Raw genomic sequence first — 115343 nt, forward strand, 5'->3', positions numbered from 1 at the left:
TGTCGTACCCCTCTGGCATAGTCGCTCATATGTTCGAGGGTGGGGATTACGACGTACAGCGGGTGGCCGGTATCGGCCCCGCGAACTGGCTGCGGCCCAACGAGTTGCTCCGCAACTGCGAGCGGTCGGTCGCCGCGCAAAGCTACTTCGAATGGGTCCGCTACGACAGCGCCGCCCAACTACACAAACTGGTCGTCGCACCCCTAGAGGACACCCCGGTGGCGCTACGGGCGGTCGACCCGTTCAGTGTCTGCGCCGCGCAACTGGCCGCGGCGCAGCAGATCACCCAGCAAGGCGCCGAGCACTACCTGACCCGAGCCCTGGCCCTGCGCGACCGGCTCCCGCACGTCAAACAACTGCTGAAAGAAGGGCACGTCGCCGCCCACCACATCGCGCAGATCGTCTCCCGCACCGATCTGATCGAGGGCTCCGAGCACATGGCCGATATCGACCGTGACATCGCCGCCCAACTACGCCGCCGGGGATCCTGGTCGACCAACCGGATCCGGGACATGGTCGATGCGATGATCATGCTCCGCGACCCCGACCTGGTAAGGGAGAACCGCACAGAGGCCAAGAAACGTCGTGGGGTGTGGAACAACAACATCGGCGACGGGATGTCAGCGCTCGACGCCGTCGGATCCGCCGAGACCAACAACCTCATCATGCAACGCCTGGAGAAATTGGCGATGTCGGTGTGCAACGCCGATCCGCGTCGCAAAGCCGAACGAATGGCCGATGCCCTCTTCGCGACGGTGATGGGACGCGAGTTCAGCTGCGAGTGCCCCAAAGACCCCAAACATCCCTGCACAGCCAGCATCTGGACATGGCCCGCAGACACGATGGTCTCGGGCGTCGATATGAAACTGGTCCTGCACGTCATCGCTGACCAAGCAACGGTCAACGGCGACGCCGACCACCCCGGCTACCTGCAAGGGCACGGCATCATCTCCGCCGAACATGTCCGCGACATCGCCGAACGCCCCGAAACCAAACAGCGCCCGATGCGCAACGAGTACGAACAATCCCAACCCCTCTGGAACGACCACGACCTACGCGCCGAAGCCGAATACGCCGACCTCTACGCCCAAGACCAAGCCGCCAACGAAGCAGCCGAAGGTGAACAAGAACAAGCCGCGGCCGACCAGACTTCTGCCCCTCCTGAGCAAGCGGCCGAACACGCCGCAACAGAGCCCGAGGGACAGAGCCAAACGCCTCCCCCACCCGCTGCGGCACCTCACCGCGACCGCGGCCCGACCCGCGCGACCGTGTATTCCCGCGCGCCCGAACCCCCGCGATACGACGAAATGGTCACCGAAGCAGCCGCACCACCGTATTGGCAAGCCGTCCCCCTCCCAGTCGTACAACCCGGCGACTCCTACCGCCCCTCCACCGTCCTCGACGACTTCATCCGCATGCGCGACCTCTACTGCATGTGGCCCGGCTGCAACCAACCCGCCTGGACCGCCGACCTCGACCACACCAGCGAATACAACCACGACAACCCCGACGCCGGCGGACACACCCACCCCGACGGAATGAAAGCACTCTGCCGCTTCCACCACCTGGTCAAAACCCACTCCGACTGGCTCGACGACCAATACCCAGACCCCGACACCGGCCGAACCCGACTACTCTTCACCACCCCAGGAGGCCGCACCTACCACGGACCCACCTGGACCGGCGACGACCTCTTCCCAGGACTACGCCACATCGTCTTCGACGACTGGCAAACCCGCACAACCTCCGGCCGACGACGAAGCACATCACCACCACCCACCCGACAACACACCCGCACCCACACCAAACACACACGCCGTCAACAAGAACGACTACGCAACAGACAGAAAAGCGAGGAAAACCCACCACCCTTCTGAGATAGATTCTGACGATGTGGGGTATTCGGGGCTCGATCATGCGATCGGTCGGGGCGGCGCTGCGCCCGCAACCAGCACCCCTTGCGGTGTCAATGGCTGCCCGGACTGCGCTGGCAGCGGGCACTGTCGCGGTGGTCGGCGCCGTGTTCGGGGACCTCAACGCGGTCGGCATGGCTTACTTCGGTGCTGCGTGCGCGGTGGCATTCGCAGCCCGTGGAACATACCGACTCCGAACCTGGGCGTTGCTGGCCCAGGCGGGCGGCGCGGTGGTCGGGCTGACAATCGGGGCGCAGGTTCCCGACCAACCCGCAACCCTGATCGCAGCGGCGGCCATAGCTGGGGTGGTATCCGGCGTGATCGGGATCATCGGGCCGAATGCACCGGCCTTCGGAATGATGCTGACCATCGGACTGGCCTTCGGTGAGTTCGGAGGTTCACCGCTTCCGTCGTTCGAACAGTCTCTGTGGTACCTGATCGGAACCCTGATCGTGGCTTTTGCCACGTTGTCTCCCTGGGTGTTTCACCGTGGCAGCGATGAACGGACTCTGGTCGCAGCCGTGTTCGATTCCGCCGCGGCCGTGTGCGACAACATCGATTCCGCGGAGGCCCGCTCGGCGCGCGCTCGCCTCGCGAGAGCGTCTGCCGACGCGCGTTCGGTGACCCACCACCCGCGTGCCGAGCTGGTTGCGTTCGCGGTGGCGGGACTGTACGCAGAGGGAAATCCTGTGCCGCGCAGCGTCTCCGACCTGCTCCGGGCCGCCGCAGATGCAAGCTGTCGGGGTGAACCACTCGCTCGTACGACGATAAACGTCGATAACCCGACACCCGCCATGACGGCCCTGTTCGACGCCTTCGCGATGTCGCCTACCCGGCCACCTGCTCCGGGCAGACCGGGTCGACGTGACTTGATGGGATCGGCTCTTCGTGCAATCCGCACCCCGGCTGCGGGCGGAAACGGCGTGAGACTCGGCCTGTGCCTCGCGGTAGCCACCGGAATAGCAGTCGCACTACATGATTCAAGTCACGCGTTCTGGTTGCCGTTGACCGTCGCCGTGATCGTCCGGCCCGAATATGCATCGGTCTTCGTCCGGACGGTGACCGCGTGTTCGGCACCATCGCCGGAGCAGCCTTCGCCGCAGTCGTACTCGCCGTGTTCGGCAGTGGTCTGCCGGTGGCCTGCGCTGCGGCGCTCGCCTTGTCGGTCGCAGTGCTCACCGCCCCGAAGTTGTACGCCTTCAGCGTCGTCGGAATCACCGGGTCCGCACTACTGGCCTCGTGCATCGGAACCGCGGACACGGTCTTGCCGGCTCTGCGCCTCCTGGACACGGTGATCGGAGCAGGCGTCGCCATCGTCTTCGGATATCTGTTGTGGCCGGACTCGAGGCGACTGCCGACGACTGCGCGGCTCGATGCGGCACTCCCTGCGATCCGGGCCTATCTCGACGAGGCCATCGAGCAACCCGAGCGACGCGTCGACTGGCAGACACGTCGCGACGATGCCTACCGCCAGGCCCACCTGCTCCGCGCCGAGACGGAGGCGGCCACGACCGAGCTGCCTCCCGTCAGCTCGGTCGCCATCTCCCGCATTCCGGTGGCGGTGGAATCAGAAGAACTGGTCGATGCCATCACGGCGCTCGCCGCGTCCACCGAATCAGGCCGCGACGTCACCCCCGAACGAGATCGCATCGAGCAACGCCTACGCCTGCTCGAGTCACTGCCGATTCACAGCGACGACTGATGAAGTCCGGAGGCTGGGCCGCTTATCTGGAGTCGTCCAACCCAGATACACCTCAAGGAGGCTCCACATGGTCACATCAGCAGACGTGGTTCTCGTCGTACTCGACGGCACCGAACGCACCCGCACTTTGGTTCGGGGGCTCGTCGACAATGACGTTCGCACCGCGCTGACGAGTGATTCGGTCCACGAGCTGGTTCCGCTGCTCAGTGGCGCCCGGCGCGGTCTGGTCTACGGCGTTGTCGCAGACCCGTCCGACGGTCGCCAGGTCGACCGGTTGTTCGAGCGGGTCGGCCAGACCCTTGGTGCGGTCACCGTCATCCTCGACCCCGGGGAACTACTGACCGGCAACCGGGCGGTGTCTCATGCCGCGTGAGGGATGTCAGCGCCGGAACGGACGCGGACGGCGGCGGGGCGGCGATGTATCGGCGGAGAGCAGGCCCGCCTCGAGGTCAGTGCGCAACTGCGAGACCGTCTCTGCGGAGTCTGCCTTGTTGGTTCCGATGAACCCTGAGGGCCCACGTTTGATCCAGCCGGTGACGTACACCCCGGTCATCGGACCGTTGTCGCCCACGACCCTGCCCGCCTCATTGGGGATCACACCTCGAACGTGGTCGAACGGCAAGCCGGGAACCTCGACGCCCTTGTAGCCGATCGAAGTGAGGACGAGGCCGGCTTCGATGGTCTCGGTGCTGCCCGTGGATTCGACCCCGATGCCACCGGGTCCGGGCTTGTTGATCCCGAAGGTGACGCCGGCGACCGACCCGGCGGCGTCGGGCGTGATCTGCTCCGGCGACCGCAGGAACCCGAACCTGATCACCGGGCCGGATCCCGGTGCGCGTCGAGCTATTTCGGACAGCACAGTCAGTTTCGAGGCGATCGTGTGGTCGTCGACCGCGCCGATGTCCTCTGGTGGGATCAGATCGGGATCGATGGCCACATGCGCACCGCCGTCGGCCAACCCGACCAACTCGGGCAGGGTGAACGCGGCGTCGCGCGGTCCCCGTCGACCGACGACCAGGACCTCCTCGACCTTCGACCGCCGCAGCGCCGCCAACGCGGCAGGTGAGATCGACGTCGAGGCAAGGTCGTCGGGGTCGGCAGTGAGAATTCTGGCAACATCGAGGGCGACGTTGCCGTTGCCGATGAGCACCACTCGACGATGGGAAAGGTCGAAGGTCCGGTCCACATGGTCTGGATGGCCGTTGTACCAGCCCACGAACTCGGTGGCGCTGGCCACATTGGCGAGGTCGGCGCCGGGGATGTCCAACCGCCGGTCACTACCTGCACCACCGGCGTAGATGACGCCGTGGAACTCTCGACTGAGATCATCGAGGGTGATGTCGCGGCCGACCTCGCTGTTCAGCATGATGTCGAGCCGGTTGTTGCGGGCCATCTCGTCGAAGAGGGCCATCACCTTTCTCGTCGAGAGATGATCGGGCGCAACGCCGTAACGGGCGAGCCCGAACGGCCTGTCGAGGCGCTCGTACATGGTGACCCGGACGTTGGGATACCGCAAGAGATCGTCGGCCGCATACATCGCCGACGGTCCTGACCCCACGATCGCCACCCGGATATCGCCGCCACCCGGTATCGCGATCGGCTTGGGGGCACTGATGGGCGCCAGCGGCAACCGTAGGCTCGCGTCGACCGGGAATCGCACCGGTGACTGCGCGACGTCTTCGTAGTGCTCTGCGTTGATCTGCAGGTACCGCTCGTCTTTGGGCTCGATCCGGTGACTCGGGACGATGGCGCCGACCGGGCACGCGCTCACGCACGCACCACAGTCGACGCAGGTCGCAGGGTCGATGTAGAGCATTTCCGATGTCAGGAAGTCAGGCTCGTCCGGAGTCGGGTGGATGCAATTGACAGGACATGCGTACACGCACGAGGCGTCTGCGCAGCACGCCTGCGTGACGACGTGAGGCACCGATCAGGCTGCCGTGTAAGTGGGTTCGCTGCGGAACCGCGACGGGCGTCCCCCGATGCCCAGGATTTTCCAGAGGAACCTCGAGACCGGGTTCATCAGCCCACACTGCTCACCCAGCATCCGGACGTCGCCGAACACATTGTGCAGGAACGTCTTCGATTTGTCGGACTTCCAGAAGATCTCTTTCATGACTTCGTCCGGCACGCCGTAATCCTTCTGGAAAGACTTCGGCGGCACCACGATCGCGCCACACAGCACCCGCATGACAATCGGGAACATCAGTGACAGCAGGAAACGCTGGAAGAAGTTCTTCTTAGGGATGGTCTCGCGGAGGAGATGATGGGCGAAGGAGATGTGCCGCGCCTCTTCGGCGACGTGAAGCTGCATCACGGCCATCATGGTCGGATGCATCTCGTCACGATTGCGTAGGAAGTCCTTCTGGATGTGATCGATCGGCTCCTCGCCACCGAGCACACCGAAGAAGAACAGGCTCGGGAAAATGGTCGACGCCAGTGGCACCAACGGCGAGATGATCCGGTAGCCGATCTTCGCGCCGGGTACATCGACCCCGGTGCGGTTGATGAACTCCTGGAACATCAGAGTGTGGTTGCACTCTTCCTTGGACTCATGGGTGGTGTAGCGGAACTCAGGGGCGCCGTTCGGCATCTTGAAGCTGTACTGCATCAGGCCACGGATGAGGACGGATTCGAACTGCAGGCCGACCTTGGCGACATTGGCCTGTCGCCACATCCCGATCTTGATCTGCTTGTCGAGCGGCTGCTGCTGGTACCAGGGGTGCCGGCCGATGGGGTCGACGTCCTTGGACAGGACCCAGCGGGGATCGTTCGGGACGACAGCCATGTGCGGCGCATCCCAGTCGATGTCGATGTACGGGTCGAAGTTGCGATGCACGGACGCACTCGACAGATCGTCGAGCACCTGCGCGTAGTCGTCGCCAGTCGTCGCCTTGGTGTGCTCCGGGACGTACTTCAGTGCTTCAGTCATCTCTGGCTCCTAGCTTGCAACGTGTTCTCACGACGCTAGAAGGTCGACCGTAACTTGTCAACGACCATTGATAAATCAACACGGGTTGTCACGCCGGTCGATGTCATCGAATCGGGCCAGGACCCGAGGTCGGGGCTATTTACTGCCGCGGCCCCAGTTCAGACCCCAGCGAAAATGTTTGTCCATCTTGTCGCCGCCGGAGAAGTATTCGACGGCACGGGTGATCGTCACGCCTTGTGGCCCCGACTCGATCAACGCGATCGATGCCGTACGCAGGTTGTTCTTCTCAGAGTCCATGCGAACCTCGATGGGCGGGCCGAACTGCGACTCGACGGTCACGACACCGTCGACAGCCGCCCAGTTCGGACTTCCCTCATAGATGTCTGCGAAGACCAGGATGCGACGGAAGACTCCCGGATCGGCCAGGTTGACGAACATGTTCTCGCCCGACGCAGCGCTGCCGGACCGGTCATCCTGATCGAGTTTGATGAAGGGCCTCTTCTCCAGCGAACCGAAGTTGCGGTCGAGGGCGCCGACGCCACCGAGAGAACCGTCGGACAACTCGTACAGACAACGGAGATCGAGGTCCACGCCGCTCTTGCGTTTGAAGAACCCACCGCCCGCCCCCGAACCCTGTGCCCAGTTCAAATTGATCCGGATGGTGCCGCCGGATGCGCCCGCCTTGGCGAGACTGACCGTGGGGCTGCTCTTGGTCAGCGAGATCTTGCTGAGATCGACGGAAGACGGTGCAGGTGGCGCCGCCGGTGCGGCGGGCGGCGCGGCGGGAGACGGGGTCTGAGGAGTCGGATTCGACTGCGGACGCTTCGTGTAATCGATAGCCATGTCTACGAGACTATGGAAAATCGGACAGCGCCGCGCTCAGTCCCCCAGGTAACCCGCCGCGGAGAGCGCGCGACGGACCTCGGCCTGGTGGTCAGGGCCCTTCGTCTCGAGGCTCACCGTCACCTGTACCTCTCCGAGACGCAGCTCGCCGCTGACCCGGGAATGGATCACGTCGACGACGCTGGCACTGAGATCGCGCAGCAGGGCCAGCAAGGCCACCAGCCCACCCGGACGGTCGGAGACAGTGGCGGTGATGGTCATGTAGCGACCCGCTGCGCGCAGACCGTGGGTGGTGACCTGCGTGAGCAACAGCGGGTCGATGTTGCCGCCCGAGAGCACCACGCACACCTCCCCCTCGAGCTGCAGATCAGCAAGGCTGGTCAGGGCGGCGACCGCCGTCGCCCCGGCAGGCTCGACCACCAGCTTGGCGCGCTCGAGTACCAGCAACAGCGCTTGCGAGATCGCCTCCTCGGTGACGGTGACCACCTCGTCGACGAGGTCGGAGACGTGGGCGAACGGCACTTTGCCGGGCTTGGCTACCGCGATGCCGTCGGCCATCGTGTTCATCGACGTCGCGCGCAGCGGCTTTCCCTCGGACAGGGACGCAGGCCACGCCGCGGCTTCCGCCGCCTGGACCCCGACGAGCCGGACACCGGGTTTGTGGAGTTTGATCGCGGCCGCCACACCCGCCAGCAGCCCACCACCGCCGAGCGGTACCAGAACAGTCCCGACGGCGGGCATCTGCTCGATGATCTCCATCCCGACCGTCGCCTGTCCGGCGACGATGTCGGGGTGGTCGAATGGATGTATCAGGACAGCGCCGGTCTCGTCTGCGTAGGCGAGCGCGGCCTCGAGAGCGTCGTCGACGTACTCGCCTTCGAGGATCACCTCGGCGCCATACGCCCTGGTCGCCGCGATCTTCGGAAGCGACGCCCCGATCGGCATGTACACCCGCGACCGGATACCCAGCGTGGTTGCCGACCAGGCGACGCCTTGGGCGTGATTGCCCGCGCTGGCGGCCACCACTCCGTGGGCACGCTCGGTGTCGGACAGTCCCGCGATCCGCAGATACGCACCCCGCGGTTTGAATGACCCGGTGCGCTGGAGGTTTTCGCACTTGAGCCACACCTCATGGCCACATTTCTCCGACAGCGCCCGGGAGGCGACCATCGGTGTGCGCCGCATCGCCGGTGCCAGCAACTGCACGGCACGGTCGATCTGGGCTGCGTCGATCAGTGCGTCAGAACCAATCATCACCCCACCCTAGGTGCGGGATGCCGAGCTTGCGGCCTGACGCGGGGCACTCCCAACCACCGCCCCGACCACAACGGTCTCGCGACAGCCCCCACCACTACTGGAGACCACAACGGTCTCGCGGCCCCGCACGTTCTGGACTGAGGAGGAGCGAGCACAGCCAGGCGACCACCACGGTCTCGCGGCCCCGCGTTGTCTGGACTGACGAGGAGCGAGCGGAGCGATGCGAGGAGGAGGGAAGACGACGCGCTCAGGGCCGCGACGACCCCGCGAGCGGAGCGAGCAAATTCAACCCAGTGCGTTTTCTATGTCCCCGAGCAGGTCGCTGATGTCTTCGATGCCGACGGACAGTCGCACCAGATCGTCCGGGACCTCCAGCAGCGACCCCGCGGTCGACGCGTGGGTCATCGCGCCCGGATGTTCGATCAACGACTCGATACCGCCGAGCGACTCGGCCAGGGTGAACACCTCCGTGCGGTCGCAGAACTGCTGCGCGGCTTCGAGTCCGCCGGCCACGCGCACCGAGATCATTCCGCCGAACCGAGTCATCTGCTTGGCAGCCGCGGCGTGCCCGGGATGTGACTCCAGCCCCGGGTACAGCACCGAGTCGATCTTCGGGTGCGAGAGCAAGAACTCGACGATCCTCTCGGCGTTGTCACTGTGTCGATCCATCCGGACCGCAAGGGTTTTGATACCGCGCAGGGTGAGATAGGCATCGAACGGGCCGGGGACTGCACCTGCGCCGTTCTGCAGAAACGCCAGATCGGTGTCGAGTTGTTCGTCGTCGGTGACGAGTGCCCCGCCTACGACGTCGGAGTGGCCGCCGAGGTACTTGGTGGTCGAGTGCAGCACCACGTCGGCACCCAGGGTGAGGGGACGTTGCAGATAGGGCGAGGCAAACGTGTTGTCCACGACGAGCTTGGTGCCTGCCTCGTGAGCAACGCCTGCCAACGCCTCGATGTCGCCGACGTTGAGCAACGGGTTGGTCGGCGTCTCGATCCACACCAGCTTGGTGTTCGGACGGATGGCGCCGCGTACCGCGTCGACGTCGGTGACGGGTGCGACCGAGTACTCGATCCCCCACTGGGTGAACACCTTGTCGATGAGCCGAAAGGTACCGCCGTAGGCATCGTTCGGGATGACGAGGTGGTCGCCGGGACGCAAGGTTGCGCGCAGCAACGCGTCGGTGGCAGCCATGCCGGACGCGAACGCCCGGCCGAAGCTGCCCTCCTCCAATGCCGCGATGTTGGCTTCGAGGGCCTGTCGCGTCGGGTTACCGGTCCGCGCGTATTCGAAGCCGCCGCGGAGTCCGCCGACGCCGTCTTGAGCGAACGTCGAACTCGCGTAGATCGGCACGTTCACCGCGCCGGTCAGCGGATCGGGTTCGTATCCGGCGTGGATGGCCTTGGTCGCGAATCCCTGCCAGTTGTGCGAGTCGGTTTTGCTGCGCTGCTCACTCATGTCATCCAGCGTAGAGCCCCGGTGAATTGCCCGAATCCGCGGCCGAGCAGAAAAACCACTAAGCGATTGCGCTGACGAATCCCAGCAGGTCGTGACGGGTGATCACGCCGATCGGTTTTCCGTCTTCCACAACCATCAAGGCGTCGGTCTCTCCGAGCGCCTTGGTGGCGGTCGAGACCGGCTCCCCCGAGCCGATGAGCGGGAACGGCTTGCCCATGTGAGCACTGACCGGGTCCGCGAGGTTCGCGCGACCTTCGAACACCGCGCTGAGCAGCTCACGTTCGGTCACCGCACCAGCGACCTCACCGGCCATGATCGGCGGCTCCGCACCGACGACGGGCATCTGCGACACCCCGTACTCGCGCAGGATCTCGATGGCGTCGCGGAGTGTCTCGGACGGGTGGGTGTGCACCAGGTCGGGCAGTGCGCCCGACTTTCCGCGCAGAACCTCGCCGACGAGTGGTTCGACCTTGCCCTTGCCGTCCAGAGGCGTCCGCAGGAAGCCGTAGCTGCTCATCCAGCGATCGTTGAATATCTTGCCCATGTAACCGCGGCCACCGTCCGGCAGCAGGACGACGACGAGCGCGTCGGGTCCTTCCCGCTCGGCAACGCGCAGGGCGGCGACGACGGCCATGCCACACGAGCCACCGACGAGGAGGCCCTCTTCGCGGGCCAGCCGCCGGGTCATCTCGAAGGAGTCGGCGTCGGAGACGGCGATGATCTCGTCGGGGATCGCCGGGTCGTATGCGCTCGGCCAGAAGTCTTCACCGACGCCCTCGACGAGATACGGACGGCCGGTGCCTCCGGAGTACACTGAGCCCTCCGGATCGGCGCCGACGACCTTGACCTTGCCGCCGGACATCTCTTTCAGGTAGCGGCCGGCACCGGTGATGGTTCCACCGGTTCCCACACCCGCCACGAAGTGGGTGATCTTGCCGTCGGTGTCGTTCCAGATCTCGGGGCCCGTGGTTTCGTAGTGGCTTTCGGGTCCGGCCGGGTTCGAGTACTGGTTCGGCTTCCAGCCACCCTCGATCTCACGGGTCAGGCGATCGGAGACGCTGTAGTAGCTGTCGGGATGCTCCGGGGGCACGGCCGTCGGGCACACGACCACTTCGGCGCCGTATGCACGGAGGACGTTGCGCTTGTCCTCGCCGACCTTGTCCGGGCACACGAACACGCAGTGGTACCCACGCTGCTGAGCGACCAGGGCCAGCCCGATGCCGGTGTTGCCGGACGTCGGTTCGACGATGGTGCCTCCGGGCTTGAGTTCTCCCGAGGCCTCTGCGGCGTCGATCATCTTGACCGCGATGCGGTCCTTGGAGCTGCCGCCGGGGTTGAGGTATTCGACCTTGGCCGCGACCAGGCCGGATCCCGGCTGGACCACGGAGTTGAGCTGAACCAGCGGGGTGTTGCCGATGAGGTCGGTCACGTGACTTGCGATGCGCATGAGTCCATCGTTCCAGACCGCTTCGATTATGTTGGAGCTGTGTCCGGATCCAAGCGTCGGCTTGCTCGTGATCTGGTGGCGACCGCCGCCGCTACCGCCGGTACCGCCGGCGCCGGCTGGGGTGCCTGGACGTTCCTCAACGGCCAGGCTCGCACCGCCCGAACCGTGATTCCCCATCGGACGGACAACGCACCGAACGGCGATGGCATCTACGGACCGGACGGGCTCGGTCCGCTCCGGGTGCGGCGTGGCGAGGACTTCGACTTGCACGTGATGGTGTTCGGTGACTCGACCGCCGCCGGCCTCGGCGCAGAGACTGCCGACGAGACCCCCGGCGTCCAGCTGACCCGAAAGCTGACAGACGAAACCGGCAAACGAATCCGTCTGAGTACCAAAGCGATCGTCGGAGCCACGTCCCGCAGCCTGACCGGACAGGTCGACGCGATGCTGATCGCCGGACCGCCACCCGACATAGCGATCATCTTCATCGGCGCCAACGATGTGACGAGTACCAGCGGGGTACGGGCATCGGCCAAACGGCTCGGAGCAGCGGTCCGCCGCCTCCGTGAGGCCGGCGCCCTGGTGGTCGTCGGAACGTGCCCCGATCTCGGCGTCATCGCCGCGATCCCCCAGCCGCTCCGCACAGTGATTCGTCAGTACGGTCTGCGATTGGCCGCGGCGCAGGCAATCGAGACCAGGGCGGCGGGCGGCACCCCGGTTCCGCTGGCCGATCTGCTGGCCCGTGAGTTCCTGGCCGCCCCCGATCGGATGCTCTCGGCCGACCGATATCACCCGTCCGCGGCCGGTTATGAACTCGCCGCCCAGATCCTCCTACCCGCTGTGCTGGCCGGGCTCGGCGAGTGGGGCTCGGGTCCTCTCCCCGAGCCGCCCGAGGTGTCCGCCATCGCCGAGGACAACAAGTGGTCGGCGCGGACGCGGGCCTATCTGAATCGGGCCGCTCGGCGCCGATGAGGCGGGACTCGAATCCGGCCGGTGCGAGCTTTCGAGGTCCGCCTCCGCGGCATTCCTTCGCTGGCGTAACGTCAGATCGCGAAACCTTACAAAGCTGCACGTCCAACCTATTTTCACAGGAGTCCGCATGCCAGAGGCCGTCATCGTCGCCACCGCCCGCTCACCGATCGGCCGAGCCGGCAAAGGCTCACTCAAAGATGTCCGCCCGGACGAATTGGCCCGTCAGATGGTCGAAGCCGTGCTGAACAAGATCCCCGAACTCGACCGCGCCGACATCGACGACCTCCACCTCGGGTCGGGCCAGCCCGGCGGCCAGGCCGGTTTCAACATCGCCCGCTCCGTCGCCGTCCAGGTCGGCCTCGACCATGTACCGGGCGTCACCGTCAACCGCTACTGCTCCTCGTCGCTGCAGACCACCCGCATGGCCCTGCACGCCATCCGAGCCGGTGAAGGCGACGTCTTCATCTCCGGTGGCGTCGAAAGCGTCTCCAGTTTCGGCACCGGTAACGCCGACGGCTGGCCCAACACCAAAAACCCACTGTTCGCCGACGCCATGGCCCGCACCGCCAAGGCCGCCGAAGGCGGCGCAGGCAAGTGGTCCGATCCCCGCGAGCAGGGCCTGCTCCCCGACGTCTACATCCCCATGGGCGAAACCGCCGAAAACGTCGCCTCCTTCACCGGCATCTCCCGCGAAGACCAGGACCACTGGGGCGTCCGCAGCCAGAACCGCGCCGAAGAGGCCATCAAATCCGGATTCTTCGCCCGCGAGATCGAACCCATCACCCTGGCCGACGGCACCATCGTCGACACCGACGACGGCCCCCGCGCAGGCACCACCTACGAGAAGATCAGCCAACTCAAGCCTGTCTTCCGCCCCGACGGCACCGTCACAGCCGGTAACGCCTGTCCCCTCAACGACGGCGCCGCCGCACTCGTGGTCATGAGTGACACCAAGGCCAAAGCCCTCGGGCTCACCCCGCTCGCCCGCATCGTGGCCACCGCAGCCACCGGCCTGTCCCCCGAGATCATGGGCCTCGGTCCCATCGAAGCCGTCCGCAAAGCCCTCAAATACGCCGGCCTGAGCATCGACGACATCGACCTGTTCGAGATCAACGAAGCCTTCGCCGTCCAGGTCCTCGGATCAGCCAACGAACTCGGCATCGACCACGACAAACTCAACATCTCCGGCGGCGCGATCGCCCTGGGCCACCCATTCGGCATGACCGGAGCCCGCATCACCGCAACCCTGCTCAACAACCTCACCACCCAGGACAAGGCGCTCGGCGTCGAGACCATGTGTGTCGGTGGCGGTCAGGGCATGGCAATGGTGCTCGAGCGCCTGAGCTGATCTGTCCCAATCAAAAGAGCCCGCGACCGAATGGTCGCGGGCTCTTTTGGTTCGATCGCTAGTCCGAGTTGAAGTAGCTGAGCAGGCGCAGGATCTCGACGTACAGCCAGACCAGGGTGACGGTCAGGCCGAGCGCGATGCCCCAGGCCGCCTTCGACGGAGCGCCGGAACGGATCAGCTGGTCCGCGGCGTCGAAATCGATGAGGAAGCTGAACGCGGCTAGCGCGATGCAGACGAGCGAGAAGATGATCGCGATCGGACCACCGTCACGAAGTCCCAGCCCGGAACCACCGTTGAAGAAACCGATGATCAGGTTGCCCAGGATGAGCACCAGGACACCGATCAGGCCCGCGAAGATCATGCGGGTGAACCGCGGGGTGACGCGGATGGCACCGGTCTTGTAGACGATCAGCATGCCGCCGAAGACACCGAAGGTACCGAGTACGGCCTGGCCGATCAGCGCACCGGCACTGACATCACCGGCGACCACCCAGTTGGCGAACACGTACGAGATGGTGCCGACGAACAGGCCCTCGAGAACCGCGTAGCTGAGCACGATCGCCGGATTGTCCTGCTTGCGACCGAAGGTCGCGACCAGCACGAGCGCGAGACCGCCGAGAGCGCCGACGAGCATCAGCGGCGTCGCCAAGGACTCGTTCACGCTCGTGAAGTAGTACGACAGGGCGGCCGACAGAATGAGCACACCAAGGGTGGCCGCAGTCTTCGTCACGACATCGTCGATGGTCAGGGTTCGGGATCCGGCCGGCTGCCCCGGACGTGCATACGGATCGGCCTGGGGCTGACCCGCCTGCTGATTCCATTGCGCGGCCTGGCCGGCGCCGGCCGCACCAGCGCCAAAGCCGGCGTACCCGCCTGGGCCTTGGTTGCTGCGCACAACACCACGCATCACCGGATTGCTGCTTTCACGCACCGTAGTTGGTCCCTTCTCATGACTGGCTGATATCCACTCAACGAGTGGTGTGACGTTCGAGTTCCGACTTTACCTTCTCTTGACTCTTCATGCAGACGGCCGGGTCACCGAGGTCACGGCGTGTCTGCCGAGCCGCGCATCCCCCGGCTCAGCCCCAGCGACTGTGCCCGCCATCGGCAGGAATGGTGACACCGCTCAGATAACTCGCGTCTTGGCTCGCGAGGAAGACCGCGATCCGGCCGATGTCGGCCTCGGCATCACCGATGCGTCCGAGCGGGATGCTCTTGATGAACGCATCGGCCTCCTCCGGATAGGTTTCGGTCCACCACTGCAGCGACGGCGTCATGGCGTGCGGCGCAATGGCATTGACCCGGATGTTGTCTTTCCCCCATTCACAGCCCGCGGCCCGGGTCAGCGACCGGGTCGCTTCTTTGACCGCCGCGTACGGGCCGAACGTGGCCATGTCCCAGCGGACTGCCGCCGAGGTCACGAGGTTGATCACCGACCCCCCACCCCGGGCGACCATCAGCGGATGACAGGCCTTCATCAGTCGCAACACCGCCAGCGGACCGGTCTGGAAGAACCGCGTGAAATCGTCGTCGCTCACATCCAGCAGAGGGATCGGCATCGCGTCATTGGCGTTGTTGACGAGGATGTCGACTCCGCCGAGGCGGTCGGCGCAGGCAGCGACGATCGCGGCGCAGTCGTCCCCGTCGCTGACGTTGCCCTTGAGGTATTCGGCTCGAACACCATTGGCCTGCAGTTGTTCGGTCGCGATCACCAGTGGCTTGGTGTGCCTTCCGCAGATGAAGATATCCGCGCCTTCTTTACTCAGCGCCTGGGCGATGCCCAGACCTACTCCTTTGCCACCGCCGGTGATCAGTGCAATTTTTCCGTCGAGTACGCCCATGCGGCAGACACTAGCGAAACTAGAACATGTTCACCCTCGAATCGGCGGGGTGGATTCGCTTCCGAGTCTCGCTCGCTGCTCCAGCACGAACTTCCTGATCTCATGTGGACCCACGTCGCCACCGATGACGTCTTTGATCGCCCGCCCCAGGCACACCGACGTCAGGACCCGTTCGGCGAGTTCGTAGTTCTCCCCCATCGGGAGGTAGGGCTTGGCGATCATCAGCGTGGCGACACCGTGTGCGGCCGTCCACAGCTCCATCACCACCGGCGTCGGGTCGCCCTTGTCGACGAAGCCCTCGTCCATGAGTCGCTCGATGGTTTCGGCGAAGTGCACGAAGGCCGAGTCGCTCAGCACCTCGTCTGCGTCGGTCCCCTCGGCGCAGACCTTCATGGTCGCCACCCGGTACAACTCGGCGTTCTCGACCGCGAAACGCACGTACGCCATGCCCTGCGCGTGCGCGGCCTCCCAGGTGTTGTCGTGCTCGGCACCGGCCTTGCGCATGACCTCGTCGAGCCGGGTGAAGTAGTGGGCGACAACCTCATCGATGAGGGTGTCCTTGTCCGCGAAGTGGATGTAGATGGACGGCGGCGTGACGCCCACCCGATTGGCGACGGCCCTGATCGAGACGGCTGATTCGTCACCGCTCTCCAGCAGTAGGTCAGTTGCAGCAGCGAGGATTTCCGCCCTCAACTGCTCACCCGAGCCGCGCGGGGACTTGCGCCTCCGGAGTCGATCGACTGTCATGACCACCTTCTTCACTCAACCCGAACCTGTCGTGGAACTTGCGCAGCGGCGCGGGCGCCCACCAGTTTGCCCGGCCGGCGATCTTCATGAAGGCCGGGACGAGCAACATCCTGATCAGGGTGGCGTCCATCAGCACGGCCAGGGCCAAGCCGAGTCCGAACATCCTCATGAAGGACACCTGCGAGAACGCGATACCCGCGAACACCACGGCCATCAGCAGCGCGGCCGCGGTGACCACCCGGCCGGTGCGGGCCAAGCCGTAGGCCACGGCATGGTCGTTGTCGGCACGAGTTCGGCCCGACTTGAGCCACTCCTCCCGGATCCGGGAGAGCAGGAAGACCTCGTAGTCCATCGACAGACCGAACGCGATACAGAACATGAGCACCGGCATGTTGGCGATCAGGGTCCCGGTGGTCGTGGTCCCCAGTCCTCCGAGGTTGCCGTCCTGGAAGATCCACACCATCGCGCCGAACGTCGCCGTCAGCGAGAACACGTTGAGCACCAACGCCTTGAGCGGCAAGACCACCGACCCGGTCAGCAGGAACAACAACACGAAAGTCGTCACCACGATCACCGCGAACACCTCGGGCAGGTGGTCGACGATGCTGTCGACATTGTCGACATTCTGTTGAGCCAGACCACTGAACAGTGTCGTGGCGCCGTCAGGCGGTGTCACGCCACGCAGCGCGTCGAGTTGCTCACGGCCGCTGTCGGAGAACGGATCCACCGTGGACGACACGGTGATCAGGGCGGCGTCTCCCTCGGCCATGTCCGGGCCGGGCCCGCCCGCACCCTGTCCATCGACGAAGGATCCGACGGGCGTGCTCACGGCGGTCACGTCGGGCACCTGTGACAGGACCTTGCCGTAGCCGGTGAGCGCGGCGTCGTCGAAGCCGCGCGTATCCGGGATGACGATCGTGACTGTGGCAGAGGCGTTCTGCGCATAGTCTTCGCGCAGCTCATCCCCGAGCACGTGGGTGGAAGCAGAGGTCGGGAGCACCCGGTCGTCGGGATAACCGAACTTGATCCCGAGGAAGGGTGCGCCCAAGACGAGCAGGAGCACCACCACGGACAATCCCACCGGTACAGCGTGACGCAACACGAACCGGGTCGACCGATACCACATGGATTCTTCGGGCTCAGGGACGTGTGGCTCGCTGCGTCCCAACAGCTTCCGGATCGGTTTGCGCACGTCGAGCGCATCGATGCGGGCGCCGAGCACAGCGATGATCGCTGGCGCGATGATCAGCGCGGCCGCTGCTGCCAGAGCCACCACCGCCAGACCGGCGTAGGCGAACGAACGTAGGAAGTACATCGGAAAGATCGCCATCGCTGCCAGCGAGAGAGCCACCGTCACAGCAGAGAAGAGCACGGTTCGGCCCGCTGTCATCACTGTCACCGTCAGCGCGTCGTTGCGGTCTCGACCGCCTTGCACCTCTTCGCGATACCGATTGATGATCAGCAGGGTGTAGTCGATCGCCAACGCCAGCCCGAGCGCGGTGGTGAGGTTCAGCGCGAAGACCGAGACATCCGCGAACAGCGTGAATCCGCGTAGCACGGCGGTGGTTCCGATGATCGCGAAGATGCCGATCGCCAAGGGCAGCACAGCTGCGACCAGCCCGCCGAACACCCAGATGAGCAACAGGAAGCTGATGGGGATCGCGATCGCTTCGGCGATGAACAGGTCGTGGCTGGTCTGCTCGTTCACCTGCGAGTAGACCAGGGCCTGTCCGCCCACGAGTACATCGACGCCGGGATATTGTGAGGTGAAGGAAGGATCGGTGAAACGGTCGTCGATCTTCTTTCCGTTTGCCTCTGCCTCCTTGTCGCCACCGGAGACGGTGGTGACGATCAAGCCCGAGGTGCGGTCGCGGGAGACCAATGCGCCCGCGGCCTCCGGATTCGTCCAGGCAGAGATGATGGGATTCTCGACGAAACTCATCTCATCGAGTTCCCGGACTATCGTCTCTCCCGCAGCGCGTGCGGTGTTGCTGTCGACGATGTCCGTGGTGTCCGGCTGATGCAGACGAACGACCACTTGCAGGCCGCCCCGCGCGAAGGTATCGCTCAACACCTGACTCGCCTGGGCGGACTCCGAGTCCGGATCAGAGAAACCGCCACCCGAAAGATTGGCCGCCACAGACGACCCCAGCACGCCGCAAATCACGAGCACCAGCAGGGCACAACCGAGGACGCGTTTGGGCGCGGAGATCACACCACGAGCAAGTGAAGACAGCACTGGGATGTCCCTTCGGCGATTCCTTGAGTGATCGCCGTTAAGTTATCAGCACTATCTTAGCCTCGTCAATCGGCCGTCCGGACGTTCACCCCTGGGCGGGCACGCCGTTCTCGTCGGCGTCCTCGCCCCGGTCGAGAACGATCTCGTAGCCGTACCCGAACGCCGCGAGCCGATGCTTCGGAATGTCGAACGTGCGCTTGTTGAGCAACACCGACCGGACCTCGGCGGGCAGGCGTACGGACGCCCGCACCCACAGCGGTTTGTAGGACTGTGGCATCTGCTCGAGAAGTCGATCAGAGGCGACTCCGAACACGTCCGCCATGGCCAGGTAGTCGGCGCGGAAATCTTTGTAGTGGTGCGTGTCTCGATAATTGTTCAATACACAGCTGCGAGCGAGCGTGGCAGATCGCTTTCGATGTGCGCGCGCACCCCCGCAAGCATGCCGCTGATGATCGGTAGAATGGGACGCCTCGGATCGGTCTGTTCACACCGCGACCAGGCCACCTGCCACGGCCCTTCGATCTCTTCGCCTCGCTTGTACCCCTGCAGATTCCGCAGGTAGTGCACGTGGAAATCTGGAATGAGTCGTAAAGCCCAGTCCGGGTACTGCAGGTCGCCGCGGTCGACGAGGCCGATCATCTCCTCCGTCACGATCGCGTACACGCGAGCGAACCACTGCTTGGGATCATCATCGTCGCGCAAGTCGGCCGCTATCGACTGCTGCTCGGCCAGCGTCGAGATCGCCGTCGCCCGCAGCGTCTGCAGATCCACGAGATCGCGAGGTTGGTGATCCGCGCCCGGATCGGGTGCTGCCGCCGGCGGGGTCAGCGACTCGTCGGCAAGCTTCCGCAAGGACGCGCCCAGTTCTTTGCGCAGTCCCCGCTCCACGAGCGGACCGAGGCCCGGCACGACGAACGCCATCTCGACGGTCCACCGAACCGTGCTGCCCGCGGCGGTCTCGGCGATCTCGATGCGTCCGTTGTGGTGTCGCACGGCCGCCGGGCCCGCGTAGACGCGATACGAGAAACCTCCGGTTGCCGCGCCGCGACCACGACCTCCCGTAGCACCGAGCGGATCGGCGCCGGCGTGATGACCGTGCGCAGGGCGCCGGCACGGTCATATCGATCGTCGACCCCCGGATCGTTTCCGACGATCTTGGCGCTCGACCAACGATTCATCTGATCCGGATCGGTCATCAGCCGCCACGCCTGCTCTGCCGTACACGGCAGATCTTGGTTCAGTTCCAATACCCGCACCGTTCACGCCACCGTTTTGATCTTGTCAATCTCCGCGGCGTTCATACCCAGACCTCGCATGACGGTGCGCATCTCCCGGTTGACCACCTGACTCTCGTTGCCGAGCAGACCGATGGCACGCACCACCTCCCGCAGCCGCACGGCAGGGCGCGCCACATCGACCAGATGGTGCAGCGGGGAGCGTCGCAAGCCCATCTTGCCCGCAGCCGGTTTCTCCACCCACCGGGTCGAGATCGCCGAGAAGGACATCGACAACATAGGCCGCAACATCACGTTCACGACCGCCGTCACCGGATCAGGGACGAGTGGCAGTTCGATCCGATAGCCCTCACGTAAAAGGGCTCGCGTCAACGTTTTCGACGACTCATCGGGTTCGAGTTCGAACTGCGCACCAATGTCGAACAGTTGTTGTGCCGCGGCGAAGTTCTTGGGGAGCAGCGCATCGTCGACGCCGATCACCCAGCCGATCCAACGCCACAGGTGGGCGATCGCCTCACGCTCAGCCGATGCGTATTGAATCCCCAGGTCGCCTGCCACCGTCATCGGCAGGGCGAGGAATCCTCCGCCGATGGTCAGGGCGCTGTACGTCTGATTGATCGGGACGCCCCACTCGGCGACATTCCAGTCTTCGTCGACCAGGAGGCTGTGACGCACCATGGCGTGGATGAGCCGGATCTTCAGCGTCTGAGACCAACCGTGGCCGCCGGGCGCCATCTGGCCAGGCGCGGTTGCGAGCGCAACCCAGCGTCCGGTGCTGAGCACGCGGTCGTAGGTGTGGTCGGCCAGTTGACCGGTGGCCACGAGCGGGCGTACGAATCCACGGGCCTGATAGCCGTAGATCAACGATTGGTACAGCGTGCTCGACTGCAGGGTCCCGAACTTCCACCAAGCACGTCCCCCGGCCTCCGCGACAGCTTCGTCGAACCAGGGCGGGGGCGACGACGCGGTATCGAGGAGCGCGCGCAGCGCAGGCGGAGCTTCATCTATCCGGCCGAGGGGGTCGTCGAGGATGCGAGACCTCGCGCCAGCCGAAATCAGCGAGTCCGACCATCTCCGATATCGCGGCCTGCGCTAGTGGGTCGCCCTGGCCCAAACCCGCGTCCAGCTTGTCCACGAGCTCCGGGTGACGCGCCCGGACGCCGTCCCAATTCGTCGCACCGGTGATATCGGAAGCAGTCATAAAGACATCGTGTCTTTATCGTTCCAGCACGTCAAGCACCCTCGCGGTATCGGTGACGGGCAATTGCATCTCCGGCAAGCGGATACCGGCACCGCCCGCGCCCGCAAAGCCCTCCCAGACCAGGTCCGTCACGTGATCGACGAGTTCGACGCGATCCATCGTTCGCGCTTTTCCCCACCACGCAACGGTCGTCCAGATCGCTCCCACCAGCGCGCGAGCCCACGGCGCCGCTGCCCGCGGATTGCCGCCGACCTGCTCGAACCCGACCTGGAGCACCTGCTCCAGGAACCCCGTGACATGCGAGTCCCCCACGCCTGATTGCATTCTGGGTGCCAGCACGGCCGCGAGCTTGCTGTTCTCTTCCATCCAGCGGGCCAGCACGTCGACCGTTGCTCGCGTCTGCGCGCGTGGCTCGTCGACATCGTTGAGCGCCGAGGCGATCCCGACGATGATGCGATCCGTGTGCCGTCGGGTCAGCTCGGTCAGGAGATCGTCACGATCGGCGAAGGCCGCGTATACCGCCGACCGGGTCAGTCCGGCTCGGCTCGCGACACCGGCCAGACCGAAATCTGTTCCATGAGCAGCGATCTCGGCTTCGGCCGCGTCGAGCAGTTGCTCACGACGAGCTTCGGGGTCGACCCCCGGTCCCGGCGGTCGACCTCGGCTACGACGAGAAGAAACGTCAGACATGGACACAAGTCTGCCATTCCATAAGTAGGACTATGGCACGCGGCACCTATCTTGACCATGGTCGTTGTAACGTTTCGGGGCGTCGTGGGCTCCCCCGTCCCGACTGCCCGAAACGATCGTGAGATTCTGTTGGGGTTCGCCGAACGGCTCGCCCCCATAGCCCAATCGGCAGAGGCAGCGGACTTAAAATCCGCCAAGTGTCGGTTCGAGTCCGACTGGGGGCACAGCGACAGCTCTTCAGAGCGTGCGGTTTCGTACCAGCGTCCACTGATTTCGGTGACCTGCGCGCCGATAGGACAATTCATCGAGCACGGTGAGTGCAATGGCAAGACCCCGGCCGCGCTCGGACAACTCGTCCGGCAACTCGACGGATTTGAGGTCCACCCGGGCCTGCTCTCCGTCGTCGGAAAGCTTCGCGACGATACTGTCCGGACGCACCTCGAGTTCGACGCGGATCGACACGCGCCCCCCGTCGGCATTCTTCGCGTGCTCGATGATGTTGGCCGCGATCTCGGCCAGGGCCAATTCGAATTGCATTGCATCCATGTCGTTCACCGGCGCAGCGGCCAGCAGCTCGGACAAGAGCAGATGCACCCGCTCGACCGTATCCGGCTCCGCTACCTCCTCGAGAACTCTCCCGACGGGGTTGTTGTCAGTCGGCATCGAACGCGCCGTCCGCCGAGGGGTGCGAGCGCAATACGCGATTGAGGTTGGTGAGCGACAACACCGACTCGACTTGGGTGGACGGAGCCGCGATACGCAGGTCGCCACCGGCCTGCCGGGCCACCTTCAATCCGGAGATGAGCGCTCCGAGGCCCGACGAGTCGATGAAATCCGTCGCCGAGAGGTCGATGACAATCTTGGTGGATCCCGACTCCACCAGCTTGTGCAGTTGTTCGCGCATGGCGGGGGCGGCGACCATGTTGAGCCTTCCCTCTGGCCGCAGAACCACGGCACCCCCACCGGTGGTACGCGTTTCGAAGCTGCTCATCATTTCCCTTCGGTTGTCGATCCGCGATAGCGGACCGCTTGGATCACGACACTGAGTACAACGAGGTCGAACAACACCCAGAAGAGATTCACGCCGACACCGAGCACCGAGACCGCACCTCGATAGAGCTGCACGATCCCGATGAACGACGCCACCACCAACACGGTCATGGCGACGAGCTGGGGCCGGATCAGGTGCCAGGGCACTGCGTTCTGCTCCTGTCGGGTCTTGGGTGTCACCGCGAACCCGAGCGGCCGCTTGAAGTAGACGTTGCGAAAAGCCGTGGTGCACGACTTGATCCACACCGGAAACAACGCCAAGCTGTATTGCTGCCCGCGCCAGGTGGACTTTCCGCGCCCGATGATGAAGAACAACAGCTGATTGAGCACGAGGAACGGGATCAGTCGGACAAAGAAGTCGAAGCTCAGGGCTTGGACTGGGAGTATGCCCAAGATCAGATAGACCGCCGGCGCAGCGATGTACGCCACCGCCGCGAACCCGGCGAGATAACTCCACATCGTGGCCCAGTACATGAGCCGCTGCGGGATGGTGAGGCCCTTTTGCACCAACGGGTTCTCCCGCAACATCACCTGAATAGTGCCCTGAGCCCAACGCAGCCGCTGTGTGATCATCGTCTTGGCGTCTTCGGGCGCCAGCCCCAGCGCGAGCACCTCATCGTGATAGGCCGACCGCCAGCCCATTCCGTGTAGGCGCATACAGGTCGCCATGTCCTCGGTGACCGAGATCGTCGCCAGGGGCAACATCGGCTGCGCTTCGTCGTCTCGCCCGACATCCACCGCGCGGATCATCGCCCGAATGGATTCCAGGGCCCCGAGCGGTGACCACTCGCGACCCGCGAGGGCCGCGAAGGCATCCTCGTCGAGTGGCGCGGCACCCGACTCATTCTCGGCGAGATCGTTGAGGGCCGCGATCGCTTCCAGGTCGGCTCGGATCATCTGCATGTCGGACTCGACAAGCAACCTCGCCGCCACGTCCACCCGCTGTTGGAAGTCGTAGGTGATGTCGGCGAGTTGCTTCTCCGCTTTCAGTTCGGCCCGTGCGACCCGGACGGCGTCGTCGACCGAATCCAGTGCCGCGATTGCCTCGGGATTGTCTTTCCGGACCTGCTTGCGGGTCTTCCTGATCACGGCCTTGGCCGCCCGCAGCGATTCCTCGATGCCTTCCTCGATGGCGCGCACATAGCCGGTGATGCCCAGTTGCATCAGGGCTTCACGCCGCAGTACCGCGTTGGAGCCACAGAAGAACGCGGCATTCCAGCCGTCTTTGCCTTGCTGGATCGGCCCGTAGAACAACGGTGCCTGACTACCCAGCGGATCGTTGGGCGGCACGTTGACGAAGTACTGCGGCGTCTGCACCAACGCCATCTTCTCGTCCCGGAAGTAACCCAGGGTGCGCTCGAGGATCTGCGGCTCTGGGACCTGGTCCGCGTCGAGGATGAGGATGAACTCGCCGTCTGTCTGCAGTAACGCGTTGTTGAGATTGCCGGCCTTGGCATGTCGTGGTTTGTCGACCCAACTCTCGGTTCGGGTCAGATAGCCGATGCCATGCTCTTTCGCCAGCTGCGCCAACTCTTGCCGGTCACCGTCGTCGAGTATCCAGGTGGTGTGCGGGTACCGGACGCGCGCTGCCGCCTGCGCAGTACCCATCACCATCTCGATGGGCTCGTTGTAAGTGGTGATGAAGATGTCGACTGTGGCGCCCTGGGGCGGCTCGCCCGGTTCTCCGCGGCGCCGCAAACGCCACATGGTCAGACCGAACAGCAATGAATCGATGAGACTGTACGTTTCGGCGACCACGAGGGGAACTGCGATCCACCAGGCCTCCCAGTTCACCGAGACCAACCAGCGCCAGACCACGTAGTTGACACCGAGGATCGCCGTGATCACGATCAAGAGGCGTAACCACGGCGAAGGCGTCGTCCTGAGGTCCCGTTGGGCCTCGACGCGGCGATCCGTCATCCCACGTCGTCCCGGCGCACCGCCACCACCGTGACATCGTCGAGCGGTGCACTGCTCGACGCGAGCGCGGCCACCGCGGAGCACAGCGTCGTGGGATCGGAATGCCCGCGAACGAAGTCCTGGACGGTATGTGCATCGCTGTCTTCGGACAGCAGGTCCAGCAGCCCGTCGGACACCACGATCAACATGTCGCCCGGGTGAAGGGTGACGGTTTCGGCGGTCCACACTTCGTCGACGAGAACACCCAACGGGAGCCCACAACCCGGCAACGGCTCGACGCCCCCGGTTTTCCGGGAAACAAGGCCGAGCCCGTGCCCGGCATCGATGTAGTCGACGTGTCCCGTCGAGCGCTCGAGCCGGGCGTGGAACAACGTCACGAAGCTCTCGGTGCTGGAGAGGTCATCCGCGACATGGCCGGCCACCAGAGAGACCGCTTCGCCGAGACTCGTCCCCGGCTTCGCATGCTCTAGGGCTTTGGACGCCCCACGCAATGCCGACCGCACGCTGGCGGTCAGGATGGCCGCACCCAGCCCCTTGCCCATGACGTCCGCGACGGAGAACACCGCGCCCTCGTCGGTGAGGTAGTGATCATAGAAGTCGCCGCCGACGGCGTAAGCAGGCACACACATCGACCGCACCGAATACCCTCTTATCCCGTGCAGCGGAGCGGGCAGCAACTGGCGTTGGACGGCGGCGGCGCGTTCGAGATCGTCTGCACGTTCGAGTTCACGCTGAGCCCACGCAGCCAGTTCGCGAAACGTCGCCTGTTGGGACTCGTCGAAGGTCCGGGGCGAGGTGTCGTAGACGCAGAACGTTCCAACCGGCTGATGACCCGGCCCGTACAAGGGGTAGCCGGCGTAAAACCTGACGCCGCCCTCGCCGCCCACACCCGGTAACCGGGCGAACTCGGGTACCCGCTCGAGGTCATCGACGATCAGGGCCGGATCCGCAGGCTTGGTGTATGTGCGCGCCACAGTTGTCTGACATACGGTCTCTGCGCGCGGTACCTCTGACAACGGCAGTCCCTCCACCATCTTGAACCACAACCGATCCCGATCGAGGAGCGCGACCGACGCCATCGGGACACCGAAGATGAGCCTGGCCATCCGGGTCACCCGTTCGAATCGATCTTCCGGTGGCGAATCGAGGATCTGTAACTGATCGAGAGAGCGCAGCCGCTTCTCCTCGACTTCGGGTGGAAGAACGAGCTGGATTTCTGCGATCTCGGTGTCGACACTCATCGATTCAACGCTTTCTGCAACGCCTCGGTCATCGCCGCTGCTGATCCGGGAGAACTATCGATACTCCAGTCGGCCTCTTTGTTGAAGTCGAACCACACAAACCCTGAGACTGCTGCCGCGTCCGCCAAATAGTCGACGAGGTCTACAATCCATTCAGGTTTGGAGCCACCTTGCTCTGCACTGCCCACTTCGGTGACGAGAATGGGTTTGCCGGAGGAAAAGTCCCGGAGCTGAGCGAAGGATTCACCGAACAGTTCTCGTGGTGAGGTCCACTCGCCCCCGGGTATTGAAGTACCCCAGTTGTATCCATCGATTCCGATGACGTCGACGACATCGTCGCCGGGATACCAGTCCACCAATTGTTCGCCGTCGAGAACAACATTCGGTGCCCAAATCCATCGGACGTTCTGCACGTTCTTGATGGCGAAAATATCCCTCACATGCCGCCAAGCCTGCACGTACGTCTCGGGTGAGGTGCCGCCCGCCTGGCTCCACGGGTACCAGGTGCCGTTCGGTTCGTGAGCGAAACGCAAGTAGACGGTCTGCCCCCACGCTGCGAGTTCGTCGGCCCAGCGGTAGAGGTAGTCGTCGTGCGCTCCGGCGATGATGGACTCCATCGAGAAGGCCGAATGGTCATAGTTGTCACGGCCGAGGTGTTTCCAGGGCTCCCAGGTCACGATCGGGTCGGCGCCCGTACGGCGCACCAGATCGAGACCGCCGATCGGAGGAGCCGCCGCGAAGTCCGAGAAGGCCAGGACGATGCTCGGACGTTCACCGACCAGACCGGCCACTGCTGTCACCTCATCGGATGCCGACAGCCCTCCCGGCGTACCGACGCCGAATCGCAGACACGTGCGGGCGGCAATGTCGAAGGTTGCCGTATCCACCGAGCAAGGTGATCGGGTCGAACATGCGAATACGCCGGTGGATGCAATCAGAACGCTGCAGATCACCGCAGTGAACCGGAATACCGCTGATGAACTCAATGCACCCCCCTGCCGGTTACTAGTACCCCCCACTTTGGAAATCATGCGTTTGGCAGGACACATCTTTGTCTCCCGGCAAGACGCACATGCCATTGTTCCCGATCGACTCCATTCCTACACCGCAACCAACTCAGCCGACGTCACATTGAACCAGGCGGCATTCACACCCGATTTGTCCCCACTGTAATTCACAATTCCCGCCAGGACGGTGGCCGTAGGGTACTTCCCCTTGCCTTGCCGCATTCAGATCACACTGGATTGGTGGATCGCTCGTGTCCGCGTACAGGTGTCCGCTTTGTCCGGCCACCGATACGATCAGGTTGCGAACCATCACCCCCGAACCACAACGCGCATACAATCCGCGCGTGGAATACCTGCTGCTCGGGCACATGGAAGTCTGCGCCGCCGGACGCCCCCTCTCCCTCGGCGGGATCAAGCAGCGAGCCGTTCTGGCGATCCTCCTCCTCAACGCTGGAACCTGCGGGGATGTGGACCGGTTGACCGAACTCGTGTGGGATGACAACCCACCGGCCAAACCGATCACGTCTTTGCGCGCCTACGTCGCAAACCTGCGGCGCACCCTGGACGACGCCGGCGGAGGAAGGCGGCTGATCACCGATGCCACCGGATACCGCCTCGACACCCGCACGGACACCGTCGACATCACGACGTTCGAAAGACTCACCGCTTCCGGGAGAAAAGCACTCACGGTGGCCGACCCGGTTGCTGCTGAACGAGACCTGAAAGCCGCCGTCGACCTGTGGCGTGGCCCAGCCCTCGCCGATTTCCGCCATCAACGCTTTGCCGACAACGAGATCCACCGGCTCGGCGCGTTGCGTTCGGTCGCCACCGAGGGCTATTTCGAAGCGGGACTGCTGCTCGGCCGTGACACTGAACTGATTGCTGGCCTCGAAGACCAGTTGGCCATCGATCCACTCCACGAACGGGTCTGGGGCCAGCTGATGCTCGCGCTGTACCGGTCGGGTCGGCGAGCGGAGGCCCTGCGCGCCTACCGTGCACGCACCGAGCTCGACACCGAACTGGGCGTTCGGCCAGGAGTGGCGCTCGAACGACTGCGCGAGGACATCGCCAACCAATCCCCCGACCTCGAGTACGCGCCGCTACGTGTCGAGATCTCGCCGGTAGCGGTCGCGACCGAACAACGACAAGGACTTGTCGGTCGGTCTGCCGAGCTGACCCGATTGAAGGGTCTCCTCGATCGGATGGCGCTCGGCCACGGATCAGTGGCCGTGATCCGAGGGGCCTCTGGAATGGGTAAGACAACACTGGCGTCGGCGGTGATCGATGACGGCACGAGTCGGGGAATGGCATCTGCCTGGTCCGGCCAGCCGGACGGCGTCCGCGAACCACCGATGTGGGCGTGGGTCCACATCATCCGCCGACTCTCCGAACGCGCCGACCCCGCCGCGCTCGAGCAGGCGCACATCGTGGCTACCGTCATCTTTCAGAGCTTCGGGTCGCACGACGGTGCGCACACCAGCCACCTCACCGCGGAGGCGCTGGAGTCCCGGTTCGAAGCACCGACCGAGATAGCCCTGGTCATCGCCCTGTTGATCGGGCATACCCCGACCATTGTCGTGTTGGACGACTTGCACCGCGCCGACGTCTTCGATCGACTGCTCAGCCGACCCGGCACCACGGTCATCGCCCTCAAGCCGCTGACAGACCAGTCCCTGCGTGACCTCGTGCTCGCAGAGACGGGCGTGGAGGCATCTGCGGCGTTCGTGGACTCTCTGCGAAAGCGCACCGGCGGCCCCTTCTATGTTTGCGAGCTGGTCCGGTTACTGCACACGCAGGGGCACCTGCACCCAGAGACCACGACAGTCGAGCTGGCCGGGATGCCGGACGCGGTCGTCGGGGTCGTCCGTCGACGCATGTTCGATCTCCCCAAGAGGACGCGCGAAGCCCTCGGGATCGCCGGCATGATCGGCGTCGGTGTCGAATCACAACTTCTCGCAGAGGTTCTCGAGACCACCGGGGCAGAATTGCGCAGCCGATTGGCCCCTGCATGCCGAATCGGCCTGCTGTCGGTCAGCACCGGGCTGGCCTCAGCGGTACTGGTTCAGTCACGACGTCGTCCGCGAAGTGGCAGTCGCGGAATACCCCTCCACGCGAAAGCAAGTGGGTCACGCCCGCATAGCGCGGGCGTTTGCCGCCCAGGCCGAGACTGCCGGCTACGACCGCGCGATCGCGGCTGCGGAGCACGCTTGGCGCGCGGGCGGCGAACTCGAACCCGAGGTCGCGTCAGACCTACTGGACAACGCTCTTCGCAGGTCGGTCTCGCGGTCCGAATACGCCGACATCGCCGAACTCACCGAGCGGGCATTGGAGATGACCCATCGACTGCCCGAGGGCGACTCGCGCCTGGAGCGTCAAGCGCGCCATTGGCTACAGCGCGCATCGGTGTTGGCGGTTCTTCGTGGCCACGCCTCCGAGGAGGCCACCACGGCACTCACCAACGCCTTTGACGCCGGTCTGGCGATGTCCACCAACAGCGGGTTCACCGCGGCGGTGGCCTTACGGTGCGCGATGCTGGTCGCAACGGCCAATTACCGAGAGGCCGGTTCGCTCGGCGAAGGGTTGCTGACGTTGTACGCCACCACCGGCGACCCGATCGCGGGCGCGGCGGGCTACTACAACCGCGCGGTCGCCGCTTTCATGGATGGTGACCTCGACGCCGCCCTGCGGGCCGCAGACGATCTCGTCGATAACGTGCCCGCGCAGACCCAGGACAAAACCTCTCGTTCGACGTGCGTGTGTTCGGGATCGCCGCGGAGGTGCATGCACTGCGTGGCGATGCCGGGCGCGCCCGCGCGATGGTGCAGAACGGTATAGACATGGCGAACGCCCGTGGCAACGGCTTCGCGGCGGCCGTGATCTCGGTCAACCTGCTACAGGTCAACGCAATCGTCGGTGATATCGCCGGAACTGCCCGCGCTGCAGCTGACATCATCGTCGAGCTGCAACGCACGGCCGGTACGGCGGATCTGCTCGGATCGGCCCATCTCATCCAGGCGTGGGCACGTGCCCTCGAACTCGGCGGACCGGACACCACCTCGCAGATTCGTGATGCGCTGCTGGAGCACACGTCCGGCGGTACCAGGATCTTTGTGCCGCTGTACCTCATGTTGCTCGCCGAGGCCGAGGCCGAGCACGGTCACCTCGACCAGGCCCGGACGACGTTGCACCGCGCGACGCTGACGGCCCGGGCATCTGGCGAGCGGGTGTGGGAACAGCGGTTGCCCGCGCGCCGTGAACTCCGGCCCGCGAGCAACCGCCTCACCGAATCGGCGGGATGATCAGGGTTCGATCGTCGCCGTGTCTATGGTGTTCGCCGCGTCGCCGAGGATGTCGGCCTGCGCCTGATCGCTCGTTCCGTTGAGCTGCAGGATGTAGGTTTCTCCGCTGGGCGTGGTGATGATCACGGTCTTCTGCGCGCTGAGAGCCTCCGTGCCCTCGAGGTCGTAGGTGGCCGCGATTTCGTAGGCGGGAAAGCCCGACAGCGTAGCTTCGCGCTCATAGATGATCTCCGCGCTCGGCAGATTCTTGAGCTCACCGCCCGCCGCCTCGATCAGTGCGTCGGCGTCGACGTTGCCCTCCAGCCTCGACATCAAGGCCACGAAGTTGGGCGTGTAGTCCGACCCCGATGCGTCCTCGCCGGTGTAGACGATTGCCGCGTACGCATAATCCGGTGTGTCGTCGCCGGCCGGCGACCACCCCTCCGGGATCGGCAGATCGATGGTCGGCGCGTCCGGATCACCCATCTTGATGGGCGTCTCCTTGATGTTGTTGTCCTTGATGTAGTCGGCGATCGTGAAGTTGGTGCCGGCAGCGTCGTCGATGTCCCGCGGTTCAAGCGATTCGCTGGTGCTCGCCGACGACGTCGATGCAGCCGCCGACGATGTCGTCGAGGACGCGCTGCTGTCCGAACTGCTGTCGCTACCGCAGCCGGCAAGGGTCACTGCGAGCGCCATGGCCGCTACGGCGGTGGCTGATCCTATCTTCGAGAGGTTCATCGCTGCAAGATAGCGATCGCGGATTGGAACTCGATTGGATCGAGTACTACGGTGCTCGAGCCCGTTCCCGACGCAGGTCATGAGACAGCAATTCCGGTGCATCGCAACACTTCCGGCGTAACAGAACTTACCGTGCCACCCGGCCGACGGCTACCGTCTCGGTGGCACTGCACCCGCTCTCGGTCGCTCGCCCGACCCCGGCCCATGTCCGCGCGGCACGCCCGGCGAAGGCCTTCTCACCTGCGACGAAGAAATAATCTCGATCACCGCTATCGGTTTGCCGCGATCCGTGCAACACTATGTGCAGGGGCGTGTTCATGCGTTCTGCAGGAAAAAAGAGAGAAGTACTTTAATATGGCACAGGGAACTGTGAAATGGTTCAACGGCGAAAAGGGCTTCGGCTTCATCGCCCCCGATGGCGGTTCGGATGACGTATTCGTTCATTACTCTGAGATCCAGGGTGGCGGCTTCCGCACCCTCGAAGAGAATCAGCGAGTCGAGTTCGAAATCGGTCAGGGCGCAAAAGGCCCGCAGGCTACCGGAGTAACCGCGATCTAAGTCGCCAAACTTCAAAAAAAGTGAGCTGGCTGAGCGAAGCAATCGCCGCCAGCTCACTTTTTTGCGTGTAAGGGCAGAGTCAACCGGCCACACCAACTGCGTGTTGGCCCCGGTGACCTGCCCCTTTCCTTCTCCAGCCGCGCCTACTTCGCCTTCAGCGAAGACTCCTTGTGAGCGGCCTGCTTCCCCGACTTCGACGACTCCACGATCCAGTACGGGTCGTCGTCACTGGCCTTGAACTTCTGCCCGTCGAACGTGAACTCTTTGGTTCGCTTCTCGACGGCCTTGCCCTCGGTGGGACCCTGTGGGGTATTCCATGACACGGTGTCGTTCTTGTTGATCGCCATGAACCCGAGGGTAGCGATGCCGCCACCCCCGGGCCAGGTGTCTACAGACGGGTCAGTGCTCGTCACCGTCGCCATCGTGATGTTTGCGATCGTGCTCTGGGTGCGGCACCGGTGGAATGATCCCCGGCACCACCGGATACTCACCGGTGTACCCGACCCGCGCTTCTGCCATCGTCAAGACCCTCCCGCGCACCGCGTACCAGCCTCCGATGAGCATCGGGGTGATCACGATGATGGCGACGAGGTTCCAGTAGTTGTCGTAGCACATCAGGACCGTCACGGCGGCGAGGAAGAGCAGCGTCGCGTAGCTGGTCCACGGAGTCCACGGCAGCCGGAACGCGGGCCGTTGCAGGATGCCCTTCTTCTCCCAACGATAGAGCTGGATCTGGCACAGGACGATCATGCCCCAGGTGGAGATGATCCCCAGCGCGGAGAGATCGAGCGCGATGTTAAATGCCTCTTCGGGCACAACAAGATTCAGCAGGATCCCGAGTAGTGTCAGCACACCGGTGAGCGCGATGCCACCGAACGGCACGCCATTCTTGTTCATCTTTCCGGTGAACTGCGGCGCGCTGCCGTTCATCGCCATCGAGCGCAGGGTGCGGCCGGTCGAGTACAAGCCGGCGTTCAGGCTGGAAAGTGCGGCGGTCAACACCACCATGTTCATGATGCCGCCGGCGGCGGGCATACCGATGGCGGCGAAGAACGTCACGAATGGACTCTCCCCTGCCGCGTAATCGGTGTACGGCAACAGCAATGCGAGCAGGACCAACGAACCGACGTAGAAGATCGCGATGCGGAAGATCACCGAGTTGATGGCCCGGGGCATGATCTTTTCCGGGTTCTCGGTCTCGCCGGCTGCGGTGCCCACCAATTCCACTGCGGCGTAGGCGAAAATCACCCCCGAGGTAACCAGCACCAACGACCACAAACCTGTGGGGAACAACCCACCATTGTCACTGAGAACGCTGAAACCCGTTGCCTGGTCGTTTATCTCAAAGCGTCCCGCCAAGAAGATGGTGCCGACGACCAGGAATGCCACCAGTGCGAACACCTTGATGATCGACGCCCAGAACTCCATCTCTCCGAACCACTTCACCGAGATCATGTTCAGGAGGAGCACGAAGACGAGAGCGACCAAGGCGATCGACCACTGGGGAATGTCCTCGAACATGCTCCAGTAGTGGACGTAGAGCGCGATGGCCGTGACGTCGACGATCGCGGTCATGGCCCAGTTGAAGAAGTACAGCCAGCCGGTGACGAATGCTGTTTTCTCGCCGTAGAACTCGCGCGCGTAGGACACGAACGATCCCGAGGACGGGCGATGAAGCACCAGCTCACCGAGGGCGCGCAAGATGAAGAAGACGAAGACGCCACAAATGGCGTAGACGATGAACAGTCCCGGCCCGGCGTCACGGAGTCGGCTTCCGGCCCCCAGGAAGAGGCCGGTACCGATGGCACCGCCGATGGCGATCATCTGGATCTGCCGAGGCTTGAGTCCCTTGTGATAGCCCTCGTCCTCATGGGCGAGCGCGGAGTTGTCGTATCCCGAACTCTCTACCGGAGTTGTACTCATCGTTGTAAATCCTCACGATTGGTCTGCAGCACGGTGCGGTTGCGGGCGGTCCCCGGCAGCTCCGGTCCGCCGCTGCACCGTGCCCGAAGGGGAGTCACAGGCGTCTATCCAACTGTTCAGATAAGACGTGTGCAACGTTAACCGCGGTCCGCTGTTCTCGACACTCGGGGAACGTGAACACTGCGTAAGATCAGACATCGTGCCGTCCGGATGCGCTGTCAGCGACCTCTCGTCCGCAATCGTGACCACCCGAACGGGCGCGGTGAGTCCGGTGGCACCGGCACGTCACGCAAGACGTTCTTGATCAGATCGATGAGCTCCGAACAGCTTTGGTACCGCTCCGCCGGATTCTTCGCCAGCGCCTTGCCGAGTATCGAGTCCAGGGCAAGCGGCAGCCACCTGCGCCGGTCACTGACCTTGGGCGGAACACCGGCAATGTGCGCGTGTACGATCCCGAAGGTCGTGGGATACGGGAACGGTGGCCTGCCCGTGACCAATTCGACGACGGTACAGGCCAGCGAATAGACATCGGTGGCTGTCGACAGTTGTTGACCCTGAAGCATTTCGGGTGCAGCGTAGGGAATCGAGCCGACGATACGTCCGTTCTGTGCGACGGGGCGGGTATCGTCCAAGAACCGCGCGATACCGAAATCGGTGAGCACAGCCGATATTTCGGTCTCATGTCCGATGAGGATGTTCGACGGTTTCACATCGCGATGTAGCACGTCCATGCGATGCGCGAAATCGAGTGCCTCCGCGATCTGGGTGAGCACCTCCAACACCAGCGGCATCCGTGCCTGTCCGTGCGGTGTCGGGATCAGCACCGCCGCGGTGGTCCCCTCCACGTATTGCATCGTCATCCACAGCGCGCTGCGCACCTGCTTTGGCCCGAGCACCTCGCCTGCCATCTCGCCGGAGCGATACATGGCCACGATGTGCGGGTGTTCGAGGGTGCGGGCGAGCTCGAACTCCCGCTCGAACCGCGTTCGTGCGACGTCCACGGCGGTGAACTCGGTATCGAGGACCTTGAGTGCCTCGATCCGATCGTCAACCGGGTTGTGAACCTTGTAGACCTCGCTGGTCCCTCCGCTGCCCAGATGGGCGCGCACGGTGACACCGGCAACTCGGGTACCCGGAACGAGGATCACGGGCACAGCGTAGAGCGAAATGCCGTCCCCGGCGCGTCGAAGCTGCCGGGGTCAACTCTGCGGCGGGGTTGTCAGGGTGTCAGCTCCATCTCGTGGGTACGGGTGAGCAGTTGCGTGCCGTCGGCGCCGGTGGAGGCATGGTCGATCTGCACCGACGCTTGATCACCGTTGAGCCGCAAGGACATCACACCATTGTCGAACCACGGGCCGGCTTGCGCTTGCCAGGTGATGGGCACGTCGCCGACTCCGGCACGCCGAGAGAGGAATCGCATGAACTTCACGATGGGCTTGCGGATGGCCACGCGGTTGACCACCCGGATCGGACGTTCGAGCGGATTCCGGAACGGCGACATCGTCAACTGGTACAACGCGGTCCGCTCGGTGCCCCGGTCGGTCAGATCGGCTTGGGCGACATACGAGCAGTGCACGTCACCCGAGAGCCACAGGATGCTGGCGGGAGGGCGTGCGTGATCCACGAGTTCATCGACCAGACCGAGCATGTCCCGGAAGGAGTTGCCGAATGCTGCCCAGTGCTCGAGGTCGAGCTCCAATCTCAGCTTCTCGCCGACCTTGGCGAATCGTCTGCCCCACGCACCCTGAGCCACCGCTTCATTCCACTGCTCGAGGTGGTGCAGCGCAGGCAGCATCAGATACGGCAGCGACGTACCGAACACAATGTGTCGGGCGGATGTCTCGGTTGCGCGCTCGCTGAGCCACTTCCACTCGACGTCGTCGAGCATCGCGCGCCGCTCCGGATCAAGGTCGCGAGAACACCGCGAATCGATCATGATGATCCGGGTGTTCCCCAGGTCGCGCACGTAACTCCAGCGAGCGGATTCTGGCTCACTGTCCGCCAGGAGTGCGAAGTCGGACAACAACTTCTCCCGCTCATCGCTCGTGGCCGCGGCCCGAATCTTCGCGTAGAGAGCATCTTTCCCGAGTTCGTCGGGCGACAGGTTACCGAGATGCTGATAGATGTAATACGACGAGAACGCCCCGATGACACGGCGGCGCCACCAGGACTTCTGCTCCATGGTCTTGCGCCAGTCCAGGGAAGAGTTCCAGTCGTCGCGTAAGTCGTGGTCGTCGAGAATCATGCAACTGGGAATCGACGCCATCAGACCATTGACCTCATCGACCCCCCACGACTCGCGGTAGAGCCACGTGTATTCCTCGAAGTCACAGATCTCCTCGAGTACTTCCTCTCCGAGTTCGGGATCGGGGCGGGCCGCTCGCCTTTCCCGCAGCAGCGCTTTGATCTCTGGCGACGGATCGTCGGCGTACACCTGGTCACCGAGTAGGAGCAGCAACTGTGGCCATTCGTCGGGGCCCTGATCTGCGACACGGCGCGCCAACCCCGCCAGCCCGTCGGCACCGATCGCCTTGAGGGATTCGTCGTCGTAGGTATCCCCACGTCGGCACGATCCGAATGCGACGGTCAGAGGAGCGTCGTCCGCGGCAGTGTGGAGTCGGCCACCAGACCGGACGGTGACGCCGGCCTCTCCGACATCAGCGGCAGCGGTGAGCGTCACCGTGTAGTCGATGAGGGTTCCCGCGGGAAGTCCGCGCAGTTGGATCACCGCATAGTGGTGGTCGTGGACATCCCAGGTCTGCTCCATCCCGGACTGACCTGTCGACGTGCTGACCTCCACCGCGCATTCGCGATCGGTCTCGACCCACACGGTGGCACGCGTGGAGTCGACGAAACGCAGGATGGGGCCGAGAACAAGCGCAGGGCTTTCGATACTCACGGCTACCACGTTTGCACGCGCAGCCCACCTGCGCACTGTTTGCCGGTCAGACGCGCGTAGGGAGACGAGAAACGGGTACTCGGCGAACCCCAACGGAAGGAACCTCGTGAACGAGTCCGAGATCTTGGTCGATGCTTTCGCCCGGATACACGACGTTGTCCATGCCACCGTCGACGAGCTGCCTCCCCCAGCGCTGACGTACCGCATCGATTCCGACGCCAACACGATCGGCTGGCTCATCTGGCACCTCACCCGAGTGCAGGATGACCACATCGCGGGCGTCGCCGACTCCGAACAGGTGTGGACGGCTGCCGGGTGGGCAGAGCGCTTCAAGCTGCCCTTCGATGCCTCTGACATCGGATATGGCCACTCGTCAGCCGACGTCGCCGCCGTTGCAGCCGATCGAGAACTGCTCCTCGGCTATCACGATGCGACCTACGAACGGACACTCGACTACCTGCGGTCGCTGTCCGGAGCGGATCTCGACGCTGTCGTCGACGAGAACTGGACGCCGGCGGTGACACTGGGGGTGCGGCTGATCAGCGTGATCTCCGACGATCTGCAACATGCAGGTCAGGCCGCCTACGTCGCCGGTGTCTACGGGCGATCGCAGAATTGAGGCCGTCTTAGTTGTGCACAACTGAATTGTGGGCTATCCTTCAGGAGTGACCGCACTTCATCTCGATCGCCAGCTGTGCTTCGCGCTGTACTCGGCGTCGCGGGCGACCACCGCCGCATATCGCCCGCTGCTCGACCAGATCGGGCTCACCTACCCCCAATACCTCGTACTGCTCGTGTTGTGGGAAGAGAAGCAGGTCACCGTTCGCAGACTGGGCGAGCGGCTGCACCTCGATTCGGGCACGCTGTCGCCGCTTCTCAAGCGACTCGAGGCCATCGGGTTCGTTCAGCGCCGAAGATCCGCCGCCGACGAGCGGTCCGTCGAGATAACACTTACCGAGTCCGGTCGTGAACTCGAATCCCAGGCTCAGTGCATCCCCGAAAACCTCTTCGGCGCAAGCGGATTGAGTGTTTCCGAGATCGAGAACCTCCGCGATGCGGTCCAGGCTCTGACCCAAGCCCTCCGCGACGTCGGCACATCCGCCGACTCGTGAGCAATTCACAACGAAAGGCACCTCAGATGAAAGCCATCTACACCGCCGAAGCACTGGCCACCGGCGAAGGCCGCGACGGCCACGCACGCACCTCCGACGGCAAGGTCGACCTCGATCTGTCGATCCCCAAGGAGATGGGCGGCAGCGGGGTCGGCACCAACCCCGAGCAGCTCTTCGCAGCCGGCTACGCGGCATGCTTCCACTCGGCCCTGCGTATGGTCGCAGGACAAGAGAAGGCGGACGTCACCGACTCGACCGTCGGCGCCCGGGTGGCGATCGGCAGCCTGGACAACGGCGGCTTCGGCCTCGCCGTCGAGCTCGAGGTGGCCCTGCCGAACCTCGACCACGAGACCGCGCAGAAGCTGGCAGACAAGGCCCACGAGGTGTGCCCGTACTCCAACGCGACGCGCGGCAACATCGACGTCAACGTGGTCGTCACGGACGACTGATCCTCGCCGCGAACATCGGCCCGCTTCCACCACATCTGGTGGGGCGGGCCGTTCTCATCGTCCGGCGGCCGAGCGCACCTCGGCGATCAGCGCCTCGACAGCGGACTTGCCGGCCTCGTCCACAGTGAGGCTCATGAACGACGACATCGCCAGCAGCACGTCGAACTGAGGCGGCTTCTTGGGCTTGCCCAGCAACGAGGTCTTTTCCTTGATGGTGTACTCACGGAACGTCGACACCGGGTTGCGAGCAGCCTCGTCCTTCCCGTGATGGCGGAACTTCGCAACTGTCGCGCCATCGAACACAATGGACTCGCCGTTCATCCCTACGACTTCACTCATCATTCTCACCCTGGTGAACTGTCATTTCAGTTGCCATTTCACCGTCACCGAGAAGCTGACCGTCTGCTGGCCCGGTTCCAGGGGGACGGCGCTGCTGTCCATCGTGGACCGTTCGCCGGCTTGCACCTGCTGACCCGACGATGTCTCGTCGATGGTCAGCACCTTGCCCAACTCGTCGCCCGAGAGCCGGGCATACTGATCGGCGCGATCGCGCGCGTCGTTGAACGCCTGCTCGCGGGCGTTGACCACCAGATCGGAGTCGTCGTCGATGACGAACGAGACGTTGCTGATCCGGGTCGAGTTCCCTCCGGCCTCGACAGCGACCTCGAGTACGTTCGATGCCTTCGTCAGGTCGGTGATGTCGACCCGCAATGAGTTGGTCGCCCGGTATCCCGAGATCTGACTGGACCCACCCGGCACCGGATCGGAGTAGTCCGGGCTCAGGGTGACCTGCTGCGTCTGGATGTTCTCGCGGGGCACCCCGGCGTTCACCACCGCCTCGGTGATTGCTGAGATCTGCTGGTTGGCCGCGTTGACGGCCGTGGAGACGTCGTCACCGGTGGTCTCGACGCCGAGGTCGGCACGCAAGGTATCCGGCGCCCCCTCGACCTGCCCGTTGCCCACGACCGTCACGGACCGCTGATTTCCCGGGTCGGACGGCTCGTCGTCGCCGCAGGCCACGAGCCCTGTGATCAGGACGACGGACCCGGCGAGTGCAACGGCGGCCCTGCGCGCGCGACTCAACATTGCCCCGCAGGTAGCTCGTCGAGATTCTCCGTTATCCATGCACCGACGTCGTCGAGAACGGCGGTCCCGTCTTCGAAGGTCCCATTGTCTGGCGTCGTGGCCATGGTGACCACCACGTCCCCCGATTCAACGGGTATCACAGCCATCTGGCGCACCAGGTAATTCCCTTCGGTATCGGGCTGCGGGCCCCACCCACCTTTGACCGCAGTCCCCTCGATCGATTGGACGCCCCATTGCTGGGTTCCCCCGACCTCACGCATCAACGCCAGGACGCCCGCGCTGTCGGGCATACACGGGAGCTGCGACGCGAACCGCGCCTGTTCCATCAGACTCCATTCGGTCTGCCCGAAGGCCGTGAATCCGGCTCGAACGTTTTGTGACTGCACGACGGTGGTCGTGTCGCCTGCGCTTCGGAGGACGTCGGTGACCGCGGCCGCGGCCTCGGTGGGTGTGCCCAACATCTCCCAGAGCCGTTCCGCCGCAGCGTTGTCGGAGTTCATGATCGCCAGGTTGATGTCGGGTTGCGCGACCGCTCCGACCTCCCGCAGTGCGGCCAATGCGAGCGGGACCTTGATGGTCGACCACGACACCTCGGTGGGCAGGTCACCGAACAGCTGAGCGGGCGTGGTCCCGTTGACAGGTCCGATGGCGATCCCGACCGAACCGGGTTGCTCGTTCAGCATCGTTTGCAGACTTTGCGTCAGCCGGCGGGAGAACCCGGGCACCTCGGAGGCGACCGCCGACGTCCTCGTCGCCGGGTCAGCCGACGGATTCGGACTCGGCACCGTGACGGTGGTGGTCGACGTCGACGTGGAGATCGATGCGGGAGGATCATCGGAACCGGTACACGCCGCCGACGACAGGGCCACACACACGACGGCGGTCGCGAGTACAGACGGTCGCGACGCCCGGAGACCTGTCACGTCAGAAAAGGTGAACAACAGCGTTTTCTCCGCCCGTGCAGGTGACCGCAGATCCGGCCGGCGTGCACATCATCACATACGTGACACCCGTGACCGGGCTGGTCGCCAAGATCTGCCGCGGCTGGCCCGGCGCCCCACTGCCCGCGTAACTCACCCGGACCTCCTCTGCGAAAGCACAACTCGTCACCGCGGACCCGATCGCCGAACCGGTGAGAGAGCCGACGGGACCGTACACCGCCGGGCACGGTGTGGAACCCGGCGGTGGGCCGGCGGGTACCGGCGCCGGGGCCTGGGTGTTCTGCACCTGGCCGCCCGCGGTCTCGGTCACCGTGCTGACCGCAACCGCCGGGTCGTCACCGGCGTCGTCCTTGGAGCCGACGTACCAGACCAACAGCGCGGCAAGCCCTCCGAGGGCCAGCACGATGAGTCCTACCAGGGCGGCGATGATGACCTTCGACTGTGACCCGCCGCCGGGCCCGCCCGGCTGCGGACCCGTGAAGTACGCCGGTTGCTGACCTGTCCCGAAGTTCGGCGGAGGGGCCACCGGGCCGCTGTACATCGTCGGGTTGTATTGCGGGCCCGTGCCGGCGGGCGCCATACCGGGAGTCGTCGGCGGCGCGTAGGCGAACCCCCCGCCCGGAAATCCGGTCGCAATTGTTTGCGGGGCAGGGATATTCGATCCGGTGAGCGCAGCCCTCGCAGCAACCGCGAGCTGACCCGCGGTCTGGTAGCGATGTTCGGGCCGCTTCTCGAGCCCTTGCGCGATGACCTGATCGAACCCGACAGGGACCCCCGGTCGGACGCGAGAGGGCTGCGGCGCCGGGTTCAGCACGTGCGCCTTGACCGCAGAACTGATCGTGTCGGCCTGATGCGGCGTCGAACCGGTGAGACATTCGTGCAGAACGCAGGTCAGCGAGTACACGTCTGCCATCGGGGTGACGCGATCGTTGTCGAATCGCTCCGGCGCCATGTACCGGTACGAGCCGATCGCCAGCCCCGCGACGGTCAGTTGCGAATCGTCGCCGGAGTGGGCGATCCCGAAGTCGACGAGGTACGCGAAGTCACCTTCGGCCAGGATGATGTTCTCCGGCTTGATGTCTCGGTGGATGAGCCCGTCGGCATGCGCGGCGTCGAGGGCTCCGGCCACCTGCTCGATGATCTTGACGGCGCGGGCGGGATCCATCGCGCCACCCTCGCGCAGCGCTGCCCGCAGGTCCTGGCCGGTCACGAGCCGCATGTCGATGTACAGGACGCCGTCGATCTCGCCCCAGTCGTGGATGGGTATGACGTGTGGTTCCTGCAGCCGCGCCGCCGCATGCGACTCCCGGCGAAAGCGCTCCTGATAGGTCGGGTCCTGCGCCAACTCGACGTTCAAGAGCTTGAGAGCGACGGTACGGTCCTTCGCCGTGTCGTAGGCGCGGTACACCTCACCCATCCCGCCACGACCGATCAGGGCGTCGAGGCGATACACCCCGAATTGAGTGCCCGTCCGCGAACCTTCGACCATCGGTTTGCCTCCCAGCACCTGCGCGGCCGACTCTGGCCGCTCAAGGGAAACAATATTAATGGGGTAGGACACCGCCACGCAGCCGTGTGGTCTGAACAGATGGATGATCTGGCGGCGGATACGTCGGCCCGCTCACTCCTGGGACGGCTGCCAGCGACCCATGCCCAGAAACGCGATCACCAGTTGCTTTTCGGTGCGCCGGATCAGTTCGTCTTCCTCGTGTGTGTTGCGGCGGTCGAGTTCGACCAACTCCGCGACCGCGTGCAGCATCACCGTGACGATCAGGTCTCCGGCGACCTCGAGGTCGTCGGCAGGCCAGTTGGCCAGTTCCGGGATCCGGGACAGGTCGATGGCCAGTTCGCGTGAGAACAACTTCAGCTCTGTGTCGATCGCTCGGCGCACCTCACTGATACCGCCGTACTGTTCGCGCACCAGGAAACGGAACTGCGCCTCGTTGGCACGCGCCTGCCGCACCAGCACCGCCAGCGACTCCTTCGCGGTGGGCACGGCCGCCCTGGCCGCGAGATCACGCCTGCCGTCACGCAGCATGCGACGCAACGTCCGCATGGAGTCCTCGACCAGCGTGACCCCGACCTCCTCCATCGACGCGAAATGCCGATAGAACGCGGTCGGGACGATACCGGCGCGCTTGGTCACCTCCCGAAGACTGATCGAGGAAAAACTGCGCTCACCCACCAGCTCGAGGGTCTGATCGAGCAACGCCTGCCGGGTCCGACTCTTCTGTTCGGCGCGGGTGCGGGTCGAATCGTCGAGGCGCTCGACCGACGGTGAAACGCGCCGGGTACTGCGAGTACCCGAGCTGTGGTGTTTCGACGTCCGCGACACGCAGGTCAGTGTACGTCTGTGCACCCGCTGGTCCCCGAAGGCACCAAGCCGGACGTGATGGCGGTTACACATTGTTTCCTTGACTCGATGGGGTCAGGTGGTGCCACACTGTCTGTGTACAGATGTGCACTGAAATGAAAGGACACGCGGATGACCAAGTCACTTTCCGGATTCTTCGGTTCGGTGCTCGAAGCAGCCCTGACACCCCACCCCGTCGACCGCTACCTCGAACTCGTCGATCCACGCATCACCTGGACCGACCTGCGCGCCGAAGTGATCGCCGTCGATCGCCGGTCACCCCGCTCGGTCACGATGACCCTGCGCCCCACCCGGCAATGGACCGGCTTTGATGCCGGCCAGTTTGTGCAGCTCAGCACCGTTATCAAGGGGGTGCGCCACAGCCGCTGCTATTCGCCGGCCAGTAGCGCGCACCACCCCGACACCATCGAGTTGACCCTCACCAGCCACGACGATGGATTCGTCTCCAAGCATCTGCGCGAGAACGTCAGGAGTGGACAGGTGCTGGGCCTGCAGCCCGCAGCCGGCACCTTCACCCTGCCTGCCGAGCGCCCCGATTCCCTCCTGTTCATCAGCGGCGGCAGCGGCATTACACCCGTACTCTCAATGTTGAGAACACTTGTAGACGAGAACCATCGCGGTGACGTCACATTCGTTCATTACACGCGCAGCGCCGAGGACCACCCGTACTCGACCGAACTGGCGGACATCGCTGCGGCCCGTCCTGACTGGACCATCACCACCCACTTCACAAGGCCGGCGACCGAGACAGACACCGACACCGGCGGCCACTTCCGGCCCGACCACCTGGCCGGTCTCGACCTCGGCACATCGCAGGTGTTCCTGTGCGGACCGCCAGCCCTTCATGAATCGGTCTCCGACCATCTCACCGATCTCGGCGTGGAGGCGAACCTGCACACCGAGCAATTCGTGCTCGTCACGCCGGCGGACGTCGACGACGACGCTCCGGCACAAGGTCGGCTCAGCTTCGCCGCCAGCGGTACCGAGGCGGAGAACAATGGCAACTCGATTCTCGAGCAGGCCGAGAATGCCGGTCTGACACCAGAATTCGGGTGCCGCATGGGCATCTGCTTCTCGTGCAGCGCGGTCAAGAAGTCCGGTCTGACGAAGAACATCCTCACCGGCGAGACCGACACCGAATCCGACAAACACATCCAGCTGTGCATCAGCAAGCCCGTCGGTGACTGCGTCATCGACATCTGACGGTCATCGACATCTGACGGTCATCACTTGACTGAGTCCAGCCCCCGCAACACCCGACCGCTATCCAAGGAGTCATCATGACAACCACGGAACTAGTCCTCACCGAAGACCAGGTCGACGAGCTCGGCCGAGAGCTCGATGCCCTCAAGGCCCGCGTGGTCGCCGACCTCGGCGACAAGGACCGCGACTACATCTACTCGATCATCAAGGCGCAGCGCACCCTCGAGGTCGCGGGCCGCGCCCTCATGTACTTCCCGTTCATCCCGCCCGCCTGGCTGGCCGGCGTGGGCGCACTGAGCGTGTCGAAGATCCTCGACAATATGGAAATCGGTCACAACGTCATGCACGGCCAGTACGACTGGATGCGTGAGCCGAGCCTCAACTCTCGCGAGTTCGAATGGGACACAGTCTGTCCTGCCGATCAGTGGCGTCACAGCCACAACTACATGCACCACACCTTCACAAATATCGTCGGTCAGGATCGCGACATCGGGTACGGCATCCTGCGTATGGACCGTGACCAGAGCTGGAATCCCTACTACCTGGGCAACCTCGTCTACGCCAGCGCATTGATGATCCTGTTCGAGTGGGGCGTGATGCTCCACGACCTCGAGGCCGAGAACATCGTGCAGGGCAAGCGCAAGTGGACCGACATCAAAGGCCTGGTCAAGGGGATGTGGCGCAAGGCCAGCCGACAGGTGCTCAAGGACTACGTCGTGTACCCGGCGCTCACCGGCCCGTTCTTCGTCACCACCCTCGTCGGCAACGTCAGTGCGAACCTCGTCCGCAACCTGTGGACGTTCTCGATCATCTTCTGTGGTCACTTCCCTTCCGGGGTACAGACTTTCACCCAGGAAGAAACAGCGAACGAGACCCGCGGTCAGTGGTACCTGCGCCAGATGCTCGGCTCCGCGAACATCACCGGCACACCGCTGTTCCACATCATGAGCGGAAACCTGTCGCACCAGATCGAACACCACCTGTTCCCTGACATTCCGGCCAACCGTTACCCGGAAATCTCAGGCGAGGTGAAAGCGCTCTGCGAACGGTACGGATTGCCTTACAACACCGGCAGTTTCAGTCACCAGATCGGGTCGACCTGGCGCAAGATCGCGCGCCTGTCACTGCCCAATTCCTGGGTGGCCGATGACGCACAGTTCAGTGTTAAGGTCGAGTCGCAAGTTGCCGCGTAGCGGGCCACTCGGGGGGTCCGAGTCGGGTATCGGCATCGGAACGGAAGGCTCACATGGTCTCGCAGTTCGAGCGGAACAAAGACATCGCCCAGGAGTTGATCGAGTCGACCGCCCACCGCGTGGGCCGGATCGCCTCGATCATCACCGGGGCCGTCATCGACGTCACCCACGAGATCGGTGACCTCATCAGCGACGGAATCGAGATGCGCGACGCCGCACGCAGGGCTCGCGATGACAACCACGACGTTTAAGCGCCGCAACCTGGCGATGGCGATCCTCGCCTTCGCCATGTTCATGGATCTGATGGACGTGACGATCGTCAACGTCGCGATCCCGTCCATCCGCGACGATCTCGGCGCCAGCCCGGCCCAGATCGAATGGCTGGTCGGTGGTTATGTGCTGGCGTTCGCCGGTGTCCTGATCACTGCGGGACGTCTCGGCGACCGGTACGGCAGACAACGGATCTTCCTGATCGGCATCATCGGCTTCACGTTGGCGTCGGTGCTGGCGTCGACTGCGCAGACCGGCAGCATTCTTGTCGCCTCCCGCGTGCTCCAGGGATTCTTCGCGGGACTGATGGTGCCGCAGGTGCTCGCCAACGTGCAGGTTCTGTACCGCCCGAAGGAACGTGCACCGGTGTTCGCGATACTCGGTGTCATCACGGCGATGGCCGCGGTGATCGGTCCGGTCCTCGGCGGCTGGCTGGTCACCAACAACCCCATCGGGGGCGAGTGGCGGTCCATCTTCTTCATCAACGTCCCGATCGGCATCATCATCGCCGTCGCCGGGTACTTCCTGGTCCCCAACACCAAGTCCGAGAAGGTCACCGATCTCGACATCGTCGGGGTGGTGCTCGCCGTCGGTGGCGTGTTGCTCCTGGTGTACCCGCTGGTGGAGGGGCGTCAGCTCGGTTGGCCCGCGTGGTCGTTCGTGATGATGGCGCTCTCACCGGTTGCGTTGACGGCGTTCGTCTTCCAGCAGAAGCGCCGCACCGCGGAGGGCAGCGCACTGATCCCCCTTCGGCTGTTCGGCAACCGCGGATTCGTCGGCGGTTCAGCGATCCAGTTTCTCTTCCAGGGCTCGATCACCTCGTTCTTCCTGATCCTCGCCATCTATGTACAGGTGGGCCTGGGCTTCGAGGCCATCACCGCCGGCGCGATGACGCTGCCGTTCAGCGTCGGCGCCGTGCTCGCCGCCGGGGTTGCAGCAGCGCTGACCACCAAACTGGGACGCACCCTGCCGCTGGTCGGCGCGGTGATGATGAGCGCAGGCACTGCGTGGACCATTCAGGTCATCCGGTCGTCGGACGCGGCGTTCTCCAGTTGGGACACGGTGGTCCCCATGGGCCTGGCCGGCCTGGGGTTGACCATCATGCTCGTGCCTCTCCTCGACATCGCACTCTCGACCGTCGACGTCAACGACTCCGGCGCAGCGTCTGGCACCCTGACCACCTTCGCCCAGGTCGGCGGAGCGGTCGGCGTCGCGGTCACCGGCGTGCTGTTCTTCGGTGAGGCCGGCCGGTACACACAACCCGAACTCTTGCATGCGCTCTCTGTCGCGGCCTGGGTACCGATCACCGGCTACGCGCTGTGCGCACTGGCGAGTTTCCTGCTCCCGGGCCTCGGTGCGGTCCGCAAGCATGCCGAAGAACAGGAACGCATCGCCGACATAGAAGAGGCGCGGCTCGCCATGCAAGCCCCCGCTCCCCAATGATGGGTCGTTCTGGCGAGCATTTCCCCAGGTGGGCATCGCCAGAAGGGCCCATCATCGGTTTGGGGCGGGTTGGTCTAAAGGTTGGGCATGCGGGCCCCGGTGAGTAGCGTGTGCCTGTGCTGACTTTTCCGAACCCGGTCAACGACTACGCCGCCCGGTCCACCGCAGGCCTCGTCGTCCTCTTGGCAGTCGTTGCGATCATCGTGAACCACCCGATCGTGTATGCGTTGCTGGCCATCGGATTCGCGCTGCGCGTGGCGTCGGGACCGACACTGTCGCCGTTCGGTCAGCTGTCGGTGCGAGTGATCGTGCCGTACGTGATCAAGAAGACCAAGCTCGTCCCGGGACCGCCGAAGCGATTCGCCCAGACGATCGGGCTCGTCGTCAGCGGGACCGCCCTGGTGCTGTCGTTGCTCGGATTCGGCCTGGGCGCCCAGATTGCGACCGGCGTCCTGATCGTCGCGGCCCTACTCGAGTCCGTGCTCGGATTCTGCCTGGGCTGCACCATCTTCGGCTACCTGCAGCGGTGGGGAGTCATCCCGGACAGTGTCTGCGAGGCATGTAACAACATCTCACTGAGAAGTCGGGAGACCAGTGGCGAGCAGGTCAGTGGCTGACCAGTAGCGACAGGGCTATTCCGTCGAGGATGTCGTGCTCCGAGACAACCAACTCGGTGATCGACGTCTTCTCCGCGATGATCCGAGCCAGTTCCAGGGTGACCAGCGAGCCGCCACCGATGACGTCGACGCGACCTTCGTGCATGGGCCCGAGTGCCGCCCGCTCGCTACGCGACATCCGGACCAGACGCCAGCAGACGTCCGACAGAGCTCCGAAGTCGACGCGCGAGAGATGGATGAGCTCGGGGTCGTAAACGGGTAGGTCCGCTGCCAGTGCCGCCAGAGTGGTCATGGTGCCTGCGACCCCGACAAAAGTACGCGCACCGTCAACCGAGACGCGAGAGAAGGCGTCGCTCAGAAGCTCCTCGATGACCGAACGAGCGGCGGAGATCTCCTGGTCGGTCGGCGGATCGCTGTGCAGGCATCGTTCGGTGAGGCGGACACAGCCGATGTTCGCCGAATATGCGGCGTGCACACCGCCGGAGTCCCCGACGACCACCTCGGTGGATCCTCCACCGAGATCGACCACCACGAACGGTCCCTGCGCCGGGTCCAGATCGCCGACGGCGCCGGCGAAAGACAACCGCGCTTCCTCGTCACCGGTGATGACTTCGGCAACGCTTCCCGGTACAACCTGTCCCAGCAGATCGCGGGTCATCGTGAAGAACTCGTCCCGGTTCGAGGCATCGCGGGACGCCGACGTCGCCACCATCCGTACGGCGGTGACGCCGTGCTGCTTCATGGTTGTCACGTAGTCGGCCAGGGCCACGCGGGTGCGCTCGATCGCCTCGTCGGCGAAGGAGCCTGTGGCATCGACACCTTGACCGAGTCGTACGACCCGCATCTCTCGGTGCAGATCGACCAGCCCGGCGTCACCTGCACGCGCGACGAGAAGCCGGATCGAGTTGGTACCGCAGTCCACGGCTGCGACGATCTCCGTCATTCGTCCGACGTCCGCGCCGGCGGCCAGTCCGCGGGGATGGCCGTCCCGCGGAGCCCGGCATCCGCGGCCAGCGAGACCGCTTCGTCGCCGAGAGGATTCACCCCCGGGCCTTTCGCCAGCGAATGCGCGATCAGGACATGCAGGCACTTGACCCGATCCGGCATTCCGCCGCCGGTGAAGTCGGTGCCGAGCTCTTCGATGGCGTCGCGTTCAGCGAGGTACGACTCATGCGCCCGCCGATAGTGCGCCGCCAGGTCCGGATCCTCAAGGAGTCGGGCACTCATCTCCCGCATGACCCCACCCGATTCTTGACGACTGGCCTCCGCGGTGAGCCGTGGATCGGTCAGGTAGAACAGCGTCGGGAACGGCGTACCGTCCGGCAGCCGTGGCGCGGTCTTGACGACCGCGGGCTGCCCGTCCGGTGTGCGGAAGGCAATCTCGAGCACCCCACGCGGGGCGCGCCCGAGCTGCCGTGCCACCACATCCAGATCATCCTGCGAGACAGCAGAGTTCGGTTCGGAAGCAGACATCATTTCTCGGGTGCCGATACCGAATTCCACAGATTCGTGTACCAGGGGTTGGCGGCCTGCTTCTCTGCTTTGCGCTCTTCGTCAGACATGGCCGGCGGAACGGGGTACTGCATCAACAACGGCTTCTCCCCCGGCATCACGAACTGCAGGCGCTCGCGGGCCTGCGCCTCGATGTACGCCGGATCGTTTTGTTCGGCGACCTTCTCCTCGTAGTCGCGCACCTCCGCCTGGAGTTGCGCATTGCTCGACCGGAGCTCGTCGAACTCCGTCTGCTGCGAGAAGTAGGTTCGCATCGGCACGGCGAGAGTCAGCGCCAGCAGGCTCAGCACCGCCGCCAGCACGACCGCGCGTTTGGGGTTGATGCTCTCCCACCGCGACGACAGCGACGCCGCTCCACGGGGCAGGGTGAGCGATGGCGTGACCCGCTCGCGCACCGTGGCACGCGAGCGAGACGGACCACCTCGCGCAGCTCTGCGCGGGGTCGTCCGGGTCGGACCCTTGCCGACGTCGGCGGGACTCCGCCTCCGATTCGACCTCTCAGCCATCACTCATCTGTCCACCAGTCCGTCGTCGCCCGCTCAGCTCTCAAAGGAGAACCGCGGGAAGGCGAGGTCGCCCGCGTAGCGCGCGGCGTCTCCGAGACCTTCTTCGATGCGCAGGAGCTGGTTGTACTTGGCAACACGCTCGCTGCGGGCGGGGGCACCGGTCTTGATCTGTCCGCAACCACACGCCACGGCGAGGTCGGCGATGGTGGTGTCCTCGGTCTCTCCCGAACGGTGGCTCATCATCGTCTTGTAGCCGTTGTTGTGCGCCAGCGCCACGGCGTCCAGGGTCTCGGTGAGGGTGCCGATCTGGTTGACCTTCACCAGCAGCGCGTTTGCGGCGCCGCGGTTGATGCCGTCTTCGAGACGCTCCGGATTGGTGACGAAGAGATCGTCGCCGACGAGCTGCACCTTGTCACCGATGGCCTCGGTCAGTGCGACCCAGCCGTCCCAGTCGTCTTCTGAGAGCGGATCCTCGATCGACACCAGCGGGAAGTCGTTGATCAGTTCCTCGTAGAACGCCGTCATCTCCGCAGCCGTGCGGTTGGTGCCCTCGAACGCGTATCCGGTTCCCTCGGTGTGGAATTCGGTTGCCGCGACGTCGAGTGCGAGCGCGATGTCGGTGCCCAGCTTGAGACCGGTCTTGCCGATGGCCTCGCTGATGAGCTCGAGAGCCGCCTTGGTTCCCGCGATGTCCGGGGCGAAACCACCCTCATCACCCAGACCCGTCGACAGTCCCTTGGCCTTGAGCACGGACTTGAGCGCGTGGTAGACCTCGGCACCCCAGCGCAGCGACTCCTTGAACGTCGAAGCCCCGATCGGTGCCACCATGAACTCTTGTACGTCGACGCCGGTGTCGGCGTGCGCGCCACCGTTGACGATGTTCATCATCGGTACGGGCAGGATGTGAGCGTTGGGTCCGCCGATGTAGCGGAAGAGCGGGAGACCCGCCGACTCGGCAGCACCCTTGGCGACCGCGAGGGAAACACCGAGGAGCGCGTTGGCGCCGAGGCGCGACTTGTCAGGGGTGCCGTCCAGGTCGAGGAGGGCCTGGTCGACGAGACGCTGATCGTCAGCCTCGATACCGATCACGGCAGGCGCGATCTCGCCGAGCACGGCCTCGACCGCCTTGGTCACGCCCTTACCGCCGTACCGTTCGCCACCGTCACGGAGTTCGACCGCCTCGTGTTCACCGGTCGACGCGCCTGACGGCACTGCAGCACGAGTGAACGTGCCGTCATCGAGCACCACTTCCACCTCGACTGTTGGGTTGCCCCGCGAATCGAGGATCTCGCGCGCTCCGACCTGATCGATGCTGGCCACGGCATAACTCCTTCGGGTCTTGAACTCACCGCCGACAACGCGAGTGGTCTCGGCTTATCGCTACAGAGCCTAATGCCCAACACTCTCGGACACTGACTGACGCACCGGTAGAGCGCCAGTTAACGATCAGTAGGCCACGTTGACCGAGTACGCATTGGCGTGATCTCGCACGTCCAGGACGTACTGCATGGAGTTGTTGTAGACCTTCACGGCCTTCTCCCAGCCCTGCGGCGTGGTCAGGTCGCCGCCGGACACGCACAGGTACCGAGCAGCCGACAGCGCGGCATCGTCGATGTTGTCCATGTCGGCGCGGCCGTCGCCGTTGGCGTCGACCCCATACCGCTCCCAGGTGGTGGGGATGAACTGGAACGGGCCCATGGCGCGGTCGAGTTGATCATCGCCGTCGAGGGTCCCGGAGTCGGTGTCGGCGATGTGCGCGTTCCCGGAGGTGCCGTCCAGGGGTACTCCGCGGATCTCGGGCGAGACGTCACCGTTCGCCGCGATCTGCGACCCGCGATACGTCCCGTGCTTGCTCTCAACGCCTGCGATGCCGGCCAGGGTGGTCCACGAGATGCCACATTCGGGGTGCTGCTGCCGCTGTATCTCCGCCGCGTTGCCGTAGGCCTGGAGCGAGACCAACGGGATCTTCGTCTGCTCGGCGATCGAGGTCGCCCAGTCCCGCAACAGCTCCGCGGTACGGCCGGGGGTGTTGACGTCGAAATACGGAACCGGTGCACCGGGGTTGGGCGGAATGCCATCGGGGATGGCGACCTCCGGCTTCGACGGCAGGTCGAGGCAACTCGTGGTCACCAGCACCGCCGACGCCACTGCGATCGCAACCGCGACCCGGCCGAGGACAGAACTCCTCCGGCCGGCCGGTCTACGCCGTACTCCTGTCGCCACCCTCATCCTCACCGTCTCCATGCCTCGGTACTTCCGTAGGCCTCGGTACTACCGCCAAGCGTTCGGCCACCCGATGTGGTCCGGTTCCACTGTGCCTGATCGACGCGTCGATCACGGGTATCAAATCGCGGGCGTCGGTCAGACGTGAGCTCGAACGAAATGTCCGTTATGTACGAATTCGTAGATCAGCGCAGAATCTGGACATTGTTCTCTTTTGGGACCAACTCTCAGGCGGCGGTATTGGTTCCCCGGATTGCGCGCTACGATCGCTCGGTTAGGCAATGCGACCCTAACGATCCCTAGAGGAGCTGACTTTGTTGAACTTGGCTGCGGACAGCTCTGGCCCCTCGGTCGCGACCCAACTCTTCGGGAGTGGCCTCATCGGCGTCCGCGAGGGTCTCGAGGCCGGCATCGTGGTGATGATCTTGGTCGCGTTTCTCGTGAAGTCCGATCGTCGGGACGCATTGAAGTGGGTATGGGTAGGGGTCGGCGCCGCAATCGCGATGGTGTTGATCATCTTCGCGGTGATCCACTACGGAACCTCCACCGTCACCGGGCTGACCGCGGAGGCGATCGCCGGGGTCTCCTCGCTCGCCGCCGTGGTGATCGTGACCTTCATGGTGTTGTGGATGAAGCGCGCGGCCGCCTCGATCTCCGGCGAACTGAAGGAATCCATGGCCCGTGCCCTGGAGGTCGGTTCCGGCGCAGTGGTGCTGCTCTCGTTTCTGGCGGTCGGCCGCGAGGGGGTCGAGACCGCACTGCTGATGGTCGGCTATGCCGAGAACACCTCGGGCAGCAACTGGCCACTGGTCGGGTTGATACTCGGTGTGCTGATCGCCGTCGTCCTGACAGTGCTGCTCTACCAGGGAACCGTCCGGATCAACTTCCAGAAGTTCTTCACCTATACGGGCATTTTCCTGGTGTTCGTCGCCGCCGGCATGCTGGCCTACGCCATTCGTGCCCTGCAGACCGTCGGCTGGTTGCCCGGCCTGTCGAACACGGCGTTCAACCTCACCTCCTGGTACGACCAATCCTCCTGGTACGGAACAGTTCTCGCCGGGATCTTCAACTTCCGCCCCGATCCCACCGTATTGCAGGTGGTCGGCTGGGCGACCTATCTCGTCGTCGTCATGACCGCGTTCCTGTGGCCGCGACGGACGAAGACCGCACCACCTCACCCAACTCCCACGTCGGCCGTCGCCTAGCTCCGGTCACCTAAGAAAGGCAGTACTCCCACATGAAACGAACCCGATCCACGAAGGTCGTGGCGCTGATGTGCGCGGCGGTCGCCGGCCCGCTCGTCCTTGCGGCGTGTACCGACAAGACCGAGGCCTCCGAGGGCGACATCGCGGTGAGCACCACCGACGACACCTGCGATCTCGCGAGCACCGATGCCGAGACCGGCAACGTCTCGTTCAATGTCACCAACAATGGCGACAAGGTCACCGAGTTCTACGTGTACGGCAACAACAACCGGGTGCTCGGTGAGGTCGAGAACATCGGCCCTGGCCTGACCGGCAAGCTCACCGTCGAGATCGTGGAGCCCGGTAAGTACGAAACCGCCTGCAAGCCGGGCATGGTCGGTACCGGGATCCGCACCGAACTCAACGTCACGGGCGAGACCAAGGAGAAGGCGAAGGCCCCCGCTGACGTCGAGCAGGCCAAGGCCTCGTACCTCGACTACGTCCGTGGCCAGGTCAACGGGTTGGCGGCACAGACCGCGACATTCACCGCCGCGGTGAAGGCGGGCGACCTCGAAGCCGCCAAGAACCAATTCGGCCTGACCCGTACGTTCTATGAACGCATCGAGCCGGTCGCGGAGTCGTTCCCAGATCTCGACCCCGCGATCGACATGCGTTGGGATGACACCGAAGACGGTGCGCAACCGTTCACCGGCTTTCATCGCCTCGAACGATTCCTGTGGGCTCCGCAGCAGGCCGACATCGGCGACAACCCGGGCGATGTGACCCAGGCCGACTTCGACAACGCCGTCGCGACCGACAACAAGGCCGAAGCCGACAAGGCTGCGGATGCGTTGCTGGCCAACGTGAACACCCTGAAGGAAGAAGTCGACAAGACCGACTTCACCTTCGAGACCGGTTCTTTCGTCAAGGGACCGCAGGCTCTCATCGACGAGGTCGCGGCGACCAAGGTCGGCGGCGAGGAAGACCGCTACAGCCACACCGACCTGTGGGACTTCGCGGCCAACGTCGATGGCTCCGAAACCTTGATCGCGGCGATGCAGCCGATCATCTCGGCCAAGAATCCCGAGCTCATGGACAAGATCACTGCTCAGTTCGCAGCGGTCCGCACGTCGATCGAGCAATATCAGACCGCCGACGGCTTCCAGTCGTACGACCAGGTACCGGAAGACGCCCGCAAGACCTTCTCCGATCAGATCGATGCGCTCTCGCAGAGCCTGAGCCTCGTCCCCGGATTGGTGATGGGCCAGTCGTGACCCCGGCAGCGCAATCATGATCGAACCCGAGGGCGACGCGACCGACGAGACGGCGTCACCAGGCACCGAGCACCGCACCGGCGTGACCCGCCGTGTGGTGCTCGGCGCCGCCGGTGTCGGGGCGGTCGCTGCCGCCGCGGCAGGTGGTGTTGTGGTGGGTCGCTCGACCGCAGCCGAATCGGCGGCCGACGCACGCGCCCACATCGTCCCCTTCTATGGCCGGCGACAGGCAGGGATTATCACCGAGGCGCAGGACCGCCTGCATTTCGCATCATTCGATGTGATCACCGACGACCGCGACGAGCTGATCGACATGCTCAAGCGATGGACCGCAGCGGCCGAGCGGATGACCCGGGGGCTGGACACCGTCGAAGGCGGCGCCCTCGACCTGGGTGACTACACTCCCCCGGCCGATACCGGTGAGGCCCTAGGCCTTTCGGCGGCTTCGCTGACCTTGACCATCGGCTTCGGGCCGGGATTGTTCGGCCCGAATGCCGCCAACCCGACCGGCGTCGACCGCTTTGGTCTCGCCGATCGGAAGCCTGCTGCACTGCAGGATCTACCGGCCTTCGTCGCCGACGCGATCGAACGTCCACGCAGTTTCGGTGACATCGGCGTCCAGGCCTGCTCCGACGACCCCCAGGTCGCGGTACATGCGATCCGCAATCTTGCGCGCATGGGTTTCGGAGTGGTCAGCGTCCGGTGGTCCCAGCTCGGCTTCGGGCGGACGTCGTCGACAACCACCACGCAGGCAACACCGCGAAACATGTTCGGGTTCAAAGACGGAACCTCGAACATCAAAGCCGATGACACGGCGGCACTGGATCAGCACGTCTGGGTCGCAGGCTCCGACAATCCGCCCGGCGCACAATGGATGACCGGTGGCACCTACCTCGTGGCCCGGCGCATCCGGATGGACATCGAACCGTGGGACCGGGCGATGCTGCTGGAGCAGGAACAAATCGTTGGCCGGTTCAAGGGCAACGGCGCCCCACTGGGCAAAGTCGACGAGTTCGACGACCCGGATTTCAACATCGGCGACGGCACCGGGCCGTTGATCGCACGCAATGCCCATGTGCGCCTGGCTCATCCGGACAATCTGGGCGGCGTACGAATCTTGCGGCGCGGCTACAACTTCACTGACGGATCAGATGGTTTCGGTCACCTCGACGCCGGCCTGTTCTTCATTGCCTATTGCCGCGACGCGCACACCCAGTTCGTCCCGATGCAACGGGCGCTGGCGAGCAAGGACGCCATGATGGAGTACCTCATGCACACCGGCACCGCGTTGTTCGCCTGTCCCCCGGGCCTGCAAGAAGGCGAATACTGGGGTCAGCACCTCTTCACCTGACCCGCCCCGACCCGATCTTGGTGGGTTCTGGCGAGCAAACCCGCAGGTCGACGTCGCCAGAACCCACCAAAATCGGGCTAGTGGGGGTAGTGGGTGCGCCAGTAGTCTTCGTTCTTGAGTTCACCGGATCCGGCGGCGGTTTCGGCGAGGCGGATCTTTGCCATGAAGGCGAGCACCGACCGGCGCAGCTCATCTTCGATGCTGGGTCCATCGGCGACCACTCGAATGTCGGTGACATCCTTCGGCAGGAGATCGCGCGGGAAGCCGGCGGCGGCCAGACGTTCGAGAACCTTCTGGGCCAGTGCGAGCGATGGCTGACCGGTCGCGACGCCGTCCAGCACCGATCCCCGCGCCTTCTCCGCAGCCTTGCGTGACTCCCATTCGTCGAGCTGGGTCTGCAGATCGATGTCGCTGCCGCTCAGGACGCCTTGGGTACGTGCAGAGATCTTGGTGGTGAAAGCCCTTGCCACATCATCGATGTCGAACGGCTCATCGGCGCGGTCGGCCGCGATCCGGGCGTGGAAGAGCACCTGCAGCAGGATGTCGCCCAGCTCTTCGAGCAGGTGATCGCGATCCCCCGAGTCGATGGCGTCGAGCAATTCGTAGGTCTCTTCGACCAGATAACGCCGCAGTGATTCGTGGGTTTGATCCCTCTCCCAGGGTCCGGCGCGCCGCAGCCGGTCCATCAGCTCGACGGCTGCGAGCAACTCGTAACCGCTGGCTGTGCCGTCGCCGCCGGAGTCGTCGGTCATTTCTTGCCGGCGGCCTCTGCGGTCGCCTCACCGGGCAGGCGCATGTTGACGGACCCAGGCGTGCGCCCGTCCACGACGAGCATGAGATCGGCGACCACCTGCACCAGGTCGACGTCGCGCACCCGATCGCTGCCGATGCCGCCGGTCCGCGGTATCGGCAGTCCGACAACGCCGGTGGTGGCCCGATAGACGACGCTCGGATACAGCCGCTTGAGCCGGACCTGCTGAGAATCGAGGAGTTTGAGCGGCGACACCTTGATCTGACTGCCCGCGACTCCGACCTCGGTGACACCGAGTTCACGCGCGAGCTGCCGCAGTTTCGCGACGGAGACCAGCCGCGACACCTCCGGCGGCAACGGGCCGTAACGGTCGACGAGCTCGTCAACGACGCCGGCGATCTCTTCGGCGGTGTCGGCGGAGGCGAACTTCCGGTACGCCTCGAGTCGCAACCGGTCCGAGTCGACGTAATCGGGCGGGATGTGGGCATCGACGGGCAGGTCGATGCGGACCTCGCGGTCTTCCTCGGCGGCAATCGGCCTGCCGTCTGCAGCGGCTCGGTAGGCTTCCACGGCCTCGCCCACCAGCCGGACATAGAGGTCGAATCCGACGCCGGCGACGTGACCGGATTGTTCCGCGCCCAACACGTTTCCGGCGCCGCGCAGCTCGAGGTCCTTGAGGGCCACCGCCATTCCGGCGCCGAGTTCGTTGTTCTGCGCGATGGTCGCGAGGCGGTCGTACGCGGTTTCGGTCAACGGCTTGTCACCGTTGTAGAGGAAGTACGCGTACCCGCGCTCCCGGCTGCGGCCGACACGTCCACGCAGCTGATGGAGCTGCGAGAGTCCGAGGACCTCGGCACGGTCGACGATCAGGGTGTTGGCGTTCGAGATGTCCAGGCCGGTCTCGATGATGGTGGTGCACACCAGGACGTCGTATTCGCGATCCCAGAAGCCGGTGACCGTACGTTCGAGTAGATCCTCGCCCATCTGCCCGTGCGCCACGACAACCCGGGCCTCGGGAAGCATCTCCTTGATCTGGGCCGCGGTCTTGTCGATGGTGCTCACCCGGTTGTGAACGTAGAAGACCTGGCCGTCGCGGAGCAGCTCGCGGCGGATGGCGGCCGCGACCTGCTTCTGCTGATAGGCGCCGACATAGGTCAGCACCGGATGCCGTTCCTCCGGGGGCGTCAAAATCGTCGACATCTCGCGGATCCCGGCCATCGACATCTCCAGGGTTCGCGGGATGGGCGTCGCCGACATGGTCAACACGTCGACGTGGGTACGCAGCGCCTTGATGTGTTCCTTGTGCTCGACACCGAAGCGCTGCTCCTCGTCGACCACCACCAGTCCGAGATCTTTCCAGCGCACGCCGGAGGCGAGCAACCGGTGGGTTCCGATGACGATGTCGACGCTGCCGTCGGCGAGGCCGTCGATGACCTTGCGCGATTCCTTGGTGTCGGTGAACCGCGACAATCCCGCGACCGTGACCGGAAAGCCCTGCATGCGTTCGGTGAAGGTGGCCAGATGCTGTTGCGCGAGAATGGTTGTCGGCACGAGAACCGCGACCTGCTTGCCACTCTGGACCGCTTTGAAAGCGGCGCGCACGGCGATCTCGGTCTTGCCGTATCCGACGTCGCCGACGACCACGCGGTCCATCGGCACAGGGCGTTCCATGTCGGCCTTCACCTCGCCGATGACCGTGACCTGGTCCATCGTCTCGGTGAACCCGAAAGCATCTTCCATCTCGCGCTGCCACGGGGTGTCCGGCTCGAAGGCGTAACCGGGGGCGGCGTGCCTGGCGGCATACAGCTGCACCAGCTCACCCGCTATCTCCCGAACAGCCTTGCGCGCTTTGCGTTTGGTGTTCTGCCAATCCGAGCCACCGAGTTTCGACAGTGACGGGGTCTCGCCGCCGACGTATCGCGAGAGCTGATCGAGCGAGTCCATGGGCACGAACAACCGGTCGCCGGGGTGGCCGCGTTTACTGGGTGCGTATTCGATCACCAGGTACTCGCGCCGTGCGCCGCCGATCGTCCGTTCGATCATCTCGACGAACTTGCCGATGCCGTGCTGGTCGTGCACCACCATGTCGCCGGCCGTCAGGGCCAGCGGGTCGACCTGGTTGCGGCGCTTGGCCGGCAGTCTGCGACCGTCTTTGGCGCCCGTGATCCGGGCGCCGGTGAGGTCCGGTTCGGTGGCGATGACCAGTCCGGCGTCTGGTAGCACCAGACCCGAGGTCAGCGCGCCACGCAGGACGGAAACGATGCCGGGCTCGGGCAACTCGCCGGCCTCGGCCAGCTTCGCCGCGACATCGGCTTCGCCGAGACGTTCGACGATGCGTTCGGCCGTACCCGCACCGGCTGCGACGATGGCCGCCCGGTTCCCGGCATTGATGTGCACGCGAAGGGCGGCAAAGGTTTTGGCAACTTCGCTTTCGTCGCCACGCGGAGCGGGTCCGGCCGAGAGGGTCAGCTCTGTGCCGATTCCGATCGGGCTCAGGGTCCACCAGAGCCGGTCCGCTGCGACGGTCTGCGCGTGGACGTCGGTGAGTGACCGGTAGGCACTGTCCTCGAGGTGCAGGACCTCACCGAGATCGATGGGTGCCTCCGCGCCGCCACCGGCGGCCGTCCAGGACGCTTCGAGGAACTCTGCACCCGTCCGGGCCAGATCGGAGGCGCGGGTCCGGACCTTCTCCGGGTCGAGAACCAGGACGTGGGTGCCCGCGGCCATCACCTCGGTCAGCAGTTGCATCTGTCCGGGGACGAGCGCTGGGATGAGCGCCTCCATACCCTCGGTCGCGATTCCGTCGGACAACTTGGTGAGCATTTCCACCAGCGGTCCGGTCGAACTCTTCTCGGCGTCGGTACCCGACGCCGAGACCCGCTCGGCGAGGTCGGCGGCACGCATCCTGACCCCGTCGGTCAGCAACAGTTCGCGGCACGGATGGATGTGGACCAGTTTCATGTCCACTTCGGGTTGGCTGCGTTGATCGGCGACCGAGAACGCCCGCTGTTCGGTGATCTCGTCGCCCCAGAACTCGACGCGTACGGGGTAGTCGGTCGTCGTCGGGAACACGTCGAGGATGCCGCCGCGCACCGCGAACTCGCCACGTTTGCCGACCATGTCGACGCGGGTGTACGCGAGCTCCACCAGCTTGGCGATGAGATTGTCGAAATCGACGTCGGCGCCCTCTTGCAGCGTGATCGCATCAAAATCGCCCAGACCGGGCGCCATCGGCTGGACCAGCGAGCGGACGGTTGTCACCACGACCTTGAGCGGTGGGCCGTAGCTCTCTTCTTCGGGATGCCGGAGGCGATGCAGCACCCGCAGGCGCTGACCGACGGTGTCCGCAGACGGGGACAACCGCTCGTGCGGCAGCGTCTCCCACGACGGGAACTGACTGACGGTCTTACCGACCATGTCGCGCAGTTGCGCGGTGAGTTCGTCGGCCTCGCGCCCGGTGGCCGTGACCACGAGGATCGGATCCGGCGCGGCGGCAGCCATCGCGGCGATCACGAACGGCCGCGCCGCGGGCGGCCCCACGAACTCATGTTCCGGTGTTCCGAGTTTGGCCACGAGACCGGTCAGCGCAGCGTCGGACGCCGCGATCTGTGCCAGTCCCGACAGCTGTCCCGTGAAAAATGCAGCAGAGGGCCCAGTCACATCATTCAGTTTACGGGTGCCCGGTGACAATCGTTCACGCAGCTGGCCCCGGTGCGAACCGATACGCGATCGCCCGAGCTCTCCAAACGCCGGTCACCCGACCATGACCGGACCTACAGTTGTCGAGTTGCCCCAACCGAGGAGGCGCTACCGTGTCCACCAGCCCCTTTGCCGGAATGAACCGGCGCGAGTTCTTCGCCAAGGTCGCAGCAGTCGGCGGCACTGCATTCCTCGCGTCGTGGGCGAACCCGATCATCGACCGGGCGTACGCAGCCGACCCGGGCGGCTCCGGTTCTCTCGACGACATCGAGCACTTCGTGTTCTTCATGCAGGAGAACCGGTCGTTCGATCACTACTTCGGGACCCTCCAGGGTGTGCGCGGTTTCGACGACCCGTCCGACGCCTGGAAGCAACATGGCTGGGCGCCCAACGTAGGGCCGACCAGAACCGGCTACACGATGCCGTTCCGCCTCGACACCACCCGCGGGCCGAGCCTGGACGGCGAGTGCATCAACGACCCCGATCATTCCTGGGCGGGCCTGCACGCCGCATGGAACGGCGGTCGCAACGACGGCTGGCTGCCGATGTCGATCAACTCGGTGGGGCCTGCGAACGGGCCCGCACTGATGGGCTACTACGAACGCGCGGACATCCCCGTCCATTACGAACTCGCCGACGCGTTCACGCTGTGCGACAACTATCACGCGTCTTTGATCGGGCCGACGGACCCGAACCGCCTGTATTGGATGAGCGCCTCGATCGACCCCGATGGCGTCGCCGGTGGACCGCTCCTCGAGACGCCCACCCAGCTCCCGAAGTTCACGTACTCGTGGCGCACCATGCCCGAGAACCTGCGCGACGCCGGGGTGAGCTGGAAATCTACAACAACAAAGATTTCGGGCCGCTGTCGTCGGTGATCCTCGACGGCATGATGGCCTGTTTCACGCAGGCGGCCGACGTGAACTCCGAACTCAATCAGCGCGGCATCGTGCCGACCTACCCGAACGATTTCGCAGCAGACGTCGCGGCGGACAAGCTCCCGTCGGTGTCGTGGGTGGTCCCGAACCTCCTCGAATGCGAGCATCCAGCACTTCCCGCGGAGCTCGGCGCCGTCGGGATCGTGCATCTTCTCGACATCCTGACGTCCAACCCGAAGGTGTGGGAGAAGGCTGCATTGATCATCAGTTACGACGAGAACGGCGGATTCTTCGATCACGTCACCCCGCCGACCGCGCCCGAAGGGACCCCGGGCGAGTACGTGACCGTCCCGAATCTGAACTCGGTGGCGTCGTCGAAGGGCGTGCGCGGGCCGATCGGCCTGGGCTACCGAGTGCCGGCATTCGTCATCTCCCCCTACAGCCGCGGCGGACTGGTTGCCTCCCAGACCTTTGACCACACCTCCCAGCTGCGCCTGATAGAAACCAGATTCGGCGTCGACGTACCCAATCTGACCCCGTGGCGACGCAGCGTCACCGGGGACATGACGTCGGCGTTCGACTTCGCGGCATCCCCGGACGCGAGACGGCCCCGGTTCAGCGACCCCGCGCCCAAAGTCGAGCTGGCGGCGGCGCAGTGCGGGCCGAACGTCGGGGCAGGCTTCGTGGGCCTCGGTTCTCCGTATCCTGTGCCCGCCAACAGCATGCCGACGCAGGAGCCCGGCAGCCGGCGAGCACCCAGCGGAATCGTCTGAATCGATCGCCGCGGCGATGACGGCAGGGCGACCTCCACTAAGCTGACCGCATGACATCACGCTGGTCGGCGGCGAACCTGCCACGAATGGACGGCAGGCGCGTCGTCGTCACCGGCGCGACCAACGGGATCGGTTGGGAAACCGCCCGTGGTCTCGCACGTGTAGGCGCCCAGGTGGTGCTGGCCGTCCGGGATCTCGAGCGGGGTAAGGAGCGCGCGGCCCAGCTTGCGTCCGAAACCGCCGGGGCCCGTACCGAAGTGGTCGAGCTCGATGTCGCTGATCTGGCATCGGTCAGGCGGTGCGCCGAGGGGCTGGGGCAGATCGACAGCCTCATCAACAACGCCGGCGTGATGGCACGCGAACACACCCACACCGCCGATGGATTCGAGATGTGCTTTGGCACAAACTTTCTGGGGCCGTTCGCATTCACCAATCTCATGTTGCCTAATATTGCCGATCGTGTGGTGATCGTCGGGTCGACCTCGCACAAGACAGGCACGGTCAGACTCGATGATCCGCATTTCGAGCGACGGGCGTGGAGCAGACCGAAGGCCTATTCGCAGTCGAAACTCGCTGACATGTTGTGGGCGCTCGAGCTCGACCGCCGTCTGCGGGCGGCGGGGTCTGGAGTGTCGACGGCGATTGCGCACCCCGGCTGGGCGACCACCGGCATCCTCGGGCTCACCGGAATCGGTCCGATCGACAAGATCATCGAGGGAGCAGGAACCGTCCTGGCGAACAGTCCTGCCGAGGGTGCGGCATTGACGTTGTACGCCCTCACACCCGACGTGCCCTCGGGTGCGTACGTGGGACCCGACGGCAGATTCGGCTTACGCGGTGGACCGACGTTTGTCGGGCGCACCCCAGCGGCCTGCGACTTCCGTACGGCGGGCCTGCTGTGGGAGCTCGCGGAGACCGCGACAGGCACCAGGTTCGCCCTGTGACCGTCACCATTCGTCCCGGCACGGCGCCCGATTGCGTCGCGGTGGCCGAGATCTACAAGTACTACGTCGACAACACCGTGATCACCTTCGACTACGACGCCCCGACTGCCGCCGAGTGGAAGATCAAGCGCGCCGACCTCCACGCCGCTCGACTGCCGTTCCTGGTCGCCGAGGACGAGGGCGGTGCGGTCGTGGGTTTCGCCTACGTCGGCCGGTATCGGGTGAAGCGGGCCTTCGACTGGACCGTCGAGAACACCATTTATCTCAGTCCCGACCACACCGGAAAGGGGTACGGCAGGGCGCTGCTGCGAAGCCTGCTCGACGCTGTTGCCGATACCCCGGTCCGCAGGATCGTCGCGGTGATCGCGGACGTCGCCGACACCGGATCGGTGGCTCTGCACGCCGAGGCGGGCTTCGAGAACGTGGGCCGACTCAAACGGGTCGGCTTCAAGCACGGGATCTGGGTCGATTGCATCCTGATGCAGTTCGACGTCGACGATTCGGACGCGCCACCGATCTGAACTGCGCATTCATTCCCCGGGAATCAAACGGACCGCGGTCCGTGTTTGTATGATCATGTCCATGATGCGCATGCCGGCCCTGTATCTGAGCCACGGAGCTCCTCCGTTGGTCGACGATGCCCGCTGGGTGTCCGAGTTGAACCAGTGGTCCACGGACCTACCCACACCCACGGCGATCCTGATGGTGTCGGCCCATTGGGAGTCCGCGCCGCTGACCATCGGCGCAACCGACCCGTCGGTGCCGCTCACGTACGACTTCGGCGGATTCGCCGAGCACTATTACCGCGTCCGGTATGACGCTCCAGGCGCCGTCGACCTTGCCGACAAGGTTGCCGCGCTGATGCCCGATCAACAAGCGGTGAATCACGATTCGCACCGTCGACTCGACCACGGCGCTTACGTACCGCTGACCGTCATGTACCCGGAGGCACAGATCCCGGTGCTGCAGATCTCGCTGCCGACGCTCGAGCCTGAGAAGCTGCTCGACCTCGGCCGCCGCCTGGCACCCCTTCGCGATGAGGGCGTTCTGATCATCGGATCGGGATTCACCACCCACGGCCTACCGTTTCTGCGCGATTGGCGGCCAGATGCCGTGGCCCCGACGTGGTCGAAGGAGTTCGACGCCTGGGCCGGAGAACGCTTCGCCGCCGGCGATGTGGATTCGTTGATCAGATTCAAGACCGAAGCCCCTGGCATGCCCTACGCTCACCCCACCGCCGAGCACTGGTCTCCGCTGTTCGTGGCGCTCGGTGCCAGCGACGACGCCGAACAAGTCGGCAAGCAGGTCATCGACGGATTCTGGATGGGTCTGAGCAAACGCAGCCTGCAGCTCACCTAGCCGATTTTGGTGGGTTCTGGCGAGCGTTTCGCCAGGTCGGGCCCGCCAGAACCCACCACTTCAGGACTCTGGGCCCTCGTCGTCCTGCCGCTCATTGGGTCCCACGAGGTGTGGATCCAGCTCGAGGTGCATCAACCCGTTCCAGCAGAGGTTGACCAGATGGGCGGCGACCACCTCCTTGGACGGTTCGCGGACGTCGAGCCACCACTGCGCGGTTGCCGTCACCATTCCGACGAGCGCCTGCGCGTACAGCGGGGCCAGAGCGGGGTCGCGGTCGCGGCGCTGGAAATCACTGGCGAGCAGGTGCTCCACCTGACTGATCGCATCGGTCAACAGACTGGAGTAACGACCTGAATCCCCCGAGGTCGGCGTACCTCTCACCAGGATCTGGAAGCCTTCGGTGCGGTCTTCCATATACGTCAGCAACGCCAATGCCACCTGCTGGACGCGGTAGCGGGATCGGTTCTTGGTCAGAGAAGAGGTGACCATCTCCAGCAGGGTTTCCATCTCGCGGTCGACGACCACCGCGTAAAGGCCTTCCTTGCCGCCAAAGTGTTCGTAGACAACAGGTTTCGAGACTCCGGCGCGCTGCGCGATCTCTTCGATGGACGTGCCCTCGAAGCCGCGCTCGGCGAATAGCCCCCGGGCGACCTCGATGAGCTGGTGCCGCCGTTGGGTACCAGTCATTCGCGCCCGTGGCGCCCGTTGAACCTTTTCTTCCTGCGCCGTGGGACGGTCGACTGCCACCACTGTCCCTCCTGTTACGAACCCTGACCTTGTGCGGCTCACTATAGGCCGGTCGCCGATGCCGGAACCGCTCCGGCGGCTGAGCTGGTGCTGACAACAAATGCACACAGTTCAGTCAAAAGCACCTGCTGCAACATGTGCATTTGACTGAACGATGTGCATTTGTCGCGGTGCGCCAGCTCGCTACGGACCGTCCATCCAGATACCAGGTTCCCCGTTCGGGCCAGGCGAGCACAGCAGCGCTCGGCCATCAGATGTACGAGCAGTCGCCTGCGTTGCCGGATCGCAGGGGCCTCCGAGTTCGCCGGGTCCAGACGACGGCACGATGTTCACCCATTTGTACCCACCGCCGGCCCCCATGTACTGGCAGACCAGTTCGGTCCCGGAGGCATCGAAACCCACATAACCCGGGGTATCGCACGTAGTACCGACGGCGGCTTGCGGCGCCGCGGGTTCCTCGACAGTTGGCTCTGCGACAGTAGGAACGATCGGTTGCGGCACCGGTGCTTGTTGAGTCACTGTCTCGGTCACCGGCGGAGGCAGGGTGGTGGTGGACGCCGCCGAAGGCTCGGCATCCGACGAATCGGCCAGGACGAACGCGAAAACAACCGCGGTGGCCACCAGGACGATGCCGAGAATTGCGGCGAGCAACCAGATCAATGTTCTTGAACGCGCACTATTTCCGGGGCCGCCGCTGTAATCGCTCATGCCGTCCATAGGCCCCTTCTCAAGGACGTTTTGTTGGCCTCACCAGCGTGTTTGCTCCGCCACCAGGACTCGAACCTAGAATACCTGAACCAAAATCAGGAGTGTTGCCGATTACACCATGGCGGATTGTGCAAAACGATTGTGCCACGAGTGGTGGGTGCGCGAGAACACGCACCCACCACCCGCCTGCACATCAGTCTTTGGGGCCACCCGCGACGTAGATGACCTGGCCGGACACGAAGCCCGCACCCTCGCTGACGAAGAAGGCCGCGGTGTTCGCGATGTCGTCGGGCTGACCGACGCGGGCCACCGGGATCTGAGATGCGGCTGCCGCTTTGAAGTCCTCGAACGGGACACCGACGCGTTCTGCGGTGGCGGCGGTCATCTCGGTCTCGATGAATCCGGGCGCGATGGCGTTCGCGGTGACGCCGAACTTGCCCAGTTCGATGGAAAGGGTCTTGGTGAAGCCCTGCATGCCGGCCTTGGCGGCGGAGTAGTTGACCTGGCCTCGATTGCCCTGCGCCGAGGTGCTCGACAGGTTGACGACGCGCCCGAACTTTGCTGCCACCATGTATTGCTGCACCGCGCGCGTCATCAGGAAGGCACCGCGCAGGTGCACGTTCATCACGGCATCCCAATCGGAGACCGGCATCTTGAAGAGCAGGTTGTCCCGGGTGATGCCGGCGTTGTTGATCAGTACCGTCGGATCGCCGAGTTCCTTGGCGATCTTCTCGACTGCAGCGGCAACAGAATCCTCGTCGGAGACATCGGCGCCGACTCCCAACGCACGGCCACCGGCGTCGGTGATCGCTTTGACGGTGTCAGCCGTGCTGGCCTCGTCGAGGTCCAGGACCGCGATCGCCAGCCCGTCGGCAGCCAGCTTCTTGGCCACCGCGGCTCCGATTCCGCGCGCCGCGCCGGTGACTATCGCTGTTCTCTGCTCGCTCACATCAACTCCCTTGTCGAAGAAACCCGAATCAATCGCCGAAGACACCGTGGACAACTCGAGCCGATGCCGCTGGCGAACCCCACCAGTTGTATCAAGTGCCCTCCGAAGGTGCGTAGGATCGGGCCGTTCCCCCGCTTCCAACCCGGCAAGGGAGTCCTATGTCCGTGCCGTCCAAGACAGGGCCGACGGCCGTCCTCGTGCTCGCTGCGGGCGCCGGCACCCGCATGAAATCGGCGACCCCGAAAGTCCTGCACGGAATCGGTGGGAGGTCGCTGCTCTCCCATGCTCTGCACGCGGCCGCCGACATCGAGCCCGATCACCTGGTGGTGGTCGTCGGCCACGACCGCGAGAAAGTGGGCGCGGCCTGCGCAGATGTCGCGACCACTCTCGACCGGGAGGTCCTGACCGCGGTCCAGGAGCAGCAGAACGGCACCGGTGACGCCGTGCGGGCGGGCCTTGCCGCACTGCCCGACCACTTCGACGGCACCGTCCTCGTCACGGCCGCCGACGTCCCGCTGCTCGATGGTCCGACGTTGCGTGATCTGATCGCCGCCCACACCTCCTCGCCCCCCGCGTCCGTCACGGTGTTGACCTCGACAGCCGCGGACCCGACCGGGTACGGTCGCGTGCTGCGCACCCAGGACGGCGCAGTGACCGCGATCGTCGAGCAGAAGGATGCGACCGAACAGCAAAGACAGATCACCGAGGTCAACTCCGGGGTCTACGCGTTCGATGCCCGCACCCTGCGCGGTGCGCTCGCCGAGTTGTCCCCGGACAACGCACAGCGCGAGCTCTACCTCACCGACGTCATCGAGATCGCGAACCGCCACTCGAAAGTGGTGCGCGCCAAGCACATCGTCGACGCGGCCCTGGTGGCCGGTTGCAACGACCGTCTGCAGCTCTCCGATCTCGGCGCTGAACTCAACCGGCGCACGCTGGCCCGTCACATGCTGGCCGGGGTAACGATCATCGACCCCACCAGCACCTGGATCGACGTCGACGTCTCCATCTCGACGGACGTCACGATCCTGCCCGGGACTCAATTGCACGGTCGGACGAGCATCGACACGGACGCCCGCATCGGGCCGGACAGCACCCTGACCGACGTCACGGTGGGCGCGGGCGCAACAGTCATTCGTACGCAGGCCAGCGAATCGGTGATCGGATCCGGCACCCAGGTGGGACCGTTCGCGTTTCTGCGGCCGGGAAGCGTGCTCGGGGACGAGGGCAAGATCGGCACCTTCGTCGAGACCAAGAACTCCGACATCGGCCGGGGCGCGAAAGTGCCCCATCTGACCTATGTCGGCGACGCGACCATCGGCGAGGGCACCAACATCGGCGCGTCCAGCGTCTTCGTGAACTACGACGGCGTCAACAAGACCCGCACCGTGATCGGAAAGCACTGCCGCACCGGTTCGGACACCATGTTCGTCGCACCGCTCAACGTCGGTGATGGCGTCTACACCGGAGCAGGTACGGTTTTGACGCAGGATGTGCCCGCCGGCGCCTTGGCGATCTCCGGCGGCAAACAACGAAACATCGACGGCTGGGTGCAATCCAAGCGACCCGGTACGCCCTCAGCCCGGGCCGCTGCCGAAGCACTCGACGCACCAGTCGCCGAGAACACGCAACAAGAAAGAGACACCCAGTGACCTGGACCACGACTGACAACCAGAAGAGCCTGATGCTGTTCTCTGGTCGCGCACATCCCGAACTGGCCGACGCCGTCGCGCGCGAGCTCGACATCAAGGTGACCCCGCAGACAGCGCGCGACTTCGCCAACGGCGAGATCTTCGTGCGCTTCGAGGAGTCGGTCCGTGGTTCCGACGCCTTCGTGCTGCAGAGCTGCCCGGCGCCGCTGAACAAGCACCTGATGGAACAGCTGATCATGATCGACGCGCTCAAGCGCGGATCGGCCAAGCGCATCACCGCGATCCTGCCGTTCTACCCCTACGCCCGCCAGGACAAGAAACACCGTGGCCGCGAACCGATTTCGGCACGTCTGGTCGCTGATCTCCTCAAGACCGCAGGCGCCGACCGCATCATCACCGTCGACCTGCACACCGATCAGATCCAGGGCTTCTTCGACGGCCCCGTCGATCACATGCATGCCCAGGGGCAGCTGGCCGAGTACGTCAAGGACAAGTACGGCACCAAAGACATCACCGTCGTCTCCCCTGACTCCGGCCGTGTGCGCGTGGCGGAGAAGTGGGCCGACGCACTGGACGGCGCGCCGCTGGCCTTCATCCACAAGACCCGTGATCCGCTGGTGCCCAACCAGGTGAAGTCGAACCGCGTGGTCGGCGACGTCGAAGGCCGCACCTGCGTCCTCATCGACGACATGATCGACACCGGCGGCACCATCGCCGGAGCGGTCCGGGTCCTCAAGGACGCCGGCGCCGGCGACGTCGTCATCGCCACCACCCACGGCGTGTTCTCCGACCCGGCAGCCGAGCGGCTCGCCAACTGTGGCGCCCGCGAGGTCATCGCCACCGACACCCTGCCGATCGGCCCGGACAAGCAGTTCGAGAACCTGACTGTTCTCTCGATTGCCCCCCTGCTCGGCCGCACCATTCGTGAGGTCTTCGAAAACGGTTCGGTGACAAGCCTTTTCAACGGAAACGCGTAGGAGCCAAAGCCCCATGGCCGCGACGATCTATCACAACCCCAAGTGCTCGACCTCGCGCAAGACCCTGCAGCGCATGCGGGACGCGGGTGTGGAGCCGACGATCGTCAAGTACCTGGAAACGCCGCCGAGCCGCGTCGCACTGGAGAAGATGATCTCCGACGCAGGCCTCGAGGTGCGTCAGGCGGTCCGCAAACGTGAGGCACTCTACAAAGAACTCGACCTCACCGACGCCACCGACGACCAGTTGCTCGATGCGATGGCCACCAACCCGATCCTGATCGAGCGGCCGTTCGTCGTCACCGACAAGGGCACCCGGCTCACGCGACCGGTCGAATCGGTCGACGAGATCCTGTAGCCCAGGCGGTAGTTCAGCCGATCGATGCGACTCCGGTCACGGTCGGCTTGGGCAACGGTTTCTGAGTACCCGGCAAGGCGAGGGCGATGAGCCCTCGCAGCGGCGCCTTGACGAAGAACTGGAAGAAGTCGAAGTAGTCGCGCCAGACGGTGATGAGTCCGTCGTGCACCTCGAACCGGCCGCAGACCCAGAACTGCAGCCGAAAACTGCCGACGCTGAGTTCGTCGATCCGTTCTGTCAGCACAACCGAACCGCCTGCCGTGACGCTGATGAACTGGACTCCGAATCCGACCCGCGGATTCTCCATCACCTTGAAGAACTTCGCGACGCGCCGTTTGCCGTGGATAGGCGCGAACCCGACATTTGTGTAGGCGATGTCGGGGTCGACGAAGGTCAGCGCGGTCGCCGGGTCGTCGAGCGCCAGTGCCTCGAGGAACAGTTGCGAAACCTCTGCGGGGGACTTTTCTGCCATGGGCGCGACGGTACCCTGGTGGCGTGCCAGGCAGGCAGATATCTGCTGGTCGAGCCGGGCGATTGAGACTATTTCGCCTGGCGCGGTATAGTTTGGCCCGTTGTCTCGGCGAGGGTGACCCTGGGTCACCGTGATCGGCGCGGCGTGGTCTTCCTCTCCGGGTGGGCTGTGGCTGTCACCGACGTGTGCCGTGACCCGCAGAACCCAGACCCGCATCATCCGAGGAGACCCACCATGGCAAATGCCAATCAGGCCAGCGTTATCAATGTTTCGCTCCGCACCGAGAGCGGCAAGGGCGCCTCGCGCCGCGCCCGCCGCGAAGGCAACGTGCCCGCCGTGCTCTACGGCCACGGCTCGACCCCCCGCCACCTGCTGGTTCCGGCCCGCGACTTCGCAGCCGTCCTGCGTAACAACGGCCTCAATGCCGTCGTCGACCTGAAGATCGAGGGCGAAGGTGAGCAGCTCGCGCTGACCAAGCAGGTCGACGTGCACCCGATCCGTAACTACATCGAACACGCCGACTTCGTCGTCATCACCCGTGGCGAGAAGGTGACCGTCGAGGTCGCCATCGTCGTCGAGGGTGACGCCGCTCCGGGCAACCTGGTCACCCAGGACGCCAGCGTCGTCGAGATCGAGGCCGATGTGCTCTCGATCCCCGAGCAGATCGTTGTGAGCGTGGAGGATGCCGTTGCCGGCTTCACCGTGACCGCCGCAGAACTCACCTTGCCGGAAGGCGTCACCCTGGTCTCCGATCCCGAGTCGCTCATCCTCGCGGTCAACGAGGCACAGAAGGCCGAGACCGAGTCCGACACCGACGCCGAAGAACCTGCCGAAGAGGGCGAAGAGTCCTCGACCGACAGCGAGTAGTCACTACGTCACTCACGAACCAACTCCGGTCCGCGCACTTCGGTGGCGCGGGCCGGAGTTCGTCGTGGCGCAGTCTGTTGGGCCCCTGAATGCGCCCGCCCGCCGATCAGTTTGATGGCGACACCGACCGCGCTCACCGCGACACCGACGATTTCCCATGGTCCGATCGCGTCACCGAACATCGGCCAGGAGATGAGGATCGTGGCCGGCGGGACCAGCAGCAAAAGGGTGCTCGCATGCATGGGGCCCGCTTCCCTGTTGACCCACATGTAGGCACCCCAGCCACCGAAGGTCGCAAAACCGACCGCCCAGGCCAGCGACCACGCGAAATCGAAGGTCATCGGTGGAACCATTTCGCCCACAATGACATTGACGACCCAGAAGATGACGGCGCCCACCACACACTGCACCGCAAGTGCAGCGGCCATCGATTCGGGAGCATTGATCCTTCGTTGCGTCAGTGTTCCGCTGACCAGGGCGAGCATGCCGCCCGCGCACATCAGGTAGGCCCACCACGGGGCACCGCCCGAGTTCATCTTCCCACCGACGACGAGTCCGACGCCGACGATTCCGACGGCCAGCCCGAGCCATTCCCGTGGGCCTATCCGCTCACCGAGGATCGGTACTGCAACGGCCGCGACGACAAGTGGCTGTAGTGAGCAGATGAGGGCAGTGATCCCCGGACTGAGACCCGCACCCACCGCCGCGCTGATGGCGCCGAGGTAGAGCCCCTGCATCACGACGCCGAGACCGACCTGACGCGCGATCCCGGCGCGGGTGATGCGTAGCCGCCTGACCACACAGAAGCCGATCAGGAGAACGGCCGCGACCGCGAACCGGCAACTGAGCAGCATGTGCCACGACGAATACCTGGCAGCCATCTCGGCCCCCAGGTATCCCGAGCTCCACATCAGAACCAAAATCACCGACGCTTTGAACATGCCGACAGGTAAACACACCGGTCGGTATACTTGCAGTGTATCTTCCGGCGATCGAGGAGTGACCACGATGGATTCTGCTGCGACCCTGTCATTGCCTGTCGAGGCCCCGATGACACCAGCGGCCGAGCGCATTCTCTCCGCGGCAGGCACCCTGTTCTACCGGCACGGGATTCGCGCGGTCGGGGTCGAGTCGATCGCAGAGGCGGCCGGCACCACCAAGAAGACCATCTACGACCGCTTCGGCTCGAAGGACGGCCTGATCGTCGCGTATCTGCACCGGCGCAGCCTGCGTTGGCGGACGCTGGTCCTCGAGTTCATCGCCGACAAGTCGGTCGGAGGCGAGCAGTCCCTCGCAGTGTTCGATGCCACCGATCATTGGATGGCGTCGTGGGGTCGTGGTTGCGGTTTCATCAACGCGTACGCGGAACTCGGCGGCACCGAGCACCCAGGTGTCCCGATCATCGTCGAAGAGAAGACCTGGGTTCGTGACCTCTTCGAATACACCTGCGCCGCAGCCGATTATCCGAATCCCGCCTTCCTCGCGGGCCAGCTCACACTCCTTCACGAGGGCAGCATCGTCGCGAGAACGGCGGGTGCACAACGCGACGCCGCGGACATCGCCCGGCGCACCGCGCAGGTGCTGCTGGGCGTGGATGACAGAATGGCCGCGTGACCGATGCGATCGTGATTGTCGGCCTGGGAAATCCCGGCAGCCGGTACGAGAAGACCCGCCACAACGTGGGGGCGATGGCAGTCGATCATCTCGCGGCCAAGCTCGGAGAGAAGTTCAAAACCCACAAGAAGTCCGGCGCGCAGGTCGCCGTCGGACGGCTCGGTGGCACTTCTGTGGTCCTGGCGAAGCCGACGTGTTTCATGAATGAGTCCGGTCGCCAGGTGGGCCCTCTGGCCGCGTTCTATTCGACGGGACCGGAGTCGCTGATCGCCGTGCACGACGAACTCGACATCGATTTCGGCGCAGTCCGACTCAAGCGCGGCGGCGGCGAGGGCGGTCACAACGGCCTGCGATCGATCTCGCAGGCTCTCGGCAGCAAGGACTATCTGCGGGTCAGGCTCGGTGTCGGACGGCCGCCGGGTCGCCAGGATCCCGCCGACTTCGTTCTCAAGCCCTTCTCCACCACCGAGCGTCCGGACGTGCCGCTGCTGCTGGAGAACGCGGCCGATGCGATCGAATTGTTGATCGGCCGCAGTCTCGAAGATGCCCAGAATCAAGTGCATGCGTGGTGACCTGCTCGCAGATTTCGCCGTCGCTCTGAACTAACCTGTTACAAGGTGTGCCGGCCGACCGATACATCGTGCAAGCCGCAATGAAAAGAGGAACGCTATGCCTGTCATCGCTGACAAGACCGGAATCAACAACGTCGGGATTCTCGGAATCGGCGCCTATCGACCGGACCGCGTTGTCACCAATGAAGAGATCTGCGAGCAGATCGACTCCAGCGATGAATGGATCTACACCCGCACCGGCATCAAGACTCGCCGGTTCTGCGCGCCCGAGGAATCAGCCACCACGATGGCTGTCGACTGTGGCCGCAAAGCCATCGCCAACGCCCTGATCAGCGGCTCGGACATCGACGCCGTCATCGTCGCGACCAACACCCACCTACTGCTGACCCCCGCTGCAGCGACCGCTGTCGCCACGGCTCTCGGCGCCAACGGTGTGCCGGCGTTCGACGTCACCGTCGGCTGCGCGGGCTTCGGTTACGCGATGGGCCTCGGCGCCGACATGATCCGTGCAGGCAGCGCCACCAATGTTCTTGTCATCGGCTCCGAGCAGCTCTCGGTCACCCTCGATCCCACTGACCGCAGCAACTGCTTCATCTTCGGCGACGGCGCGGGCGCAGTCGTCCTCGGTGCAGCCGAAGAGCAGAGTGTCGGACCCGTCATCTGGGGCAGCGACGGCTCGCAGTACGACGCGATCCGCCAGGACATCGACTGGATGACTTTCCTCAACGGTGACCGTAAGCAACGCCCCTACCTCCGCATGGAAGGGACCAGCGTCTTCCGGTGGGCAGCCTTCGAGATGGGCAAGGCCGCGCAGCGTGCACTCGACGCCGCGAAGATCGACGCCAAGGATCTCGACGTCTTCGTCCCCCACCAGGCGAACTCCCGCATCAACGAACTCCTCGCCCGCGGCCTCAAGCTGCGCGAGGATGCCGTCGTCGCCAACGACATCGAGTACACGGGCAACACCTCCGCCGCCTCGATCCCGCTGGCCATGGAAGACCTGCTCTCCCGCGGCAAGGCAAAGCCCGGCGACACCGCACTGCTCCTCGGCTATGGCGCCGGACTCAGCTACGCAGCGCAGGTCGTCAAGCTCCCTCCGGTCCCCTTCGAGTAGCCACCCCGGGCAGCCGTTGTGGCACGCTCGGTGGCTGTTTTGGCACGCTCGGCGGTGGTTTTGGCACGCTCGGCGGATTAGTGCCTGCTCGGGGTAGGTCTGTAACCTTGTCCGAGTGACTGATGCTGCTGCTACCGGATCTACAGCCGTTCGTACGGTCGTGGCCCGCGAGGTCGCCCGCCGGCGTACCTTCGCCATCATCTCCCACCCCGACGCCGGCAAGTCGACGATGACCGAGGCGCTGGCGCTGCATGCCCGCATGATCAGCGAGGCCGGCGCCATCCACGGCAAGGCGGGCCGGCGCTCCACGGTCTCGGACTGGATGGAGATGGAGAAGGCGCGCGGAATCTCGGTGAGTTCGACGGCCTTGCAGTTGAACTATCGACTCGATGGTCCTGACTCCGACGAGATCACCGTCATCAATCTCGTCGACACACCCGGTCACGCCGACTTCTCCGAGGACACCTACCGCGTCCTGACCGCGGTCGACGCCGCGGTGATGCTGATCGACGCAGCCAAAGGCCTCGAGCCTCAGACCCTCAAGCTGTTCCAGGTCTGCCGGCACCGTGGGATCCCCATCATCACCATCGTGAACAAGTGGGACCGGCCGGGTCGCACTCCACTCGAACTCATCGACGAGATCTCCGAGCGTATCGGCCTCACCCCGACCCCGCTGTACGTCCCGGTCGGTATCGCCGGCGACTTCAAGGGCTTGCTCGACCGCACCACCGGCAACTACATCCGCTTCACCCGCACCGCAGGCGGAGCGACCATCGCCCCCGAGGAACTCCTCGATGCCGACGCGGCACTGGAGAAGGAGGGCGACGACTGGATCAACGCGGTCGAGGAGAGTGAGCTCCTCTCGGAGATGGGGCAGGACCACGACCAGGAGATGTTCCTGGCCGGCCAGACCTCGCCGATGATCTTCTCCTCCGCGATGCTCAATTTCGGTGTGCGTCAACTGCTCCAGACCCTGGTCGAACTCGCGCCGCCCCCGCGGGGCCGGGAGGCGATCGACGAGACCGTCCGTGAGGTCACCGACCCGTTCAGCGCTGTGGTGTTCAAGGTCCAGGCCGGGATGGATTCATCGCATCGAGATCGACTGGCCTACATGCGCATCGTGTCCGGCGAGTTCGAACGCGGCATGGTCGTCACACACGCTCAGACCGGTAAACCCTTTGCCACCAAGTACGCCCAGGCGATGTTCGGCCAGACCCGCGCGACCGTCGACACCGCTTACCCGGGCGACGTCGTGGGTTTGGTGAACGCCATGGCCCTCGCGCCCGGCGACACCCTGTACGTCGACACCAAGGTGCAGTACCCGCCGATCCCTTCGTTCGCGCCCGAGCACTTCTCGATGCTCCGCGCCGAGTCGGCGGGCAAGTACAAGCAGTTCCGCAAGGCCATCGACCAACTCGACTCGGAGGGCGTTGTGCAGGTGCTGCGCAATGACATCCGCGGCGATGCCTCGCCGGTCCTGGCCGCGGTCGGACCGATGCAGTTCGAGGTCGTGACCGCCCGGATGAAGACCGAATTCGGCGTCGACACCAGTTTCCAGCCGCTGCCCTACACGCTGGCCCGGCGCACGGATGCCGCCAGCGCGGACGAATTGGGCCGCCAGCGCGGTGTCGAGGTGTTCACGCGCACCGACGGCGCGTTACTGGCCCTCGTCAGCGACAAGTGGCGCTTGCAGTACATCGAAAAAGAACACAGCGACCTCACCCTCGAACCGTTGGTGGCGACGGCGGATTGATCATGCGGTTCGGCGTCATGCGCGTGGCAACCGCGGTGGTCGCCGGCGCGTTGGTCCTCGGCGCGTGTGGCGATCGGTCTGAGCCGCCGGAGTCGGCGACTGCCTCGTCCTCAGACCTGGCCCCGACGCCATCGCCGGCCCCCAACGCGAAGGTCGCGAGCAGTGAATGCGGACGCGAACCCCCGAGTGCCGCCATCGATCACGGCTTGCAGGACTTCGCGTTCGGCGAGGGGTCTGCGACGGTACTCGTCAGCGGAGCGGCCGGTCAGGCCGACTGCTACAGCTTCGGGCGTTGGGGCAATGCAGATCCGGCGGTCCCCCTCGACAGTCTGCTGTTCCTCTTCAAGGGACCGACGACAGACGGCGTTACGATCGACATGCTCGTCGGCGACCTCACCGTCGCCACGCGGGTCAACGCGCGGGTGGCGATCGCGCTGGGCGACAACACTTTCCAGGGAGACAGCTGCTCGATGACCATCACCGCGCTCTCGACCGATGGCGTGGCGGGCAAGTTCATCTGTCCCACCGCCACCCGGGTCTTCGGCAATCCGTTCGCGCCACTGGACGACGCCGAACCCGAGCCGACCCAGTCAGCGCCGCTGCCAACCGTCGCGTTGTCCGGCTGGTTCACCACCAGTCGCTGAGCGCGCTCAGGCGGTGACCTCGAACGCTCGCGAGGTGCCGGTGAACCCGGTGACTTTTCCGGCCGGGTTCTTCCAGTCACCGAAATACCGGATCCGGAAGGTGCCCGCGGTGCCCACCGGAATCGCCCAGAGCACCTTGATGATCGACGCGTCGACGCTGCCCACCGGGCGCGACCAGTGCAACTCCGTCGACCACGAATTGTCGTCGAACACCCGGGTCCATCCATCGCCCGAACGCTGCTCGACCTCGAGATAGGTGTCCGACCGGCGCAGGTTGTTGTTCGGGTGTGCCCCGACGAACTCGGCGACCGCACTCTCCCCCGCGCGATACGCGGATTTCGGGGCGGTGATCACGTCACCGAATCGGCGACCTGCGACCGGTGCGTCGGGTGGAGGCGGCGGCACCAGATCCGGCTGAATGCTCGACTTGTCCAGTGGCGCCGGACCGTGGCCCAGATCGGTTCCGCGCGCCAGCGCACTCGCGAGCTTGTCGAAACTCTGCATGTACGCCGGTAGCGTCCACCGCCCGAATTGAGTCTCCCCGCCTTCGTACTGTTGCGACACATACTCTTCGGGCGTGGTGACGTATTGGCTGTACCCGTTCGCGAAGCCCTGCAGCAATACGTTGTCCAGGGGCACCCGCAGCGCATCGGCGACCACCCGTCGCACCCGCAACCCGGACACGATGGTGAACTCCGCGGGTGCTGCCGCCAGGACCAGATCGCCGATCCGCATGATCTGGACGGGCATGACCTGGGGGATATACGGCCAGGGCGGCAGCAGACCGAGCGGGACGGCAACCAGCTTAGGGGCTTGCACGTCCCGTATCCACGGCGAGACCGGTGCATCGAGCCCACCCAGCGCCGCAACCAGGGGGTTGACCTGACCCTCGTAGAAGAACGGCAACGGCTGCTCGAAGTTGTCTTCGGTGCTGGTGGCGACGGCACCGGCACCCATCATCGCCGGGCTGGTCCTGGCCGCCTTGCCGTCGGGGGTGTACGAACCGTCTATCGCGACGTCGGAGAAGTCCACGTAGTGGATCACGGAGTCGACGCCGGCGCGTGTCATCGCCGAGCTGTCCGCCAGCGCCGCCCGTCCAGCCTGGTACTGACGCTCGCCGATGATCGCGCAGTTCGCCCTGTTGTCCTTGGTGGGGCCGGAGGGACTGAACGGCACCAGGTTCAGATTCGGCGACATGTCTCCGGCATTGGTCTGTGGAAATGCCGCGACCACACCGGGTTCATCGGATTCCCACCGGTGACTCGCATAGCCCTTGTTGTCGACCGTGATCAACCGGTTGTGATCGGCGATGGAGGTGCCGTGGGTCGAGAACCAGGTGATCACCCCGATGTCGTTGCCGGCCTGGGCCAGCCGCAGCACGGTCACGGCCGGATCCACCGCACCCGGGAACACTTCCTTGTCCTCGGGGGGATTGAGATCGAAGGCAGCTCTCGATCGCTGAGCGCTGGCATTGTGTAACTCGCTGCGGCCCAAACTGATCGTGCCCGGCGCCAGCGAGTCGTGAGCCCGGACGATGGCATCGACGATGCCGCTCACCTCAGCGTCGTACGAGTTCTTCTTGAATCCGAATGCGGCCAGCGAGTAGGCGTAGTCCCACGCCGTTCCGCCACACGAATTGTGATTGTGCGTCGCATTGAGGTTCACATTGGCCTCGGTGTAGAGCGCACCGTACCTCTTGCGCAACGCGCGCAGCACTCCGAGATGGATCGACTCGAACAGGCACGCCGAATCGGCGGTGACGAAGACGACCCGGTTGCCCGTGGCGCTGTCGACGATGATGAAGGCCCGCGCCCAATACCGCATGTGCAGTCCTTCGGCGATCTGCTGGGGTTGCGAGTACCCCATCATCCCCTGTCCGGCAACGGCTCCGGTCATGTCGGCCCGCCCTGCCCCCACCAGGTAACCGGACGATGCCGCGCCCGCGAGGCCGGGCGCGCCCAAACCGATCACGCTCGCCGTCCCCGCGACCACGGTGCCGGCCGCCGCCGCACCGAGTAGCTTCCGTCGCGAGATCTCAGGCCCGAGCGCCTCTGTCGATCCGACACCGTCCATGGTCGTACTCCCCCTTGTGTCTTCTCGGGCCTGTGTTCTCAGGCCCCGAGTACTGAGCGCAGATACGGATTGGCGAACACGCGGTCCGGATCGAATTCCGCGCGCACGGCGAGGAACTCGTCGAACCGGGGGTACACGGTGCGCAGGTACCCCGCGTCTCGCGTGTGCATCTTCCCCCAGTGCGGTCTGCCACCGTGGGACACCATGATCTCCTCGACATCGTCGAAGTAACCGTCGGTCCGATCCCCGTGGTACCGGTGGATGGCTATATAACCCGACGCGCGACGACTGGCGGTCGACAACATCAGGTCGTCCGCTGCGGCGGCCCGCACCTCCAGCGGGAAGCTGATCTTGTACCGGCGCCGCACGATCAACTCGCGAATCTGCTTCAGCGCCTCAGGTATCCGCTCGATCGGAAGCGCGTATTCCATCTCACGGAATCGCACGGTGCGCGACGACACGAACACCCGGGTGGACGAATCGATGTAGGTGCGTGCCGATAATGCATTGGCAGCCAGCGAGTTCAGCTTCGGGACCACCTTCGGCGCCCGGGCCCCCACCGCGCACAGCACACCGAACAGCCCGTTGCTCAGGAGTTCGTCGTCGATGTAGCGGCGTATTCTGCCCGGCCCCTGTGCCGGCACGTCGGGGCCGACCCGGGCATTCTTCTTGGTCAACGCGAACCCGGTGTGCGGAAACCAGTAGAACTCGTAGTGATCGTGGGCAGCAACAGAGTCCAGGAACGAATCGATCACGCCGTCGAGAGGTTCCGGACCCTCGTGCGCACGCAAACCGAAGCTCGGGACACACTGCAGGGTGATCTCCGTGACCACCCCGAGAGCGCCGAGACCGAGCGCGGCAGCAGAGAGCAAACCCGGCTGGTCGCTGTCGATCCTGCGCACCTCCCCCGTCCCGCTGACGATCTCGAGACCGACGATCTGAGTGCTGATTCCGCCGAACGCCGCGCCCGTGCCGTGCGTTCCGGTCGACGTAGCACCGGAGAGCGTCTGGGCGTCGACGTCGCCCAGATTGGGCATCGCCAGTCCGTGGGGCGCCAGCAGGTCCGGTATCTCGTGCAACGTGGTGCCCGCCCGGAAGGTGGCCTGCGCGGTGCCGGCATCCACCGACACCAGTCCGCGCAGCGCCGACATGTCCAATTGGATTCCGGGCGCGAGGGCAATCGCACTGAAACTGTGTCCCGAACCGACCGGTTTGACCGTCAACCCATCGGCGCGGGCGTCTGCGATCGCCGCGACGACGTCGTCGACCGCGCGGGGGGTGCGCACCTGCGCCGGGACGACCGACTCGGTACGGCCCCAGTTCCGCCACGTTCCCGGAGACATTGGCGCACGCTCGCTCACAGAAAACACTTCCCCTCACCTCGGTACGTGGGCAACTCGCCCACCACCGCGTCACCGTCGACGATCAACACCGCGTTCACGTGCTCACTGAGCTCGCCGGATTTGGTGTGGCGCAACCACACCCGATCACCGACGGTCAGCCGCCGCGCCCGCTTGCCCTGCAGTGGAGTCTGCACCTCTCCGGCCGCCTCGCGCGTCACGTACTCCAAACCCGGTGGCCAGACCGGCAACGGAAGCCGGTCGGGCCCGGGCGGACCGGAGGCGATCCATCCCCCACCCAGGCACGTCACCATCCCCCGCGCGGGGACCCGCGCCACCGACAGTGCAAAAGACATCGCGGGGGCAGGCTTGAAGTGCGCGTAGTTGTCGAACAGGTGACCACCGAAGAAGCCGCTGCCCGCCGCGATGTCGGTGATCGACGGATCGAGCGCAGTCGCCTCGATCGACCCGGTACCTCCTGCGTTGACGAACTCCAGGTCGGCAATCTCTCTGATCGCCGCCACGACTGCACTACGGCGCTCGATGAGCTCGATCATCGAACGTCGCTGCATGTCGCCGATGATGCTGTTGCGCAGCCGCTTGCCCGGCACCTCGTTCCCGACCCCGGCGACCTGTGCCTCATACGACATCACGCCCACCAACGTCATCCGCTCTCGGCCGACGATGTTGTGCGCGAGTTCCACCGCCTGTGCCTCGGTGCGCACCGGAGATCGCCGTACCCCGATATGACCGAGCAGCGGCGTCTTGTACGAGGCATCGAGGTCGATGGCAATCCGTACGTCGCCGGACGCGCCGGAGATCGCCCTCCCGATCAGCCCGAGTTGTTCCACCGAGTCCACCAGCAGGGTGACCCGCGCCGCGGCAACCGGATCGGCCACCAGCGCCGCGATCGCGCGCGGGTTCGGTGACGGGTATCCGACCAACACATCGCTGATGCCACCCGTCGTCGCCAGCCAGTGCGCTTCGGCCACGTCGTAGGCGAGCACTCCGGCAAATCCTTCGACAGCCACGATCTGCTCGATGACCGAGCGCACCCGCAACGACTTCGACGCCACCCGGATCGGCACTCCCGCGGCCCGCGCCCGGAGATCTGCGAGGTTGTGTCGCAGGGCGGACAACTCGAGGACAGCCACCGGGCTGTCCGCAGCGCCGTAGGCTTCAACGGCATGATCGATTGCACCCCAATAGCTCTCGGGGTCGGCGTCCCAAGGCCACTGCGGCCGCATGACCGCGCTGCCGAGATCGAGATCGGTCATCGCACACTCCTGACCTGCAGCACCGAGATCCCGCCGAGCACTCCGAAGATCGCGGAGGCAACGAACAGTCCGGCGAATCCCGACGTCGCGTGCACGATCCAGGCACCCAGGAGCGGTCCCAACGCCTGCGGTACGGCCATCGCTATGTTCATGATTCCCAGATCTTTTCCGTAGTGGTCGGCGTCGGGTAGTACCTGGGTGGCCAGTGCCTGGTCGACGGCGAGGAAGCATCCGAAGCCCGCGCCGAGAAGGGCCGCGGCGACCATCGTCGAGGGCAGACTCGGGATCACCGCGATGACCACGGCCGCGACCCCTTGCAGCACGCCGGCCACCAGGACAAATGGTTTGCGTCTGCCGATCCGGTCACTGAGTACACCCGACATCACCGACGCCCCGATGACGAACACCATGTAGACGGCGGTCAGCAGCAGCAACGACATCTCGGGATCGGAGACCTCGAGGCCGAACTGCAGGTAGAAGAACAGCAGTGAGGTGCCCAGGGCGTTGCCGATGTTGACGAGGATCCGGCCGAGCAGTGTCCACCCGAAGTCGGGTTGCTCGCGTGGTGAGATCCAGAGTTCGGACAACAGGTGCCGGGCGGTGACCCGGGCCCGATCATGCTGCGGCACAGCCGCATCCTCGACGAACCACAGAAACGGTGCCACGAGGACGATCAGCAGCACCGCGAGCACCGCGTACCCGGCGAGGAACCCGAGCGCGAGTACCGACAGGATCGCGATGCCGACGATGGTGCCGATCGCCTGTGGCGCGGACACCCAACTCGAGACGACCCCACGTTGATCCACCGGGACCTGATCGCTGATCATCGCGGTCAATGCGGCCGACGCGGCACTGAAACCGGTCAGCGCCAGACACCAGCAGATCGCCAGACCCCAGTAGGTGTCTTGCAGCCCGAGCAGGATGAGCCCGACCGCGAAGAGCAGGACGCCACCGAGTATCCACGGCCGCCGCCGGCCGAATCGACTCCTGGTGCGGTCGCTGAGTGCACCCGCCAAGGGGAAGGTGATCAGTGCGCACAGCGCCGACATTCCCGAGATGGTGCCGAACGTGGTGACGCTCTCTTGCCAATTATCTTGGCGCAGTTGGTCTCCGAATCCGAGCCACTCGTTGATCTGCTCAGGCAACGACAGTTGGAACGGCGCGAGTTGCGCCATCCAGATGCCGACCCACGCCAGGGCGAACAGACTGATCCACCGGTTCGAGACCCGGTTCGGGGTGAGCACCGTCATCGCGGTGTCACATGCCCGCGCAGCATGGCGACCGTCGAGTCGATGATCCGCTCGGCGACGTCGCGGTCGCCGGTGTTGAGATAGGCCAGGGTGAGGCCGTCCGTTGCAGCCACCACCAGCGGCGCCAGCTCCTGCGGGTCCGTTGCCCAGCAGACGTCCATCGCTTCGGCGGCCGCTTCGAGCGAGGCCTGGGCGATCTCGTAATAGCGCTCGTACAGGCGCCGGGCGAAATGCTCGAGCCCCGCGGTGCGACGTGCGTACTGGGCAAGGGTGATCATCGCGGCTTCGCGACCCGGGTCTGCGACGACGCTGTCGAGGTACGACGTCAGACCCGCCTTGAGAAGCTCACCGATATCGTCCGGCAGAGTCCACGGGTCGACCGATCGGGCCGGCGGGGTCAACGGGGCGGTGACGGCCGCGAACTCGTCGGAGGTCCCCCGCGCGACCAGTTCGGCGAGCAGCTCGTTCCGGGATTCGAACGCGTAGTGGAAGCTCGCCAACGACATATCCGCCTCGGCGCTGATACGCCTGGTGGTCGCAGCTTCGACCCCGTGATCGGCTATCACTCGGAATGCGGCCGCGACCAGCAGGTCTCTGCGCCGCTCCACCGAGATCCTCGCCACGCTCGCGCCTTCGCTCGATCGAAACTGGGTCAAACGACCCAGTTGTTCAACGAGAGTAGGCGACGAACGCGGCCGGTGCCGCCTGAACCGCGGTACCGACCGGATATGAACGCGTCAGCCGATGATCCGGGTGACCAATTCGGGGTCGACATCGCGCAGGTCGGCAGGACTGAACTCCGGGTTGCGATCTTTGTCGACCAGCACCGCACGGACGCCTTCGGCGAAATCCGGGGTCCTGGTGATCTGTTCGGCGGCGTGCAGCTCTCGCTCGAGACACTCATCGAGAGTGGAACGCGCGCCGAGTTCGATCATCGCCGCGGTGACCACGAGGCTGGTCGGTGACGCCTGCTCGAGCAGGGTGACCATCTCGGCCGCCCAGTCGTCCCCCACCGCGCCTCGCAGACCGCCGATGATGGCGTTCACCGGATCGTCGCTGAAATACTCGGCGATCTTTGCCAGCGGGAGGTCGGTGCGGGACGCATCTTCGGCGCGCCCGTTCAGCGCCTGGGCCAGCGGGGTCCCGGAGCGGATGGCGTCGGCCAACTCACCGATCTTGGCACTGGGGACGTAGTGCGTGGCCAGACCCACTGCGACGGCGTCCGCACCGCGCACGCGGGCCCCGGTGAGGCCGAGCCAGAGTCCGACCCCGGCGGGCAGGCGCGGGAGGAAGTAGGTCGAGCCGATGTCGGGCATGAAGCCGATGGCCGTCTCCGGCATCGCGATCACGGCCTTCTCGCTCACCACGCGCACCTCCCCGTGCACGCTGATACCGAGCCCACCGCCCATGGCCGCGCCGTCGATCAAGGACACGTATGGCTTCGGATACTCGGCGACCAGTTGATCGAGTTCGTATTCCGCGCTGAAGTAGCGCGTCACGGCCGCAGTGTCACCGGCGACGGCAGCGTCGCGGATCGCCCGGATGTCACCACCTGCGCAGAACGCCCGATCGCTTGCCGAGGTCACCAGCACCAGTTCCACCGACGGGTCGTCCGCCCACTCGGTGAGGATGGGGAACATGTCGTCGACCATCGTCTGGTCGAGCGCATTGAGCGCCTTCGGCCGGTCGAGAATGATCTCGCCGACACCGTTGCCCACCGACGTGCGGATGAAAGACACCGATCTTCTCCTTCTCAGCCGACTTCTTCGGCAAGTTCGAGCCACGACTCTTCGGCGGCTTCACGCTCTGCCACAACAGATTTGAGTTCCACACCCAGCTCGATCAAACGGTCCGCGTCAGTGCCTGCCGCCGCCAGCTTCTCGTGCAGTTCTTTTTCTTTGACGACCAGACGCTGCACCTGACGTTCGACCTTCTTGAGCGCCTTTTCCATATCGCGCTGTGCGCCAGAACCTTTGCCGCCAGAGTTCTTGGCGGCCGAGCCCTCTGACCGGGCGGACGGCGCCGCAGACACCGCCGCGGGACCGGAGGCCAGCTTCGTGAGGTACTGCTCGATGCCGCCGGGCAGGTTGGTCAACTTCTTGTCACCGAACAGCGCCCAGGTGCTCTCGCAGATGCGCTCGATCAGGAAGCGGTCGTGGCTGATGACCACGAGGGTCCCGGCCCAGTTGTCGAGCAGATCCTCGAGCTGCTGCAGGGTGTCGATGTCGAGGTCGTTGGTCGGCTCGTCGAGAAGCAGCACGTTGGGTTGGGCCATCAGCACCCGGGTCAGCTGCAACCGGCGGCGTTCGCCTCCGGACAGATCTCCGACCGGGGTGCGCTGGCGCGCCGGGGTGAAGCCGAGGCGTTCGGCCAATTGGCCTGCAGACACGTCCTTGCCGCCCAGCTCGATGCGACCGGCGACGTCCTCTACTGCCTCGATCACGCGCATGTTGGTGGGAAGGTCGTCGAGTTCCTGACGGAGCCAGCCGATTTCGACGGTCTGACCTTCGATGCGTTTGCCGGCGGCCGGGGGGACCTCGCCGGCGAGAGCGCGCAGCAGCGTCGTCTTGCCCGAACCGTTGATGCCCACCAGACCGATCCGCTCGCCGGGCGCGAGCCGCCAGGTGAGCTCTTCGACCAGTACCCGGCCGTCCGGGGTCGTGAGGGTCGCGTCTTCGAGCTCGATCACGACCTTGCCGAGTCGACGCTTGGCAAAACTCGCCAGCGCCACCGAATCTCGAGGCGGTGGTACGTCCGCGATCAGCTTCTCGGCCGCCTGGATGCGGTACTTCGGCTTCGAGGTACGGGCGGGCGGGCCACGACGCAGCCAGGCAAGTTCTTTGCGGGCCAGGTTCTGGCGACGTTCCTCGGCGGCGTCGGACAGCCGCGTCCGCTCGGCGCGGGCGTAGACCCAGTCGTTGTAGCCACCCTCGTAGCTCTCGACGGTGCCGTTCTGCACTTCCCATGTGGTGGTGGCGACGGTGTCGAGGAACCAGCGGTCGTGTGTCACGACCACCAGTGCGCTGCGCCGGTTGACGAGATGGTCTGCCAGCCAGGCGATGCCCTCGAGGTCGAGATGGTTCGTCGGCTCGTCGAGGATCAGCAGGTCGAGGTCTTGCACCAGTGCTGCCGCCAACGCGACGCGGCGGCGCTGCCCGCCGGAGAGTGAGGTGACCGGAGTGTCCAAACCCAGTGCGCCGATGCCGATTCCCGCGAGCACGGAACGAATGCGGGCGTCGCCTGCCCATTCGTGCTCGGCGACGTCGAGCGGACCCAGCACGATCTGCCCGATGGTGGATTCGGGCGGCAGATGCCCTCGCTGGGTGACGACCGCCATGCGCAAGCCACTGCTGCGGGCAACCCGGCCGCTGTCGGGCGGCTCGAGCCCGGCCAGGATCTCCAGCATCGTCGTCTTGCCGCCGCCGTTGAGACCGACGACACCGATGCGGTCTCCTTCTTGAACGCCGAGGCTCACCGATTCCAGCAGGGGTTTGATGCCGAACGACTTGCTGATGTTCTCGACAGAGATCAGGTTGGCGCCTTGCTTTCGTGCCGATGTCATAGCGAACCGTCGATCAGTCGGGCGCCGGCCACCGGGCCGGTCGCGGTACGTACTGCGCGGCACACGCCGGCGCCGGACAGCTCGGCGGCCGTCGCGACCGCAGCATCGGAATCGGTGCACAGGAACGCACACGTCGGTCCGGAGCCGGAGATGATGCCCGCGAGGGCGCCGGCATCCACTCCTGCACGCAGGGTTCGGCGCAGCGCCGGGCGCATGGACAGCGCCGCCGGTTGCATGTCGTTGTGCAGCAAATCCGCAACTCTCCTCGGGTCCCCGGAAGCGAGCGCCTGCAGCAACTCGTCGGGTGATTCTGTGTATGTGCCGGTGTCGTCGGCGGACGAATAGTTCTCTCGCAGATGATCGAGCTCGCGAAAGACGTCGGGGGTACTGAGGCCTTCTTTCGCCACCGCCAGCACCCAGTGGTACTCGCCGCGCGAGAGCACGGTGGTGAGTTTTTCACCGCGGCCGGTGCCGAGCGCCGTCCCGCCACGGAGCGAGAACGGAACGTCACTGCCCAATTCAGCTGCCAGATCGCGCATCTTGTCACGGCCGATGTCCAGGTGCCACATTCGCGCCAGCGCCACCAGCGTGCCTGCGGCATCAGCGCTGCCGCCGGCCATACCGCCGGCCACCGGGATGCCCTTGGCGATCGAGATCGCGGCCGCGGGTTCGCGGCCTGCGACCCTGGCCATGAGTTCCGCTGCCCGCCACGCCAGGTTCCTCCCATCGACGGGGACCTCCCGAGCGCTGTCACCGGTGACGGATATCGACAACTCGTCGGCCGGAACCACCGAGATGGTGTCGGAGAGCGAGAGGGCCTGGAACACCGTCGTCAGTTCGTGATAGCCGTCACGGCGTGGCAAACCCACGCCGAGGTGCAGATTCACCTTGGCGGGTACCCGGACTGTGACGGGGCGGGGGACGACAGACAACACGGTGTCCAAGTCTATGCGGCCCGTCTAATCGAGCTGCGCGGCAAGCGCCACGTAGTCTTCGATCGCGAGCCGTTCGCCGCGCAGTCCCGGGTCGATTCCGGCACCACGAAGCCACTCCTCGGCCTTGACGGGCGATCCGGCCAAGCCGGACAGGGCACCGCGTAAAGTCTTGCGCCGCTGGGCAAACGCCGCGTCGACCACGGAAAAAACCCGCTTACGATGCGTCTCGTCGACTGGCCAAGGGGCCTCCGGGTAGCGGCGAATGCGCACCAAACCGGACTCTACCTTGGGTTCGGGCCAGAAAACGCTGCGGCCGACCGAACCGGCCTGCGACACCTCTCCGAAAAATCGCGCCTTCACGCTCGGGACGCCGTAGATGCGGCCACCAGGGCCTGCGGCGAGACGTTGCGCGACCTCCAATTGCACCATCACCAAAGCAGTCTGGATGCTGGGCAGTTCGGACATGAGGTGGATCAGCACCGGCACCGCGACGTTGTAGGGCAGGTTCGCCACCAGTGCGGTCGGCATGGCAGGCAGGTCGGCTGCTGTGACCTTGAGCGCATCTCCGGGTATGACGGTCAGCGCGGCCGCCTGATCCGGCGCACGATCGGCCACCGTCTCGGGTAGACGTCCGGCGAGGACCGGATCGATCTCGACGGCGAGCACCCGACGAGTGGTCGCAAGCAACCCCAGAGTCAGCGAACCCAGCCCAGGTCCGACCTCCAGCACGATGTCGTCACCGCCGACACCGGAAGCGGCGACGATGCGGCGCACGGTGTTTGCGTCGTGCACGAAGTTCTGACCGAGCGTTTTCGTGGGCCGGATGTCGAGGTCTGCCGCAAGCTCACGGATCTCCGCGGGGCCCAGGAACAACGGCGTCGCACTCACCGCGCGCCTTCAGGTGCGGTGGGGGGAATGGTCGTCAGCCCAAACCGAGTTTCGACGAGCAGGAAGGCCATGCGCCCCATCCTTGCGCGGCCTGGGTCTTGGTGGCAATTGCGATCTGCTCCTCGCGGGTCGCGAGGTCGGCACGCGGTGCGTATTCCTGCCCGCCCCAGCGGTCCCAGGTGTTCTGATCGAACTGCACGCCGCCGTAGAAACCGTTGCCCGTGTTGATGGCCCAGTTTCCAGTCGCCTCGCACTGCGCAAGCCTGTCCCAGACCGAGCCCGGCGGGACGTAGGGGGCGCCCGGTTTGGTGCCGATGGCAACCTCGGCGGCGATCGGCTCCACCTGGACCTCGGCCGAGAGCTTCTTCTTTTCGGTCTCTTCACCGTTGACGGTGGTCACGGAGTACGTGACCTCCTGCTCACCAGGTGTGCCCGGCTTCTTGACGATCTTGCGACCGGAGATCAGCTCGGGGTCATCGGTCTTGTTCTCGGGAGGTGCCACCGGTTCGGTCACCGTCACCTCTTCGGTGCGGATCCGGGTCACGGTGATGTCCATGTTGTCGGTCACCGGGGTGTCTGCGGCCGGGGTGACCTCATCGGTCGGCGCCAACGGATTGCCGGCGTCCTCGAGCAACTCGGCGACGGTCTTCGCGGCGATGGCCTTGACGGTTTTGTCTTTGCCGTCGGTGAGCGTGACCTTCTTCGGGAGCACCACGTTCACCGTGCCGCCGAAGACCGGGAGCTGCTCGGTGGCCGGACCCTCGATGTCGTTGGCGGCGGAGTCGAGGTTGACCTCCGCGAGCGCGGCCTCAACGGTCGTCGCGGTCGTCTTGATCTCTTTCGGCTGCCCGTCGACATTCACCGTCAGCGTCTTGAGCCTGTGGAGAGTGATCGTCTCACCGTCACCCACACCGGAGTCGGGGCCGGGCGCAACCAGGTCGCCGTCGGCCGGGTCGAGACCTTGCTCCTCGAGAATCCCGTCGACCGAGCCACGCATCGTGGCGACCTCGACGACCTTGCCGTCGACGTCGATCTTGACGTTCTTGTACATCGCGGTCCCCATGACGCCGCCGGCGATCAGCACGATGAGGATCATCGCGATGGCGATGCGCGGAGTGCGCGAGGTCGATTCGTTGATACGAGAAAACACAGACATGATCACAACAAGATAACGAGATGGTGTTGTTCGTGCAAAGCAACCTGCGTTATCGCAGGTCCAGTCGATATGCGCGGATCGCGTTTTCGGTAACAGACCGGGCAACGTGCTCTGGCGGGCACCCCCGCACCTCCGCCAGCGCCCTCGCGGTGTAAGGCAGGACGTACGGCTGATTCGGCTGGCCGCGATACGGATGCGGGGTCAGAAATGGCGCATCGGTCTCTATCAGCAACAGGTGATCCGGTACCAACCGCGCCGCAGCCTGCAGAGTGGTGGAGTTCTTGAAGCTCACCGTCCCGGCGAAGCTCAGCAGGTACCCACGCTCGACGCATTCGGCTGCGATGTTCTCGTCCCCCGAGAAGCAGTGCATGATCACCGTCTCCGGAGCGCCCTCGCGCTCGAGCACATCGAGCAGGTCGCGGTCGGCTTCGCGGTTGTGGATCATCAGCGGTTTGTCCACCCGCTTGGCGAGATCGATGTGCCACGCGAACGCCTCGTGCTGCTGCGGCACCGTCGCGCACTCGTCAGATTTTCCGGGCCAGTAGTAATCGAGGCCGGTCTCCCCGACCGAGACCACCCTGGGGTCGGCAAGCATCTGCTCGAGTTCGGCCTTGGCTGCGGCGTCGAGTTGATGGGCGTGGGTCGGATGTAGTGCAACCGCCGCGTAGGCGCGGTCATCCCAGCGCGCCGCGTCGACAGCCCAGCGGGCATCGACGATGTCGTCGGCGACCGTCACCACCGCTCTCACCCCGACCGCCTCGGCGTGGTCGAGGATCTGTGTCACCGACTCGGGGTCGCGGCCCCCGCAAGCCGCCAGATGGGTGTGGGCGTCGATCAGCGTCGGCAGCGGCTCCGGATCGGGCGGCGGGGTCCGGCGGCGCTCTTTCTTGAGCTGTTTGTTGCTCTTCTCTTCGGCATCGGCCTGCTGCGCCGGAGCTTGCTCGCTCATGTCAGAGATCGACCTCGCCCGCGATGACCGTCGAGCTGCGGCCGCCCACCCAGATGTTCGTACCGTCATCGTCGATGAACACCCGACCCGCCCGACCCAGGGCGGTGCCCTGCAACGCGACGTAGCGATCGGGAGCCATCTTCTCGGCGCGCAGCCAGGTCGCGAAGCCGGCGTTGAGGCTGCCGGTCACCGGGTCTTCGGGTACGCCGATCTCTGGAACGAACGCCCGGACCTCAAAGTCGGGACGGTCCTGCGGTCCGTTGTCTCGGTACGGGCCGATCAAACCGACGTGCAACGTCCCCAGGGCGGCGAAATCCGGGCGGACCTCGAGGACTCGTTGCGCCGAGGTCAGCAACAGGCCGATCCATCGGGGTCCGTTGTCCACCCAGTTGGATGCGACCACATCGGAGGGCCGCAGTCCGAGGGCGCGATGGATGACGTCGAGGTCGGCAGCGTCGACCGGGCCGGACCTGACCAGCGGGGGCGCCGCAAAGGCCAGGGCGTCACCGTCACGGCGGATGGAGATCAATCCGACTCCGCACTCCTGGATGATGTTGCCGGCCTTCGGTTGACCGCCAGCCCGCAGCCAGGCATGGGCCGAACCGAGCGTCGGGTGCCCGGCAAACGGCAGCTCTTCACCGGGCGTGAAGATGCGCAATCCGTAGTCGGCCGACGGATCACGTGGCGTGGTGAAGAACGTGGTCTCCGACAGGTTGGTCCAGCGGGCGAAGGCCGCCATCTGTTCGTCGGTCAAGCCGTCTGCATCGAAGACCACGGCTACCGGGTTTCCGGTGAGGGAGCCGGAAACGAACACATCGACTTGCTGGAATGAGCGGGAGGACATGACCAGATTGTGCCTTCCACGCTCTACGGTGTGCCAATGCACATCGACAGGCGTGGTGCAGACGACCCCGATGTGCGGCGTCTCGTCGGCGCCGCTCTCGCCGAGCTGCGCATTCGCTACCCCGGGGACGATGACCTCGATGCGGACCCGATCGCTGCGACGAGTGATCATTCGTCGCGTTCGTGGATGAGAAAGCAGCAGGGTGCGTCATCCTCGTCTCGGTGGGTCCAGACCTCGGTGAAGTCAAACGGCTGTTCGTCGACTCCGACTTCCGCGGACGTGGCCTCGCCCGGAACCTCATGGCCGAGGTGGAGAAGCGGGCCCGTGAACTCGAGATGTCGACGATCCGGCTCGAGACCGGTACCCGCCAGCCGGAGGCGATCTCGCTGTACGAGGCGCTGGGATATGAACCGATCCCTGGCTTCGGGCGTTATCGAGACAGCCCGCTCAGCCGTTGCTTCGCAAAAGCGCTTGACTCCACGGGCGATGCATTAGGGTCGGGCGGATGAGTGAGACCCAGCAGCATCCCGAGGGTGCGACCAGACATCACATCGGTACTGCGCAGGTCGGTGACATCACGATCGCGTACGAAGACCTGGGCGATCCGAAGGATCCCGCCGTCCTGCTGATCATGGGCCTGAGCGCTCAGCTCACCTTCTGGCAGACCGAGTTCTGCATGTCGATCGTCGAGCAGGGGTACCGCGTGATCCGCTTCGACAATCGCGACATAGGGCTCTCGACCCACCTGGACGGCGCGCGGGTCGGCGGCAACGCGTTGACAGGCCTGGCCCGGCTCGCCAAACACGAACTCGGGCTGCCCAGCGACGTGCCGTACACGCTGGTGGACATGGCGGGCGACGCCGTCGGACTACTCGACGCCCTCGGTATCGAGCAGGCTCACATCGTCGGCGGCTCGATGGGCGGCATGATCACGCAGGTCCTCGCGGGCAAGCATCCCGACCGGGTGCTGTCGGTCGCGATCCTGTTCTCGAGCACCAATGAAGCGTTTCTGCCGCCGCCGGATCCCCGAAAGCTGAAGGCACTGCTGACCGGGCCCGGAAAGGGTGCAACCCGCGAGCAGTACGTCGAGAACGCCGCGAAGGCGATGCGCACCATCGGCAGTCCCAAGTACGCGTTGCCGTGGGAAGAATCGTTGCGCCGGGCAGGGCTCGCCTACGACCGCGCACATGACCCGGCCGGGATTGTCCGGCAGACCGCGGCGGTCATAGGGACGGGAAGCCTCAAGAAGTACACGACCGCGATCACGGCACCGACCGTCGTCATCCACGGCAAGGTCGACGGGTTGATGCGACCGTCGGGCGGAAAGGCGATCGCCCGCGCGGTCGAGGGCTCCAAGCTGGTCCTCATCGACGACATGGGTCATGACATCCCCGAACCGCTCTGGCCACAGATCATCGCCGAACTCACCGAGAACTTCGCCCGCGCCAGCTGAGGAGCGACCAGAACCGCGCACTCGGTCAGCCGGAGTAGCTCCAGGACGACCACCGGGTCACGGCGATCGCGATGGCCGGGCCCTCGAGCGACACGGATCGATACTGGTCGTACTTGGCGCGCAGCAGGGTTCGGGCGCGGTCCACCTCGAGCCCGCTCGTGTGAATTGTCGCGACCCCGTCGACGCGGACCCACCACAGGTATTGCCAGTCGTCGTCGTAGTGGTCGACGAGGACACTGACCTGCGGCTCCGCCTCGATGTTGGCCAGTCGCCGCAGTCTGCTGGTCGACTTGGGCTTGCCGTCGACCGCGGTGTAGATGACGTCGCCCTCGCAGGCGAAAACGATCGGCACCAGGTGCGGGCCTTGACCGGGTGCGACGGTCGCCAGTACAGCCGAGCGGGCTTCCGCGAACCGGGACCGGGCTGTCTCGTCCATACCGGAACAGTAGTGGCCTGGCTCGACACAAAAGCACACTGTTCAGTCATATGCGCCTGGTGCAACGTGTGCTTGTGCCTGAACGGTGTGCATCTGTGGTGACTGTGACAGCCGGGTCCACCCGCGTTGCGAAGGCCGATAAGCTGTCACGCACCATGGCTTCTGCATCGAAACCGCCGTTCTACATCACGACGGCCATCGCTTACCCCAACGGCGCCCCCCACATCGGGCACGCCTACGAATACATCTCCGCGGACACCCTCGCCCGTTTTAAACGGCTCGATGGCCACGAGGTGCTGTTCGTCACCGGCACCGATGAACACGGTCAGAAGATGCAGCAGACCGCAGAGAAAGAGGGCATCGAGACCCGCGCGCTCGCCGACCGTAACTCTGCGGCCTTCCAGAAGCTGCAGGAAACCCTGGGCAGCAGTTTCGATCGCTTCATCCGGACCACCGACGCCGATCACCACGTCGCGTCGAGGGCGATCTGGGAGAAGATGAGCGCCAACGGCGACATCTACCTGGACAAGTACTCGGGCTGGTACTCGATCCGCGACGAGGCGTTCTACGCCGAATCCGACACCGAGGTGCTCGAGGACGGCACGCGCGTGACCTCCGACACGGGCACCGAAGTCGAGTGGACCGAGGAGGAGGCCTACTTCTTCCGGCTGTCGGCGTACCAGGACAAGCTGCTCGCGCTCTATGAGGAGCATCCCGAGTTCATCGGCCCGGTGACCAGGCGCAACGAGGTCGCCAGCTTCGTTCGCGGCGGGCTGCGAGATCTGTCGGTGTCCCGCACGACTTTCGACTGGGGCGTCAAGGTTCCCGGACACGACGACCACGTGATGTACGTGTGGGTCGACGCGCTGACGAACTACATCACCGCGGTCGGCTACCCCGACACCGAGTCCGAGAAGTGGAAGAAGTTCTGGCCCGCCGATCTGCACATCATCGGCAAGGACATCATCCGGTTCCACTGTGTCTATTGGCCGGCATTCCTGATGAGCGCCGGGATCGAACTGCCGAAACGCGTGTTCGCCCACGGCTTCCTGCTCAACAGCGGCGAGAAGATGAGCAAGTCGGTGGGTAACGTCGTCGACCCCTACGTGCTCGTCGAGGAGTTCGGCCTCGACCCCATCCGGTTCTTCTGCCTGCGTGAGGTGCCCTTTGGTCAGGATGGCTCGTACAGCCAGGAGGCCATCGTCGCGCGAGTCAATGCGGACCTGTCGAACGAGCTCGGCAACCTGGCGCAGCGCACCCTGTCGATGGTGGGCAAGTACTTCGAGGGTGTCCTCCCCGATGCGGTGAATCTCACCGATGCCGACAACGAGTTGCTCGCCAAGGCAGACGGATTGCTGGACCGTGTCCGCGTCGAATTCGATCAGCAGGCGATCCACTCTGCTCTCGAGGCGATCTGGGAAGTCCTCGGCGACACCAACAAGTACATTTCCGTCGAGCAGCCGTGGAAGCTGGCGAAGACCGACCTCGAACGCACCGGAACCGTGCTCTACATCTGCGCCGAGGTCGTCCGGATCACCACCTTGCTGGCCCAGCCGGCCATGCCGGACTCCACCGGCCGGCTGCTGGATCAACTTGTGGTCGATCAGGACTCGCGGACGTTCGACTCCATCGGCAAACGCCTCACGGCCGGAACAACGCTACCGAAGCCCACCCCGATCTTCCCCCGGTTCGAAGTCCCGAAGGACTGATCGTTCATTGCGCAGCGTTGAGCTCGGTCCGGCACCGGCCGCGGATGTGGTGCGCGCGCTGGACTTTCACACTCGGCGTCTGGGAATACCCGGTCCCGCGGCGCTGGTCGGCGATTGGCTCGACACCGACGCCGTGATCGCCCCGTCCATCTCCTTGCGTACCGGTGTCGACATCCCGGACGATCCTCAGGAGTTCTGGTTCGGCTACCGCAGCTTTCCCGATCGAGCCGACCGGGGCCCGCTGCCTCCTTCCGCGGGCGGCACGACCGACAGCGTGCTGCACCTCGATCGCACCGGCAGCTGGTGGTGGACCTCGCTGACCGGCCGCGCCTGCCCCGATTGGGTCCGTGCCTGCCTGGTCGAACACCACAGCCACGTGTGGTCGGTGAACTGGCAGCCGCCGCCTCAGCGTCCACACGTCGAAGCAATCGCCCTGTGTCTGGACGCGATACGTGCAGGCGAGGTCTACCAGGCCTGCATCTGCACCCGCTTCTCCGGGCGGATCGCCGGTTCGGTCGCGAACTATTTCGCCGATGGTGTCGCGGTCACCCGACCCCGCAAATCGGCCCTGCTCCAAGGGAACTGGGGATCGGTCGCATCCTTCTCCCCCGAGTCGTATCTACGGCGACGGGGCAATGTGGTGTCGTCCAGCCCGATCAAGGGAACCCTTCCCATCGATCTCGACCCGCAACTGCTCCGCAACTCTGCCAAGGACGTTGCCGAGAACATCATGATCGTCGACCTGGTCCGCAATGACCTGGGCCGAGTGGCCGTCCCGGGCACGGTGATCGTCACCGAGCTGCTGGACGTCCATCCCGCGCCGGGCGTCTGGCACCTGGTCTCCACGGTCCAGGCCACCACCACCTCAGCCGTGAGCAACACCGAACTCATCGAGGCCACGTTCCCGCCGGCGTCGGTCACCGGAACACCCAAGGTGCGCGCTCAGGAACTGCTCTCTACCTGGGAACCGTTCCCCCGTGGAATGTACTGCGGCGCAGTCGGCGTCGTCTCCCCCACAGCAGGCCTCGACCTCAACGTCGCGATCCGAACGGTGCAGATCACCCCGAACGGTTCGGCATATCTCGGCGTCGGCGGTGGTATCACCATCGATTCCGACCCCCTCGCCGAATGGCAGGAATGCCTCGACAAGGCGGCCGCCATCCTGGGTCTGCAGCCGACCTGACGGCCTAGTCCTGCCGCGTCGCCAGCACCGCTTCGTACAGGTCACGTTTCGATGCGCCGGTGGATGAGGCGACCTTCGAACACGCATCCTTGAGCCGGATGCCGTCGGCCGCCAGCCGCTCGACCCGCGCGATGAGGTCGTCGATCTCGGGTTCGGTGGCCACCGCTCCTTCGAGGACGACGGTGATCTCACCGCGCACCCCGTCCCCGGCCCAGGTGACGAGTTCGGCCAGTGTCCCGCGGCGCACCTCCTCGTAGGTCTTGGTCAGCTCGCGACAGACGGCGGCTCGCCGGTCCGGCCCGAGGACCTCCACCGCATCTGCCAGGCACTCGGCAAGCCGATGTGGCGCTTCGAAGAACACCGCTGTCCGCGCTTCCTCGACGTACGCCGCGAGCCAGGTTTTTCGCTGCCCGGACTTCCGCGGAGCGAACCCGTCGAAGCAGAACCGCTCGACCGGTAAACCGGACACCGCCAGCGCGGTGGTCACGGCGGAGGGTCCGGGCAGGCACGTCACCGGAAGACCGGCCTCCACACAGGCCACGACGAGCCGATAGCCGGGATCGGACACCGATGGCATCCCGGCATCGGTGACGACCAGGACGGTCGCGCCTGATCGCACCTCGTCGACGAGTGCGGGTGTGCGCTGGGCCTCGACCTGGTCGTAGTAGCTCACGACCCGGCCGCCGATGCTCACGTCGAGCCCGGACGCCAGGGCTCGGGTCCGCCGTGTGTCCTCGGCCGCGACCACATCGGCGGTCGCCAACGCCTCACGTAAACGCGGTGAAGCGTCGTCGAGGCGGCCCATCGGGGTCGCGGCAAGAACCAGTAGGCCCTGCGGTTGCGGAGAGTTCATCACTGCACAGCCTACGATTGGCCCCGTGACGTTTGCCCCGCCGCTCGTGATCTCCCCACCGGAGAACTCGATCTCAGCTCGCCGCGCAGCCGATGAGCTGCCCGGCACCTACGCCGAGGACCTCGGTACGAGCCCTGGCGGCAGCCGCAAGATCCCGGCGCCGGTGTTCGGTGCCACCGACCGGCGCCGCGGCTGGATCGTCGCGCTGATCCTGACGGCGATCGGCGCCGCGACCCGGTTCATCAACCTCGGCTCGCCCACCGACAAGGGCACCCCCGTCTTCGACGAGAAGCACTACGTACCGCAGGCGTGGCAGGTGCTCACCGGCGACAACTGGCTCGAGGACAACCCCGCCTACGGTCTCGTCGTCCATCCGCCGGTCGGCAAGTGGATGATCGCGGCGGGCGAGTGGATCTTCGGTTACGACGCGTGGGGCTGGCGATTCATGTCGGCGGTCTGCGGCACGCTGATGATCTTGATCGTCATCCGGTTGGTCCGGCGGCTGACCAGATCGACCCTCATCGGCGGCATAGCAGGCATCTTGATGATCTGCGACGGCGTCTCGTTCGTCAGCTCGCGGACCGGCCTGCTCGACATCTTCCAGATCTTCTTCGTCCTGGGCGCGCTCGCAGCGATCGTGTGCGACCGCGATCAGATGCGCGCTCGCATGCACAAGGCCTTCATGGAGGGCCGGATCGGCGATTCACCCTACGGGCCACGTTTGGGATTTCGGTGGTGGCGATTCAGCGCCGCGATCCTCCTCGGGCTGGCCTGCGGCACGAAGTGGTCGGGGATCTACTTCGTCATCGCCTTCGCCTTGTTGTCCCTGGGCTTCGACGTCGCGACGCGGCGGGCGTACCTGGTGCAGCGACCATGGCGCGGCGTCGCCGTCCGAGATCTGATCCCCACCGGCTTCTCGCTGGGTATCACCCCGGTCCTGGTCTATCTGGCCACCTTCGCGCCCTGGTTCGGTTCCGAGACCGCGGTGTACCGATACGAGGTCGGCAGGCAGATCGGCACCGGCGGGCCCTTCTCGTGGGTGCCGGACGCGTGGCGGTCACTCTGGTACTACGAATCAGGGGTTCTCGAGTTCCACTCGAATCTGACCAACAGCGACGGCAATCACCACCCGTGGGAATCGAAACCCTGGACCTGGCCGATGAGCTTGCGGCCAATGCTCTATTACATCGAATACGGTCCCGACAAGTGCGGTGAGTCCGAATGCGTCCGGGCGATGATGTTCATCGGAACGCCCATCCTGTGGTGGCTGGCCCTGCCGATGCTGAGCTGGGCGCTGTGGCGGATGGTGATCCGCCGCGACTGGCGCTACGCGGTCGTCCTCGTCGGCTATGGCGCGGCATTCCTGCCATGGTTCACCAACCTCGATCGACAGATGTACTTCTTCTACGCCGCAGCCATGGCCCCGTTCCTGATCATGGGCCTGGCGTTGTGCGCGGGCGACATCCTCGCGGCGGGACGGCGAGCCAGACGCAACGGTTACGAGTGGAAGATCATCAGCGTCGTAGGCGTGAGCATCTACCTGGGACTGGTGGTGCTCAACTTCATGTGGATGTGGCCGATCCTGACGGGTGAACCGATCTCACGTGAGATGTGGAACATGCAGATCTGGCTTCCCAGCTGGAGTTAGACAGAACAAACCCACCCGTTCTGGTCGAACCCAGGGGTCGTGGACCCCTGGGTTTGCCCAGAACGGGTGGGTTTGTCAGGTCGGGCGCGCTATTCGTCTTTCGATTTCCGAGATGAATCGATCGAGTCGGCCTGCGCCAGCTGTTCGGGGGTGATCGCGGAGAACTCACCCGACGGCAGCACGTCGTTCGAGTCGTCCGCGGCCAAGATGTTCGCGTGAGTCCGCAGATCGCGATCGAGGTTGCCCTCGTAGTGGGTCTGCGCGACGATCAGCGGATCTTTTCGCAGATCCATGTACAGCGAGACGCACATCAGGATCATGACGATGACAAATGGCAGGGCCGCGATGATGGCCATGGTCTTGATGCCCTGCAATGCGTCGTCGCCGCTCACCCACAACAGCAGTGCAGCGACCGCACCGGTGAGCGTGCCCCAGAAGATGGTCACGCGTTTGGTCGGTTCGTGCGCCCCTCTTTCTGACAGCGTCCCCATCACCAAGGAGGCGGCATCGGCCCCCGAGACGAAGAAGATGGCGACGAGGATCATGACGAGCACGGAGGCAATCCCGGTCAGCGGCAGGTTGCCGAGCATGTCGAACAGTTGACTCTCCGGCGTCTCGACATCGGCCAAGTTCTTGCCGTCCATCTGCTGCTTGATCGCTGTGCCACCGAAGATCGCGAACCACACCAGGGACACGATCGTGGGAACGAACAGGACGCCGACCACGAACTGACGGATCGTACGGCCGCGACTGATCTTGGCCAGGAACATGCCGACGAACGGGGTCCAGGAGACCCACCAGGCCCAGTAGAAGATCGTCCAGCCGGCGAGCCAGGTTTCGCCTTCGCTGTCGACGGTGGCACCCGAGCGGGCAGAGAAGGACGTGATGTCGTTGAGGTAGGTACCGATGGTGGTCGGCAGGACGTTGAGGATGAACACGGTCGGTCCGACGACGAAGATGAACAGCGCCAGGACGATCGCCAGCACCATGTTGGTGTTCGACAGCCACTGAATGCCTTTGGCGACACCCGAGACCGCCGATGCCACGAAGGCTGCGGTCAGGACAGCGATGATGGCGACCAGCAACAGCTTCGAGGGCTCGTTGAGCCAGCCGATCTCGACGAATCCCGAACCGATCTGTGCTGCACCGAGTCCCAGAGACGCGACGGTGCCGAAGAGCGTCGCGAAGATTGCGAGGATGTCGATGACCTTGCCGCCCCAGCCGTTGGCACGGTGACCGAGGATGGGCGCGAACACGGCGCTGACGAGCTGACCGCGACCGCAGCGGTACGTGCTGTATGCGATCGCGAGGCCGACCACGGCGTACATCGCCCACGGGTGGAAGCCCCAGTGGAACATCGTGGTTGCCATCGCAACCCCGACGTCGTCTGCGTTCTGACCGGGAGGGGCGTTGACGTAGTGCGTGAGTGGCTCGTTCGCGCCATAGAACATGAGCCCGATGCCCATGCCGGCGCTGAACATCATCGCGATCCAGCTGACCGTGTTGTATTGCGGCTTCTCGCCATCGCGGCCGAGGGGAATCTTGCCGTACTTGCTGACCGCGAGATAGATCGCGAACAGGACGAAGAACGTGGCCGAGAGGATGAACACCCAGCCGAGGTTGTCGGTGATCCAGGCGAGAATGTCCTGGGTCCTGGTGTTGAGGCTTTCTTTGTCGACGATGCCCCAGATCACAAAGGCGATCACCGCAGCGGCAGTCACCCCGAACACCACGAGGTCGATCCTCGGTTTCGGCCCGGGTACGTCAGGGGTAGGAACTGCGTCGGATGTTTCGGTCTTCAGTGCCATGAACTCAATAACATCAGTGTTGGCACTGTTTGTTCAACTTTTGTCGAAGATTAACTACTTGCCCGTAACCAATTCGCCGCCGATTTTCAATTCGGCAAACTTGTCGCTCACCTGCGCAAAGCCTGGTCCAACAGGGATTTGATGTGACCGTCGTCGACACGCAATTGTCGCAGGGTGGCAACATGCTCGACGGTCAGGAGTGCCGCGCGCTGAAGGGTCGAGTCAGCGTGGGCCTTGATGAACGAACCCTGCCGCCCCCTGGTCTCGATGACGTCGTCGGCCTCGAGTTCGCGATAGGACCGCGCGACGGTGTTCGGCGCGAGTGAGAGTTCCTGTGCGAGCGCCCTCACGGTGGGTATCCGGCTCCCGGCCAGAAGCTGTCCGGTGTTGACCAGTTCGATGACGCCGCGACGGACCTGCTCATAGGGCGCGATGTCCGAATCCGGGTCGAGTTCGAGGCCGATACCGCTTTCTCTGCTCATGATCACAACCGGTCACGCGACACCGGGCATGACATACAGCGGGGTCCGCCTCGTCCCGACCCCAGCTCGCTTCCGGCGATGGTCAACACCTCGATGCCCGAATCCTCAAGTCGGCGGTTGGTTTCGACGTTGCGGTCGTAGGCGACCACGACGCCCGGCGCCAGTGCCAGCGTGTTGTTCCCGTCGTCCCATTGCTCGCGTTCGGCGGTCACCGCATCCAGCCCGGTGTCGATCACCCGGAGTTTCTCGATGCCCATCGCTTCGGCCGCCGCCTCGACAAAGGGTTGAGGCCCGGTCACGGAGACCGAGTCGCCGCGGTGGATGGTGAAAGCGGACAACGAGTCCTGGATGACCGGGTACATGACGACGGCGTCGGTGTCGACCATCGTGCACACGGTGTCGAGATGCATCGAGGCGCGGCGCTGTTCGATGGGCACCGCCAGCACAGTGTGGGCCAAGTCATCGTCGAACAGGCTGCGTGCCAGCGCCTCCGCGCCCGCAGGGGTGGTGCGTTCACCGACTCCGACGGCGACCACACCCGGCGCGAGCAGCAGCACGTCGCCACCTTCGACCGGTGCGGTGTGGGACTCGTAGGCGCGACGCACCCCGAGGAACCTCGGGTGATGGGCGTAGATGAGATCGGTCAACGAGGTCTCTCGCACGCGTGCGGGCAACGCCAGGGAGGTGATCGCGAAGCGGTCCCCGATCCAGAACGAACTGTCCCGCGTGAACAACAGGTTCGGCAGCGGGTCGATGGCGAACTCGGCACCGTGATGCATACGCCACACCAGCGAGGACCGGACGGTGGCAGCTGATTCGGGCATCTCGTCGAAGGTCATACCCGCCATCAGCACCCGGGCGAGGTCGTCGGCCGACAGCCCCCGGAGTTCGGTGGAGAGATCCTGCGCGAGGTGGTGTCCCAGTCGACGCGGGCTGACGGCCGCCGCGATGCCCTGCATCCGGGCCGCGCCGCTGGTCTCGAACGTCTCCGTCAGCAGATCGCCGAGGAGCAGGACCTCGACGCCGCGACTGGTGAGCACATCCGCGAATGCGTCGTGTTCTTCCTGCGCGCGATCGACCCAGGGCAGTCCGTCGAACAGCAGTTGGTCGCTGTTCCGTGGGGTGAGTCGCCGCAATTCGTCACCCGGACGGTGCAGCATGACCGTGCGCAACCGGCCGACCTCGGAGTTGGCTCCCAATTGCGGTTGCTCAGCACTCGACACCCCAGAACCCGAAACGTCAGACATGAGGTCAACGGTAATGCGGTCAGCCCTCGTTCGCCCGTAAGTTGTCGGTCCCGCGCGGTGGCAGCGTCTCGCGGGCAAACATCCAAAAGATCGTGGCCACGAATGCGACGGCACCGGTGACGGCGAACGCGGGGCCGAAACCCCATTGCTGCGCGATGAATCCGGCGATCACAGGCCCGCTGATCGCACCCAGGTCGGCGACCATCTGATAGGACGCCAACGCCGGCCCACCCTGTCCACGTCCGGACAGGACGTCGGCGAGTGCGGCCTGATGGGTCGGCGCGAACAGCCCCGAGCCGATGCCCGCGACGAATGTCAGCGCACTCGCGACCCAGATGTTTCCGCTGTACCCGAGCACGGCGGTGGAGGCCCCCATCAACAGCAGTCCGGGCAACATGATGGGTCTTCGCCCCAGTGAATCGGACAGTCTGCCCGCCGCGATGATCGCGATGACGTTGCCTGCGGAGTACACGGCCAGCACCACCCCTGAGATGGCGGCCGATTCTCCGAGACCGTCGACGATGAAAAGCGGCACCAACGCCACCCGCACGCCCATCGAGGCCCAACCCTGGGTGAAGGCCGACGACAGGATCGCCCGATAGGCGCTATCGCGCAGCGCCTCCCCGAACGGCATCGCCACCTGGCCGTCACCGCCGGGCAGCGGGCGCCCGCCGACACTGCGCAACTGGGTGGCGATCACCGCCGACGCGATCAGCAACGCGATCGCGTAGACGACGAAGGGCATGCGGAGACCGAAGCTCACCAGTGCGCTGCCGACCAGCGGTCCCATGATGTTGCCCATCAGGAAGCCGGCACTGAAGTATCCCGAGACCCGCCCCCTGATGTCCGGTGGCGCCAGGCGGATCATCAACGCCGTGGCCGAGACGGTGAACATGGTCGAACCGATTCCACCGAGTCCCCGGAAGACCAGCAGTTGCCAATACGTCTGGGCGAAGGCGCACGCGAGGGTCGACGCCGCGACGATGAGCAATCCGCTGAGGTAGATCCGGCGCTCGCCGAGAATGCGGACCAGCCGTCCACTGGCGGGTGCGAACAGCAGTCGCATCACGGCGAACGCGGAGATGATCACCGACGCGGCTGTGTACCCGACGTTGAAGCTGCGAGCGAATGCCGGCAGTGCCGGCGCGATCAGACCGAACCCGAGGGCGATGACGACGTTGGCGCTGAGCAGAACCCATATCTCGCGGGGTATCTGCTTCACGTGGCAAAGCTACCGCCGGGGTGAGCCGAACCCCGAATCGCCCTGGCGAGGAGCGTGCGCATCCGGGGCCGACTCGACATCAAGGCCTTCTGAAGACCCCGTTATCGATCCTGAGGTAGCCACGAAGGGCTAGCGTGAGCTGATATGACCCCCATCACCACCCGCAGCGTATGCAACCTCTGTGAGGCGATCTGTGGCCTGCAGGTCACAGTCGACGCGGGCAAGGTCACCGACATCCGTGGAGACAAGGACGATCCACTCTCTCGGGGACACATCTGCCCCAAGGCAACCGCGCTGACCGACCTGCACCTCGACCCGGATCGGCTGCGGACCCCGCTGCGCAAGACCGCGGACGGCGGGTGGGAGGACATCAGCTGGAAAGCCGCCGCTGCCCTGGTCGCCGACAAGATCGTCTCGACCCAGGAGCGGTATGGGCGCGGTGGCGTCGCCGTGTACACAGGTAACCCGAACGTGCACAGCCTGGGATTCGTCACCCATGGCCTACCGTTCCTCGGCGCGGTGGGCACCCGAAACATGTTCTCGGCCACCTCCGCCGATCAGCTACCGATCCAGCTGACCGCACATCTGATGTACGGACATCAGTTGCAGATTCCGATTCCCGACCTCGATCACACCGAGCACCTGCTCATCATCGGCGCCAACCCCGTCGTGTCGAACGGGTCGATGATGACGGCGCCGGACTTCCGCAACCGGATGCGTGAGCTGCGTCGCCGCGGCGGCACAGTGGTGGTGGTCGACCCGCGCCGCACCGAAACCGCCGCCATCGCCGACGAGCACCACTACGTACGACCCGGGACCGACGCGGCCCTTCTGCTCGCAGTGCTTCATGTGCTGGTGCACGAGGTGGGCCTCGACGACAAGCGCATCGGGCATCTTCCCCTCGCCGGACTCGACGAGGTCACGACCGCCTGCCACAGCACGACGCCCGAGTGGGCAGCACCCATCACCGGCGTCGATGCCGACGACATCCGTACGATCGCCACGGATTTCGCGGCAGCCGACCGCGCGGTCGCCTACGGGCGGATGGGCGTCTCCACCCAGCAGTTCGGCACCCTGTGCCAGTGGGCGATCCAGACCATCAACGCCGTGACCGGCAACCTCGACCGGGTCGGCGGCGCCCTGTTGACCGATCCCGAGATCGACCTCGTGGCACGCAAACTCAGCGGCCGTGGACATTTCGACAAGTGGCGCAGTCGAGTTCGCGATCTCCCTGAGTTCGGCGGCGAGCTCCCGGTCTCGACGCTGGCCGACGAGATCTCCACGCCGGGCAAGGGCCAGATCAAGACGTTGATCACCGTGGCCGGGAACCCCGTGTCATCGTCACCCGGCGGCGGTGGCCTCGACAAGGCTCTCGCCGACTTGGATTTCATGGTGTCCATCGACTTCTACGTCAACGAGACCACTCGGCATGCCGACCTCATCCTGCCGCCGACGATGATCTTCGAGCGCGACCACTACGATCTGATCTTCCATCAACTCGCAGTACATAATTCGGCCCGATTCTCCCCTGCCGTCGTCGAGAAGTCGGCGGGCGCCAAACACGATTGGGAGATCTTCCGCGACCTGACCCTGGCGATCGCACGCCGTCGGGGGACCTCGCATGGTTCCGGTATCAGTGGCCTACGGAGCCGAGCTGCAGCGCTGCCGGGCCAGGTCAAGTCGACGGCCCGCTTGCGTGCGACGCCCCGCACCCTTCTCGGACTACTGCTGCGCACCGGACCCGGCGACCTCACGTTGCGGGCACTGCTCCGGTCACCGTCCGGGGTGGATCTCGGCCCACTCCGGCCCGGGCTGCGGCGCAAGCTGGTCGCCAACTCCGGTGTGGTGCAACTGGCTCCGCCACTGATACTGGCGGATCTGAATCGTCTGCACACCGATCTCGTCAGTATCGCCGAGGGGCAGCTCCTTTTGATCGGACGCAGGCACCTGCGGTCGAACAACTCATGGATGAACAATTCGCCCAGACTGTCGAAGGGCCAGGCGCGACACCACCTGTTGATGCATCCGAAGGACCTCGCAGGATGCGGGCTGAGTACGGGCGATCGCGCGGTGCTGCATTCCCGCGCAGGCAGCGTCACGGTGACGGTCGCCGAGACCGACGACATCATGCCCGGTGTGGTCAGCCTGCCCCACGGCTTCGGGCAGCGGCGGTCCGGTGTTCGCCTGGCCGTCGCCGGTCAGGTCGATGCACCATCGGCCAACGATGTCACCGACCCCATGCACCTCGACACGGTCTCCGGCAACGCCGTCCTCAACGGCGTGCCGGTGACCGTGACCGCGGTCTGACTCGTCAGCCCATGTGAGCAGCCGTCATCGACTGCAGCTCATCTTTTTTCACCCGGACGAGGATCAGCGCCACCGGTGTGGCGAGGATCAGCAACCCGGCTGCCCAGGCGAAGGCCGTGGTGTAACCGGCAACCTCGGCGGCGATGAACGCCGTCGGGCCCTCGGTGATCGGATTCGCCGAGAATGAATCGGCTTTCGCCGAGGTGTAGACGGTCGTCAGCAACGCAGTACCCAGCGCACCGCCCACCTGCAGCGTCGCACTGGAGAGCGCACTGGCGGCACCGGCATCGTGGTTCGGCACCCCGATCAGGGCCACATTCTGCATCGGGACCATCAGCAGGCCCATGCCGAAGCCGAACACTGCCAGGCCCGGGAAGACTCCGGTCCAGTAGGAGCTGTCGACGTCGATCTGCGCGAGCAGCAGAAGGCCGGCAGCCGCGACCACGGGGCCGATGGCCAGCGGGATCCGCGCTCCGACGGTGACAGTCAGCCGCGCCGCCAGTCCCGAGGCGAGCACGATGAAGACGGTGATCGGCAGACATGCGACACCCGCCATCATCGGGCTGAACTCGAGGATCGCCTGCAGGTAGATCGCGAGATACAAGGTGCTGCCGATGATCGCGACCCCGGCGAGTGTGATGCCGATCAGCGCGGCGCCGCGGTTGCGGTCCCACGGAACGGACAGCGGCAGCAGGGGGTTCGCGGACCGATGCTCGACGATCACGAACGCGGTGAGGACGGCCAGACCACCGATGATGAAGCCGAGCGTGTCGGGTTCGAGCCAGCCGTGTTCTGCGCGCGTGAAGCCGTACACGAGCGAGCCCAGACCGATGGCGACGAGCAGCGCGCCCGGGAGGTCATAACTGGTGTCGCCGTGCGCCTTCGTCTCGACGATGACCGGGACCGCAGCCGCGATGGCGATGGCGGCGATGGGGATGTTGACGAGCAGGCACCAGCGCCAGTCGACGTACTGCGTCAACGCACCACCCAGCAGCAGCCCGATTGCGGCGCCACCACCGGAGATCGCGCCGTAGACGGCAAAGGCCTTTGCGCGCTCGGCACTTCGGGTGAACGTGGTGGTGAGGATCGCCAGCGCGGCCGGGGCAACCAGAGCCGCGAACACGCCCTGGCCGGCCCGCGCGATGAACAGTTCGATCCCGTTCTGCGCGATGCCGCCGACACCGGACATCACCGCGAAACCGACCATGCCGACAACAAAGGAGCGCTTGCGCCCCCAGTAGTCGGCGATCCGCCCGCCGAGCAACAGCAACGCGCCGAATGCGAGGGCGTACGAGGTCACCACCCACGCGCGGTCGCCGTCCCCGATTCCCAGTTCGGCCTGGGCGTCGGGTAGGGCGATGGAGACGATGGTCGCGTCCAGAACCACCATCAGCTGCGCGAGCGCAACGATGGTCAGGACGAGCCACCGTCGCCGGTGGTTCGGGTTGTCCTGGTGGTCCGGAGTATCCAGGTCGGGGTCGAGCTGCGCCGGTTCCGTGCTCACCGGGGCGTCAGAAGGAGAAGAAGTCACGAGGAGAAAAGGTATGCCACCTCGACCCCAAAGTCAAACGAACTAGTTCGTTTGGTTAGGCTGTGAGGCATGAGCGTCAAAGACGTCAGTGCGACCAAGCAGCGAATCATCGATGCGGCCCGCGCGGAATTCGCCGATCACGGCCTGGCCGGAGCGCGCATCGATCGGATCGCGACCACCGCCAAGGCGAGCAAGGAGCGGCTCTACGCGTACTACGGCGACAAGGAATCGCTGTTCCACGCGATCCTCGATGACGACTTCGGCCGATTCCTGAACGCCGTCCCCTTCGACGCGGACGATCTGCCGGGATATGCGGTCACGCTCTTCGACGACCTGCGCGCCACCCCCCACGTTCAACGACTGATGCTCTGGGGCCAGCTTCAGGGGCAGGCGGCCCGGATCAGGCAACAGTCCGATGCAAACCCGCAGTGGAACGCGCGCCTCGAAGCGGTTCGGGAATCCCAGGCCTCGCGGGTGATCGGCGCGTCCTGGGATCCGGCCGACGTGCTTTCGGTGATCTTCGGAATCGTGTCGAGTTGGGTCGTCACGCCCGGCTCCGACGGGAACGCCGACCTCGATCCCGACGTCCTCGAGACGAGACGTGCGATCGTCAGAGAATCCGTCGCGAGCATCCTGCGCGGGTGATCACAAGCTCACCCGTGGTCACAGTTCCGTAGTCAGGGTTTTCCGCAGTTACAGTTTTCCGGCCCCTACTGTTTTCCGGCCCTTACATTTTTCCGGCCCTTACATTTTTCACCGAAGCAATCGCACGGAAACGTTGCCGCGAGCATCATCGACTGATGAGCGCACACGACACCGGCGGTTCGGATCCGGGTCGCACCTCGGTGCGGGCTGCCATCGTCCAGACCAACTGGACCGGCGATCGCGAATCGATGGTCGCCGCACACATCGCCTACGCCCGCGACGCCGCGGCTGCGGGCGCAAAGATCATCGGCTTTCAGGAAGTGTTCAACGCACCCTATTTCTGTCAGGTGCAAGACTCGAAGTATTACGATTTCGCGGAGTCCATCCCCGGCCCGACCATCGACACTTTCTGCGCGCTCGCAAAGGAATTGGCGATGGTGATGGTGGTCCCCATCTACGAGCGTGAACAAGACGGGTTTCTCTACAACACCGCGGCGGTGATCGATGCCGACGGCACCCTGCTCGGCAAATACCGCAAGCACCACATCCCTCAGGTGAACGGATTCTGGGAGAAGTTCTACTTCAAACCAGGCAACCTCGGCTGGCCCGTCTTCGATACCGCGGTCGGGAAGGTGGGTGTGTACATCTGTTACGACCGCCACTTCCCCGAGGGCTGGCGAGCCCTGGGATTGGCGGGCGCACAGATCGTCTTCAACCCGTCGGCCACCAGCCGCGGCTTGTCCAGCTATCTGTGGAAGCTCGAGCAACCTGCGGCGGCCGTCGCGAACGAGTACTTCATCGCGGCGATCAACCGGGTGGGCGTCGAGTCCGAGTACGGCGACGACGACTTCTACGGCACAAGCTATTTCGTCGACCCGGAAGGAAAGTTCGTCGGTGATGTCGCTTCTGACCAGGATCCGGAACTGGTTGTCCGCGACCTCGACCTGAGTCTGATCAGAACTGTGCGCGACCGATGGGCGTTTTATCGAGATCGTCGACCCGACGCGTACGGAAGCCTCATCGAACCCTGAGCAGGACAACCGCCTACACCCCAGGAGTAGCTGTGCCGACCACATTCATCCACGGCGGCACCGTCGTGTCGCCCACCGGTAGCCAACTGCTCGATGTCCTGATCGACAACGGCACCATCGTGGCTGTGCTGCAACCGGGCTCGACGGCACTGGCCGCCGACCTGACCAGCTCGGCCGACACCACGATCGATGCCACCGGTAAATACGTGATTCCCGGCGGAGTGGACGGTCACACCCACATGGAGATGCCGTTCGGCGGCACGTTCGCCTCTGACACCTTCGAGACGGGCACGCGGGCGGCGGCCTGGGGCGGCACCACCACCATCGTCGACTTCGCGGTCCAGAACCCCGGGATGCGAGTACAGGACACCGTCGCGGCCTGGCATGAGAAGGCAGCAGGTAACTGCGCGATCGACTACGGCTTCCATCAGATCATGGGCGGTGTCGATGCCGACTCACTCAAGGGCATGGCCGAGCTGGTGAACGAAGGGATCACGAGCTTCAAGCTCTTCATGGCCTACCCGGGCGTCTTCTACTCCACCGACGGCCAGATCTTGCGGGCCATGCAGGAGGCCGCCGACCTCGGGGCACTGCTGATGATGCACGCCGAGAACGGCATCGCCATCGACGTGCTGGTCGAGCAGGCGCTCGCGCGCGGCGACACCTCACCCTACTTCCACGGGACATCGCGGGCGTGGCAGCTCGAGGAAGAGGCGACGCATCGGGCGATCATGCTCGCCCAGCTGACCGGGGCCCCGCTCTACATCGTCCATGTGTCGGCCAAACAGGCCCTGGCCCAGATCGCGGAAGCCCGGGGTAAAGGACAGAACGTCTTCGGCGAAACATGTCCCCAGTACCTCTACCTCTCACTCGAAGAGCAGCTGGGCGCACCAGGTTTCGAGGGTGCGAAATGGGTGTGTTCCACCCCGCTGCGCTCCCGGGAGGAGGGACATCAGGACGAGCTGTGGCGTTACATCCGAACCGGCGATGTCGCGACCGTCGCCACCGATCACTGCCCGTTCTGTATGAAGGGCCAAAAAGACATGGGCATCGGCAATTTTGCCAACATCCCGAACGGGATCGGATCGGTGGAACATCGCATGGATTTGATGTTCCAGGGCGTCAAAGACGGCCGGATCTCACTCGAGCGCTGGGTCGACGTCTGCGCGACGACACCGGCGAAGATGTTCGGGATGTACCCCCGCAAAGGCATCATCTCCCCCGGCGCCGATGCCGACCTCGTGATCTACGACCCCAACGGACACACCAGTATCGGGCTCGAGAAGACGCACCACATGAACCTGGACTACTCGGCCTACGAGGGTTACGAGATCGACGGACACGTGGACACCGTCCTCTCGAAGGGCTCGGTGATCATCGACCAAGGTGATTACCTGGGAACCAAGGGACACGGCAGCTTCATCAAACGCGGCCTGTCCCAGAACCTGATCTGACGAAACCGCACCCGATTCACAGACCTGCACCGGGAGAACAATGGATATCGGAGTTGTACTGCAATGTGATCCACCCGCCCTCCGGCTTGTCGACCTCGCCGTCCGTGCCGAGGCCCTCGGGTTCTCGCATGTGTGGACCTTCGACTCACACCTGCTCTGGCAGGAACCGTTCGTGATCCACTCGGCCATCCTCGGAGCGACCAGGAAGGTCACGGTCGGGCCCATGGTCACCAATCCGGCCAATCGCGACTGGACCGTCATCGCAAGCACTTTCGCGACCCTGAACGATCTGTACGGAAACCGCAGCATCTGCGGTATCGGCCGCGGCGACTCCGCCGTGCGGACCCTCAACGGCAAACCGGCGACCCTCGCGACGTTGCGCGAGGCCATTCATGTGATCCGGGAACTGGCCAATTCACGTTCCGCGGACTACGGCGGTCGCCGGCTCCGCTTCCCGTGGAGCCACGGTTCTGAACTCGAACTCTGGGTGGCCGCGTACGGACCCAAGGCCCTCGAACTGACCGGCCGGGTCGCCGATGGGTACATCTTGCAACTGGGCGACCCCGACATCGCGGCCTGGACCATCGGCCGGGTCCGGGCCGCGGCCGAAGCCGCAGGCCGCGATCCGATGGCGATCAAATTCTGCGTGGCCGCTCCGGCGTACGTGACCACGGACAACAGCCCCGAGTCGATGGCGTTGGCCCGCGATCAGTGTCGCTGGTTCGGCGGGATGGTGGGTAATCACGTCGCCGATCTGGTGAAGCGTTACGGCACCGAGGGTGAGGTCCCCGCCGCGCTCACCGACTACGTCGTCGGCAGGGCCGGGTACGACTACAACGACCACGGCAAGGTCGGCACGTCGCACACCGACTACGTGCCCGACGAGATCGTCGACAGGTTCTGCATTCTCGGCACCCCGGCCGACCACCTCGCCAAACTTGCCGTGCTCCGCGAGATCGGGGTCGATCAGTTCGCCGTGTACCTCCAACACAACGACAAGCGGGCCACGCTGGAATCCTATGGGGAGAACATCATCCCGGCGCTGCACCCACCCGTTCAGGCGATCGAGGACATCGCCTGACGAGCGCAGCGGACACGCGGGAGTGGTCGTCGGTCAGCAACCCTCACTCTCGATGATCGGGGATCCCTCGAGCCTCGCGAAGCGCGAGACCGCGAGGTTGCACAGGCCCTGCAGCCGGCACAGCCAGCGGTCGGTGCCATCCCACCTCGCAGCAAAAGAACTGCGGCCGTGGATGGCTCGGCTGTTGTCGATGATGAACAGGTCCCCGGGGCCGAGCACGACCTCACTGCGATGCGTCGCCCACACGCCTTTGACTGCAGCCAGCGCGGCCGCGTGCTGGGGGCTGTCTGTCGACATGAGGTCTTCGTCGTACGTGATGACCGGATCATTCCATGAACCGCTGAGCACCGGGATGGGTCCGCGGACCTCGTCGGGCACACCACCGTCGACGAACGAGCCGTCGACGCGTGTGTAGAAGACCGGATCGCGTAACAACCGGGCTGTCTCGGCGGGCAACTGTCGCTGGAGTTCGCGGGCGGAGAGCAGGTACGTCGCGGCACTGGGGTCACCCCGCAGGCAGCCCAGTGCGATGAAGTCCGGACGTGAACTCATGTTGTGGCACTGCTCGGTGTGACTCTCCAGGTCCACTGCGCTTCCGGTAGAGGTCTGCCGACTCTGATGGCTGCGGATCGGCACCAGGGTTTGGACGAGTTCTCCACGACATTCCGGCCGGTAGCCGACGAGGTGCACGATGCTCGAGAGCAACACCGCCGACTGCTTGGCCATCTCGGTGCGACGGGTGAGGGCATCGACCGGGGAGTCCGGCGTCGACGAGATGGCGCCGACCTCGAGTCCGCTGAGCAACAGACCACCGTCGCCATCGACCAGGAAATCGAGCAGCAGTTCACGAACGGCTGCCGGCAGTAGCGCCGCAGCGAGTCGTGCCTGCCTGGCGAAGGCCTGCGGGTCGGCCAGGGAGTCAGCGTGGACATTCTGCGCGATCATGCCGATGACCTGCTGATATTCGTCCACCGAGACGTGCTTGACGGTGGGCCAGGACGTTCCTGGGTTCCATCCTGGATTCGATTGTGCACTCATCATGAGATTGCCCTCCGATCCGTAGGTCGACGCAGTACCAACAGCGTAATGCGCAACACGGTGTCGCACATCGCAACAAAAGCGGCAATTTGATCACTGCGATGAGTTTTCGAGGGCGGTGCGGTCTATCTACCAGCAATGCCGCACTGACCCGACTCGAGCTGAGGAGCCCGCCATGACCGAGATCATCCCGTCACTCTGGTTCAACCAGAACATCGAAGACGCCATGAAGCTGTACACGGAGACATTTCCCGATTCATCGATCGACAACGTCACCCGCAACGACGGCGCCGTGTTCTCGGCGGAGTTCACGGTGTCCGGCCAGAAGTTCATCGGCATCAACGCCGGCCCGGAGTTCACTTTCACCGAGGCGGTCTCGTTCACCGTCACCTGCTCATCCCAGGACGAGGTCGACTATTACTGGAACACTCTCACTGCAGGCGGCGAAGAGTCCCGGTGCGGCTGGCTCAAAGACCGCTTCGGATTGAGCTGGCAGATCGTCCCCACCCGGCTCTACGAGCTGATCTCGGATCCCGATCCCGCCCGGGCCAAGGGCGCTCTGGATGCCATGATGACCATGGACAAGCTGATCATCGCCGACCTCGAGGCCGGCGCAGACGCCGCCGGCTGAGATCTGTTGCAGAGCAGGTGATCGGGCGCTAGTCCGCCTGCTCGAGTTTGCGTTCACACGTATCGGTGAGCAGCCTGTTCGAGCCGAGCCCCTGTTGAGCGTAGGCGTCTTCGGGGTTCAGCAGATGGCACGCCTTCATCGACAGGCAGCCACAACCGACGCAGGAGTCCATGAGGTCGCGCATCCGCTGCAACAGCGCGATCCGTTCGTCGAGGTCGTCGACCCAGCGCTGCGATGCCTTGTGCCACATCGACTTGGTCGGTGACTCGTGCTCACCGAGCGCCTCCAGTACCGACCCGATGGTGGCCAACGGGATTCCTGCAGCCTGGGATGCCCTGATGAAGGCCACACGCCGGAGCATCGCACGGTGATATCGCCGCTGATTCCCGGTGGTGCGCCGACTGAAGATCAGGCCACGGTCCTCGTAGTACCGCACGGCGGACGGCGCCACCCCGGCCCGGATCGCCAGCTCCCCGACTGTCATCTCCAACTTTTTCAACGCCATGCGCACAGGGTACTTGACTTCAAGTTCACTTGAACTTGAATACTCAGGAACCATGACACCGACACATCTGAAGTTCGTACTGATCATCGCGAGTGTGCGCGTCGGCAGGATCGGGCCGAGCGTCGCGCGGTGGTTCCTCGACCAGTTACCTCCAGAGGGCATGGAGTTCGACGTCGTCGACCTCGCCGAACCCACCGGAACGGCCACCACCAGACTGCTCGATCACGCTGATGGATTCGTGGTCGTCACCCCGGAGTACAACCATTCCTACCCCGGTGAACTCAAGGTTCTGATCGACGCCCATCGCACAGAGTGGAAGCACAGGCCGGTCACCTTCGTGTCCTACGGTGGCATGTCCGGTGGTTTACGAGCGGTCGAACATCTCCGCACGGTGTTCGCAGAGCTCTACATGGTGGGAACCCGCAACGGTGTGGTCATCCACATGCCATGGGAGCACCTCGATGACGGGACACTCACCCTCGGCGACACCGCTGCCGATTCGGCACGGCAGGCCATGGACGAATTGGTCTGGTGGGCAGAATTGTTGAAGCCCGAACGTCCCGTCGCCGCGCGTGGGGTGGCGTGAGGATGAACCGACTGGCTAAGCAGGTCGCAGCGATACTCGCTCTCGGCACTCTCATGGTCGGCGCACTGCTCGTCTTCGGTCTCTCCCGGGCCGGCGACCACGGCGACCCACTGACCCCGCAGGTGCTGGTGCCGGGGGCGCTCGGCGTCGGACTGCTCGCGCTGTTCGCCCTCCGCACCACCAGGTCGGCACGACCTCTGCTCGATCTTCGCCTGCTCCAGCGACGTTCGCTGGCCGTCGGTGCGACGAGCATGCTCCTCGTCGGTGGGGCGTACTTCGGCTCGATGATGATCCTGCCGATCTACGTGCAGGCGGCCCGGGGCGACAGTGCCACCGTCGCAGGTCTGCTCATGATCGGCCAAGCCCTGACCACGGGCATCGTGGTGCAGATCGCTACGCGGTTGGTCGACCGGATCGACCCACGAAAGATCGTCTGGTTCGGCATCGGCGCCACTGTGGTCGCCATGTCGCTGATGACGTCGGTGCTCGCTGCCGATACGTCGTACGTCGCGATTGCGGGTATTGGCATCCTGATGGGTGTCGGCATCGGTTCGACGTTCATGCCGATCATGACCGCTGCCCTGCGGGGTATCACCGGCCCCGACCTCGCGTCGGGCACCACCATCCTCACCACCGGCAACCAGTTCGCCGCAGCGATCGGCGCAGCGGCGAGCGCCACGCTACTGACCGCCTACTTCAACAGCCGGGTACCCGTCCTCGACGACGGCGGCATGGCGGCGGCACTCGGACTCCCCGATGTGGAGCGGCTGGTGGCCGCGCCCGGACTGGCGGGCGCGGTCGCCGACACCTACGTCCTCACGGTGGGAATGCTGATTGCCGGATTCGGTGTCTCACTGCTCTTACCGAAGTCAGGTGCAATCCCGGGACCCGACACGCCACAGGGGTCGACACAGGCGATGGCCTCGGACGCCGCCGGGTAGACAGACCGCTCGCCGCCTGCCGAAGATCGACAGGCGGCGAGCGGGGGTCTCATTCGTGGGGGGTCTTGACGACCAGCACCGGGCAGGTCGCCTTGTGCAGAACCGCCTGGCTGGTGGATCCGAGCAGCAAACCCTTGAACCCACCGCGTCCCCGGCTGCCGACAACCAGCAGCTGCGCGTCTTTGGCGTGTTCCACCAGTTGCGCGGCCGGGCCATCCGGCACGATGATCCGCTCCACCTCGACGTCCGGATAATCGGAGCCGAACCCGGCGACGCGTTCGGCCACCACTTCCTGGGCCTCATCTGCCAGCCGCTGAAGCTGCTGCGGCTCGAGTCCGTATCCGTAGAGCGCGTCCGACGACAGATCGGTCCAGGTATGGACCACCCGCACGCCCGTGCCCAGCTCCGCCGCGTAGGCAAAAGCGGCTTTGAGAGCCCCTTCACTCAGCGGCGAGCCGTCGACGCCCACCACGACCGGGCCCTGACCGCCGGTCCCGGCATGGACCAGCACCGGACTCTTGGCGTGGGCGGCCAGATGGACCCCGACGGAGCCGAGGAACAGCCCACGCACACCGCCCAGCCCGCGGCTGCCGACCACGACCAGGTCTGCCTCTTCCGATTCCGCGATCAGCAGCGAACCCGGACGGCCTTCCTGCGCCTTGACCTTCACCTTCACATCGGGTGCGACCTCGGCGACAGCGGCGGCCGCCTTCTTCACGTTCGCTTCGGCCTCGGCGCGAATGACATCGATGACGTCCTGCGGGATCACCAGCGCGGGGGCATACGCAGCGGTCTGCGTCTCGTACGCACCGAGCACAGACAGCGATTTACCCTGCCGTTTGGCGGTTTTCGCTGCCCAGATCACTGCCTCGAGAGCAGATTCCGAACCGTCGAACCCGACCACAATCGTTGAGCTCACCTTTGAACCTCCTTGTCAACGTTCCCCACCAATGCTTTCGCTCATGCGTGAACACGTCAATGCGACAGGCACGTCTACTGCGACACATCTGGGTGAACGTTTCTGTGGCGAGAGGGGCTCGCGACAACCGATCGGCGTGGCACGTAAGCCCGTTACCACCAGGGACAACCGGTTACCCGTACACTTGAGGGGTCGGACACATTCACCGGCCGGCAACTTTCCCACAGAGACTCACGCGGTGAGCTCCGGGAAGGCCGGGTTCGGATGGGCGATGCAACCACGCGAGCGGCAACGAAAGGCCGATCCTCACCGCTGCGGCGCTGACCAGACCCGGTTTCGGGCCCGAGGCAGCAA

The 115343-nt window shown here is 64.9% G+C and carries 110 protein-coding genes, 2 tRNA genes and 2 pseudogenes; 47 read left to right on the forward strand and 67 right to left on the reverse strand.

Annotated elements, in window-relative coordinates:
• Positions 1-1877, forward strand: a 1877-nt coding sequence (locus BFL43_RS20520; RefSeq protein ID WP_346425985.1) for a DUF222 domain-containing protein, incomplete at its 5' end; no start/stop codon positions are given.
• A gap of 175 nt (positions 1878-2052) precedes the next feature.
• On the opposite strand, the gene BFL43_RS20525 is transcribed toward BFL43_RS20520, so the two are convergent.
• Complete coding sequence (locus tag BFL43_RS20525) at positions 2053-2283, reverse strand: hypothetical protein (RefSeq protein WP_143695442.1); 231 nt, start codon at positions 2281-2283, stop codon at positions 2053-2055.
• Between the two features lie 696 nt (positions 2284-2979).
• On the opposite strand from BFL43_RS20525, the gene BFL43_RS20530 reads away from it, so the two are divergent.
• Together BFL43_RS20530 and BFL43_RS20535 are read left to right on the forward strand one after the other, a co-directional pair.
• Positions 2980-3615 carry an FUSC family protein gene (locus BFL43_RS20530; RefSeq protein WP_168176689.1) on the forward strand — a complete coding sequence of 212 codons (636 nt, stop codon included), beginning with the start codon at positions 2980-2982 and terminating at the stop codon, positions 3613-3615.
• A 67-nt stretch (positions 3616-3682) separates the two neighbouring features.
• Positions 3683-3988 carry a hypothetical protein gene (locus BFL43_RS20535; protein ID WP_084894328.1) on the forward strand — a complete coding sequence of 102 codons (306 nt, stop codon included), beginning with the start codon at positions 3683-3685 and terminating at the stop codon, positions 3986-3988.
• Positions 3989-3994: 6 nt separating this feature from the next.
• Here the strand turns inward: BFL43_RS20535 and BFL43_RS20540 are convergent, their stop codons facing one another.
• The 6 genes from BFL43_RS20540 to BFL43_RS20565 all read right to left on the reverse strand — a co-directional run bounded on the left by BFL43_RS20540 (position 3995) and on the right by BFL43_RS20565 (position 11552).
• Positions 3995-5542, reverse strand: coding sequence for an FAD-dependent oxidoreductase (locus tag BFL43_RS20540; protein WP_084894329.1), 1548 nt, complete (start codon positions 5540-5542; stop codon positions 3995-3997).
• Between the two features lie 3 nt (positions 5543-5545).
• Positions 5546-6547 carry a diiron oxygenase gene (locus BFL43_RS20545; protein ID WP_084894330.1) on the reverse strand — a complete coding sequence of 334 codons (1002 nt, stop codon included), beginning with the start codon at positions 6545-6547 and terminating at the stop codon, positions 5546-5548.
• A gap of 135 nt (positions 6548-6682) precedes the next feature.
• Positions 6683-7390, reverse strand: a complete 708-nt coding sequence (locus BFL43_RS20550) for a Tellurium resistance (protein ID WP_084894331.1) — start codon at positions 7388-7390, stop codon at positions 6683-6685.
• Between the two features lie 36 nt (positions 7391-7426).
• Positions 7427-8644, reverse strand: a complete 1218-nt coding sequence (gene ilvA, locus BFL43_RS20555) for a threonine ammonia-lyase (RefSeq protein WP_084894332.1) — start codon at positions 8642-8644, stop codon at positions 7427-7429.
• A 288-nt stretch (positions 8645-8932) separates the two neighbouring features.
• Positions 8933-10105 carry a cystathionine gamma-synthase gene (locus tag BFL43_RS20560; RefSeq protein WP_084894333.1) on the reverse strand — a complete coding sequence of 391 codons (1173 nt, stop codon included), beginning with the start codon at positions 10103-10105 and terminating at the stop codon, positions 8933-8935.
• A 58-nt stretch (positions 10106-10163) separates the two neighbouring features.
• Complete coding sequence (locus BFL43_RS20565) at positions 10164-11552, reverse strand: cystathionine beta-synthase (protein ID WP_084894335.1); 1389 nt, start codon at positions 11550-11552, stop codon at positions 10164-10166.
• A 39-nt stretch (positions 11553-11591) separates the two neighbouring features.
• Here BFL43_RS20565 and BFL43_RS20570 point away from each other — a divergent pair, with 39 nt between their 5' ends.
• On the forward strand, positions 11592-12524 hold the full coding sequence (locus BFL43_RS20570) for an SGNH/GDSL hydrolase family protein (RefSeq protein WP_084894336.1): 933 nt from the start codon (positions 11592-11594) through the stop codon (positions 12522-12524).
• A gap of 127 nt (positions 12525-12651) precedes the next feature.
• On the forward strand, positions 12652-13872 hold the full coding sequence (locus BFL43_RS20575; protein ID WP_084894337.1) for an acetyl-CoA C-acetyltransferase: 1221 nt from the start codon (positions 12652-12654) through the stop codon (positions 13870-13872).
• A gap of 58 nt (positions 13873-13930) precedes the next feature.
• Here BFL43_RS20575 and BFL43_RS20580 read toward each other — a convergent pair whose 3' ends face one another.
• From BFL43_RS20580 to BFL43_RS20615, 10 genes and pseudogenes are all read right to left on the reverse strand, one after another.
• Positions 13931-14803, reverse strand: coding sequence for a Bax inhibitor-1/YccA family protein (locus BFL43_RS20580; protein ID WP_084894338.1), 873 nt, complete (start codon positions 14801-14803; stop codon positions 13931-13933).
• Positions 14804-14951: 148 nt separating this feature from the next.
• Entirely contained in the window at positions 14952-15713 is a 762-nt protein-coding gene (locus tag BFL43_RS20585) for an SDR family oxidoreductase (protein WP_084894339.1), read from the reverse strand.
• Between the two features lie 30 nt (positions 15714-15743).
• Positions 15744-16460, reverse strand: coding sequence for a TetR/AcrR family transcriptional regulator (locus BFL43_RS20590; protein ID WP_084894340.1), 717 nt, complete (start codon positions 16458-16460; stop codon positions 15744-15746).
• Positions 16411-18699, reverse strand: a complete 2289-nt coding sequence (locus BFL43_RS20595) for an MMPL family transporter (protein WP_084894341.1) — start codon at positions 18697-18699, stop codon at positions 16411-16413. The genes BFL43_RS20590 and BFL43_RS20595 overlap by 50 nt, the downstream gene beginning before the upstream one ends.
• Positions 18700-18784: 85 nt before the next feature.
• Positions 18785-19078: a hypothetical protein gene (locus tag BFL43_RS20600; protein WP_084894342.1), complete on the reverse strand. Its 294-nt coding sequence runs from the start codon at positions 19076-19078 to the stop codon at positions 18785-18787.
• Positions 19075-19470 carry a DUF5995 family protein gene (locus BFL43_RS29910; RefSeq protein WP_346425987.1) on the reverse strand — a complete coding sequence of 132 codons (396 nt, stop codon included), beginning with the start codon at positions 19468-19470 and terminating at the stop codon, positions 19075-19077. Before BFL43_RS29910 ends, BFL43_RS20600 begins: the two co-directional genes overlap by 4 nt.
• A gap of 72 nt (positions 19471-19542) precedes the next feature.
• Positions 19543-19713: pseudogene (locus tag BFL43_RS29915) on the reverse strand (hypothetical protein); the annotation flags it as partial.
• A 245-nt stretch (positions 19714-19958) separates the two neighbouring features.
• Positions 19959-20798 (reverse strand): oxygenase MpaB family protein, encoded by an 840-nt coding sequence (locus BFL43_RS20610; protein WP_240498388.1) that lies wholly within the window; start codon positions 20796-20798, stop codon positions 19959-19961.
• Positions 20799-20934: 136 nt separating this feature from the next.
• Positions 20935-21135 (reverse strand): hypothetical protein, encoded by a 201-nt coding sequence (locus BFL43_RS29575; RefSeq protein WP_240498389.1) that lies wholly within the window; start codon positions 21133-21135, stop codon positions 20935-20937.
• Positions 21136-21150: 15 nt separating this feature from the next.
• Positions 21151-21825, reverse strand: coding sequence for a TetR/AcrR family transcriptional regulator (locus BFL43_RS20615; protein ID WP_084894344.1), 675 nt, complete (start codon positions 21823-21825; stop codon positions 21151-21153).
• A 150-nt stretch (positions 21826-21975) separates the two neighbouring features.
• Between BFL43_RS20615 and BFL43_RS20620 the strand changes: the two genes are divergently transcribed.
• Positions 21976-22049: transfer RNA gene (locus BFL43_RS20620), tRNA-Leu, on the forward strand.
• Positions 22050-22062: 13 nt separating this feature from the next.
• Here BFL43_RS20620 and BFL43_RS20625 read toward each other — a convergent pair.
• From BFL43_RS20625 to BFL43_RS20645, 5 genes are read right to left on the reverse strand one after another with little or no spacing between them, the layout of a single operon-like run.
• Entirely contained in the window at positions 22063-22488 is a 426-nt protein-coding gene (locus BFL43_RS20625; protein ID WP_084894345.1) for an ATP-binding protein, read from the reverse strand.
• Positions 22478-22816 (reverse strand): STAS domain-containing protein, encoded by a 339-nt coding sequence (locus BFL43_RS20630; protein WP_084894346.1) that lies wholly within the window; start codon positions 22814-22816, stop codon positions 22478-22480. The genes BFL43_RS20625 and BFL43_RS20630 overlap by 11 nt, the downstream gene beginning before the upstream one ends.
• Complete coding sequence (locus tag BFL43_RS20635) at positions 22816-24795, reverse strand: glycosyltransferase family 2 protein (protein ID WP_084894347.1); 1980 nt, start codon at positions 24793-24795, stop codon at positions 22816-22818. Before BFL43_RS20635 ends, BFL43_RS20630 begins: the two co-directional genes overlap by 1 nt.
• On the reverse strand, positions 24792-26036 hold the full coding sequence (locus BFL43_RS20640; protein ID WP_084894348.1) for a GAF domain-containing SpoIIE family protein phosphatase: 1245 nt from the start codon (positions 26034-26036) through the stop codon (positions 24792-24794). The genes BFL43_RS20635 and BFL43_RS20640 overlap by 4 nt, the downstream gene beginning before the upstream one ends.
• Positions 26033-26923: a glycosyl hydrolase gene (locus tag BFL43_RS20645; protein ID WP_240498390.1), complete on the reverse strand. Its 891-nt coding sequence runs from the start codon at positions 26921-26923 to the stop codon at positions 26033-26035. Before BFL43_RS20645 ends, BFL43_RS20640 begins: the two co-directional genes overlap by 4 nt.
• A gap of 464 nt (positions 26924-27387) precedes the next feature.
• Between BFL43_RS20645 and BFL43_RS20650 the strand changes: the two genes are divergently transcribed.
• From BFL43_RS20650 to BFL43_RS20660, 3 genes are read left to right on the forward strand one after another with little or no spacing between them, the layout of a single operon-like run.
• Positions 27388-29511, forward strand: a complete 2124-nt coding sequence (locus tag BFL43_RS20650) for an AfsR/SARP family transcriptional regulator (RefSeq protein WP_084894349.1) — start codon at positions 27388-27390, stop codon at positions 29509-29511.
• A 13-nt stretch (positions 29512-29524) separates the two neighbouring features.
• Positions 29525-29878 (forward strand): hypothetical protein, encoded by a 354-nt coding sequence (locus BFL43_RS20655; protein ID WP_143695443.1) that lies wholly within the window; start codon positions 29525-29527, stop codon positions 29876-29878.
• Positions 29879-29880: 2 nt separating this feature from the next.
• A complete protein-coding gene (locus tag BFL43_RS20660; protein ID WP_143695444.1) occupies positions 29881-30342 on the forward strand; it encodes a hypothetical protein in 462 nt (153 codons plus the stop codon).
• Here the strand turns inward: BFL43_RS20660 and BFL43_RS20665 are convergent, their stop codons facing one another.
• The gene (locus BFL43_RS20665; protein ID WP_084894352.1) at positions 30343-31059 is read right to left on the reverse strand and encodes an LpqN/LpqT family lipoprotein; all 717 of its coding nucleotides are present in this window, start codon (positions 31057-31059) and stop codon (positions 30343-30345) included. It lies immediately after the preceding gene.
• Between the two features lie 354 nt (positions 31060-31413).
• Between BFL43_RS20665 and BFL43_RS20670 the strand changes: the two genes are divergently transcribed.
• Positions 31414-31617: a cold-shock protein gene (locus BFL43_RS20670; protein WP_020108824.1), complete on the forward strand. Its 204-nt coding sequence runs from the start codon at positions 31414-31416 to the stop codon at positions 31615-31617.
• A gap of 143 nt (positions 31618-31760) precedes the next feature.
• Here BFL43_RS20670 and BFL43_RS20675 read toward each other — a convergent pair whose 3' ends face one another.
• The 4 genes from BFL43_RS20675 to BFL43_RS20690 form a co-directional block, all read right to left on the reverse strand.
• On the reverse strand, positions 31761-31964 hold the full coding sequence (locus tag BFL43_RS20675) for a DUF2945 domain-containing protein (protein ID WP_084894353.1): 204 nt from the start codon (positions 31962-31964) through the stop codon (positions 31761-31763).
• A gap of 52 nt (positions 31965-32016) precedes the next feature.
• Positions 32017-33540 (reverse strand): amino acid permease, encoded by a 1524-nt coding sequence (locus BFL43_RS20680; RefSeq protein ID WP_084894354.1) that lies wholly within the window; start codon positions 33538-33540, stop codon positions 32017-32019.
• A 218-nt stretch (positions 33541-33758) separates the two neighbouring features.
• Positions 33759-34688: a serine/threonine-protein kinase gene (locus tag BFL43_RS20685; protein ID WP_346425986.1), complete on the reverse strand. Its 930-nt coding sequence runs from the start codon at positions 34686-34688 to the stop codon at positions 33759-33761.
• Positions 34689-34759: 71 nt separating this feature from the next.
• Complete coding sequence (locus BFL43_RS20690; protein ID WP_240498391.1) at positions 34760-36439, reverse strand: alkaline phosphatase D family protein; 1680 nt, start codon at positions 36437-36439, stop codon at positions 34760-34762.
• A 106-nt stretch (positions 36440-36545) separates the two neighbouring features.
• Between BFL43_RS20690 and BFL43_RS20695 the strand changes: the two genes are divergently transcribed.
• Genes BFL43_RS20695 through BFL43_RS20705 form a run of 3 tightly spaced genes read left to right on the forward strand, consistent with a single transcriptional unit; the run spans position 36546 to position 38000 of the window.
• Complete coding sequence (locus tag BFL43_RS20695; protein WP_143695445.1) at positions 36546-37058, forward strand: DinB family protein; 513 nt, start codon at positions 36546-36548, stop codon at positions 37056-37058.
• A gap of 46 nt (positions 37059-37104) precedes the next feature.
• On the forward strand, positions 37105-37551 hold the full coding sequence (locus BFL43_RS20700) for a MarR family transcriptional regulator (RefSeq protein WP_084894355.1): 447 nt from the start codon (positions 37105-37107) through the stop codon (positions 37549-37551).
• Between the two features lie 26 nt (positions 37552-37577).
• The gene (locus BFL43_RS20705; RefSeq protein ID WP_084894356.1) at positions 37578-38000 is read left to right on the forward strand and encodes an organic hydroperoxide resistance protein; all 423 of its coding nucleotides are present in this window, start codon (positions 37578-37580) and stop codon (positions 37998-38000) included.
• A 54-nt stretch (positions 38001-38054) separates the two neighbouring features.
• On the opposite strand, the gene BFL43_RS20710 is transcribed toward BFL43_RS20705, so the two are convergent.
• The 5 genes from BFL43_RS20710 to BFL43_RS20730 all read right to left on the reverse strand — a co-directional run bounded on the left by BFL43_RS20710 (position 38055) and on the right by BFL43_RS20730 (position 42386).
• Positions 38055-38339 (reverse strand): hypothetical protein, encoded by a 285-nt coding sequence (locus BFL43_RS20710; protein ID WP_084894357.1) that lies wholly within the window; start codon positions 38337-38339, stop codon positions 38055-38057.
• A 21-nt stretch (positions 38340-38360) separates the two neighbouring features.
• On the reverse strand, positions 38361-39086 hold the full coding sequence (locus tag BFL43_RS20715; protein WP_084894358.1) for an SIMPL domain-containing protein: 726 nt from the start codon (positions 39084-39086) through the stop codon (positions 38361-38363).
• Positions 39080-40009 carry a hypothetical protein gene (locus BFL43_RS20720; protein ID WP_084894359.1) on the reverse strand — a complete coding sequence of 310 codons (930 nt, stop codon included), beginning with the start codon at positions 40007-40009 and terminating at the stop codon, positions 39080-39082. Before BFL43_RS20720 ends, BFL43_RS20715 begins: the two co-directional genes overlap by 7 nt.
• 1 nt (position 40010) lies before the next feature.
• Positions 40011-41516, reverse strand: a complete 1506-nt coding sequence (locus BFL43_RS20725) for a serine/threonine-protein kinase (protein ID WP_084894512.1) — start codon at positions 41514-41516, stop codon at positions 40011-40013.
• Between the two features lie 132 nt (positions 41517-41648).
• Positions 41649-42386, reverse strand: a complete 738-nt coding sequence (locus BFL43_RS20730) for a TetR family transcriptional regulator (protein WP_240498392.1) — start codon at positions 42384-42386, stop codon at positions 41649-41651.
• A gap of 126 nt (positions 42387-42512) precedes the next feature.
• On the opposite strand from BFL43_RS20730, the gene BFL43_RS20735 reads away from it, so the two are divergent.
• From BFL43_RS20735 to BFL43_RS20755, 5 genes are all read left to right on the forward strand, one after another.
• Positions 42513-43604 (forward strand): ferredoxin reductase, encoded by a 1092-nt coding sequence (locus BFL43_RS20735; protein ID WP_084894361.1) that lies wholly within the window; start codon positions 42513-42515, stop codon positions 43602-43604.
• 77 nt (positions 43605-43681) lie between these two features.
• Positions 43682-44797 (forward strand): acyl-CoA desaturase, encoded by a 1116-nt coding sequence (locus tag BFL43_RS20740; protein WP_084894362.1) that lies wholly within the window; start codon positions 43682-43684, stop codon positions 44795-44797.
• Between the two features lie 53 nt (positions 44798-44850).
• Complete coding sequence (locus tag BFL43_RS20745; RefSeq protein WP_084834476.1) at positions 44851-45048, forward strand: hypothetical protein; 198 nt, start codon at positions 44851-44853, stop codon at positions 45046-45048.
• Positions 45029-46510, forward strand: a complete 1482-nt coding sequence (locus tag BFL43_RS20750) for an MFS transporter (protein WP_084894363.1) — start codon at positions 45029-45031, stop codon at positions 46508-46510. The genes BFL43_RS20745 and BFL43_RS20750 overlap by 20 nt, the downstream gene beginning before the upstream one ends.
• 116 nt (positions 46511-46626) lie before the next feature.
• Positions 46627-47127 carry a DUF4395 domain-containing protein gene (locus BFL43_RS20755; protein WP_084894514.1) on the forward strand — a complete coding sequence of 167 codons (501 nt, stop codon included), beginning with the start codon at positions 46627-46629 and terminating at the stop codon, positions 47125-47127.
• Here the strand turns inward: BFL43_RS20755 and BFL43_RS20760 are convergent.
• The 5 genes from BFL43_RS20760 to BFL43_RS20780 form a co-directional block, all read right to left on the reverse strand.
• Complete coding sequence (locus BFL43_RS20760; RefSeq protein ID WP_084894364.1) at positions 47117-48070, reverse strand: Ppx/GppA phosphatase family protein; 954 nt, start codon at positions 48068-48070, stop codon at positions 47117-47119. The two genes, BFL43_RS20755 and BFL43_RS20760, sit on opposite strands and share 11 nt — an antisense overlap.
• Positions 48067-48603, reverse strand: a complete 537-nt coding sequence (locus tag BFL43_RS20765) for a DUF501 domain-containing protein (RefSeq protein ID WP_084894365.1) — start codon at positions 48601-48603, stop codon at positions 48067-48069. Before BFL43_RS20765 ends, BFL43_RS20760 begins: the two co-directional genes overlap by 4 nt.
• Positions 48600-49145, reverse strand: coding sequence for a septum formation initiator family protein (locus BFL43_RS20770; RefSeq protein WP_084894366.1), 546 nt, complete (start codon positions 49143-49145; stop codon positions 48600-48602). The genes BFL43_RS20765 and BFL43_RS20770 overlap by 4 nt, the downstream gene beginning before the upstream one ends.
• Before the next feature lie 33 nt (positions 49146-49178).
• On the reverse strand, positions 49179-50465 hold the full coding sequence (eno, locus tag BFL43_RS20775) for a phosphopyruvate hydratase (RefSeq protein WP_084894367.1): 1287 nt from the start codon (positions 50463-50465) through the stop codon (positions 49179-49181).
• A gap of 126 nt (positions 50466-50591) precedes the next feature.
• The gene (locus tag BFL43_RS20780) at positions 50592-51299 is read right to left on the reverse strand and encodes a lytic transglycosylase domain-containing protein (protein WP_240498399.1); all 708 of its coding nucleotides are present in this window, start codon (positions 51297-51299) and stop codon (positions 50592-50594) included.
• Between the two features lie 386 nt (positions 51300-51685).
• On the opposite strand from BFL43_RS20780, the gene efeU reads away from it, so the two are divergent.
• From efeU to efeB, 3 genes are read left to right on the forward strand one after another with little or no spacing between them, the layout of a single operon-like run.
• Complete coding sequence (efeU, locus tag BFL43_RS20785) at positions 51686-52573, forward strand: iron uptake transporter permease EfeU (RefSeq protein ID WP_084894517.1); 888 nt, start codon at positions 51686-51688, stop codon at positions 52571-52573.
• A 32-nt stretch (positions 52574-52605) separates the two neighbouring features.
• Positions 52606-53826, forward strand: coding sequence for an iron uptake system protein EfeO (gene efeO, locus BFL43_RS20790; protein ID WP_084894368.1), 1221 nt, complete (start codon positions 52606-52608; stop codon positions 53824-53826).
• Between the two features lie 16 nt (positions 53827-53842).
• Complete coding sequence (efeB, locus tag BFL43_RS20795; protein ID WP_084894369.1) at positions 53843-55177, forward strand: iron uptake transporter deferrochelatase/peroxidase subunit; 1335 nt, start codon at positions 53843-53845, stop codon at positions 55175-55177.
• Positions 55178-55254: 77 nt separating this feature from the next.
• Here efeB and BFL43_RS20800 read toward each other — a convergent pair whose 3' ends face one another.
• Complete coding sequence (locus BFL43_RS20800) at positions 55255-55929, reverse strand: MazG family protein (RefSeq protein ID WP_084894370.1); 675 nt, start codon at positions 55927-55929, stop codon at positions 55255-55257.
• On the reverse strand, positions 55926-59588 hold the full coding sequence (mfd, locus tag BFL43_RS20805; RefSeq protein ID WP_240498393.1) for a transcription-repair coupling factor: 3663 nt from the start codon (positions 59586-59588) through the stop codon (positions 55926-55928). Before mfd ends, BFL43_RS20800 begins: the two co-directional genes overlap by 4 nt.
• Before the next feature lie 152 nt (positions 59589-59740).
• Between mfd and BFL43_RS20810 the strand changes: the two are divergent.
• The 4 genes and pseudogenes from BFL43_RS20810 to BFL43_RS20825 all read left to right on the forward strand — a co-directional run bounded on the left by BFL43_RS20810 (position 59741) and on the right by BFL43_RS20825 (position 63581).
• A pseudogene (locus tag BFL43_RS20810) lies at positions 59741-61278 on the forward strand (alkaline phosphatase family protein).
• Between the two features lie 50 nt (positions 61279-61328).
• A complete protein-coding gene (locus BFL43_RS20815; RefSeq protein WP_084894371.1) occupies positions 61329-62222 on the forward strand; it encodes an SDR family NAD(P)-dependent oxidoreductase in 894 nt (297 codons plus the stop codon).
• Positions 62219-62743 carry a GNAT family N-acetyltransferase gene (locus BFL43_RS20820; RefSeq protein WP_084894372.1) on the forward strand — a complete coding sequence of 175 codons (525 nt, stop codon included), beginning with the start codon at positions 62219-62221 and terminating at the stop codon, positions 62741-62743. The genes BFL43_RS20815 and BFL43_RS20820 overlap by 4 nt, the downstream gene beginning before the upstream one ends.
• Positions 62744-62798: 55 nt before the next feature.
• Positions 62799-63581, forward strand: a complete 783-nt coding sequence (locus tag BFL43_RS20825; protein WP_084894521.1) for a class III extradiol ring-cleavage dioxygenase — start codon at positions 62799-62801, stop codon at positions 63579-63581.
• A 60-nt stretch (positions 63582-63641) separates the two neighbouring features.
• Here the strand turns inward: BFL43_RS20825 and BFL43_RS20830 are convergent, their stop codons facing one another.
• From BFL43_RS20830 to fabG, 4 genes are all read right to left on the reverse strand, one after another.
• Positions 63642-64268, reverse strand: coding sequence for a TetR/AcrR family transcriptional regulator (locus tag BFL43_RS20830; RefSeq protein ID WP_206186724.1), 627 nt, complete (start codon positions 64266-64268; stop codon positions 63642-63644).
• 243 nt (positions 64269-64511) lie between these two features.
• Entirely contained in the window at positions 64512-65036 is a 525-nt protein-coding gene (locus BFL43_RS20835; protein ID WP_143695447.1) for a hypothetical protein, read from the reverse strand.
• Positions 65037-65090: 54 nt separating this feature from the next.
• Positions 65091-65162 (reverse strand) — tRNA-Gln (locus tag BFL43_RS20840).
• A gap of 67 nt (positions 65163-65229) precedes the next feature.
• A complete protein-coding gene (fabG, locus tag BFL43_RS20845) occupies positions 65230-65985 on the reverse strand; it encodes a 3-oxoacyl-ACP reductase FabG (RefSeq protein WP_084894524.1) in 756 nt (251 codons plus the stop codon).
• A 158-nt stretch (positions 65986-66143) separates the two neighbouring features.
• Here fabG and glmU point away from each other — a divergent pair, with 158 nt between their 5' ends.
• Genes glmU through arsC form a run of 3 tightly spaced genes read left to right on the forward strand, consistent with a single transcriptional unit; the run spans position 66144 to position 68969 of the window.
• Positions 66144-67637, forward strand: coding sequence for a bifunctional UDP-N-acetylglucosamine diphosphorylase/glucosamine-1-phosphate N-acetyltransferase GlmU (glmU, locus tag BFL43_RS20850; RefSeq protein ID WP_084894374.1), 1494 nt, complete (start codon positions 66144-66146; stop codon positions 67635-67637).
• Entirely contained in the window at positions 67634-68614 is a 981-nt protein-coding gene (locus BFL43_RS20855) for a ribose-phosphate diphosphokinase (protein WP_084894375.1), read from the forward strand. Before glmU ends, BFL43_RS20855 begins: the two co-directional genes overlap by 4 nt.
• A 13-nt stretch (positions 68615-68627) precedes the next feature.
• On the forward strand, positions 68628-68969 hold the full coding sequence (gene arsC / locus BFL43_RS20860) for an arsenate reductase (glutaredoxin) (protein WP_084894376.1): 342 nt from the start codon (positions 68628-68630) through the stop codon (positions 68967-68969).
• Between the two features lie 13 nt (positions 68970-68982).
• Here arsC and BFL43_RS20865 read toward each other — a convergent pair whose 3' ends face one another.
• Entirely contained in the window at positions 68983-69441 is a 459-nt protein-coding gene (locus BFL43_RS20865; protein WP_084894527.1) for a limonene-1,2-epoxide hydrolase family protein, read from the reverse strand.
• A 234-nt stretch (positions 69442-69675) separates the two neighbouring features.
• Between BFL43_RS20865 and BFL43_RS20870 the strand changes: the two genes are divergently transcribed.
• The gene (locus BFL43_RS20870) at positions 69676-70308 is read left to right on the forward strand and encodes a 50S ribosomal protein L25/general stress protein Ctc (RefSeq protein ID WP_084894377.1); all 633 of its coding nucleotides are present in this window, start codon (positions 69676-69678) and stop codon (positions 70306-70308) included.
• An 8-nt stretch (positions 70309-70316) separates the two neighbouring features.
• Here BFL43_RS20870 and BFL43_RS20875 read toward each other — a convergent pair whose 3' ends face one another.
• The gene (locus tag BFL43_RS20875; protein WP_168176690.1) at positions 70317-71234 is read right to left on the reverse strand and encodes a DMT family transporter; all 918 of its coding nucleotides are present in this window, start codon (positions 71232-71234) and stop codon (positions 70317-70319) included.
• Positions 71235-71316: 82 nt separating this feature from the next.
• On the opposite strand from BFL43_RS20875, the gene BFL43_RS20880 reads away from it, so the two are divergent.
• From BFL43_RS20880 to BFL43_RS20900, 5 genes are all read left to right on the forward strand, one after another.
• A complete protein-coding gene (locus BFL43_RS20880; RefSeq protein WP_084894531.1) occupies positions 71317-71922 on the forward strand; it encodes a TetR/AcrR family transcriptional regulator in 606 nt (201 codons plus the stop codon).
• Positions 71919-72494 (forward strand): aminoacyl-tRNA hydrolase, encoded by a 576-nt coding sequence (pth, locus tag BFL43_RS20885; RefSeq protein ID WP_084894378.1) that lies wholly within the window; start codon positions 71919-71921, stop codon positions 72492-72494. Before BFL43_RS20880 ends, pth begins: the two co-directional genes overlap by 4 nt.
• 97 nt (positions 72495-72591) lie before the next feature.
• The gene (locus tag BFL43_RS20890; protein ID WP_084834448.1) at positions 72592-73608 is read left to right on the forward strand and encodes a beta-ketoacyl-ACP synthase III; all 1017 of its coding nucleotides are present in this window, start codon (positions 72592-72594) and stop codon (positions 73606-73608) included.
• Positions 73609-73768: 160 nt separating this feature from the next.
• Positions 73769-75361, forward strand: coding sequence for a peptide chain release factor 3 (locus BFL43_RS20895; RefSeq protein ID WP_143695453.1), 1593 nt, complete (start codon positions 73769-73771; stop codon positions 75359-75361).
• A gap of 2 nt (positions 75362-75363) precedes the next feature.
• Complete coding sequence (locus tag BFL43_RS20900) at positions 75364-76005, forward strand: hypothetical protein (RefSeq protein WP_084894380.1); 642 nt, start codon at positions 75364-75366, stop codon at positions 76003-76005.
• A 6-nt stretch (positions 76006-76011) separates the two neighbouring features.
• Here BFL43_RS20900 and BFL43_RS20905 read toward each other — a convergent pair whose 3' ends face one another.
• The 12 genes from BFL43_RS20905 to BFL43_RS20960 form a co-directional block, all read right to left on the reverse strand.
• Positions 76012-78078: a neutral/alkaline ceramidase gene (locus tag BFL43_RS20905; RefSeq protein WP_084894381.1), complete on the reverse strand. Its 2067-nt coding sequence runs from the start codon at positions 78076-78078 to the stop codon at positions 76012-76014.
• 38 nt (positions 78079-78116) lie between these two features.
• Entirely contained in the window at positions 78117-79421 is a 1305-nt protein-coding gene (locus tag BFL43_RS20910; RefSeq protein ID WP_084894382.1) for a D-arabinono-1,4-lactone oxidase, read from the reverse strand.
• A gap of 14 nt (positions 79422-79435) precedes the next feature.
• Complete coding sequence (locus BFL43_RS20915; RefSeq protein WP_084894383.1) at positions 79436-80695, reverse strand: alanine racemase; 1260 nt, start codon at positions 80693-80695, stop codon at positions 79436-79438.
• Complete coding sequence (locus BFL43_RS20920; RefSeq protein WP_084894384.1) at positions 80692-81945, reverse strand: MFS transporter; 1254 nt, start codon at positions 81943-81945, stop codon at positions 80692-80694. The genes BFL43_RS20915 and BFL43_RS20920 overlap by 4 nt, the downstream gene beginning before the upstream one ends.
• Entirely contained in the window at positions 81942-82568 is a 627-nt protein-coding gene (locus tag BFL43_RS20925) for a TetR family transcriptional regulator (RefSeq protein ID WP_084894385.1), read from the reverse strand. Before BFL43_RS20925 ends, BFL43_RS20920 begins: the two co-directional genes overlap by 4 nt.
• Before the next feature lie 114 nt (positions 82569-82682).
• The gene (locus BFL43_RS20930; RefSeq protein WP_084894387.1) at positions 82683-83684 is read right to left on the reverse strand and encodes an enoyl-CoA hydratase/isomerase family protein; all 1002 of its coding nucleotides are present in this window, start codon (positions 83682-83684) and stop codon (positions 82683-82685) included.
• Between the two features lie 14 nt (positions 83685-83698).
• The gene (locus tag BFL43_RS20935) at positions 83699-85507 is read right to left on the reverse strand and encodes an ABC-F family ATP-binding cassette domain-containing protein (RefSeq protein ID WP_084894389.1); all 1809 of its coding nucleotides are present in this window, start codon (positions 85505-85507) and stop codon (positions 83699-83701) included.
• A complete protein-coding gene (locus BFL43_RS20940) occupies positions 85504-86442 on the reverse strand; it encodes a 4-(cytidine 5'-diphospho)-2-C-methyl-D-erythritol kinase (RefSeq protein ID WP_084894533.1) in 939 nt (312 codons plus the stop codon). Before BFL43_RS20940 ends, BFL43_RS20935 begins: the two co-directional genes overlap by 4 nt.
• 24 nt (positions 86443-86466) lie before the next feature.
• The gene (gene rsmA / locus BFL43_RS20945) at positions 86467-87330 is read right to left on the reverse strand and encodes a 16S rRNA (adenine(1518)-N(6)/adenine(1519)-N(6))-dimethyltransferase RsmA (RefSeq protein WP_084894391.1); all 864 of its coding nucleotides are present in this window, start codon (positions 87328-87330) and stop codon (positions 86467-86469) included.
• Between the two features lie 34 nt (positions 87331-87364).
• Positions 87365-88486 carry a resuscitation-promoting factor gene (locus BFL43_RS20950; protein ID WP_084894535.1) on the reverse strand — a complete coding sequence of 374 codons (1122 nt, stop codon included), beginning with the start codon at positions 88484-88486 and terminating at the stop codon, positions 87365-87367.
• A 49-nt stretch (positions 88487-88535) separates the two neighbouring features.
• Positions 88536-89435: a TatD family hydrolase gene (locus BFL43_RS20955; RefSeq protein WP_084894393.1), complete on the reverse strand. Its 900-nt coding sequence runs from the start codon at positions 89433-89435 to the stop codon at positions 88536-88538.
• Between the two features lies 1 nt (position 89436).
• Positions 89437-90279, reverse strand: coding sequence for a PhzF family phenazine biosynthesis protein (locus BFL43_RS20960; protein WP_084894537.1), 843 nt, complete (start codon positions 90277-90279; stop codon positions 89437-89439).
• 182 nt (positions 90280-90461) lie between these two features.
• On the opposite strand from BFL43_RS20960, the gene BFL43_RS20965 reads away from it, so the two are divergent.
• The gene (locus tag BFL43_RS20965; RefSeq protein WP_084894395.1) at positions 90462-90788 is read left to right on the forward strand and encodes a GNAT family N-acetyltransferase; all 327 of its coding nucleotides are present in this window, start codon (positions 90462-90464) and stop codon (positions 90786-90788) included.
• Positions 90785-91732 (forward strand): alpha/beta hydrolase, encoded by a 948-nt coding sequence (locus tag BFL43_RS20970; RefSeq protein ID WP_084894396.1) that lies wholly within the window; start codon positions 90785-90787, stop codon positions 91730-91732. Before BFL43_RS20965 ends, BFL43_RS20970 begins: the two co-directional genes overlap by 4 nt.
• Before the next feature lie 25 nt (positions 91733-91757).
• On the opposite strand, the gene BFL43_RS20975 is transcribed toward BFL43_RS20970, so the two are convergent.
• The gene (locus BFL43_RS20975; RefSeq protein WP_084894398.1) at positions 91758-92168 is read right to left on the reverse strand and encodes a TIGR03668 family PPOX class F420-dependent oxidoreductase; all 411 of its coding nucleotides are present in this window, start codon (positions 92166-92168) and stop codon (positions 91758-91760) included.
• A gap of 155 nt (positions 92169-92323) precedes the next feature.
• Between BFL43_RS20975 and metG the strand changes: the two genes are divergently transcribed.
• Entirely contained in the window at positions 92324-93877 is a 1554-nt protein-coding gene (gene metG / locus BFL43_RS20980) for a methionine--tRNA ligase (RefSeq protein ID WP_084894539.1), read from the forward strand.
• A gap of 7 nt (positions 93878-93884) precedes the next feature.
• Positions 93885-95060, forward strand: a complete 1176-nt coding sequence (locus tag BFL43_RS20985) for an aminodeoxychorismate synthase component I (RefSeq protein WP_240498394.1) — start codon at positions 93885-93887, stop codon at positions 95058-95060.
• Positions 95061-95064: 4 nt separating this feature from the next.
• Here the strand turns inward: BFL43_RS20985 and rsmI are convergent, their stop codons facing one another.
• Complete coding sequence (gene rsmI, locus BFL43_RS20990) at positions 95065-95913, reverse strand: 16S rRNA (cytidine(1402)-2'-O)-methyltransferase (RefSeq protein WP_084894399.1); 849 nt, start codon at positions 95911-95913, stop codon at positions 95065-95067.
• A gap of 97 nt (positions 95914-96010) precedes the next feature.
• On the opposite strand from rsmI, the gene BFL43_RS20995 reads away from it, so the two are divergent.
• A complete protein-coding gene (locus tag BFL43_RS20995; protein ID WP_240498400.1) occupies positions 96011-97561 on the forward strand; it encodes a phospholipid carrier-dependent glycosyltransferase in 1551 nt (516 codons plus the stop codon).
• Positions 97562-97650: 89 nt separating this feature from the next.
• On the opposite strand, the gene BFL43_RS21000 is transcribed toward BFL43_RS20995, so the two are convergent.
• The 4 genes from BFL43_RS21000 to BFL43_RS21015 form a co-directional block, all read right to left on the reverse strand.
• Complete coding sequence (locus BFL43_RS21000; protein WP_084894401.1) at positions 97651-99369, reverse strand: BCCT family transporter; 1719 nt, start codon at positions 99367-99369, stop codon at positions 97651-97653.
• A 107-nt stretch (positions 99370-99476) separates the two neighbouring features.
• On the reverse strand, positions 99477-99851 hold the full coding sequence (locus BFL43_RS21005; protein ID WP_084894545.1) for a GntR family transcriptional regulator: 375 nt from the start codon (positions 99849-99851) through the stop codon (positions 99477-99479).
• Positions 99852-99853: 2 nt separating this feature from the next.
• Positions 99854-101074, reverse strand: coding sequence for an arginine deiminase (gene arcA / locus BFL43_RS21010; protein WP_168176694.1), 1221 nt, complete (start codon positions 101072-101074; stop codon positions 99854-99856).
• Between the two features lie 43 nt (positions 101075-101117).
• Entirely contained in the window at positions 101118-102320 is a 1203-nt protein-coding gene (locus tag BFL43_RS21015; protein WP_084894405.1) for an MFS transporter, read from the reverse strand.
• A 144-nt stretch (positions 102321-102464) separates the two neighbouring features.
• On the opposite strand from BFL43_RS21015, the gene BFL43_RS21020 reads away from it, so the two are divergent.
• Positions 102465-104627: a molybdopterin-dependent oxidoreductase gene (locus tag BFL43_RS21020; protein WP_084894407.1), complete on the forward strand. Its 2163-nt coding sequence runs from the start codon at positions 102465-102467 to the stop codon at positions 104625-104627.
• A 4-nt stretch (positions 104628-104631) separates the two neighbouring features.
• Here the strand turns inward: BFL43_RS21020 and BFL43_RS21025 are convergent, their stop codons facing one another.
• A complete protein-coding gene (locus BFL43_RS21025; protein ID WP_084894409.1) occupies positions 104632-106158 on the reverse strand; it encodes an MFS transporter in 1527 nt (508 codons plus the stop codon).
• A 69-nt stretch (positions 106159-106227) separates the two neighbouring features.
• Between BFL43_RS21025 and BFL43_RS21030 the strand changes: the two genes are divergently transcribed.
• The 4 genes from BFL43_RS21030 to BFL43_RS21045 all read left to right on the forward strand — a co-directional run bounded on the left by BFL43_RS21030 (position 106228) and on the right by BFL43_RS21045 (position 110369).
• Complete coding sequence (locus tag BFL43_RS21030) at positions 106228-106803, forward strand: TetR family transcriptional regulator (protein ID WP_084894411.1); 576 nt, start codon at positions 106228-106230, stop codon at positions 106801-106803.
• Between the two features lie 155 nt (positions 106804-106958).
• Complete coding sequence (locus BFL43_RS21035) at positions 106959-107834, forward strand: nitrilase-related carbon-nitrogen hydrolase (RefSeq protein WP_084894413.1); 876 nt, start codon at positions 106959-106961, stop codon at positions 107832-107834.
• 32 nt (positions 107835-107866) lie between these two features.
• Entirely contained in the window at positions 107867-109288 is a 1422-nt protein-coding gene (gene hydA, locus BFL43_RS21040; RefSeq protein WP_084894414.1) for a dihydropyrimidinase, read from the forward strand.
• A gap of 40 nt (positions 109289-109328) precedes the next feature.
• On the forward strand, positions 109329-110369 hold the full coding sequence (locus tag BFL43_RS21045; RefSeq protein ID WP_084894416.1) for a TIGR03842 family LLM class F420-dependent oxidoreductase: 1041 nt from the start codon (positions 109329-109331) through the stop codon (positions 110367-110369).
• Positions 110370-110402: 33 nt separating this feature from the next.
• Here BFL43_RS21045 and BFL43_RS21050 read toward each other — a convergent pair whose 3' ends face one another.
• On the reverse strand, positions 110403-111407 hold the full coding sequence (locus BFL43_RS21050) for a TauD/TfdA family dioxygenase (protein WP_240498395.1): 1005 nt from the start codon (positions 111405-111407) through the stop codon (positions 110403-110405).
• Positions 111408-111582: 175 nt separating this feature from the next.
• Between BFL43_RS21050 and BFL43_RS21055 the strand changes: the two genes are divergently transcribed.
• A complete protein-coding gene (locus BFL43_RS21055) occupies positions 111583-112038 on the forward strand; it encodes a VOC family protein (protein WP_084894417.1) in 456 nt (151 codons plus the stop codon).
• Positions 112039-112066: 28 nt separating this feature from the next.
• Here the strand turns inward: BFL43_RS21055 and soxR are convergent, their stop codons facing one another.
• Positions 112067-112543 (reverse strand): redox-sensitive transcriptional activator SoxR, encoded by a 477-nt coding sequence (gene soxR, locus BFL43_RS21060; RefSeq protein WP_084894419.1) that lies wholly within the window; start codon positions 112541-112543, stop codon positions 112067-112069.
• A 52-nt stretch (positions 112544-112595) separates the two neighbouring features.
• Between soxR and BFL43_RS21065 the strand changes: the two genes are divergently transcribed.
• Together BFL43_RS21065 and BFL43_RS21070 are read left to right on the forward strand one after the other, a co-directional pair.
• A complete protein-coding gene (locus BFL43_RS21065; protein ID WP_084894420.1) occupies positions 112596-113129 on the forward strand; it encodes an NAD(P)H-dependent oxidoreductase in 534 nt (177 codons plus the stop codon).
• Positions 113130-113131: 2 nt separating this feature from the next.
• Positions 113132-114070: an MFS transporter gene (locus BFL43_RS21070; protein ID WP_084894422.1), complete on the forward strand. Its 939-nt coding sequence runs from the start codon at positions 113132-113134 to the stop codon at positions 114068-114070.
• A gap of 49 nt (positions 114071-114119) precedes the next feature.
• On the opposite strand, the gene BFL43_RS21075 is transcribed toward BFL43_RS21070, so the two are convergent.
• Positions 114120-114989: a universal stress protein gene (locus BFL43_RS21075; protein ID WP_084894423.1), complete on the reverse strand. Its 870-nt coding sequence runs from the start codon at positions 114987-114989 to the stop codon at positions 114120-114122.
• Positions 114990-115343: the final 354 nt, after the last annotated feature.

It is taken from the genome of Williamsia sp. 1135, assembly GCF_002095395.1.
GTDB lineage: Bacteria > Actinomycetota > Actinomycetes > Mycobacteriales > Mycobacteriaceae > Williamsia.

Coding starts and splice junctions, on each gene's coding strand:
- BFL43_RS20525 (WP_143695442.1), bottom strand. CDS start 2,283: ATGGTCAGCATCATTCCGAAGGCCGGTGCATTCGGCCCGATGATCCCG.
- BFL43_RS20535 (WP_084894328.1), top strand. CDS start 3,683: ATGGTCACATCAGCAGACGTGGTTCTCGTCGTACTCGACGGCACCGAA.
- BFL43_RS20545 (WP_084894330.1), bottom strand. CDS start 6,547: ATGACTGAAGCACTGAAGTACGTCCCGGAGCACACCAAGGCGACGACT.
- BFL43_RS20550 (WP_084894331.1), bottom strand. CDS start 7,390: ATGGCTATCGATTACACGAAGCGTCCGCAGTCGAATCCGACTCCTCAG.
- ilvA (WP_084894332.1), bottom strand. CDS start 8,644: ATGATTGGTTCTGACGCACTGATCGACGCAGCCCAGATCGACCGTGCC.
- BFL43_RS20560 (WP_084894333.1), bottom strand. CDS start 10,105: ATGAGTGAGCAGCGCAGCAAAACCGACTCGCACAACTGGCAGGGATTC.
- BFL43_RS20565 (WP_084894335.1), bottom strand. CDS start 11,552: ATGCGCATCGCAAGTCACGTGACCGACCTCATCGGCAACACCCCGCTG.
- BFL43_RS20575 (WP_084894337.1), top strand. CDS start 12,652: ATGCCAGAGGCCGTCATCGTCGCCACCGCCCGCTCACCGATCGGCCGA.
- BFL43_RS20585 (WP_084894339.1), bottom strand. CDS start 15,713: ATGGGCGTACTCGACGGAAAAATTGCACTGATCACCGGCGGTGGCAAA.
- BFL43_RS20590 (WP_084894340.1), bottom strand. CDS start 16,460: ATGACAGTCGATCGACTCCGGAGGCGCAAGTCCCCGCGCGGCTCGGGT.
- BFL43_RS29575 (WP_240498389.1), bottom strand. CDS start 21,135: ATGACTGCTTCCGATATCACCGGTGCGACGAATTGGGACGGCGTCCGG.
- BFL43_RS20615 (WP_084894344.1), bottom strand. CDS start 21,825: ATGTCTGACGTTTCTTCTCGTCGTAGCCGAGGTCGACCGCCGGGACCG.
- BFL43_RS20625 (WP_084894345.1), bottom strand. CDS start 22,488: ATGCCGACTGACAACAACCCCGTCGGGAGAGTTCTCGAGGAGGTAGCG.
- BFL43_RS20630 (WP_084894346.1), bottom strand. CDS start 22,816: ATGAGCAGCTTCGAAACGCGTACCACCGGTGGGGGTGCCGTGGTTCTG.
- BFL43_RS20635 (WP_084894347.1), bottom strand. CDS start 24,795: ATGACGGATCGCCGCGTCGAGGCCCAACGGGACCTCAGGACGACGCCT.
- BFL43_RS20640 (WP_084894348.1), bottom strand. CDS start 26,036: ATGAGTGTCGACACCGAGATCGCAGAAATCCAGCTCGTTCTTCCACCC.
- BFL43_RS20655 (WP_143695443.1), top strand. CDS start 29,525: ATGTCCACCAACAGCGGGTTCACCGCGGCGGTGGCCTTACGGTGCGCG.
- BFL43_RS20660 (WP_143695444.1), top strand. CDS start 29,881: ATGGCGAACGCCCGTGGCAACGGCTTCGCGGCGGCCGTGATCTCGGTC.
- BFL43_RS20665 (WP_084894352.1), bottom strand. CDS start 31,059: ATGAACCTCTCGAAGATAGGATCAGCCACCGCCGTAGCGGCCATGGCG.
- BFL43_RS20670 (WP_020108824.1), top strand. CDS start 31,414: ATGGCACAGGGAACTGTGAAATGGTTCAACGGCGAAAAGGGCTTCGGC.
- BFL43_RS20675 (WP_084894353.1), bottom strand. CDS start 31,964: ATGGCGATCAACAAGAACGACACCGTGTCATGGAATACCCCACAGGGT.
- BFL43_RS20680 (WP_084894354.1), bottom strand. CDS start 33,540: ATGAGTACAACTCCGGTAGAGAGTTCGGGATACGACAACTCCGCGCTC.
- BFL43_RS20705 (WP_084894356.1), top strand. CDS start 37,578: ATGAAAGCCATCTACACCGCCGAAGCACTGGCCACCGGCGAAGGCCGC.
- BFL43_RS20710 (WP_084894357.1), bottom strand. CDS start 38,339: ATGAGTGAAGTCGTAGGGATGAACGGCGAGTCCATTGTGTTCGATGGC.
- BFL43_RS20715 (WP_084894358.1), bottom strand. CDS start 39,086: ATGTTGAGTCGCGCGCGCAGGGCCGCCGTTGCACTCGCCGGGTCCGTC.
- BFL43_RS20725 (WP_084894512.1), bottom strand. CDS start 41,516: ATGGTCGAAGGTTCGCGGACGGGCACTCAATTCGGGGTGTATCGCCTC.
- BFL43_RS20735 (WP_084894361.1), top strand. CDS start 42,513: ATGACCAAGTCACTTTCCGGATTCTTCGGTTCGGTGCTCGAAGCAGCC.
- BFL43_RS20740 (WP_084894362.1), top strand. CDS start 43,682: ATGACAACCACGGAACTAGTCCTCACCGAAGACCAGGTCGACGAGCTC.
- BFL43_RS20745 (WP_084834476.1), top strand. CDS start 44,851: ATGGTCTCGCAGTTCGAGCGGAACAAAGACATCGCCCAGGAGTTGATC.
- BFL43_RS20750 (WP_084894363.1), top strand. CDS start 45,029: ATGACAACCACGACGTTTAAGCGCCGCAACCTGGCGATGGCGATCCTC.
- BFL43_RS20760 (WP_084894364.1), bottom strand. CDS start 48,070: ATGACGGAGATCGTCGCAGCCGTGGACTGCGGTACCAACTCGATCCGG.
- BFL43_RS20765 (WP_084894365.1), bottom strand. CDS start 48,603: ATGATGTCTGCTTCCGAACCGAACTCTGCTGTCTCGCAGGATGATCTG.
- BFL43_RS20770 (WP_084894366.1), bottom strand. CDS start 49,145: ATGGCTGAGAGGTCGAATCGGAGGCGGAGTCCCGCCGACGTCGGCAAG.
- efeO (WP_084894368.1), top strand. CDS start 52,606: ATGAAACGAACCCGATCCACGAAGGTCGTGGCGCTGATGTGCGCGGCG.
- efeB (WP_084894369.1), top strand. CDS start 53,843: ATGATCGAACCCGAGGGCGACGCGACCGACGAGACGGCGTCACCAGGC.
- BFL43_RS20800 (WP_084894370.1), bottom strand. CDS start 55,929: ATGACCGACGACTCCGGCGGCGACGGCACAGCCAGCGGTTACGAGTTG.
- BFL43_RS20815 (WP_084894371.1), top strand. CDS start 61,329: ATGACATCACGCTGGTCGGCGGCGAACCTGCCACGAATGGACGGCAGG.
- BFL43_RS20825 (WP_084894521.1), top strand. CDS start 62,799: ATGTCCATGATGCGCATGCCGGCCCTGTATCTGAGCCACGGAGCTCCT.
- BFL43_RS20830 (WP_206186724.1), bottom strand. CDS start 64,268: ATGACTGGTACCCAACGGCGGCACCAGCTCATCGAGGTCGCCCGGGGG.
- BFL43_RS20835 (WP_143695447.1), bottom strand. CDS start 65,036: ATGAGCGATTACAGCGGCGGCCCCGGAAATAGTGCGCGTTCAAGAACA.
- glmU (WP_084894374.1), top strand. CDS start 66,144: ATGTCCGTGCCGTCCAAGACAGGGCCGACGGCCGTCCTCGTGCTCGCT.
- arsC (WP_084894376.1), top strand. CDS start 68,628: ATGGCCGCGACGATCTATCACAACCCCAAGTGCTCGACCTCGCGCAAG.
- BFL43_RS20865 (WP_084894527.1), bottom strand. CDS start 69,441: ATGGCAGAAAAGTCCCCCGCAGAGGTTTCGCAACTGTTCCTCGAGGCA.
- BFL43_RS20870 (WP_084894377.1), top strand. CDS start 69,676: ATGGCAAATGCCAATCAGGCCAGCGTTATCAATGTTTCGCTCCGCACC.
- BFL43_RS20880 (WP_084894531.1), top strand. CDS start 71,317: ATGGATTCTGCTGCGACCCTGTCATTGCCTGTCGAGGCCCCGATGACA.
- BFL43_RS20890 (WP_084834448.1), top strand. CDS start 72,592: ATGCCTGTCATCGCTGACAAGACCGGAATCAACAACGTCGGGATTCTC.
- BFL43_RS20900 (WP_084894380.1), top strand. CDS start 75,364: ATGCGGTTCGGCGTCATGCGCGTGGCAACCGCGGTGGTCGCCGGCGCG.
- BFL43_RS20905 (WP_084894381.1), bottom strand. CDS start 78,078: ATGGACGGTGTCGGATCGACAGAGGCGCTCGGGCCTGAGATCTCGCGA.
- BFL43_RS20910 (WP_084894382.1), bottom strand. CDS start 79,421: ATGTCTCCGGGAACGTGGCGGAACTGGGGCCGTACCGAGTCGGTCGTC.
- BFL43_RS20915 (WP_084894383.1), bottom strand. CDS start 80,695: ATGACCGATCTCGATCTCGGCAGCGCGGTCATGCGGCCGCAGTGGCCT.
- BFL43_RS20920 (WP_084894384.1), bottom strand. CDS start 81,945: ATGACGGTGCTCACCCCGAACCGGGTCTCGAACCGGTGGATCAGTCTG.
- BFL43_RS20935 (WP_084894389.1), bottom strand. CDS start 85,507: ATGACATCGGCACGAAAGCAAGGCGCCAACCTGATCTCTGTCGAGAAC.
- BFL43_RS20950 (WP_084894535.1), bottom strand. CDS start 88,486: ATGTCTGTGTTTTCTCGTATCAACGAATCGACCTCGCGCACTCCGCGC.
- BFL43_RS20955 (WP_084894393.1), bottom strand. CDS start 89,435: ATGAGCGAGCAAGCTCCGGCGCAGCAGGCCGATGCCGAAGAGAAGAGC.
- BFL43_RS20960 (WP_084894537.1), bottom strand. CDS start 90,279: ATGTCCTCCCGCTCATTCCAGCAAGTCGATGTGTTCGTTTCCGGCTCC.
- BFL43_RS20970 (WP_084894396.1), top strand. CDS start 90,785: ATGAGTGAGACCCAGCAGCATCCCGAGGGTGCGACCAGACATCACATC.
- BFL43_RS20975 (WP_084894398.1), bottom strand. CDS start 92,168: ATGGACGAGACAGCCCGGTCCCGGTTCGCGGAAGCCCGCTCGGCTGTA.
- metG (WP_084894539.1), top strand. CDS start 92,324: ATGGCTTCTGCATCGAAACCGCCGTTCTACATCACGACGGCCATCGCT.
- rsmI (WP_084894399.1), bottom strand. CDS start 95,913: ATGAACTCTCCGCAACCGCAGGGCCTACTGGTTCTTGCCGCGACCCCG.
- BFL43_RS21000 (WP_084894401.1), bottom strand. CDS start 99,369: ATGGCACTGAAGACCGAAACATCCGACGCAGTTCCTACCCCTGACGTA.
- BFL43_RS21005 (WP_084894545.1), bottom strand. CDS start 99,851: ATGAGCAGAGAAAGCGGTATCGGCCTCGAACTCGACCCGGATTCGGAC.
- BFL43_RS21020 (WP_084894407.1), top strand. CDS start 102,465: ATGACCCCCATCACCACCCGCAGCGTATGCAACCTCTGTGAGGCGATC.
- BFL43_RS21030 (WP_084894411.1), top strand. CDS start 106,228: ATGAGCGTCAAAGACGTCAGTGCGACCAAGCAGCGAATCATCGATGCG.
- BFL43_RS21035 (WP_084894413.1), top strand. CDS start 106,959: ATGAGCGCACACGACACCGGCGGTTCGGATCCGGGTCGCACCTCGGTG.
- BFL43_RS21045 (WP_084894416.1), top strand. CDS start 109,329: ATGGATATCGGAGTTGTACTGCAATGTGATCCACCCGCCCTCCGGCTT.
- BFL43_RS21050 (WP_240498395.1), bottom strand. CDS start 111,407: ATGAGTGCACAATCGAATCCAGGATGGAACCCAGGAACGTCCTGGCCC.
- BFL43_RS21055 (WP_084894417.1), top strand. CDS start 111,583: ATGACCGAGATCATCCCGTCACTCTGGTTCAACCAGAACATCGAAGAC.
- soxR (WP_084894419.1), bottom strand. CDS start 112,543: ATGGCGTTGAAAAAGTTGGAGATGACAGTCGGGGAGCTGGCGATCCGG.
- BFL43_RS21065 (WP_084894420.1), top strand. CDS start 112,596: ATGACACCGACACATCTGAAGTTCGTACTGATCATCGCGAGTGTGCGC.
- BFL43_RS21070 (WP_084894422.1), top strand. CDS start 113,132: ATGAACCGACTGGCTAAGCAGGTCGCAGCGATACTCGCTCTCGGCACT.